This is a genomic window from Pseudomonas sp. MC6 (assembly GCF_054790575.1).
This window is the reverse complement of the sequence record NZ_CP186504.1, coordinates 4,018,775-4,134,117: the sequence shown is the minus strand read 5'-3', so window position 1 is coordinate 4,134,117 and position 115,343 is coordinate 4,018,775. Positions and strand designations below refer to the sequence as shown.

Here is a 115,343-nt window from a genome sequence, read left to right as displayed (position 1 = left end):
TCGAGATCGCTGAAGTTGATGGCGAGCACCAGTTCGAAGTTCTGGCCACCAACGGTGACACGTTCCTCGGTGGTGAAGACTTTGACATTCGTCTGATCGACTACCTCGTTGACGAATTCAAGAAAGAAAGCGGCATGAACCTCAAAGGTGACCCGCTGGCCATGCAGCGCCTGAAAGAAGCCGCTGAGAAAGCCAAGATCGAGCTGTCGTCCGCTCAGTCGACCGACGTCAACCTGCCGTACATCACTGCAGACGCGACCGGTCCTAAGCACCTGAACGTGAAGATCTCGCGTGCCAAGCTCGAAGCACTGGTTGAAGACCTGGTTCAGCGCACCATCGAACCTTGCCGCATCGCCATGAAAGACGCTGGTCTGGACGTTGGCGCGATCAACGACGTGATTCTGGTCGGTGGTCAGACCCGTATGCCGCTGGTGCAGAAGCTGGTTACTGATTTCTTCGGTAAAGAAGCGCGTAAAGACGTTAACCCGGACGAAGCTGTTGCCATGGGTGCAGCGATTCAGGGCGCCGTTCTGGCCGGTGACGTGAAAGACGTTCTGCTGCTCGACGTCAGCCCGCTCACCCTGGGTATCGAAACCATGGGTGGCGTGATGACCGCGCTGATCGAGAAAAACACCACGATTCCTACCAAGAAATCGCAAGTGTTCTCGACTGCCGACGACAACCAGGGCGCTGTGACCATTCACGTGCTGCAGGGCGAGCGTAAGCAAGCCACTCAGAACAAGTCCCTGGGCAAGTTCGACCTGGCCGACATTCCACCTGCTCCACGTGGCGTGCCGCAGATCGAAGTGACCTTCGACATCGACGCTAACGGCATCCTGCACGTTGGTGCGAAAGACAAGGCGACCGGCAAGACTCAGTCGATCGTGATCAAGGCCAACTCCGGTCTGTCCGACGAAGAAATCGAGCGCATGGTGCGTGACGCCGAAGCCAACGCTGAGGAAGACCGCAAGTTCGAAGAGCTGGCCGCTGCCCGTAACCAGGGTGATGCACTGGTTCACTCGACGCGCAAAATGATTGCTGACGCGGGCGACAAAGTCACCGCCGAAGAGAAGACTGCGATCGAAGCCGCTGTGGTTGCTCTGGAAGCCGCTGTCAAAGGCGACGACAAGGCTGCTATCGAAGCCAAGGTTGAAGAGCTGTCGAAAGTCTCCGCTCCGGTTGCTCAGAAGATGTACGCCGAACAGGCGCAGCCAGCTGATGGTGCAGCCCCGCAAGGCGAATCGGCTGAGAAGGCTGACGACGTTGTCGATGCAGAGTTCGAAGAAGTCAAAGACCACAAGTAAGTTGTTGGTCGGCCGGTTGACTGCCTTTAGGCAGTGACTGGTAGGATGTCGCCGCGCGGGAGCTAGCTCCCGCGTTGGCGTATCTGGAATACGCGAATTTTTACAGCATGCGACAAGGTTCGGATGTTGGTGGTATGGCCGGGAATGCTCCTGCTTTTCGTGCCGAAAGTACCGCAAGAAACAAAGACCAGGATCGTTGAATTGACGTGAGTTGGGTCCGGGCCTGTATTGGGGCTCAACGAGTTTGGCGATCCTCAGGAGGGGTTTGCCGAACGTCCTCAAGAGTGCAGAAGACTTATGGCAAAGCGTGACTATTACGAAGTGTTGGGTGTTGAGCGCGGCTCAAGCGATGCGGACCTGAAAAAGGCTTACCGTCGTCTGGCGATGAAGCACCACCCGGACCGTAATCCCGATGACAAAGCGTCGGAAGAAATGTTCAAAGAGGCCAACGAGGCCTACGAAGTGCTGTCCGACTCCAGCAAGCGTGCGGCGTACGACCAGTACGGTCATGCCGGTGTCGACCCGAGCATGGGTGGCGGCGGTGCCGGTTTCGGCGGTCAGAACTTCTCGGACATCTTTGGTGATGTCTTCAGTGATTTCTTCGGTGGCGGTCGCGGCGGTTCCCGTGGCGGCGCTCAGCGTGGCAGCGACTTGCGCTACACCCTGGAGCTGAATCTGGAAGAAGCGGTGCGCGGTACGTCGGTGAATATCCGCGTTCCGACACTGGTCAATTGCAAGCCGTGCGACGGTTCGGGTGCCAAGAAGGGCTCCTCGCCATCGACGTGCCCGACCTGTGGTGGCATCGGTCAGGTGCGCATGCAGCAGGGCTTCTTCTCGGTGCAGCAAACCTGCCCGCGTTGCCATGGCCAGGGCAAGATCATTTCCGATCCGTGCGACTCCTGCCACGGTGACGGTCGCGTTGAAGAGTACAAAACCCTGTCGGTCAAAGTGCCGGCCGGCGTCGACACCGGCGACCGCATTCGTCTGTCCGGCGAAGGCGAGGCGGGTTCGCAGGGCGGGCCGACTGGCGACCTGTATGTAGTCATCAACGTGCGCGAGCACGACATCTTCCAGCGTGATGGCAAACATCTGTTCTGCGAAGTGCCGATCAGCTTCGTCGATGCGGCGTTGGGCGGCGAGTTGGAAATTCCGACCCTCGACGGTCGCGTCAAACTGAAAATTCCCGAAGGCACTCAGACCGGCAAGCAGTTCCGCGTGCGCGGTAAAGGCGTGGCGCCGGTACGTGGCGGCGGTGCGGGCGACTTGATGTGCCGTGTGGCAGTCGAGACGCCGGTCAATCTGAATCGTCGTCAGCGCGAACTGCTGGAAGAGTTCCGCAGCTCGCTGGCGGACGACAACAGCCACTCGCCGAAAACCACTGGCTGGTTCGACGGTGTGAAGCGCTTCTTCGGCGATCTGTAAGGAGTCCGCATGCGACGTATAGCTGTGATGGGCGCTGCTGGGCGCATGGGCAAGATTCTGGTCGAAGCCGTGCAGCAGCGTGCGCCGCTGACCGGGTTGACCGCTGCCGTGGTTCGTCCGGGCAGTACGCTGATCGGCGTTGATGCCGGTGAGCTGGCCTCGCTGGGTCGTATCGGCGTGCCGCTGTCCGGGCATATCGAAGCTGTGGCTGAAGAGTTCGATGTATTGATCGACTTCACCCTGCCGGAAGTTATGCTGAAAAACCTCGCGTTCTGCCGCAAGGCAGGCAAAGCGATGGTTATCGGTACCACTGGCCTCGACGCTGGGCAGAAACAGTTGCTGGCCGAGGCGGGCAAGGATATTCCGATCGTGTTCGCGGCCAACTTCAGTGTCGGCGTCAATCTGTCGCTGAAATTGCTCGATATGGCGGCGCGCGTGCTGGGTGATGAAGCGGACATCGAAATTATCGAAGCTCATCACCGTCACAAGATCGATGCGCCGTCGGGTACGGCGTTGCGCATGGGTGAAGTGATTGCCAGTGCGCTGGATCGTGATCTGCAGAAGGTTGCTGTTTACGGTCGAGAAGGTCACACCGGCGCTCGTGAGCGTGAAACCATCGGCTTCGCCACTGTGCGTGGTGGTGATGTGGTCGGTGATCACACCGTGCTGTTCGCCTGTGAAGGTGAGCGTCTGGAGATCACGCACAAGGCTTCGAGTCGCATGACTTTTGCCAAGGGCGCGGTACGTGCTGCGTTGTGGCTGGATGGTCGTGAGCCGGGTCTGTATGACATGCAAGACGTGCTCGACCTGCGTTGATACACTGCTGAACCCGGCGCAAACGCCCTGTTTGCGCTGGTTTTTCTCCGCTTGGCGACGACCTGTCGCATTCTCCGGCCTTTTAGGCTCTTTAGCGGTGGACCAAAAAAGCCTTTTTCTGTAAGCTACAGCTTTAGTGTGTCCACTAAAAGCGCGCAGAATAATTCAGTGAAGAAGCGGGGTGACGTGTCCATACGTCACTCCGCTTTTTTACAACCTGCGATCGCCCTTTCATGCGTTATTTACGGGAGGTCTTCTTGACTAAGCCAGCCATACTTGCCCTTGCTGATGGCAGCATTTTTCGCGGCGAAGCCATTGGTGCCGACGGTCAAACCGTTGGTGAGGTGGTGTTCAACACCGCAATGACCGGCTATCAGGAAATCCTTACCGATCCTTCCTACGCCCAACAGATCGTTACCCTGACTTACCCGCACATCGGCAACACCGGCACCACTCCGGAAGATGCCGAGTCCGACCGCGTCTGGTCCGCTGGCCTGGTCATCCGTGACCTGCCGCTGGTAGCGAGCAACTGGCGTAACACGATGTCCCTGTCCGACTACCTGAAAGCCAACAACGTTGTGGCCATCGCCGGTATCGACACCCGTCGCCTGACCCGTATCCTGCGTGAAAAAGGCGCTCAGAACGGCTGCATCATGGCCGGCGACAACATCTCCGAAGAAGCGGCCATCGCCGCTGCGCAAGGCTTCCCGGGCCTGAAAGGCATGGACCTGGCGAAAGTCGTCAGCACCAAGACCCAATACGAATGGCGCTCGACTGTCTGGGATCTGAAGACCGACAGCCACGCGACCATCGACGCTTCCGAGCTGCCTTACCACGTGGTTGCTTACGACTACGGCGTCAAGGTCAACATCCTGCGCATGCTGGTCGAGCGCGGCTGCCGCGTCACCGTGGTGCCGGCTCAGACCCCGGCCGCTGATGTGCTGGCACTGAAGCCGGACGGCGTGTTCCTGTCCAACGGCCCGGGTGACCCGGAGCCATGCGACTACGCGATCAAGGCGATCAAGGAAGTGCTGGAAACCGAAATTCCGGTATTCGGCATCTGCCTCGGTCACCAACTGCTGGCTCTGGCCTCCGGCGCCAAGACCCTGAAAATGGGCCATGGCCACCACGGTGCCAACCACCCGGTGCAGGATCTGGACACTGGCGTGGTGATGATCACCAGCCAGAACCACGGCTTCGCGGTCGACGAAGAAACCCTGCCAGCCAATGTGCGTGCGATCCACAAATCGCTGTTCGACGGCACCCTGCAAGGCATCGAGCGCACCGACAAGAGCGCGTTCAGCTTCCAGGGCCACCCTGAAGCGAGCCCCGGCCCGAACGATGTCGCGCCACTGTTCGACCGCTTCATCAACGAGATGGCCAAGCGACGCTAAGCGTTCGCCTTGAGACTGTAGAGAGAAGCCCCTCGAGGGCGGCCCCGACACCGGTGGCCCCCTCGAGACTTCAGAAATCGATCAAGACGGCTTGCCGACTGACCTGCGGATTTGAGTGACAAACCCATGCCAAAACGTACAGACATTAAAAGCATCCTGATTCTCGGCGCTGGCCCGATCGTTATCGGCCAGGCCTGCGAATTCGACTACTCCGGCGCCCAGGCCTGCAAAGCCCTGCGCGAAGAGGGTTACCGCGTCATCCTGGTGAACTCCAACCCGGCCACCATCATGACCGACCCGGACATGGCCGACGCCACCTACATCGAACCGATCAAGTGGCAGACCGTTGCCAAGATCATCGAAAAAGAACGTCCGGACGCGGTGCTGCCAACCATGGGCGGCCAGACCGCTCTGAACTGCGCCCTGGACCTCGAACGCGAAGGCGTTCTGGAAAAGTTCGGCGTAGAAATGATCGGCGCCAACGCTGACACCATCGACAAGGCTGAAGACCGTTCGCGTTTCGACAAGGCGATGAAATCCATCGGCCTGGCGTGCCCGCGTTCCGGTATCGCCCACAGCATGGAAGAGGCCAACGCGGTTCTCGAAACCCTCGGCTTCCCGTGCATCATTCGTCCGTCCTTCACCATGGGCGGCACCGGTGGCGGTATCGCTTACAACCGTGAAGAGTTCGAAGAAATCTGCGCCCGTGGTCTGGACCTGTCGCCGACCAAAGAGCTGCTGATCGACGAATCGCTGATCGGCTGGAAAGAATATGAAATGGAAGTTGTCCGCGACAAAAAGGACAACTGCATCATCGTCTGCTCGATCGAAAACTTCGACCCGATGGGCGTGCACACCGGTGACTCGATCACCGTTGCTCCAGCGCAAACCCTGACCGACAAGGAATACCAGATCCTGCGTAACGCCTCCCTGGCGGTACTGCGCGAGATCGGCGTCGAGACTGGCGGCTCCAACGTTCAATTCGGTATCTGCCCGAACACTGGCCGCATGGTCGTGATCGAGATGAACCCGCGCGTATCGCGTTCCTCGGCCCTGGCTTCGAAAGCCACCGGTTTCCCGATTGCAAAAGTCGCGGCCAAACTGGCTGTGGGCTACACCCTCGACGAACTGTCGAACGACATCACCGGCGGCAAGACTCCGGCGTCCTTCGAGCCGTCGATCGACTACGTTGTGACCAAGCTGCCGCGCTTTGCCTTCGAGAAATTCGCCAAGGCTGACGCGCGACTGACCACTCAGATGAAGTCGGTTGGTGAAGTCATGGCCATCGGCCGTACCTTCCAGGAATCCCTGCAGAAAGCTCTGCGCGGTCTGGAAGTCGGCGTTTGCGGTCTGGACGAGAAGCTCGACCTGAGCAACCCGGAAAGCATGAGCGTGCTCAAGCGCGAACTGACCGTGCCGGGCGCCGAGCGTATCTGGTACGTGGCGGACGCTTTCCGCGCCGGCATGACCGTCGAAGAAATCTTCGGCATGAACATGATCGACCCTTGGTTCCTGGTACAGATCGAAGATCTGATCAAGGACGAAGAGAAGGTCAAGACCCTCGGTCTGTCCGCGATCGACCGCGACCTGATGTACAAGCTCAAGCGCAAAGGCTTCTCCGATCAGCGTCTGGCCAAGCTGCTGGGTGTGACCGAAAAGAACCTGCGCACGCACCGTCACAAGCTGGAAGTGTTCCCGGTTTACAAGCGCGTTGACACCTGCGCCGCCGAGTTCGCCACCGACACCGCATACCTCTACTCGACTTACGAGGAAGAGTGCGAAGCCGCGCCTTCGGGTCGCGACAAGATCATGATTCTGGGTGGCGGTCCGAACCGTATCGGCCAGGGCATCGAGTTCGACTACTGCTGCGTGCACGCCGCCCTCGCTCTGCGCGAAGACGGCTACGAAACCATCATGGTCAACTGCAACCCGGAAACCGTTTCCACTGACTACGACACTTCCGACCGTCTGTACTTCGAATCGGTAACCCTCGAAGACGTGCTGGAAATCTGCCGCGTCGAGAAGCCGAAAGGCGTGATCGTCCAGTACGGTGGTCAGACTCCGCTGAAACTGGCGCGTGCCCTGGAAGCGGCTGGCGTGCCAATCATCGGCACCAGCCCTGACGCTATCGACCGTGCCGAAGACCGTGAGCGCTTCCAGCAAATGGTTGAGCGCCTGAACCTGCGTCAGCCGCCAAATGCCACCGTGCGCAGCGAAGACGAAGCGATTCGTGCCGCCAGCAAGATCGGCTACCCGCTGGTAGTGCGCCCATCCTATGTCCTGGGTGGTCGCGCGATGGAAATCGTTTACGAAGAAGAAGAGCTCAAGCGCTACCTGCGTGACGCGGTGAAAGTGTCCAACGACAGCCCGGTGCTGCTCGACCACTTCCTCAACTGCGCCATCGAGATGGACGTGGATGCGGTCTGCGACGGCAAAGACGTGGTGATCGGCGCGATCATGCAGCACATCGAACAGGCTGGCGTTCACTCCGGTGACTCCGCTTGCTCGCTGCCGCCGTACTCGCTGCCGGCGCACATCCAGGACGAGATGCGCGAACAGGTCAAGAAAATGGCTCTGGAACTGGGCGTTGTCGGCCTGATGAACGTGCAGTTGGCTTTGCAGGGCGAAGACATCTACGTCATCGAAGTCAACCCGCGCGCTTCGCGTACCGTACCGTTCGTGTCGAAGTGCATCGGTGTCTCCCTGGCCATGATCGCTGCCCGCGTGATGGCTGGTAAGACCCTGAAAGAAATTGGCTTCACCAAGGAAATCATCCCGAACTTCTACAGCGTGAAAGAGGCGGTGTTCCCGTTCGCCAAATTCCCTGGCGTTGACCCGATCCTCGGCCCAGAGATGAAGTCGACCGGTGAAGTGATGGGCGTCGGCGACACCTTCGGTGAAGCATTCGCCAAAGCCCAGATGGGCGCCAGCGAAGTGCTGCCGACCGGCGGTACTGCGTTCATCAGCGTTCGCGACGATGACAAGCCTCTGGTTGCAGGCGTGGCCCGCGATCTGATCAACTTGGGTTTCGAAGTGGTTGCCACTGCCGGTACTGCCAAGCTAATCGAAGCCGCAGGCCTGAAAGTGCGCCGTGTGAACAAGGTGACCGAGGGTCGTCCGCACGTGGTCGACATGATCAAGAATGACGAAGTCACCCTGATCATCAACACCACCGAAGGTCGTCAGTCGATCGCTGATTCGTACTCCATTCGTCGTAATGCCTTGCAGCACAAGATTTACTGCACCACCACTATTGCTGCTGGCGAAGCTATCTGTGAAGCGCTGAAGTTCGGTCCGGAAAAGACCGTGCGTCGCTTGCAGGATCTACACGCAGGATTGAAGGCATGATCAAATACCCAATGACTGTCCAGGGCGCTAAAGCCCTGGAAGAAGAACACGCTCACCTGACCAAGGTCGTTCGTCCGAAGCTCAGCCAGGACATCGGTACGGCCCGCGAGTTGGGTGACTTGAAAGAAAACGCTGAATACCATGCCGCACGCGAACAGCAGGGCATGGTCGAAGCGCGGATTCGTGATATCGAAGGCCGGATTCAGAATCAGGTCATCATTGACGTCACGTCGATTCCGCACACCGGCAAAGTGATTTTCGGTACTACCGTCGAAATCGCCAACGTCGAGACCGATGAAAGCGTCACTTACCACATCGTGGGTGAGGATGAGGCTGACTTCAAACTCGGCAAGATTTCGGTTGGCTCGCCTTTGGCCCGTGCCTTGATTGGCAAGGAAGAGGGCGATGTGGTCGCCGTGAAAACGCCGAGCGGCGTGATCGAGTACGAGATTGTCGAAGTCCGTCACATCTGAAAAAGGGCGCCCGCTGCATGCGGGCGCCATGCTTTGGCAGCTGACCCAGATGCTTTGGGTCGGCGGTCTATGGCTGATACATCTCGGTTTGCAGCCGGCGCTGGGCCAGATTGGCCTGGCACCGTTGCTGATCGATGAAGTCGCCAGTGCATTTGAAGTGCTGGTGGTAGGTTTTGCCGCAGCATGCGTTATTTTTCAGGCTTTGGTGCTGGTACAGGCCGAGGGCCTTGCCAGTCTATGGCGAGATTTTCGTGGGCAGGTGCTGTTGATGGCTTTGTATGCGTGTGCGATGTTTGTCGCAGTGCGTGTCGGCTGGCCGGATGCGCAGCGCTGGCAGGTGTTCAGTTATCTGGTTCTGGGGTTTTCCGGGCTGGTGCTGGTAATGCAGCCGGTGCCAGGATGGAGTGGCAGGGTGCGCGAAGCACACCCTTGACCCTTGTCATCACTTGAAGCGATGAACGTTCGACAGTTGCTTGTTGACGCTGAAGTTCTTGCGGTAAATCAGTGCCATCTTGCCGATGACCTGCACCAGGTCCGCTTTGCCAACCTTGCACAGCTCTGCGATGTGCGCGAGGCGCGATTCGCGATCGAGGATATTGAGCTTGATTTTGATCAGCTCGTGATCCGCCAAAGCGCGTTCAAGTTCGGCTAAAACACCTTCAGTCAAACCGTTGTCAGCTACCGTCAAAACTGGTTTGAGGTGGTGGCCAATGGATTTGTACTGTTTCTTCTGCTCTGGAGTGAGCGGCATAATCTGACCCTTTCGTCTGGATTCTGTAAAATGGCGGCCATTTTACCCGAGGGCTCGTGGATCCGCCCAATTAATCACGACCCTTATCAACGAGGTGCCCAATGGCGCGTTCCAAGACAAGCCTTGGTTGGCTGAAAAGACATGTCAACGATCCTTATGTGAAACAAGCGCAGAAGGATGGCTACCGCTCGCGTGCGAGTTACAAACTTCTGGAAATCCAGGAGAAATACAAGCTGATCCGCCCTGGCATGAGCGTTGTCGATCTAGGTGCAGCGCCCGGGGGTTGGTCGCAGGTCACCAGCCGCCTGATCGGCGGTCAGGGCCGTTTGATCGCATCGGACATTCTGGAAATGGACAGTATTCCTGACGTGACCTTCATTCACGGAGACTTCACCGAGGACGAAGTGCTCGGGCGAATCCTTGAGGCTGTGGGTAATTCGCAGGTGGACCTTGTGATTTCCGATATGGCCCCCAATATGAGTGGTACGCCTGAAGTGGATATGCCGAAGGCCATGTTCCTGTGCGAGCTGGCACTTGATCTGGCGGAGCGGATCCTCAAGCCAGGTGGCAATTTTGTGATCAAGATTTTTCAGGGTGAAGGATTTGATGTTTACCTGAAGGACGCTCGCAAGAAGTTCGACAAGATCCAGATGATCAAGCCGGACTCCTCTCGTGGCACCTCTCGCGAGCAATACATGCTGGCTTGGGGTTATCGCGGGCGTAGTGAGTAAAACGAGGTTTTTGTGCGGGGTGATAGGTTTTTAGTATTTCGCCCGGCTAGCATTAACGAATATTGTGTAGAAAGTGTTTCACAAAGGGTTACAGACGGCGCCTGCCAGAGTCGTAGGTAATGTAGTAAGTTAGGCCGGTGAATATCATGCGAAGCGCGCGCCAGTAGCGGAGCTTGCTTCAGAGGGTAGTTAATTGAACGATATGGCAAAGAATCTGATCCTGTGGTTGATCATCGCGGCTGTCCTGGTGACGGTGATGAACAACTTCTCCAGCCCTAACGAGCCGCAGACCCTCAACTATTCCGACTTCATCCAGCAGGTCAAGGATGGCAAGGTCGAGCGCGTAGCGGTTGATGGCTATGTAATCACCGGCAAACGCAATGATGGCGACAGCTTCAAGACCATTCGTCCGGCAATCCAGGACAATGGCCTGATCGGCGATCTGGTCGACAACCACGTTGTGGTTGAAGGCAAGCAGCCTGAACAGCAAAGCATCTGGACCCAGCTGCTGGTGGCCAGCTTCCCGATCCTGGTGATCATCGCGGTGTTCATGTTCTTCATGCGCCAGATGCAGGGCGGTGCTGGCGGCAAGGGCGGACCGATGAGCTTCGGCAAGAGCAAGGCGCGCCTGCTCTCCGAAGACCAGGTAAAAACCACATTGGCTGACGTCGCCGGTTGCGACGAAGCCAAGGAAGAAGTCGGTGAGCTGGTTGAATTCCTCCGTGATCCGGGCAAGTTCCAGCGCCTGGGCGGCCGTATTCCTCGCGGTGTGCTGATGGTCGGTCCTCCGGGTACCGGTAAAACCTTGCTGGCCAAGGCGATTGCCGGCGAAGCCAAGGTTCCGTTCTTCACCATCTCCGGTTCCGATTTCGTCGAAATGTTCGTCGGTGTCGGTGCCAGTCGTGTACGTGACATGTTCGAGCAGGCGAAGAAGCACGCGCCTTGCATCATCTTTATCGATGAAATCGACGCCGTCGGTCGCCATCGTGGCGCCGGCATGGGTGGCGGTCACGACGAGCGCGAGCAGACTCTTAACCAGTTGCTGGTTGAGATGGACGGCTTCGAAATGAACGATGGCATCATTGTTATCGCTGCAACCAACCGTCCAGACGTACTCGACCCTGCGCTGCTGCGTCCGGGCCGTTTCGACCGTCAGGTCGTGGTTGGTTTGCCGGATATCCGTGGTCGCGAACAAATCCTCAAAGTACACATGCGCAAAGTGCCAATGGGTGACGACGTCGCTCCGGCCGTTATCGCGCGTGGTACTCCGGGCTTCTCGGGTGCTGACCTGGCTAACCTGGTCAACGAAGCGTCTTTGTTCGCTGCACGTAGTGGCAAGCGCATCGTCGAAATGAAAGAGTTCGAACTGGCCAAAGACAAGATCATGATGGGCGCCGAGCGCAAGTCGATGGTCATGTCCGAAAAAGAGAAGCAGAACACCGCTTATCACGAAGCTGGCCACGCCATCGTGGGTCGCGTCGTGCCTGAGCATGATCCGGTGTACAAGGTGTCGATCATTCCGCGCGGCCGTGCGCTGGGTGTGACCATGTTCCTGCCGGAAGAAGATCGCTACAGCCTGTCCAAGCGCGCATTGATCAGTCAGATCTGCTCGCTGTACGGCGGCCGTATTGCAGAAGAAATGACTCTGGGCTTCGACGGTGTAACTACAGGCGCCTCTAACGACATCATGCGTGCCAGCCAGATCGCACGGAACATGGTGACCAAGTGGGGTCTGTCGGAAAAGCTCGGTCCGTTGATGTACGCCGAAGAAGAGGGTGAAGTATTCCTCGGTCGCGGTGGTGGCGGTCAGGCTGCCAGCTTCTCCGGCGAGACAGCCAAGCTGATCGACTCCGAAGTGCGCAGCATCATTGACCAGTGCTATGGCACGGCCAAGCAGATCCTCACGGACAACCGTGACAAGCTCGATGCCATGGCTGATGCACTGATGAAGTACGAAACGATCGATGCTGAACAGATCGACGACATCATGGCTGGTCGTACACCTCGCGAGCCTCGTGACTGGTCAGGTGGCACCGGTACGCCGCCACCTGTGGTTCGAGACGAGCGTCCGGAAACACCGATTGGCGGCCCGGCTGCTGACGTTTAAGGTTTGAAATGACTTCTGTACAGTCCCTGACCCGGTTGCCTTGCGGCAACCGGGTTCTTGATTTGGCCCAGACGCATGTCATGGGTATCCTCAATGTCACCCCTGATTCTTTCTCCGACGGCGGCCAATACAGTCAGCTGGATGCGGCGTTGCGTCACGCCGAAGCCATGGTTGCAGCCGGTGCGACGCTGATTGATGTCGGTGGCGAATCCACGCGTCCTGGCGCGCGAGCAGTCTCTCCGCTTGAAGAGCTTGAGCGCGTCGCACCGGTCGTCGAGCTGATCAATCGCGAGCTTGATGTGATCATTTCGGTGGATACGTCTACACCTGCCGTCATGCGCGAAACTGCGCGGTTGGGTGCCGGATTGATCAACGACGTGCGCTCGCTACAGCGCGATGGTGCGCTGGATGCAGCGGCGGCTACCGGTTTGCCGGTGTGTCTCATGCATATGCTCGGTGAGCCCGGGGATATGCAGGACAATCCGCAGTATCGGGATGTCACGCGCGAAGTCGGCGAGTTTCTCGCTGAGCGTATGGCGCAATGTGCGGCGGCAGGTATTCCTGCCGAGCGGATCATTCTCGATCCGGGTTTCGGTTTCGCCAAAACCCTGCAGCACAATCTAAGCTTGTTCAAGCACATGGAAGCCCTGCATGCATTGGGCAGGCCCTTGCTTGTCGGAGTTTCTCGAAAGAGCATGATCGGACAGGCTTTGAATCGTCCTGTCGGCGAGCGGCTGCATGGTGGCCTGGCGCTGGCGGCACTGGCGTCGGTAAAAGGTGCGCGCATATTGCGTGTCCATGATGTTGCAGAAACGGTAGACGTGGTGCGGATGATCGCGGCCGTGGAATCAGCCGAATAAGAATGATGGAGCACTTATGAGCAAGAAATACTTTGGTACTGACGGCATTCGTGGTCGAGTCGGTGAATACCCGATTACTCCTGACTTCATGCTCAAGCTCGGCTGGGCGGCCGGCATGGCCTTTCGCAAGATGGGTGCCTGTAAGGTACTTGTCGGCAAGGACACGCGGATTTCCGGTTATATGTTCGAATCGGCACTTGAGGCTGGTCTGACATCGGCGGGAGCCGATGTCATGCTGCTGGGTCCTATGCCAACGCCGGCTATCGCTTATCTGTCACGCACGTTCCAGGCTGAGGCCGGTATCGTGATCAGTGCTTCGCACAACCCGCATGACGATAACGGCATCAAATTCTTCTCCGGTAAGGGCACAAAGCTGCCGGATGAGCTGGAGTTGATGATCGAGGAGTTGCTCGATACCCCCATGACGGTGGTTGAATCGAGCAAGATCGGCAAAGTGTCGCGAATCAATGATGCGTCAGGTCGCTACATTGAGTTCTGCAAGAGCAGTGTGCCAACCGGCACCAGTTTTTCCGGCCTTAAAATCGTCATCGACTGTGCGCATGGCGCGACCTATAAAGTTGCTCCGAGTGTCTTCCGGGAACTGGGTGCAGAAGTCGTCGTATTGTCGGCCCAGCCCAATGGTCTGAACATCAACGAGAATTGCGGCTCGACTCATATGGGGCAGTTGCAGGCGGCGGTGCTTGCAGAGCACGCCGATCTGGGTATCGCTTTTGATGGCGACGGCGATCGGGTGTTGATGGTCGATCACACTGGCGCCATCGTTGATGGCGATGAATTGTTGTTCATCATCGCCCGTGATCTGCACGAGCGTGGCAAATTGCAGGGCGGTGTCGTCGGCACCCTGATGAGTAATCTGGGGTTGGAACTCGCGCTGGCGGATCTTTCGATTCCGTTCATTCGCGCCAATGTCGGCGACCGCTACGTGATCGCCGAACTGCTTGAGCGCAATTGGCTGGTCGGTGGCGAGAATTCGGGACATATCGTTTGCTTCAATCACACAACCACCGGTGATGCGATCATCGCGGCTTTGCAAGTGCTGATGGCGCTTAAGACCCGTAATGAAGGACTTGCGCAAACACGCCAGGCTTTGCGCAAGTGTCCTCAGGTGCTGATCAATGTACGTTTCGGTGGTGGCGAGAGTCCGCTGGAGCACCCGGCTGTCAAGGAAGCAAGTGCACGTGTAACCCAGGCAATGGCCGGGCGTGGTCGCGTGCTTTTGCGCAAGTCCGGGACAGAGCCGTTGGTGCGCGTCATGGTCGAAGGTGAGGACGAAACTCAGGTTCGCAACTATGCCGAAGAGCTGGCAAAACTGGTAACTGAAGTTTCTGCCTGATACGGCTTGCAAGCCATGATTGTGTTGGGTAACATCTGCGCCCACTTTGACCGACGAGGTACAGCATGCGTCGCCCTATGGTAGCTGGTAACTGGAAGATGCACGGTACCCGCGCCAGCGTCGCTGAGCTGATCAACGGCCTTCGTCATCTGGCCTTGCCAAGCGGTGTTGATGTCGCGGTATTCCCGCCTTGCTTGTATATCAATCAAGTGATTGATGGCTTGAAAGGCAAGTCGATTTCGGTCGGCGCGCAGAATTCTGCGGTGGAATCCATGCAAGGTGCATTGACCGGTGAAATTGCTCCGAGTCAGTTGGTAGATGCAGGTTGTTCTCTTGTGCTTGTCGGGCACTCCGAGCGCCGCCAGATAATGGGTGAGCGGGACGGTATGCTGAATCGCAAGTTTGCAGCTGCGCAGGCATGTGGCTTGATTCCGGTGTTGTGTATAGGGGAAACCCTTGAGCAGCGCGAAGCCGGGAAAACTCTTGAAGTTGTCGGGCGTCAGCTGGGCAGCATCATCGAGGAGCTGGGTGTCGGTGCTTTTGCCAAGGCAGTTATTGCTTACGAGCCGGTCTGGGCTATTGGTACCGGACTGACTGCGACGCCACAGCAAGCTCAGGATGTGCATAAAGCCATTCGCGAGCAGCTGGCGGCAGAGAATTCTGAAGTCGCACGAGGTGTGCGGCTTCTATACGGCGGCAGCGTGAAGGCGGCCAATGCGGTCGAACTGTTCGGCATGCCGGATATCGATGGGGGGCTCATTGGTGGGGCTTCCCTGAATGCAGATGAGTTCGGTGCGATTTGTCGCGCCGCGGGAAACTGAAAAAATGCTGGAAACAGTCGTAGTCGTTTTTCATCTGCTGGGTGCATTGGGCGTAGTTGCTCTGGTTTTGCTGCAGCAGGGTAAGGGTGCGGACGCTGGCGCGTCTTTCGGAGCAGGTGCTTCAAATACTGTGTTCGGAAGCCAAGGTTCCTCTACCTTTCTTAGTAAGTTTACTGCTATACTTGCCGCCGGTTTCTTCATAACCAGCTTGGGGTTAGGTTACTTTGCTAAAGAGAAGGCTCATCAGCTAACTCAGGCGGGTCTCCCAAATCCAGCAGTGTTGGAAGTACCTAAGCAACAACAACCGGCTTCTGATGATGTCCCGGTGCTTCAAGAGCAAAAGTCGGCTACTCCAGCGACTGACGTACCTCCAGCTCAAGAGCAGAAGTAAGAAGAGTTTCAACGTAGTTTTGCCGAGGTGGTGGAATTGGTAGACACGCAACCTTGAGGTGGTTGTGCCCATAGGGTGTAGGGGTTCGAGTCCCCTTCTCGGTACCAATTAGTCAGGAGAGCCCGCTGTTGCGGGCTTTCTTGCAGGTGGAAGGTTACATTGACCCTATAAGGGATCGGTCGTATACTTCCGCCCCAGCTTTGTCGCGGGGTGGAGCAGTCTGGTAGCTCGTCGGGCTCATAACCCGAAGGTCGTCGGTTCAAATCCGGCCCCCGCAACCAGTTTAAGGAGCCCCTTTTAAGGGGCTTTTTGTTAGCTGGACACTTTCAACGCCGCTGTTCGACGGCGTTTCAAGGATGGGCGTTTCGCCCATTTTTTTATTTTGCAAAGCATGCACATATCATGCACTAGGGGGTTCAGGTGTCGAGCAAGCTAGAAGAGTTGCAGGCCTTGCTGGCCCCGGTGGTCGTGGCCCTGGGCTATGAATGCTGGGGTATCGAGTTTTCGGCTCAGGGTCGTCACTCGATGTTGCGCGTTTATATCGATAAAGAGGGTGGCGTGCTGGTGGACGATTGCGCCATTGTCAGCCGTCAGATCAGTGGTGTGCTGGATGTTGAAGATCCAATCGCCGTTGAATACACCCTTGAAGTTTCCTCGCCTGGCATGGAGCGCCCACTGTTCACTCTTGAGCAGTTTGCAAAATTTGCCGGTGAACAAGTGAAGATCAAGCTGCGCTCGCCTTTTGAAGGTCGACGCAACTTTCAGGGCCTTCTGCGCGGTGTAGAAGAACAGGATGTCGTGGTGCAGGTAGAAGACCATGAGTTCCTGTTGCCGATCGATATGATCGACAAGGCCAACATTATTCCCAGTTTTGACTGAGACGCGGATCCCGCGGATCCAATGGCTTGCGAAAGGCGAGGCGTACGATGAGCAAAGAAGTACTGCTGGTTGTTGAGTCGGTATCCAATGAAAAGGGCGTACCGGCAAGCGTAATTTTTGAAGCGCTGGAGCTGGCTTTGGCCACTGCTACCAAAAAGCGTTTTGAAGACGAAGTTGACCTGCGTGTGGAAATTAACCGCCACACCGGGGCATACGAAACTTTCCGTCGCTGGACGGTCGTCGAAGAGAATGATCTCGACGATCCGGCCATCGAAACCTGGCCGAGCAAGGTTGCCGAAACGCATCCGGGTGCCAACGTTGGCGACGTCGTTGAAGAAAAGATCGAATCCATCGAGTTCGGCCGCATTGCTGCACAGACTGCCAAGCAAGTCATCGTGCAGAAAGTGCGTGAAGCCGAGCGCGCTCAAGTGGTTGACGCTTATCGCGAGCGCCTTGGGGAAATTATCTCCGGCACCGTGAAAAAGGTCACTCGCGACAACGTGATCGTCGATCTGGGTAACAACGCTGAAGCGTTGCTGGCCCGTGAAGACATCATTTCTCGCGAAACTTTCCGTGTCGGCGTGCGTTTGCGTGCGCTGCTCAAGGAAATCCGCACCGAGAACCGCGGCCCGCAACTGATCCTGTCGCGTACCGCGCCGGAAATGCTCATCGAGCTGTTCCGTATCGAAGTGCCGGAAATCGCTGAAGGCCTGATCGAAGTAATGGCTGCGTCCCGTGATCCGGGTTCGCGTGCCAAGATCGCCGTCCGCTCGAAGGACAAACGCATCGACCCGCAGGGCGCTTGCATCGGTATGCGCGGTTCGCGCGTCCAGGCAGTGTCGGGTGAGTTGGGCGGTGAGCGTGTTGATATCGTCCTGTGGGACGACAACCCGGCTCAGTTCGTGATCAACGCCATGTCCCCGGCTGAGGTTGCGGCAATTATCGTTGACGAAGATGCCCATGCAATGGACATCGCCGTTGGCGCAGACAATCTGGCTCAGGCCATCGGTCGCGGTGGTCAGAACGTGCGTCTGGCCAGCCAGTTGACTGGCTGGACCCTGAACGTGATGACCGAATCGGACATCCAGGCTAAGCAGCAAGCAGAAACCGGCGACATCCTGCGCAACTTCATCGACGAGCTGGAAGTCGACGAAGATCTGGCACAGGTGCTGGTAGATGAAGGCTTCACCAGCCTGGAAGAGATTGCCTACGTACCGTTGGAAGAAATGCTCAACATCGACGGCTTTGACGAAGATACCGTCAACGAGCTTCGCGCTCGTGCCAAGGATCGTTTGTTGACCAAAGCCATCGCTACTGAGGAAAAGCTGGCAGACGCCCATCCGGCCGAAGACCTGCTCTCGCTTGAGGGTATGGACAAGGATTTGGCGATGGAACTGGCGGTGCGCGGCGTAATTACCCGCGAAGACCTGGCCGAGCAGTCTATTGACGACCTGCTCGACATCGACGGCATTGACGATGATCGTGCCGGCAAGTTGATCATGGCCGCCCGAGCCCACTGGTTCGAGTAATTAGGCGCGGCCTGAGGAGAGAAGTGCATGACGCAAGTCACGGTGAAACAACTGGCCGATGAGGTCAAAACACCGGTAGAGCGCCTGTTGCAGCAGATGCGTGAGGCAGGTCTGCCGCACACCGCCGCCGAAGAAAATGTGACTGACAGTGAGAAGCAGTCCCTGCTGACTCACTTGAAAAGCAGCCACAAGGCGAAAGTGGAAGAACCACGCAAGATCACGCTGCAGCGTAAAACCACCAGCACCCTGCGTGTGGCTGGTAGCAAGAGCATCAGCGTAGAAGTTCGCAAAAAGAAAGTTTTCGTACAGCGCAGCCCGGAAGAAATCGAAGCCGAGCGCAAGCGTGAACTGGATGAGCGTCGCGCAGTAGAAAATGCTGCCCGTCAGAAAGCTGAAGAAGAAGCCAAGCAACGCGCCGAAGTAGAAGCGCGTAACCAGCCTGCTGCTGCGCAGGATGCTAACAGCGCCGCTGCTGCTGCGCCGGTTGCCGCTGCCGAACCTGTTCGTGAAAGCGCGCCGGTGGTTGCCGCTGCTCCAGCTCCGTCTGCTGACGTTCGCAACAAGCAGAACGAACAGCGCCGTCCGGACAAGCCACGTGCCGACGACAACAATCGTCGTAGCGGTGGTGGTGATGGCGAGCGCAAAAACGCTCCGCATCGCGCATCGGTCAAAGAAAAAGCGCCGGCTCCACGTGTGGCGCCACGCACTACCGACGAAGAAAGCGATGGCTTCCGTCGCGGTGGTCGCGGCAAGGCCAAGCTGAAAAAGCGCAACGCCCACGGTTTCCAGAGCCCAACCGGCCCTGTCGTGCGTGATGTGCAGATCGGCGAGACCATCACTGTTGGCGATCTCGCCAATCAGATGTCGGTCAAGGCTGCTGAAATCATCAAGTTCATGTTCAAACTGGGTACTCCAGCGACCATCAACCAGGTGCTTGATCAGGAAACTGCTCAACTGGTAGCCGAAGAGCTGGGCCACAAAGTGACCCTGGTCAGCGACACCGCCCTGGAAGATTCCCTGGTCGAGTCCCTGAAGTTTGAAGGTGAGTCGTTCTCCCGTGCGCCAGTCGTGACCGTAATGGGCCACGTTGACCACGGTAAAACGTCGCTGCTCGACTACATCCGTCGTGCCAAGGTAGCTGCTGGCGAAGCCGGTGGTATCACCCAGCACATCGGTGCATACCACGTTGAAACCGAACGCGGCATGGTCACCTTCCTCGATACCCCGGGTCACGCCGCGTTTACCGCAATGCGTGCTCGTGGTGCCAAGGCGACCGACATCGTGATCCTGGTGGTTGCAGCCGACGACGGCGTAATGCCGCAGACCATTGAAGCTGTTCAGCACGCAGTAGCGGCTGGCGTTCCACTGGTTGTAGCAGTGAACAAAATCGACAAGCCGGGCGCTGATCTTGATCGCATCCGTAGCGAATTGTCGGTTCACGGCGTGACTTCCGAAGAGTGGGGCGGTGATACGCCGTTCGTTCCGGTTTCGGCGAAAGTCGGTACTGGCGTGGACGAGCTGCTTGAAGCCGTTCTGCTGCAAGCTGAAGTTCTCGAACTGAAAGCAACTCCGTCGGCTCCTGGCCGCGGCGTTGTGGTTGAATCGCGTCTCGACAAAGGTCGTGGCCCGGTGGCAACCGTTCTGGTTCAAGACGGTACCCTGCGCCAAGGCGACATGGTCCTGGTCGGTTCGAACTATGGCCGCGTGCGTGCCATGCTCGACGAGAACGGCAAGCCAATCAAAGAAGCCGGTCCATCCATCCCTGTCGAAATCCTCGGCCTGGACGGTACCCCGGACGCTGGCGACGAGATGAGCGTGGTTGCCGACGAGAAGAAAGCCCGTGAAGTGGCTCTGTTCCGTCAAGGCAAGTTCCGCGAAGTCAAACTGGCTCGTGCTCACGCCGGCAAGCTGGAAAACATCTTCGAAAACATGGGTCAGGCCGAGAAGAAGACGCTCAACATCGTCCTCAAATCCGACGTCCGTGGTTCGCTGGAAGCGTTGAACGGTGCCTTGAATGGCCTGGGCAACGACGAAGTACAAGTGCGCGTAGTTGGCGGCGGCGTTGGTGGTATCACCGAATCCGACGCTAACCTGGCACTGGCTTCGAACGCTGTACTGTTCGGCTTCAACGTGCGTGCCGATGCTGGCGCACGGAAGATCGTCGAGCAGGAAGGTCTGGACATGCGTTACTACAACGTGATCTACGACATCATCGAAGACGTCAAGAAAGCCCTGACCGGCATGCTCGGCAGCGATGTTCGCGAGAACATCCTGGGTGTGGCGGAAGTGCGTGACGTGTTCCGTTCGCCGAAGTTTGGCGCGATCGCTGGTTGCATGGTGATCGAAGGTGTTGTGCACCGTAACCGTCCGATCCGTGTACTGCGTGAAGACATCGTTATCTTCGAAGGCGAGCTGGAATCCCTGCGCCGCTTCAAGGATGACGCTTCCGAAGTACGTGCCGGCATGGAATGCGGTATCGGCGTGAAGAGCTACAACGACGTCAAAGTCGGCGACAAGATCGAAGTCTTCGAGAAGGTTCAGGTTGCTCGCAGCCTCTAACTCGCGCACTTCAGGAGCCGTGATGGTCGGCCGCACTCAACAGTGTGGCGCATCACCCGGACTCTAAACGCAACGCCCGGTCTGGCTTTTGTCAGGCCGGGCGTTTGCCGCTTTCAGACCTTGCGGGTTTCGCCGCGGGGCAGTAACAGGTAACAAAATCATGGCAAAAGAATACAGCCGTACCCAACGTATCGGCGATCAGATGCAGCGCGAGCTGGCTCAACTGATCCGTCGCGAAGTCAAAGACCCGCGCGTCGGCCTGGTCACCATTACCGCAGTAGAAGTCAGCCGTGACGTCGGTCACGCGAAGATCTTCATCACCGTGATGGGCCAGGACAACGCCGAAGATATCGCACAAAGCATCAAGGTGCTGAATGCCGCCGCAGGTTTCCTGCGTATGCAACTGGCCCGTGAAATGAAACTGCGCAGCGTGCCGCAATTGCACTTCCACTACGACGAATCCGTTGTCCGTGGTGCGCACCTGTCGGCCCTGATCGAGCGTGCCGTGGCTGAAGACAATCAGCATCCGGTCGCTGCTGAACCTGAAGACACCAAGGAGTAATTCGGTGGCTCAGGTCAAACGTATCCGTCGTAACGTCAGCGGCATCATCCTGCTCGACAAACCGTTGGGATTCACCTCCAACGCCGCGTTGCAGAAGGTTCGCTGGTTGCTCAACGCCGAAAAAGCCGGGCACACCGGTAGCCTCGATCCGCTGGCCACCGGCGTCTTGCCGTTGTGCTTCGGTGAGGCCACCAAGTTCTCGCAATACCTGCTCGATTCCGACAAGGCTTATGAAACCCTGGCGCAACTGGGCAAGACCACCACCACGGCAGATGCTGAAGGTGAGGTTTTGCAGGAGCGCCCGGTGACCGTTGGTCGCGCCGATGTCGAAGCGGCATTGCCGAAATTTCGTGGGCAAATCAGTCAGATACCGCCGATGTACTCGGCGCTCAAGCGTGATGGCCAGCCGCTGTACAAGTTGGCGCGTGCAGGCGAAGTAGTGGAGCGCGAACCGCGTTCTGTTACTATTGCGCGCTTGGAATTACTGGCCTTCGAAGGCGATACTGCGCGTCTTGCGGTGGATTGCAGCAAGGGCACCTATATTCGCACCCTGGTGGAGGATATCGGTGAGCAACTCGGTTGTGGTGCGTACGTCGCTGAATTGCGCCGTACTCAGGCCGGGCCTTTCACCCTGGCGCAGACCGTGACCCTCGAAGAGCTTGAAACGGTACATGCCGAAGGTGGCAACGAAGCGGTGGATCGCTTCCTGATGCCATCGGACAGCGGCCTGCAGGATTGGCCACTGCTGCATTTCTCGGAAGCGAGCGCGTTCTACTGGCTCAACGGCCAGCCGGTACGTGCCCCGGATGCTCCGAAGTTCGGCATGGTACGAGTACAGGATCACAATGGTCGCTTCATCGGTATCGGTGAAGTGAGCGAAGACGGGCGCATTGCACCACGTCGACTGATTCGGTCGGAATGACCGAAACCGGTCTGTGTCAAAGCAGGCTGGCGAGGGTGGCTGTTAACAGGCACGGTCACTACTCATTTATAGATACAGGGATTTGTCCCTGGCCTGTTGAAGCTGTTTCCCTGAAACAGTTTCCTGATAAAAGGATTGCCTCATGGCTCTCGACGTTCAAGAAAAAGCTCAAATCGTTGCTGACTACCAGCAAGCTGTTGGTGACACTGGTTCGCCAGAAGTGCAAGTTGCACTGCTGACCCACAACATCAACAAGCTGCAAGGTCACTTCAAGGCCAACGGTAAAGATCACCACTCCCGTCGTGGTCTGATCCGCATGGTAAACCAGCGTCGCAAGCTGCTGGACTACCTGAAAGGCAAGGATCTGGGTCGTTATCAGACTCTGATCGGTCGCCTGGGTCTGCGTCGCTAATCAGCGATTGCGCTATGAGGTTGGTTGTCTGTCGGACGTCTGCGGTTTACCGCCGGCGGCTTGCAGGCTCCCAGCCTCAAGTTTTATCTGGATACACGTTTTACCCTGGACAGACGTAGGGCCGACTCCCGACATTGCCCAAGAATTCGCAAGAAACCAGTTCCCCCAAGAGCCACAAAGAAGGTAGGACACCGTGAACCCGGTAATCAAAAAATTCCAGTTCGGTCAATCGACCGTTACCCTCGAGACTGGCCGTATCGCCCGTCAGGCCTCCGGCGCAGTATTGGTCACCGTTGACGACGACGTCAGCGTATTGGTGACTGTAGTCGGTGCAAAACAAGCCGATCCAGGCAAGGGCTTCTTCCCTCTGTCGGTTCACTACCAGGAAAAGACTTACGCTGCCGGTAAGATCCCTGGCGGTTTCTTCAAGCGTGAAGGCCGTCCTTCCGAGAAAGAAACCCTGACTTCCCGACTGATCGACCGTCCGATCCGTCCGCTGTTCCCAGAAGGCTTCATGAACGAAGTGCAGGTTGTCTGCACCGTCGTTTCCACTAGCAAGAAAACCGATCCGGACATCGCTGCGATGATCGGTACCTCGGCTGCCCTGGCGATCTCGGGCATTCCGTTCGACGGTCCGATCGGCGCCGCTCGCGTAGCTTTCCACGAAAGCACCGGCTACCTGCTGAACCCGACTTACGAGCAGCAAGCTGCTTCGAGCCTGGACATGGTCGTTGCCGGTACTTCGGACGCCGTACTGATGGTTGAATCGGAAGCCAAAGAGCTGACCGAAGACCAGATGCTGGGCGCGGTACTGTTTGCTCACGACGAATTCCAGGTGGTGATCAACGCGGTTAAAGAACTGGCTGCTGAAGCTGCCAAGCCAACCTGGACCTGGGCTCCGGCTCCAGAAGCCACCGAACTGCTGGGCGCTATCCGTGCCGAGTTCGGCGAAGCGATCTCCCAGGCTTACACCATCACCGTCAAGGCCGACCGTTACGCTCGCCTGGGTGAGCTGAAGGATCAGGTTGTTGCCAAGCTGTCCGGTGAAGAAGGCCAACCTTCGTCCAGCGAAGTCAAAGCGGCTTTCGGCGAAATCGAATACCGCACCGTTCGCGAAAACATCGTAAACGGCAAGCCACGTATCGACGGTCGCGACACCAAAACCGTACGTCCGCTGAACATCGAAGTCGGCGTTCTGCCGAAAACCCACGGTTCGGCCCTGTTCACCCGTGGTGAAACCCAGGCTCTGGTAGTCGCGACTCTGGGCACAGCCCGTGACGCACAGCTGCTGGACACCCTGGAAGGCGAGAAAAAAGACCCGTTCATGCTGCACTACAACTTCCCTCCGTTCTCGGTAGGCGAATGTGGTCGCATGGGTGGCGCTGGTCGTCGTGAAATCGGTCACGGCCGTCTGGCCCGTCGTTCGGTTTCGGCCATGCTGCCAGCCGCTGACGTGTTCCCGTACACCATCCGTGTGGTTTCGGAAATCACCGAATCCAACGGTTCGAGCTCGATGGCTTCCGTTTGCGGCGCTTCCCTGGCCCTGATGGACGCTGGTGTGCCGATGAAGGCGCCGGTTGCCGGTATCGCCATGGGTCTGGTTAAAGAAGGCGAGAAATTCGCAGTTCTGACCGACATCCTCGGTGACGAAGACCACCTGGGCGACATGGACTTCAAAGTAGCCGGTACCGCCAAAGGTGTTACCGCGCTGCAGATGGACATCAAGATCAAAGGCATCACCGAAGAGATCATGGAAATCGCTCTGGGCCAAGCCCTGGAAGCGCGCCTGAACATTCTCGGTCAGATGAACCAGATCATCGGCCAGTCGCGTACCGAACTGTCGGCCAACGCTCCGACCATGATCGCGATGAAAATCGACACCGACAAGATCCGTGACGTTATCGGTAAAGGTGGCGCGACCATCCGTGCGATCTGCGAAGAAACCAAGGCTTCGATCGACATCGAAGACGACGGTTCGATCAAGATCTTCGGCGAAACCAAGGAAGCTGCTGAAGCTGCACGTCAGCGCGTTCTGGGCATCACTGCTGAAGCCGAGATCGGCAAGATCTACGTGGGCAAGGTTGAGCGCATCGTCGACTTCGGCGCATTCGTCAACATCCTGCCAGGCAAGGACGGTCTGGTTCACATCTCGATGCTGAGCGACGCTCGCGTAGAGAAAGTGACCGACATTCTGAAAGAAGGCCAGGAAGTGGAAGTGCTGGTACTGGACGTGGACAACCGCGGCCGTATCAAGCTGTCCATCAAAGACGTGGCAGCTGCCAAGGCTTCGGGCGTTTAATCAGCCCAAAGCGTTAGCGCAATGAAAATGCCCCGCCGTGAAAACGGCGGGGCATTTTTTTGTCTGGCATAAAGATCAAAAGATCACAGCCTGCGGCAGCTCCTACAAAGCGGTGTGATAACCCGATCATGCAGGAGCTGCCGCAGGCTGTGATCTTTGCTTTTGTGAAAACCGGTGCTAGGTTTAGCCCACCGCCCGTGTAGCTCAGCCGGTAGAGCAGCGCACTCGTAACGCGAAGGTCGCAGGTTCGATTCCTGTCTCGGGCACCACCGTTTTCCTCACTCCCGCTCATTGCCATGCGGATTTATGTTCCGCAGGTCAGCTTTTTGTGGGAGAGATGTAAAGAGCCGTGTAATTCGTTATGCAAACGTCCTATATTCGTTGCCTGCATGAGCATCGCCCAGCAGTTTTCAGATGATCCCGAATGGTTCCGAAGGCCGGAAAAATCCGCGTCAGAGAGATCCTTGATGATCCAGATCCATCCTCCATTCTTACGATCAGCGAGAACGCCATGACCGAATTAACTCAAGAGCAACGTCATCAACAAGCGCTGGAAAAGTACATTCTGGACGTTCCGGACCTGAAAGAAGAGATCAAGGACCTGAGTCCTGATGATCAAAAGGATCAGATCCAGTGGGCCTTTGAAGACGAAGCCGAAGCCCAGGGTTTGCAGCCGTGGGAGCTGACACTCAAGTACACGAGCACGCCGGAGGAGTTCGAGGCGCAGCGCCTTGTGCTACACAAAGAGGCGGCTGAAGTGCTGGGTGTCGAGTGGGATGACTACTGCGAGATGAACAATCTCGTCGTATAACAGCAGCTACGAGCTTTAAGCGGCAAGCTGCAAGTCAACGCAAAAGCGCTGTGGCTTGCAGCTTGTAGCTTGGAACTTGCCGCTGCTGTTTAAAGGCTGAGGCGCATCGACAGATCCACCGCTTTGACATCCTTGGTCATCGCACCGATCGAGATGTAGTCCACCCCGGTTTCGGCGATCGGCAGCAGCGTGCTTTCGTTGATGCCGCCGCTGGCCTCCAGTTTCGCCTTGCCGCCATTCAGGCGCACGGCTTCGCGCATGTCGTCCAGACTCAGTTCGTCGAGCATGATGATGTCGGCGCCGGCGGCCAGTGCTTCCTTCAGTTCATCCAGACTTTCCACTTCGACTTCCACCGGTTTGCCCGGCGCAATCTTGTGCGCGGCGGCAATGGCTTGTGGAATGCCACCGCTGGCGGCGATGTGGTTTTCCTTGATCAGGAAGGCGTCGTACAGACCGATGCGATGGTTGTGGCAGCCACCGCAGGTCACCGCGTATTTCTGGGCCAGACGCAGGCCTGGCAAGGTCTTGCGGGTGTCGAGCAGTTTGACCTGAGTGGTACCCACGAAATCGGCCAGGTACTGCGCGCGGGTGGCTACGCCGGAGAGCAACTGCAGGAAGTTCAGCGCACTGCGTTCACCGGTCAGCAGCGAACGGGCCGGCCCTTCCAGATGAAACAACGGCTGATTGGGCTTGACCCGCTCGCCATCGACCACTTGCCAATGCACCGCGACCCGCGGATCAAGCTGACGAAACACCGCATCGACCCAAGCGGTGCCGCAGATGACAGCCGCGTCGCGAGTGATGATGGTGGCTTTGGCCAGGCGTTCGGCCGGGATCAGTTGCGCGGTGATGTCGCCGCTGCCGATGTCTTCGAGCAACGCACGGCGCACGTTGGCTTCGATTTCGGCGGTCAAATCGGCGAGACGTAGATTCGGCATAACGGGCTCCACAAACAAAGTGGTTTGATTATAGGGGCATGGCGCGAGCCAACCCAAGGCGAGACGCGCGTGCTTGCCTGCATCTTGTCGATTTTCTTTGAGCAAACCGTGCCGGGACATGGTCACTGAAAGGGCATAGGGGAAACCCTGACGGCTATGGCGTCGGGTACAAGTTATGAAAGATAATCCGCCTTGCATTTGACGTCATAGCTTTGACGTCCGGATTGAGCTTGTGCGAGCGAGCCTGCTCGGGAATGCATGCTCTCAGTGACATTGCTGCGGCTGATACACCGCCATCGCGAGCAGGCTCGCTCCCACAGGGATCCGGGTTGGCTTGACCGAACGAATCACCGTTTCAGGAGGCTTGGATGCACAACGACGGGAAAGTGGTGCCTTTGCACAAAGGCACTGCCGATCAGGCGAATCATTCGCCGCTCGCCCGCCTGCCTGTGATTCTGCTTCAGGTTCGCGACAAGGCTGCCCAGCAACTGCGCCACGGTTTGCAGGAGCTGTTCGATAACGCCGATGACACGCTGTTCGAAATGGCCGACCGGGCGCGCAACGACGTCGAACAGAACATCTTTTTCGAAGCCATGCGCGACCTGCGCCTCAAGCGCAAAAACATCGAGCGTGGTTTTCTTGAGCAATTCTTTGAAGCTTTCGTTGGCCTGACGCAATACGACCCCACGCACAACACGCTGCCCCATGCCCTGATATATGACGAGTTGGCGCCGCGCAGCGACGACATGGAACGCAGCGTGGCGGTCGAGACCATGGTCGGTCGCGTACTCAAGCGTGACGGCTTCGCCCTCGATCAACTGACCGCGCGGCTTAACGCGCTACTCGGCAACACCCTCGACGATCAACACAACCCGCTCGGCCCGGCGCTGCTCTGCGAGTTTTTCCTCCAGGTCGGGCGTAACCTGGGTGTGGAAATCAAGGTCAAGCTGATCCTGCTCAAACTCTTCGAGCGTTATGTCTTGGCCGATACCGAACAGCTCTACGCCGAAGCCAATCAATTGCTGCTTGCCACCGGTGTGTTGCCCGAGTTGAAGGCCGCCCCGGCACGGCGCGCCATTGATCGTGCGATCGCCAGTGTGAGCAACGATGAAAGCGACGACACGCCGCCCGTCGATGAAGGCGTGCAGGAGGTCTTCGCCGCGCTGCAGCAATTGCTCGCGCATGTGCGTGGCAGTGTTGCCCCGACGCTGGAACCCAGCGTTGCGGCGCAACCGATTTCCACCCGCGACCTGCTCCGTCTGCTCTCGCACTTGCAACAGTACGTGCCGGCGCTGGCGGCACAGGATGACTTCGATCTGCGCAATCAGCTCGAACAACTGCTGACTCGCGTCAGCGTCAGAAGTGGAAAATCGCGGATCGTCGGCGATGCGGACGAAGACGTGATCAACCTGATCGCCATGGTCTTCGACTGCATTCTTGAAGACCGCAATGTGCCGGATTCGCTCAAGGCTCTGATCGCGCGGTTGCAGATCCCGATGCTCAAGGTCGCGGTGCTCGACAAGAGTTTCTTCAGTCGCAGCACCCATCCGGCGCGGCGCCTGCTCAACGAAATCGCCGAGGCGGCGATGGGTTGGGGCGACTGCGACAGTGACGCGCGCGACAGCTTGTACCTGCGTATCGAACAAGTGGTGCAGCGCCTGCTGACTGACTTTGTTGATGACCCGGCGATTTTCTCTGAGTTGCTCGCCGATTTCCTTGCGTTCACCAGCGATGAGCGCCGCCGCAGTGAGCTACTTGAACAGCGTCTGCGTGACGCCGAAGAAGGGCGGGCAAAAACCGAACTGGCCCGGCGCCGGGTCGAGCGGGCGCTGAATCAAGCGCTGCTGGGTAAGACGCTGCCGCCGTCCGTGGTCACGTTCGTCCAGGACGCCTGGAGCAAAGTATTGCTGCTGACCTGCCTCAAGCATGGCGATCAGTCAGCCGAATGGCAGGCCGATGTGCAAACCATGGAGCAATTGATCTGGAGTGTGCAGCGTCATGAAGACACCGAATCCAGCCTGCGCTTGCTGGCACTGGTGCCGGGGTTGCTCAAATCGCTGCGTGATGGCCTGAGCAGTTCAGCGTTCGATCCGTTCGCCACCAGCGAGTTTTTCAGTGAGCTGGAAGCCCTGCATGTACGTGTGCTGGAGCGTTCCGTCGAATCGGATCAGGCCACCCCCATGATCGAAGTGTCGCAACAGATCGTGCTGCACACCGCCGATGAAAGCGCAATGGCGATGACATCGGTACGCTTGCCCCACGACGCCGCCGGTCTGCGTCAGGTCGAGCAACTGCGCCTGGGCAGTTGGGTCGCTTTTCGTGAGGACGATGAAAACAGCCTGCGCTGCAAGCTCGCAGCCATCATCGAAGCCACCGGCAAGTATGTATTTGTCGATCGAACCGGGATGAAGGTGCTGGAGCGCAGCCGCATCGCGCTGGCCGTGGAATTCCAGCGTGGCACGGTGCGTGCGCTGGACGATACCTTGCTGTTCGACCGCGCACTCGAATCGGTGCTGGGCAATCTGCGGCGACTCAATCGCGGCAAGTGATCGCGCGCCGGGGGCCGATCACGGCATACTGGGCGCCAACAGAGTCGGCGTTGAAGGAATCGGTATGCAGTTGGATCCCGCTAGCGGGTGGTGTCACGGGGTGCAGGTTTGCCCATCGCCCAACTTCAATGAACGCCCTGCGGGCGAAATTTCCCTGTTGGTCATCCACAACATCAGCCTGCCGCCAGCGCAGTTCGCCACGGGCAAGGTGCAGGAGTTTTTCCAGAATCGTCTGGATGTCACCGAACATCCCTACTTTGCAGGTATCGCCGACCTACGCGTCTCGGCGCATTTTCTGATCGAACGTGACGGCAAGGTCACCCAGTTTGTCTCCTGTCTTGAGCGGGCGTGGCATGCGGGTGTATCGATGTTCGAAGGGCGCGAAACCTGTAATGATTTTTCCGTGGGCATCGAGCTCGAAGGCACCGATGATCTACCGTTCACCGACGCGCAGTATCAGGCGTTGACGGCGTTGACCCGCCAGTTGCAGACAGCATTTCCGGCCATCACCGGCGCCCGCATTTGTGGGCACAGCGACATAGCACCCGGGCGTAAGACCGATCCTGGCCCGGCATTCGACTGGGCGCGTTACCGCGCAGCCCTGGCACAAGAGGAAGGACAATGAGTTTTCTGGTGTTACTGCTGGCGCTGTGGATCGAGAAGTTTTCGGCCCTGCGTCATCGGGTTCAACGCGATGGCGGATGGATCCGCGAACTGAACAAACTCGAAAGCAGCGAGCGGCTGGCCAAACAGCCTTGGCTGGTGCTGAGCATTCTGGTGCTGTTTCCGGTGGCCTTGCTGGCGCTGTTGCTGGTGGTGCTGGAGCCGGTGGCTTACGGCTTGCTGGCGTTGCCGGTGCATTTACTGGTGGTGATTTACAGCCTGGGGCGCGGCGACTTGCTCGGCGGCCTCGGGCCGTTCCGTGATGCCTGGCGCCGTGAGGATTTGCAAGCCGCAGCGCACGTGGCCAAGCGCGATCTGAACATCTGCGCCGACAGCGGCGAGCAGTTGCTCGAACGTGTGCAGGCGCATCTGCTGTGGCAGGCCTACCAGAGCTTTTTTGCGGTGATCTTCTGGTATTTCGTGCTCGGCCCGGTAGCGGCATTGGCGTATCGCCTGTTGGCGCTGGCGCAGGAGCACGGTCAGAACCCGGCGCTGGTCGAGCGCGCCGCGCAACTGCGGCATGCATTTGACTGGCTGCCGGTACGCTTGCTGGCTGCGAGCCTGGCACTGGTCGGCAACTTTGTTGCGGTCAGCCGGGTGATGCTGCATGAACTGCTCAACTGGAACATCAGCGCGGCGCAACTGATCAATCGGGTCGGTTTGGCGGCGGGCGAGATTCCACCTCCGGTGGTCGGGCCGGAAGGCATCAACACCCTCGATTGCCTGTGGGAACTGCTGCTGCGCGCGGCAGTGCTGTGGTATGCCGGGTTTGCTTTGTGGACAGTTCTGATCCACTGATTTCACTGATTTAAAGAAGGATCAAAAGATCGCAGCCTGCGGCAGCTCCTACACAGGGATTGTGTGTTTCCTGTGGGAGCTGCCGCAGGCTGCGATCTTTTTGTCGTTAACCTTAAGTTACAAAACCTCCCTTCGATTTGAGCTATACAGAGATGGCGCCCGATAGTGGCTATCTGCTGTCGCCCCGCGCCCGCCAATAAAAACAAGAAAAACCAAGGGAGACTTCCAGTGAAGAGCTTGCTCTATCCCGCTGTCTCGCTGATGAACCGTCTGAGCTTCGGCATGAAGTTCAGCCTGATCAGCGTGCTGTTCCTGGTGCCGATGCTGGTGACCAATTTCTATCTGGTGCGCGATTCCTATCGCGAATTCCAAGGCACCCGCGTCGAGCTGCAAAGCCTTGATCTGCTGGGCAGCAGCCTGGCTCTGCGCCGGGATCTGGAAACCCTCAACAATCTGGTGCAGATCAACGTCACCCTCGGCCAGTCCGGCAAGGCCGGGAATGTCGAGGCGCAGATCACCACGCTCGAACAAGCGGTTCTGGCACGCCTGCAAGGGCTGACGGCGATGACCGACGATCCCGAGCAGATCCAGGTATTCGACGGCAAACGCGATGAAATGATCGCCGCGTTCAAGGCCCAGCAAGTGGAGAACTCGCTGCAGAGCAAAAGCGCGTTAATCGGCAAACTACTGGCCAGTGCGCAGATTTTCAGCCAGATCATCACCAGTCAGGCCGGGCTGAGCCGTGATAACCAGAGCGATATCCGTCAGCTCAGCGAACTGGTCACCCTGATCACGCCGAGCGTCACGCAAACTCTCGGCGAAGGCCGGGCCATGGGTTCGTATTCATTGGGTCAGGGTTTTCTCAACAGTTCATCGAGTACGCGTTTTGATGAGTTGCTGGTGCAGATCGAAAAACTCCAGGCCGAGTATGGTCTGAAATTGCAGGACGCCCTCGGCTCCAGCAAAGCCGCGGGGGACAACCTCAGCGCGGCGGCCGACAGCAGCAAGGCTTCGCTGAAACAGGCCAGCGAACTGTTCGAAGAGCAGGTGGTGATGGCCGACACCCTCGATGCGCCGTGGCAGGCTTTTTACGATCAGGTCACTGGGCTGATCGGCAAGACCTATGAGCTCAACGAAGCCACGTTGAAATTCCTCGATACCCAATTGCAGCAGCGTCTGGCGCAGAACCGTACGCACATGGTCTTGCAAGCCGTGGCGCTGTCGGTGGTGTTCGTGCTGATTTTCTATCTCTACGGTGGCTTCTACGCCTCGACCCGCACCACGCTGAAACGCCTTGGAGCAATGATGGACAAGGTCGCGGCGGGGGACATGACGGTCAACTTCAAGGCCAGCAGTCGCGATGAGTTAGGTGAGTTGGGCGAGGTGTTCAACGGCACGGTGAGGAAGATTCACGACTTGATCGAGCGGGTGGGCCAGACCGTCGCCGAGGTCGAGCGTCAGGCCGGGCAGGTTGAAAACGTCTCAGCGCAGAGCAATCAGGCGGTCGCCGGGCAACGTACGCAGATCGAGCAAGTGGCAACGGCGATGAACCAGATGTCGGCGACCTCACTGGAGGTGGCGCGCAGTGCCGCCGCGGCAGTGAGCAGTGCCCAAAGCGTCAATGACGAGACTATCAGTGGTCGTGGCCTGGTCGAGTCACAGCAGGGCAGCATTGCCGCGCTGGCCAGCGAGATTGACCAGTCAGTGCTGGTGATCAACCAGTTGGCCAGCGACAGTCAGTCGATCAGCCGTGTACTGGAAGTGATCAAGAGCATCGCCGAACAGACCAACTTGCTGGCGCTGAATGCCGCGATCGAAGCGGCGCGTGCCGGCGAGCAGGGACGTGGTTTTGCTGTGGTCGCAGACGAAGTGCGCACCTTGGCCAAACGCACTCAACAATCGACCGAAGAAATCGAACAGATGATCGCCAAACTGCACGGCGGTGTCGGCGCGGCGGTGAAAGCCATGGGCGTCAGCCATCAGATGGCCAACGGCACAGTCGGGCAGTCGGAGAAAGTCCAGCAGGCGCTGGAAAACATCCTCGGCGCGGTCGGCATGATCGTCGATCAGAACCAGCAGATTGCCGCTGCAGTTGAGCAGCAAACGGCGGTGGCCCATGACATCGACCAGAACATCGTCGAGATCAACCGCGCCGGCGAGCGCACAGCGCAAGGTGCGCACCAGACCGAAGATGCCAGCCGCGCGTTGTCTGCCCAAGTTGTTGAGCTTAAACAACTGATCAGCGCCTTCCGCGTCTAAGCAATACACAAATCCCCTGTAGGAGCTGCGGCACGCTGCGATCTTTTGATCTTGATTTCAAAGATCAAAAGATCGCAGCCTCGTTTCACTCGACAACTCCTACAGGGGAGATGTGTTACCAGCCGAACACTTCGCAGCTGTTGGCGGTGCTGGCGCTGGCGAGTTGTTGCGGGGATATATTCATCAACTCCGCCAACGCCTCACAAATCGCCGGCAAGTGCGCCGGGCTGTTGCGCTGACCGGGAAACATCGCAGGCGCCATGTCCGGCGAATCGGTTTCCAGCACGATCGACTCCAGCGGCAGTTCCGCAATCACTCGATGCATGCGCAACGCCTGCGGCCAGGTCGGTGCGCCGCCGAGGCCCAGTTTGAAACCGAGTTTGATGTACTCCCGTGCTTCTTCACGGCTACCGGCAAAGGCGTGGATGATTCCCGCGCGTTTGAGCTTGAAGCGTTTGAGCGTCGCAATAACCGCCGCATGGCTGCGGCGTACATGGATCAGCGCTGGCAAATGAAAGTCAGCGGCCAATTGCAGCTGCGCCTCGAACAGCGCCTGTTGCCGCTCGCGGTCGAGGTTTTCGACGAAGTAATCCAGACCGATTTCGCCCACCGCACACAACTGCCGATGACCACGCAGCCGCGTCAGCCAATCACCCAGAGCCAACAAATCCTCAGGACGATGCTGATCGAGATACACCGGATGCAGACCGAATGCCGCATACAAATCCGCATCGCTCTGCACCAGATCCCACACCCGTTGCCAGTTACCCTCATAAACCCCCAATACCACCATCCGCCGCACCCCGAGGGCGCGGCTTTCGGCGAGCAACGCCGGGCGATCGGCATCGAAGTCGGGGAAGTCGAGGTGGGTGTGGCTGTCGATCAGCTCCACGGCTCAGTCCTGGTGAATACGCTGCTTGAAGGTCCGCGCGATGGCCTGTACGCCGGGCTTGTACTCCGACTGCTCGACCGCCGCCAGCGCCAGTTCCAGCGCCTTGTCGGCGATCAACTGGTGTTGCTGGGCCATGGCGTTGACCGGCAGCGGCAGGAAATCCAGCAATTGCGTATCGCCGAAGGTGCCGAGGCGCAGCGGTCGCGATTTCAGCGGGAAGTCATGCAGCGCGTCGAACACGCCTTGCAGCAGTACGTACGAAGTCGTCACCAACGCGTCGGGCAAATGCCCCAGACGTTGCAGGAGTTCTTCCATCAATTGCTTGCCGCACTCACGGCTGAAAGATTCAGCGTGCTCGACCAGCACTTCACCTTTGAAGTCGACCAAGGCTTGCTTGAAACCGGCGGCACGTTCCTGGCTGATGCTCAGTTCCGGGCGCGCACCGAGCAGAACGATCTGCTTCGGCTGCGGATCGAGCAGGCTCTGGGTCAGGTGCTGGCTGGCCTCGCGGTCGTCACTGATCACCGAACAGAAATGCTCCGGTTCCATGACCCGGTCGATGGCGATGATCGGCAGCCCTTTGGCCTGTAGCTGTCGGTAACTGTCATCACCGGCCGGCAGGCAACTGGCGACGATCAGCGCATCGCAGCGGCGCGCCTTGAATAGTTGCAGCAACTGCCGCTCGCTGTCTGGCGCATCGTCGGAGCTGGCGATCAGCAATTGATAGCCGCGCGCCCGCGCACCTTGCTCGAGCAGCTTGGCGATCCGCGCGTAACTGGGGTTTTCCAGATCCGGCAGAATAAAGCCCAGCGTGCGCGTGTGCCGACTGCGCAGCCCGGCCGCTTGAGGGTTTGGCGTGAAGCCGTGCAGATCGACCACCGCCCGCACCCGCTCGACGGTGGCGGTGCTGATGCGTTGCTGTTCGGCCTTGCCGTTGATGACGTAGCTGGCGGTGGTCACGGACACTCCGGCCAACCGCGCGATATCACTGAGTTTCAACCCGGTATTTCCTTGTTTATTCGAGCTTGCCGCCACATTTTCGCCAATCCTACCCGATTAGGGCAGGCGACTATTGTCGCAGCGCATCCGACAAGTTGGACTTCAAGGATGGGACATTATCGAGTAACGTGCCGATCAATCTAGATTAAACGTTTCAGCAAGCGTATTTTCTACGTTTTAGACGTCTTTGGCCGGTGCTGCCGTGAAACCGCCAAAACTGCCGCTGAAAAGCAAAGCGGTAAAGCGCCTAAGCTGCAAACCATCCAAAACAATACCTGGCACTCATATAGCGCCAAAAAGGAGATCGCATGCTCGAGCTCACTATAGAGCAGATATCCATGGGCCAATCGGCTGTGGATAAACCCGCTGCCCTGCAACTGCTCGCCAATCACCTGGTGGCCGATGGTCTGGTCGCCGACGGCTACCTCGCCGGATTGCAGGCCCGGGAAGCCCAGGGCTCGACCTTTCTCGGTCAAGGTATTGCCATTCCCCACGGAACCCCGGAAACCCGCGATCAGGTGTTCGCCACTGGCGTGCGCTTGATGCAGTTCCCGGAAGGCGTGGATTGGGGCGATGGCCAGACCGTTTATCTGGCGATTGGCATCGCCGCCAAATCCGACGAACACCTGCGCCTGCTGCAACTGCTGACCCGCGCCCTCGGCGAGACCGATCTGGGCCAGGCCCTGCGTCGTGCCAGCTCCCCCGAAGCGCTGCTGAAACTGCTGCAAGGCGCGCCGCAGGAACTGGCGCTGGATGCACAGATGATCGGCCTCGGCGTCTCCGCCGATGATTTCGAAGAACTCGTCTGGCGTGGCGCACGTCTGTTGCGTCAGGCCGATTGTGTGAGCAACGGTTTCTCGGCGGTGCTGCAACAGGTCGAAGCGCTGCCGTTGGGCGATGGTTTGTGGTGGTTGCACAGCGAGCAAACCGTGAAGCGTCCGGGCCTGGCGTTCGTCACGCCGGACAAACCGATGCGCTACCTCGGCCAACCGCTCAGTGGTCTGTTCTGCCTGGCCAGTCTTGGCGAAGCGCACCAAGCGCTGCTCGAACGTTTGTGTGCGTTGCTGATCGAAGGTCGCGGCCATGAATTGGGCCGCGCCACCAGCAGCCGCAAAGTTCTCGAAGTGCTTGGTGGTGAGTTGCCCGCCGATTGGCCAAGCGCACGCATTGCCCTGGCTAACGCCCATGGCTTGCACGCGCGCCCGGCGAAGATCCTCGCGCAACTGGCGAAGAGTTTTGATGGCGAAATTCGCGTGCGCATTGTCGATGGTCAGGACAGCGCCGTGTCGGTGAAGAGCTTGAGCAAACTGCTCAGCCTCGGCGCCCGTCGCGGTCAGGTGCTGGAGTTGATCGCTGAACCGACCATCGCCGCTGACGCCTTGCCGGCACTCTTGGCCGCTATCGAAGAAGGCCTTGGCGAAGAAGTGGAGCCGCTGCCAGCCGTAAGCCAGCAGCGCGAAGTCATCGCCGACATCGCCGAAGTGCTGATCGCTCCGGCGTCCGGCGCTCAGTTGCAGGCGATCCCGGCAGCACCGGGCATTGCTATTGGGCCTGCGCATATTCAGGTGCAGCAAACCATCGATTACCCGCTGCGCGGCGAGTCCGCCGCCGTTGAGCGCGAACGTCTCAAGCAAGCGCTCAGCGATGTGCGCAGCGACATTCAGGGCTTGATCGAACGCAGCAAAGCCAAAGCCATCCGCGAAATCTTCATCACTCATCAGGAGATGCTCGACGACCCGGAACTCACCGACGAAGTCGACACCCGCCTCAAGCAGGGCGAAAGCGCTGAAGCGGCGTGGATGGCGGTGATCGAAGCGGCGGCCAAACAACAGGAATCGCTACAGGATGCGTTGCTCGCCGAGCGTGCGGCGGACCTGCGTGACGTCGGCCGGCGCGTGCTGGCGCAACTGTGTGGTGTGCAAACCCCGAGCGAGCCTGAGCAACCGTACATTCTGGTGATGGACGAGGTCGGCCCGTCCGACGTCGCGCGTCTGGACCCGGCGCGTGTCGCGGGGATTCTCACCGCACGCGGCGGCGCCACCGCGCACAGTGCCATCGTTGCGCGAGCCCTCGGGATTCCGGCACTGGTTGGCGCTGGCGCCGCGGTGTTGTTGCTGGCGCCGGGCACGCCGTTGCTGCTCGACGGTCAACGCGGTCGCCTGCACGTCGACGCCGATGCTGCGACTCTGCAACGCGCCGCCGAAGAACGCGACACTCGCGAACAACGCCTGAAAATTGCCGCCGAACAACGCCATCAACCGGCACACACCACCGACGGTCATGCGGTCGAAGTGTTCGCCAACATCGGCGAAAGCGCGGGCGTGATCAGTGCAGTGGAGCAGGGCGCCGAAGGCATCGGTCTGCTGCGTACCGAACTGATTTTCATGGCCCATCCGCAAGCGCCGGACGAAGCCACGCAAGAAGCCGAATACCGCCGCGTCCTCGATGGCCTCGCCGGGCGGCCATTGGTGGTGCGCACGCTGGATGTCGGCGGCGACAAACCGCTGCCGTATTGGCCGATCGCCAAAGAGGAAAACCCGTTCCTCGGTGTGCGCGGCATTCGCCTGACCTTGCAGCGCCCACAGATCATGGAAGCGCAATTGCGCGCCTTGCTGCGTTCGGCGGACAACCGTCCGTTGCGAATCATGTTCCCGATGGTCGGCAGCGTTGAAGAATGGCGTCAGGCCCGCGACATGACCGAACGTCTGCGTCTGGAAATCCCGGTCGCCGATCTGCAGCTGGGGATCATGATCGAAGTGCCGTCCGCCGCTCTGCTTGCGCCGGTGCTGGCCAAGGAAGTCGACTTCTTCAGCGTCGGCACCAACGACCTCACCCAATACACTCTGGCCATCGACCGTGGTCACCCGACCCTGTCGGCGCAGGCCGACGGTTTGCACCCGGCGGTGCTGCAACTGATCGACATCACCGTGCGCGCGGCCCATGCCCATGGCAAATGGGTCGGCGTGTGCGGCGAACTCGCAGCTGATCCGTTGGCAGTTCCGGTACTGGTTGGCCTCGGTGTCGATGAACTCAGCGTCTCCGGGCGCAGCATTGCTGAAGTGAAAGCGCGCATCCGCGAACTCAGCCTGACCCAGGCGCAAACCCTTGCTCAACAGGCCTTGGCCGTGGGCAGCGCCAACGAAGTGCGCGCATTAGTGGAGGCCCTGTAATGGCCAAGATTCTTACCCTGACCCTCAACCCCGCGCTCGACCTCACCGTCGAGCTGCCACGGCTGGAGGCCGGTCAGGTCAATCGCAGCGACGAGATGCACACCCACGCTGCCGGCAAAGGGGTGAACGTCGCGCAAGTGCTGGCCGACCTTGGTCATCAACTGACGGTCAGCGGCTTTCTCGGCGAAGACAATCTGCAAGCGTTCGAAACCCTGTTCGCCAAGCGTGGTTTTGTCGACACATTCATCCGCGTGCCGGGCGAGACGCGCAGCAATATCAAAGTCGCGGAACAGGATGGCCGCATCACCGACATCAACGGCCCGGGGCCAGTGGTCGATGCGGCTGCACAGCAGGCGTTGCTCGATCGTCTGGAGCAGATTGCCCCGGGTCACGATGCCGTAGTGGTCGCCGGCAGTTTGCCGCGTGGCGTCACGGCGCAGTGGTTGCGTGAACTGATCGAACGGCTCAATCAGCTTGGCTTGAAAGTCGCTCTCGACTCCAGCGGCGCAGCATTGCGCGAAGCCTTGAAAGCCAGTCCATGGCTGATCAAACCGAACACCGAAGAACTCGCCGATGCACTCGGTTGTGACGTGGTTTCGCACGCGGCGGAAGCGCAAGCAGCGGCGCGTTTGCACGCGCAAGGCGTCGAGCACGTGGTGATTTCTCACGGTGCTGACGGCGTGAACTGGTTCAGCGTCGGCTCGGCACTGCACGCCACGCCACCGAAGGTCAGCGTCGCCAGCACGGTCGGTGCTGGTGATTCGTTGCTGGCCGGCATGCTTCACGGTTTGCTCAGCGCCGACACGCCTGAGCAAACCCTGCGCACCGCCACCGCGATTGCGGCGATGGCGGTGACCCAGGTCGGTTTCGGCATCAACGATGTGGCGCAAGTGGCGCAGCTCGAACAGGGCGTGCGCGTGCGTCCCCTGACAGAACAATAAGAGGGTTTGTCATGAAATTAGCCATTGTTACGGCTTGCCCGAACGGCATGGTCACCAGTGTGCTGTGCGCGCGTTTGCTCGATGCGGCGGCGCAGCGTCAGGGCTGGAGCACCAGCGTTGAAGTGGTCGATGCGGCGCACCCGGAACGCGAGTTGTCGGCGGCGACCATTGCAGCGGCCGAGTGGGTTTTGCTGGTCGCCACAGGCGCGATCGACATGACGCGTTTTGTCGGTAAACGTGTTTTCCAGATTGCCCCGGCGCAGGCGTTGCAGGATGTTGAAGCGGTGCTGCGTCGTGGCGCTGAAGAGGCTGAGGTTTACGTCGCCGGCGCGGCTGAACCGGTTGCTGATGCGCCGCGTGCGCCACGCATCGTCGCGATTACCGCGTGCCCAACCGGTGTCGCCCACACCTTCATGGCCGCCGAAGCCCTGCAGCAGACCGCCAAGCGTCTGGGCTATGACTTGCAAGTCGAAACCCAAGGCTCGGTGGGCGCGAAAACCCCGTTGAGCGCAGCGGCGATTGCTGAAGCTGACGTGGTGTTACTGGCGGCGGATATCGAAGTCGCCACCGAGCGTTTCGCCGGCAAGAAAATCTATCGTTGCGGCACTGGCATTGCGTTGAAACAATCCGAAGCCACACTGAAAAAAGCCTTGGCCGAAGGTGCTGTGGAAAGCGCCGCGAGTGACGGCAAGGCACCGGCCAAGCAAGAAAAAACCGGCATCTATAAACACCTGCTGACCGGTGTGTCTTTCATGCTGCCGATGGTCGTGGCAGGTGGTTTGATGATTGCGCTGTCGTTCGTGTTCGGCATCACCGCGTTCAAGGAGGAAGGCACGCTGGCCGCTGCGCTAATGCAGATCGGCGGCGAGACCGCGTTCAAATTGATGGTGCCGTTGCTGGCCGGCTACATCGCCTATTCGATTGCTGACCGTCCGGGCCTGGCGCCGGGGATGATTGGTGGATTGCTTGCCAGTACCTTGGGCGCCGGGTTTATCGGCGGCATCGTCGCCGGGTTTATCGCCGGTTACGCGGCGAAGGCGATCAGTCGTTATGTCGCCTTGCCGCAAAGTCTTGAGGCGCTGAAACCGATTCTGATCATCCCGTTGTTCGCCAGTCTGTTTACCGGGCTGGTGATGATTTACGTGGTCGGCAAACCGGTTGCTGGCATGCTCGGGGCGCTCACGCATTTTCTCGACAGCATGGGCACCACCAACGCGATTCTGCTCGGCGTGTTGCTCGGCAGCATGATGTGCGTCGACCTCGGCGGGCCGATCAACAAAGCCGCTTACGCGTTCTCGGTGGGGCTGCTGGCGTCGCAGAGTTATGCGCCGATGGCCGCGACCATGGCCGCCGGGATGGTGCCGCCGATTGGCCTGGGCATCGCCACGTTTATTGCGCGGCGCAAGTTTGCTCAGACCGAGCGCGAGGCCGGGAAAGCGGCGCTGGTGCTGGGGCTGTGCTTTATCTCCGAAGGCGCGATTCCGTTTGCCGCGAAAGACCCGTTGCGGGTGATTCCGGCGAGCATTGCCGGTGGTGCGTTGACCGGTGCGTTGTCGATGTATTTCGGCTGCAAACTGATGGCGCCGCACGGTGGCTTGTTTGTGCTGGCGATTCCGAATGCGATCAATCATGCGTTGCTGTATTTGCTGGCGATTGTGGCGGGGAGTTTGCTGACCGCTGTGGTCTATGCGACGGTCAAACGCCCCGAGGCCGTCGAGCTGGCGCTGGAACCGGCGAAGGCCTGACCGACAACACAAATCCCCTGTGGGAGCGAGCCTGCTCGCGAATGCAATCTGCCAGCGACATGTAGGTTGACTGGCACACCGCTTTCGCGAGCAGGCTCGCTCCCACAATGGTTAGTGGTGTCATGGCGAGTTCATATAGGCGTGCTTAAGTTTTCCTTTTTTCAGGGAGAACACCATGAGCGATTTCAACCCCGGTCGCCGGCGTGTCATGCAAGTCGTCGGCGCCGGTCTGCTGATGCCAAGCCTGGCGCCGGCGGTGATTGCCTCGGTCAAGGACCGCCCGCAGTTGACCGATGGCGTGCAATCCGGCGACCTGCAAGGCGACCGCGCGATGATCTGGAGCCGCAGCGATCGCCCGGCGCATATGGTGGTCGAGTGGGACACTCGCAGCCAGTTTCGCCATCCGCGCCGGGTGATCTCGGCGCTGGCCGATGCGCGCACAGATTTCACCGCTCGGGTCGAGCTCACTGGGCTGCCGGCCGGTCAGGCGATTTTTTATCGGGTGTATTTCAAGGACGCGCAATCCGGCGTCGCCAGTGAACCGTGGCTGGGTCATCTGCGCAGCGCTCCGACGGCGCGGCGCAATATTCGCTTCGTCTGGAGCGGTGACACCGTCGGGCAGGGTTTCGGCATCAACCCGGACATCGGCGGCATGCGCATCTACGAAGCCATGCGTCTGCGCCTGCCGGACTTCTTTATCCACAGCGGCGACACCATCTACGCCGACGGCCCGGTGCCTGCTCAACTGACCACCGAAAACGGTCGGGTGTGGCGCAACCTCACCACTGAAGCTAAGAGCAAAGTCGCGCAGACCCTCGACGACTATCGCGGCAACTACCGCTACAACCTGATGGACGAAAACATCCGTCGGTTCAATGCCGAGGTGCCGCAGATCTGGCAGTGGGACGACCATGAAGTGGTCAACAACTGGTCGCCGGGCAAGCAGCTCGACGAGCGTTATCAGGAGAAAGATATCCACACCCTGGTCGGGCGCGCACGCAAGGCGTGGCTGGAATATTCACCGATGCGCTTACAGACTGCCGACGGCGGCGGGCGGATTTATCGCAAGTTGAGCTATGGGCCGATGCTCGATGTGTTCGTGCTCGACATGCGCAGTTATCGCGGCGCCAATGACGACAACCTCGGCGCGGCGAAACCGTTTCTGGGGCGTGAGCAACTGGACTGGCTCAAGCGCGGTTTGAAGAAATCCAAAGCCCAGTGGAAGGTCATCGCCGCCGACATGCCGATTGGTCTTGGCGTGCCGGATGGCGAGGTCAGCCCGGGTGTCGCGCGTTGGGAGGCGGTGGCTAACGGTGACCCGGGACCGGCGCAGGGGCGCGAGGTGGAAATCGCCGAGTTGCTCGGATTCTTGCGTGCGCAGCATGTGCGCAATTTCGTCTTCCTCACGGCGGATGTGCATTACTGCGCGGCGCATCACTATCACCCCGATCGCGCGGCGTTTCAGGATTTTGAACCGTTCTGGGAGTTTGTCGCGGGGCCGCTGAATGCCGGGAGCTTTGGGCCTAATCCGCTGGATAAAACCTTTGGCCCGGAGGTGGTTTTCGAGAAAGCGCCGCCGGCGCAGAACACTTCGCCGTTTGCCGGGTTTCAGTTTTTTGGCGAGGTGAATATTGAAGGGGGGAGTGGGGAGATGAGTGTGGTGTTGCGGGATTTGAATGGGGTGGCGGTTTTTGAGAAAAAGTTGCAGCCGGTATGAAGATCAAAGGCTGACCCTCACCCCAGCCCTCTCCCGGAGGGAGAGGGGGCCGACCGAGGTGTCTGAAGAGGTACATCGACCTGAAAGACCGAGTTGATTATGAGATCAGGTACAAAACCCTCTCTCGATTCTGGATTCGGTGAAGCACGTTCAGGTCGGCGTATTGCGTGAATCTCCCCCAATCAGTCCCCTCTCCCTTTGGGAGAGGGCTAGGGTGAGGGGCTTTTAATAGACATCACGCCGATATCGACCCTGCTCAATCAACCGCTCCACTTCGGCTGCCCCGAGAATGTCGTTAAGCACCTGATCAACCCCCGAAGCCATCCCCTGCAAACTGCCACAAATGTAAATCACCGCCCCGTCCGCCAGCCATTTCTTCAACTCGTCAGCCGACTCACGCAAGCGATCCTGCACATAAACCTTCTCGGCCTGATCCCGCGAAAACGCCAGATCCAGCCGTTCCAGATCACCATTGATCAACCACTCTTCCAGCTCGGCGCGGCAGAGGAAATCGTGTTCACGATTGCGCTCGCCAAACAGCAACCACTGGCGCTGTTGACCATCGGCAATCCGCGCCTTGAGCAAACTGCGCAGCCCGGCCAGACCGGTACCGTTACCCAGCAGAATCATCGGCAGCGGTTCGTTCGGCAGGTGGAAGCCACTGTTGCGCCGCACCCGCAAACTGATGCTGCCGCCCACCGGCGCGTGTTCGGTCAGCCAGCCAGAACCGATGCCCAGCGTGCCATCGGCATGCTGTTCCTGACGCACGATCAACTCCAGCACGCCGTCGGCGGCAATCGAGGCGATCGAGTATTCGCGCATGGCCAGCGGCACCATCGCATCGACCAGCGATTGCGCATGCAAACCGACCAGATGGGCGCGATGCTCAGGCAATTGGCGCGAGGCCAGTGCCACTTCCAGCGGCTCGTCGAGGCCGTTGATTTTCACCGTGGTCTCGCCGCGAATGCCGAGACCGTCAAGGAAATGCTCGATGGCCCACGGGCAGTTGCGCGGCAGTATTTCGACCAGATCACCGGCCAGCCAACTGCTGGTGTTCGGTGCGCTTAAGCCCAACAGATAAACCGGTGCGCCGCTGCTGTCCGGGTTCATCAGTTCGCGGCGGACCAGCGTCCAGTTGTCGTAGCTCGGGGCTTGCCAGGTGTCGACCGGTGCTTGCCCGGTGAGCAGGCCGAGTTGGGTTTGCCAGTGACGCAGGGCATACGGATCACCGCTGTCGACTTCCACTGGGGCGAACAATGTCTTGCCGCCGTGCTCAGCCAACCATTGGTGCAGGCGTTTGGCGAAACCGCAGAAGTGCTGATATTGACGATCACCGAGGCCGAGCACCGAGTAATTCAGACTGTCGAAGGTTGCTGCTTTGCTCAACACCTTGCGCTCAAAACCGCGAGCGCTGTCGGGGGCTTCGCCGTCGCCGAAGGTGCTGACGACAAACAGCGCGTTGTTCGATTCACGCAGATCCTGTTCGCTGACATTCGCCAGCGGCTGCACTTTCACTGGCAATCCGGCGGCCTGCAATTGCCCGGCGGTCTGCCACGCCAGTTGCTCGGCAAACCCGCTCTGGCTGGCGAAGCCGATCAGCCACGCAGAAGCATCTGCGGCCGGTTGATCGAATCCTTTGCGCGCATCCTTGATCTGCTTTTTCTTGCGCCGACGATCGAGGTACAGCAGCCAGCCGGTGATAAAGAACAACGGCATGCACACCGCCGCAATGGTGATGATGATCCGCCCGACCAGGCCGAAATAGCTGCCGACGTGCAGCGCATAAATGCTGGTCAGCAATTGCGCCTTGAAGCTCTTGTCGGCGTAACGATCGACACGTTTGACGATGCCGGTGGCCGGGTCGAGGGTGATCTGGTTCAGTGCGCGATCATGCGGCGAGCTGTCGAGCAGGTAGAACACGGTCGCCGGTTGGCCTGTGACGGCCGGCATGCGGATGTTGTACGCGGCCAGTCCCGGGCCGGCCGCGCTGTAGATACTGCTCCACATTGCTGCGTAATCGGCGGTTGGTGCCGGACCTTCCGGCGCCGGGCCGCGACCACCGCGCACGCGCTCGTTTTGTGGCGCATCAGAAAGCAGCTTGGTCAGGCCTTTGTTGTACCACTCGTACGACCACGATAACCCGGTCAGCGCCAGCAGCAGATAGACCAACAGGCACCAGGTGCCCGCCACCGAATGCAGATCCCAATTGAAGGCGCGGCCCTTTTTCTTCCAGTCCAGCGTCAGCCACACGCGCCAGCTGTTCCACTGACGTGGCCAGCGCAGATACAAACCGGAGAGGCAGAAAAACAACAGGATCAATGTGCAGGCGCCGGTGATATTGCGCCCGGTGTCGCCCATGGCGAGGAAGCGGTGCAGTTGCAGCATCAGGCCGAAGAAATCCTGGCCGACCGCGTCGCCCATGAACTCAGCGGTGTACGGATCGAAGTAGCGCATCTCACCGCGACGTTCACCCTTGGGCGGGGTGAAGAACACTTTCGCGGCGTTGCCGCTGTCGGTTTCGACCCAAAGCATCGAGACCTTTTTGCCGGACGTGGCTTCGATGCGCTCGACCAGTTCGACGGGCGGCAGGACGCCGGCGACTTGTTTTTCCACCTGCAGAACGGAGGGATTCATGGCCCGCAGGATTTCGTCCTGGAACGAATAGGCCGCGCCGGTGATGCCCATCAACGCCAGCACCAAGCCTGCGGTGATGCCAAAAAACCAGTGCAACTGGAACAGGGTTTTCTTCAACACGTCACTCGCCGTCCGTTCGGAAATTGTCTTCACGGCGCGCATTATGCCGTGGGTTATCGAGAAGCGTTCTTTCTTACGCACAAAAGCCCCGTTCAATTGAATGAACGGGGCCCACTGTTTTTTGTAGGAGTTGCCGAAGGCTGCGATCTTTTGATTTTTTTTCAGAATCAAAAGCAAGATCAACAGATCGCAGCGTGCCGCAGCTCCTACAGGATCAGAAGTGGAAGTTGGTGCTCAACAGTGCCGTACGGCCCGCCGCCTGGTTGGCGAAGTGGGTCGAGAAGGCTTTGTCGTAGTAGGTTTCGTTGGTCAGGTTCTGCACGTTGAGTTGCAGGTCGACGTTCTTGGTCAGCTTGTACGCCGCCATCGCGTCGTAGCGAACATACGAATCGACCATGGTGGTGTTGGCGACGCTGCCGTACACATCGTCGACGTAGAACGCACCGCCACCGATGGTCAGCTTCGGCGTGACCTGGTAAGTGGTCCACAGGCTGGCGCTGTTCTTCGGCGTGTTAGGCAATTCGTTGCCATCGTTGGCCTTGCCCAGCGGGCCGCCGTCGACTTGTTCGCTGTCCATGAACGCGTAACCGGCGAACACTTGCCACTTGTCGGTGATCTTGCCGCTGGCCGACAGTTCGACACCTTGCACGCGGGTCTTGCCGGCGTTTTCGTACGACGAAGTATCGACTTGCACGCGAGCGTTTTCTTTCTCGGTGCGGAAGATGTCAGCGGTCAGCGACAGGCGATCGTTGAGCAGATCCCACTTGGTGCCGATTTCATAGTTCTTGGTGGTTTCCGGCTCCATGTCGCTGCTCAGCAGGTTGCCGCTGCGATCCGGGGTGCCGCCCAGCGGGTTGCCTTCCTGACCTTCGCCCAGGGTGTTGCCCGGTGGTGTGGCCGAGGTGGCATAGGACGCGTAGATGCTGCCGTTTTCCGCAGGCTTGTAGACGACGCCAAACTGACCGGTGACGAATTCGCTGGTGTCATCGCCCTTGGACGTGGTGCGGCCAGCGGCGTTGTAGGTTTTGTAGTCGGTATCGAAGTGGTCGTAACGCAGACCCATGTTCACCAGCCACTGCTCGGACAGCTCCAGGGTGTCGAACACATACAGCGCGTAGGTGTTGGCCTGGGTGTCGGTGCCGGCGTAGTTGCGCGAAATGGCGCCGTTCCACGGATCGTTCGGGTTCGGGTTCGACAGCGAGGTGCAGTTGTAGCCGCTGGCTGCGCCGATCAGACCCGGGTTGCAGTTAGTGGTCGCTGCGCTGGTGCGCGGCGTGGTGTCGGTATTGACGTTGTACGAAGACTTCTGGCTTTCCTCACGGGTGTATTCAACGCCAGTGGAGAAGCTGTTTTTGAAGCCCGCGACGTAGAAATTGCCGAACAGGTCAGTCTGGTTGGTGGTGGTTTCGGTGTTGCTCACCCGAGTATTCGCCCGACGCCAGACGCTGCCATTGTTGACGTTGCCCTTGCTGTCGTCCGGCTGGGTCAGGATGTAATCCTGCATGCTGGTGCCGTGACGCAGGGTGTTCTTGATCGTCAGCGAGTCGCTCAGGTCATGCTCGATGGCGAAGGTCGCGGTGTCGGTGCGGCCCTTGCGGAAATCGCGATCCAGACCGTAGAAATTGCTGTGGTCACCGCCGGCGTAGGGCTTGTCCGGATTGGACTTGGTGCGTGCAGCGGAGCCACCGGCCGGAATGGTGTACGGCACGCCCGAATCCGGGGTGTCGTTGCTTTCGAGATGGTAGTAATCGAGGTTGACGCGGGTGTCGGTGCCCAGGCCAAACGCCAAGGACGGTGCGATACCCCAGCGGTCGTAATCGACTTTGTCGCGACCGGCGACGTTGCTCTCGTGGCTCATCAGGTTCAGACGGCCGGCGGCGGTGTCGCTGAACTGGTAGTTGCCATCGAGGGTGTAGCGCTGAGTCTGGTCGGAGCCGTAGGTGAAGCCGCCGTCGAACGAGTTGCCCAGGTGCGCTTTCTTGCTCACCAGGTTGATGCTGCCGCCTGCCGCGCCGCGACCGCCAATGGCGGAGTTCGGGCCCTTGCTGACTTCAATGTTTTCCACGGCGAAGATCTCGCGGCTCTGCGAACCAGTGTCGCGCACGCCGTCGAGGTAGGTGTCGCCCTGGGCGTCGAAGCCACGGATGAACGGACGGTCGCCCTGTGGGTTACCGCCTTCACCGGCGCCGAAGGTGATGCCCGGCACGGTGCGCAGCGCGTCCTGCATGTTCAGCGCGCCGGTATCTTTCAGAACTTGTTGCGGAATAACGGTGACCGAGCGCGGCGTGTCGACCAGCGGCGCGGTGTACTTGGGCGAGGAGGCTTTTTCGACCTGGTAGGACGTCGAGTCCTGCGCTTCGCCGGTGATGGCGGTGGCGTCCAGGGCGATGGCATTGCCGGCGGCTTTGCTGTCGGTTTTTTCCGCAGCGAAGACCATCTGGCCAGCGGAGCCGGCGGTGATTGCCACACCGATTGCAGAGGCGAGCAGACGTGGTGAACTGACCGGTAATTGTGCGTATTGACGTGCCATTTTTATTCCCCTCCCCAAGGATTTGAGGCGGCGGAATATAGGGTAAACAGGTATTCGTATCAATTGCGAAACATTGTTATTCGCACTGAATTTACATTCTTTACAATTTAACCTTACGGTTTTTGCCAGTTCATTCGTCTATCGGGTTTTACACGGCCAATAAGAATCAATACCATTGCCGCCTCTTTGCCATCAGGTGACATCGCCATGCTGCTGCATATCCCCGCACTGTTCGCGAAAGACGAAGTGCAGCGCATTCGCCAGGCGTTGGAGCAGGCCGATTGGGCCGATGGCAAGATCACAGCGGGGTTTCAATCAGCCAAGGCCAAGCACAATCTGCAACTGCCCGAAGGCCATCCGCTGGCGAAGGAAATCGGTGCAGCGATGCTTGAACGGCTGTGGAAAAATCCGCTGTTCATGTCCGCCGCGCTGCCGCACAAAGTCTTCCCGCCGTTAGTGAACTGTTACACCGCCGGTGGCAGTTTCGATTTCCACATCGACAACGCCGTGCGCCAACCCAAGGGCAGCATCGAACGGGTGCGCACCGATCTTTCGGCGACGCTGTTCTTCAGCGAACCTGAGGATTACGACGGCGGCGAGCTGGAGATCCAGGACACCTTCGGCACGCAACAGGTGAAACTGCCGGCCGGTGATATGGTTTTGTACCCCGGCACCAGCCTGCACAAGGTTAACGCGGTCACTCGCGGTGCGCGTTATGCGTCGTTCTTCTGGACGCAAAGTCTGGTACGCGAAGACAGCCAGCGCGCGTTGCTGTTCGAGATGGATGGTGCGATTCAGCAGCTCACCAGCGACATGCCTGATCATCCTTCGCTGATTCGCCTCACCGGTACGTATCACAACCTGCTGCGGCGCTGGGTTGAGGTATGAGTTTCCGATTGCGTCGCGAGGAAGTCCTCAGCGGCGAACAACTCAGCGCTATGCTTGTAGAAAGCCCGGCACGCGCGGCGCAGGCAATTTTGCTTGCGGCGGGTGAGGGCGAGGCTGAAGCGCAGGCCTTGCTTGGGCAAATTCTTCTGGACGGCCAGGGCATCGCACAGGATCAACCGTTGGCGCTGCGCTGGTTCGGTATCGCCGCCGGGCGCGGGCATTTGATGGCGCGCAACATGCTCGGGCGCTGCCACGAGCACGGCTGGGGTTGTTCGGCAGATGCGGCGATTGCCGCGCAGCACTACCGGATTGCAGCGGAGGCCGGGTTGGATTGGGCGATGTACAACCTCGCCAATCTGCTGGCGACCGGGCGGGGTGTTGCAGTGGATCATCTGCAGGCGCTGGCGTTGTATCGGCGTGCGGCTGAATTGGGCCATGCGAAATCGATGAATCTGCTGGGGCGGTATCTGGAGGAAGGGCAGGTGTGCCCGGCGGATCTATCAGCAGCGCGCGACTGGTATCGGCGTTCGGCTGAGGGCGGGGATTTTCGCGGGCAGTTCAGTTTCGCTGCAGTTTTAGCGGATGAGGGGCGGATTGATCAGGCGGTGGATTGGCTTGAGAAAGCTTTGGCCGGCGGCAATCTGAATTTTCTGCGGGTGGCGAGTCAGACGCTGTCAGGTGCGACAGATCCCAGGATTCAGGGGATGGCTGCTCGGTTCGCGCTTCGGTGCCAATAGCCCTCACCCTAACCCTCTCCCAGAGGGAGAGGGGACTGACCGAGTAGGATGTTCCAGGTACACCGACCTGAGATATCCAGTCGACCTCAGGTTTTGAAAAGCCCCCGATCTGCTCCCTTTCCCCCTCGCCCCCTTGGGGGAGAGGGCTGGGGTGAGGGGGATAGATCGAAAGCACACCACAAATCTCAAAGCACAGACACAAAAAAAGCCCATGACACGTCATGGGCTTTTCACTTGCAGCTAGCAGCTTGAAACTTGCAGCTGCTCTTACACGTAAAACGACTTCAACGGCGGGAAGCCATTGAACTCAACCGCGCTGTAACTGGTGGTGTACGCACCGGTCGACAACCAGTAAAGACGATCACCAATCGCCAGGTTCAGCGGCAGACCGTACTTGTAGTTCTCGTACATGATGTCGGCGCTGTCGCAGGTAGGGCCGGCGATCACGACTTCCTCCATCTCGCCTTTCTTCTCGGTCCAGATCGGGAACTTGATCGCTTCGTCCATGGTTTCGATCAGGCCGGAAAACTTGCCCACATCGGTGTAAACCCAACGTTCAACGGCAGTGCGCGACTTGCGTGCAACCAATACCACTTCGCTGACCAGAATGCCGGCGTTGGCGATCAACGAACGGCCCGGCTCGAGAATGATTTCCGGCAAGTCATCTCCGAAGTCTTCTTTCAGGAAGCGGATGATTTCTTCGGCGTAGGTTTCCAGGCTGTTGGTGCGGGTGATGTAGTTGGCCGGGAAGCCACCGCCCATGTTGATCAGCTTCAGGTGGATGCCGTCTTCTTCTTTCAGACGCTCGAAGATTACTTTGACCTTGGCGATCGCTGCGTCCCAGACGCTGATGTCGCGTTGCTGCGAGCCAACGTGGAACGAGATGCCGTAAGGCACCAGACCGAGGTCGCGGGCGAGGATCAGCAGGTCCATGGCCATGTCGGTCTGGCAGCCGAATTTGCGCGACAGCGGCCAGTCAGCCGTGGTCGAGCCTTCGGTGAGGATGCGCACATAGACTTTCGAACCCGGTGCAGCCTTGGCGATGTTGCGCAGGTCGGCTTCGGAGTCGGTGGAGAACAGACGCACGCCCTTCTCGTAGAAGTAGCGGATGTCCTTGGATTTCTTGATGGTGTTGCCGTAGCTGATACGGTCGGCGCTGACGCCGCGATCCATCACTTTGTCCAGCTCATAGATGGAGGCGATGTCGAAGCTCGAACCTTTCTCTTTGAGCAGGTCGATGATCTCGACGGCCGGGTTGGCCTTGACCGCGTAGTAGACCTTGGCGAATTCGAAACCGGCGCGCAGGTCATCGTAGGCCTGGCTGATCATCGCGGTGTCGATCACCACGAACGGGGTTTCCTGTTTGTCGGCAAACGCCTTCATTTTGTCGAATGTAGCGCGCGCGAAATAGTCTTCGACCTGGATCGACATACTGGGAGCTCCTATGGGCAAACTCGAAAAATCAATGGGTGCAAATGAACGCCCTCCGTATCCCCACTTTGGTTCGCCTACTTCCCAAGGCATGTCGCCGAAAGCAAAAAGGCCATGGGATGTGCAGCTTTCCCTTGGCCTTGCTGTCTCGTCGTCAGTACTTGAGCCGGATGGATCGTTTCCAGCATGGACGTTCGGCGCGAACTTTAGGGCGTGAGGGGCCTGAGATCAACTAAAAATGTCGCGTTTTTGCACGCTTCTGACGTACGTCGCATTCATCTCTCTTTGTAGCCGACCGAGATGACGGGCAGATGTTCCCGTCGATTTTTTCAGTGTTAAAAATGCCTGCACGTTCGCTGCCGTTCTCCGCTAAATGCCAGTTAACTTCAATAGGCTCGACATCCCCGACGTTCCCCGCAAAGACAGTCTCAATGGCGTAATTTGAGTTGTCTTAAGGGGGGCATCAGCCAGCCGGTGCCCAGCGCTGGTGTTCATTTTTCTTTCCAGACGTGAAGCGATGAAAATTTACGGTGCAAGCTTGCGAACGTTAAGTCCCGCATGGGGTATCGCAGACCATCGCTGCAAACTTGCCGCACCTATCACGACAAACCGGTGACCAGCCCATTTGATTCAGGATTTCTCGATCGACTTGCACAGCACCACTCGATCCTTAAGGTGTAACTCCTCAGGTAATGAAACTTTGTTCATCGCCAGAATGAAATCCATCCACTGGTTTTGCTGTTTCAAGAGACGCTCGAGTTGTTTCTCACTGGAATCGTTTGGGGGGTTGTCAAAAACATAGGGATGGCAACCGGAAAAGCCGTTGGGTACCGTAGAGAGAAGCGAATAATCACGCTCGTAATCCATGTTGCTCTTGACCATCGAGTAGGTCCGCCAACTGGTGTACGACAGCGCGCCGAGGACAAGAATGCCTAGCACGGGGAATGCGATCCGCCAGCGCAGTGGAGTGGGATACGCCTTGGCCAAGGCTCTGCGAGTCATGAAATCGGTGATTTTCCTTCCATTCACCAGAACCTGCACAACCTCGAAATCCCGTGGGTTGTAAATCGAGATATCGACTTCTTCATTGGGCGGAACCTGTTTGAGCACCAGTTCCTTGTCCGCCGCATTGTGTTCCCATTTCACGGCTGCTTCGTGTCGAGAGTACGTGATAAGCGGGACGAATTCGAAGTTTCCCCGGTACAGCAATTTGACGTCAGCCAGGGTTGAATCCGACTCGTTATAAAGTGCGATTTGCGTGCAGGTGTAACGAGTTTCTCCAGTCACCATCTCTGCTGGAGCGTGATACAGATAAGGCCCCATCGTTGTCCAGCCAATGGCATCTGGCAGATCTTTACGTAGCGAGTTCAGGGCTGCAATTTGATCGATCATGCAAGGGTCCTTGATCGGTTCGCGCGGACGTCATTATCCGCAAACCACGATGCTATCGGCTTGTATGTGTTCCGATCAATTCAACTCATTGCAGATGATCAGGGGCTGCTGTGGCAGCCCCATTTCAAGTGGTTACGCCACTGCCTCCGCCGGCGAGACGATGCTGGTCTTCATCCCGCGCGAACGACCCGAACTCAGATACGCCGCAATCGACTCCTGCGTGACCTCACCGAGGAACACCCGCTCGGCGTCCATCACCGGCAGCCACGAACGGTTGAACTCGTACATGCGCGACAGCAGGATGCGCAAATGCTCGTCGTACGCCGCTGTGGCATTGAACTCGCGCAGGAATTGCGCGCAGGTGCCGGTCTGGCGATGCAGATCACGACGACGCACATAACCCAGCGCCTTGTTCTCGGCACAGGTGACCACCACGTAGCGACGGTCATGCTCATCCATCAATTCCAGCGCATCAGCCACCGGCGTCTCCGGGCTCACCGATGGTGCGTTGTCCGCCGCATCTTCTGCCTTCACCAACAACAGACGCTTGAGCGTGCTGTCCTGGCCGACGAAGTTGCTGACAAAGTCGTCTGCCGGATGCGCGAGCAATGTATCCGGATGATCGATCTGCAGCAGTTTGCCAGCGCGGAAGATCGCAATCTTGTCGCCGAGTTTGATCGCTTCGTCGATGTCGTGGCTGACCATGATCACGGTCTTGTTCAGCGCGCGCTGCATTTCGAAGAATTCGTTCTGGATCATCTCGCGGTTGATCGGGTCGACCGCGCCGAATGGTTCGTCCATCAGCAGCAGCGGCGCATCGGCCGCCAGTGCGCGGATCACGCCGATGCGCTGTTGCTGACCACCGGATAGTTCACGCGGATAGCGATGCAGATACTGCTTGGGTTCGAGCTTGATCATGCTCATCAACTCGCGGGCGCGGTCGTGGCATTTCTGTTTGTCCCAGCCGAGCAGTTTCGGCACGACGACGATGTTCTCTTCGATGGTCATGTTCGGGAACAGGCCGATCTGCTGGATCACGTAGCCGATGTTGCGGCGCAGGGTCACTTCGTCGAGGTCGGTGGTGTCTTCGCCGTTGATGAGGATCTTGCCCGAGGTCGGTTTGATCAGGCGGTTGATCATCTTCAGCGTGGTGCTTTTGCCGCAACCCGATGGCCCGAGGAACACACAGATTTCGCCTTCATTGACGGTCAGGCTTACCGAGTCCACGGCTTTGACGTCTTTGCCGTTGCTTTGGAAAGTTTTGCTGAGGTTTTGAAGTTCGATCATTTGAGCAGTCCTTTTGGAGTCAACGAGCGTTGCAGCCATTGGAGAAACAGGTCAGCGAAAATGGCCAGAAGACTGACCAGCAGCGCGCCGACGATCAGCATCGACATGTCACTGCGGCTGATGGAGGCGAGGATCAACACACCGAGGCCGCCGGCGCCGATGGTCGCGGCGATGGTCATCACGCCGATGTTCATCACCACGGCGGTGCGTACGCCGGCGAGGATCACCGGCACGGCGATCGGCAACTCGACCATGCGCAGACGCTGGCCGAAAGTCATGCCGATGCCGCGTGCGGCTTCACGGATACCCGGTTCGACGCCCGTCAATGCGAGGTAGGTGTTGCGCATGATCGGCAGCAGCGAATAAAGGAACACGGCGGTGATTGCCGGCATCGGGCCGAGGCCCTGGCCGAACTTCGAATAGAACGGCAGCAGCAGGCCGAACAGGGCAATCGATGGCACGGTCAGCAGCACTGTGGCGCTGGCCTGCAAGGGACCGGCGAGCGTCGGAAAGCGTGTCATCAGAATGCCCAGCGGCACGCCAACGACAATCGCCAGGGTCACGGCGATGCCGACCAGGGTGATGTGCTGCCAGGTCAGGTGCATCACCTGCTGCCAGTCGAGGTGGGAAAAGGCGTTCAGAAATTCCATGACTTTTCCTCCTTAGTTGAGTGGGTGCTGGCGCAGGAAATCGGCAGCGACTTTCGAAGGGCTTTCGTGATCGACATCGACCCGCGCATTGAGCTGGCGCATGGTTTCGTCATCGAACAGTTCGGCCAGCGGCTTGAGTTGCTCGGCCAGTTGCGGGTGCGCGTCGAGGTAGGCCTGACGCACCACCGGTGCGGCGGTGTAGTCGGGGAAGTAGTGCTTGTCGTCTTCCAGCAGTTTCAGGCCGAAGGCATTGAGGCGACCGTCGGTGGTGTAAACCAGGCCGGCAAACACCTGACCGTTGCGCAGCGCGGTGTAGACCAGGCCCGCGTCCATCTGCCGGATGTTCTTGCGGCTCAGGTTCATGCCGTAGAGATCGACCATGCCGATCAGGCCGTCGGAGCGATTGGCGAACTCGGTATCCAGCGCCACCAGATGATTGGTCTTGGCTTCAGCGCGCAGCACCTCGTTCAACTGACTGATGTTGGTGATCTGCGGATATTCCTCAGCCACTTTTTTCGGCAGCGCGAGGGCGTAGGTGTTGCTGAATTTCGACGGCGTCAGCCAGACCAGGCCTTTTTTCGCGTCGAGTTCTTTTACCTTGGCGTAGGACTGGGCGCTGTCGAGTTTTTCGGTGACATGGTTGTAGGCCACCAGCGACACGCCGGTGTATTCCCAGAGCATGTCCAGCTGCCCGCTTTCGTGGGCGCTGCGGGCGAGGTTGCTGCCCAGGCCACCGGTGATCTGCGCGTCGTAGCCTTTGCTGCGCAGGTATTGCGCGGTGATTTCCGCGAGCAGGGTCTGCTCGGTAAACACTCGGGCGCCGAGGCGGATAACCGGTTTTTCAACGGCTTGGGCGACGCCTGCGAACAGCAGGATGCAGCCCAGAATCAAACTAAATCGTTTCATAGGTATTCCTTCGCAAAAGCCTTAAGACGGGCGCAAACCGCGTTCCAGCCAGATACGGCTGGCGAGGGTGACGACGCCATCAAGCAGCAAGGCCAGCAGTGCGGTGCACGCGGCGCCGAGCAGCAGTTGCGGCTGATTGTTCAGGGCGATGCCAGGGAAGATCAGGCTGCCGAGGCTGTTGGCACCGATCAGGAACGCCAGCGGCGCGGTGCCGACGTTGATCGCCAAAGCCACGCGCACGCCACCGACGATGATCGGCACGGCGTTGGGCAATTCGACTTTCCACAGTACCTGGCGCGGGGTCATGCCGATGCCGACGGCCGCTTCTTTCAGCGAGCCCTGGACGTTTTTCAGGCCTTCGTAGGTGTTGCGCACAATCGGCAACAGGGAGGCGAGGAACAAAGCGAAGATCGCTGGGCCACTGCCAATGCCGAGGACGCCCAAGGCAATCGCGAGCACGGCCAGCGGAGGCACGGTGTTACCGATATTGAAGATCTGCATGAAGCGTTCAGCGCGGCCGACCATGGTCGGGCGACTGAGAAAGATACCGGCGGGGATGCCCACGACCAGGGCGGCCAGCATTGAAGCGAGGACGAGAATCAGATGAGCTTGCAGGTAAAACAACAAATCGTCGCGGTAGTGTTCGATCGTGTTGATGCCGATCCAGTGGACCAGCAGGGCCAGGAGCGCGATCACCACCGCACCTCCAATCAGCCCTTTGCCATAGCGGATAGCCACAGGCGGACTCCTTTTTTTGTAGTCGGCGAGCGCAGTCCCGTGTGGCAAGCCGTACATGGCTGCCGGGAGAGTCGTTCGCGAAAAGTAGCCGTTTTTCAGCGCCGCAAAAGGGGGCTGAAAGCGAGCCATGAGCGCAGCCTCGTCAGGCTAACTTGCTGATTTTTCAGCCCCTGACGAAAATTCGTAACAGGGGATGGACGTCTCCGTGCTTTAAAAGGTTCCCATCTGCGGCAGCATTTGGCCACCCTTAATGTGCTCAACGGTTCGGTTATTGCATCGAGTTGGGCTATAATCGCGGCCCTTTTTTGAATCACCGCCAGGCGATTTCCCATGACCAACCAGGCCGCCGAAGTCGCGAAACGCCGCACTTTCGCCATTATTTCCCACCCCGATGCCGGTAAAACCACGATCACCGAAAAGCTCCTGTTGATGGGCAAGGCGATTGCAGTGGCCGGTACGGTGAAATCCCGTAAATCCGATCGCCATGCGACATCCGACTGGATGGAGATGGAGAAGCAGCGGGGTATTTCCATTACCACGTCGGTCATGCAGTTCCCGTATCGCGAACACATGATCAACCTGCTCGATACCCCGGGCCACGAAGACTTCTCCGAAGATACCTACCGTACCCTGACGGCGGTGGACTCGGCATTGATGGTCCTCGACGGCGGTAAAGGTGTCGAGCCACGGACCATTGCGCTGATGGACGTCTGCCGTCTGCGTGACACGCCGATCGTCAGCTTCATCAACAAACTCGACCGTGATATCCGCGACCCGATCGAACTGCTCGATGAAATCGAAGCCGTTCTTAAGATCAAGGCCGCACCGATCACCTGGCCGATCGGTTGCTACCGCGACTTCAAGGGCGTGTACCACCTGGCCGACGACTACATCATTGTCTACACCGCCGGTCACGGTCACGAACGCACCGAAACCAAGATCATCGAGAAGCTCGACTCCGACGAAGCCCGCGCGCATTTGGGCGACGAGTACGAGCGTTTCATCGAGCAACTGGAACTGGTTCAGGGCGCCTGCCACGAATTCAACCAGCAGGAATTCCTCGACGGTCAGCTGACTCCGGTGTTCTTCGGTACTGCACTGGGCAACTTCGGTGTTGACCACGTTCTCGATGCTGTTGTTGATTGGGCGCCGCGTCCGCTGGCCCGTGTGGCCAACGAGCGTACCGTTGAGCCAGTGGAAGAGAAGTTCTCGGGCTTCATCTTCAAGATCCAGGCGAACATGGACCCGAAACACCGCGACCGCATTGCCTTCATGCGCATTTGCTCCGGCAAGTACGAAAAAGGCATGAAGATGCGCCACGTGCGCACCGGCAAGGACGTGCGCATCGGCGACGCCTTGACGTTCTTCTCCTCCGAGCGCGAGCAGCTTGAAGAAGCCTTTGCCGGCGACATCATTGGTCTGCACAACCACGGTACGATCCAGATCGGCGACACCTTCAGTGAAGGTGAAACCCTCGGGTTTACCGGTATCCCGCACTTTGCGCCGGAGCTGTTCCGTCGTGTGCGTCTGCGTGATCCGCTGAAGTCCAAGCAGTTGCGTCAGGGTCTGCAGCAGTTGGCTGAAGAGGGCGCGACGCAGGTGTTTTTCCCGGAGCGCAGCAACGACATCATTCTGGGCGCCGTCGGTGTGCTGCAGTTCGATGTGGTCGCGAGTCGTTTGAAGGAGGAGTACAAGGTTGAGTGCTCGTATGAGCCGATCACTGTGTATTCCGCGCGCTGGATTGAGTGCAGCGACAAGAAGAAGCTTGAGGAGTTTTCCAACAAGGCTGTGGAGAACCTTGCCGTTGATGGCGGTGGTCACCTGACTTACCTGGCGCCTACGCGGGTTAATCTGGCGTTGATGGAAGAGCGTTGGCCGGATGTGAAATTCCGGGCGACGCGTGAGCATCATTAAGTTCTGAATTGGTTTGTCCGAAGCCCTCTAGGTGTATGCCTAGGGGGCTTTTTTTTGCTTTGGTTTTGGGGGTATATCCGTTTTTGGGTGATGGCGGCTTAGGGTTCCGCCCTTACGGCGGGTCACTTTTTACAAACGCCTAAAAAGTAACCAAAAACGCTTGCTCCTACGTACGGCCCGCTCGCTGGGGCTCGGGGTTCCTTCGCTGCGGGATCGATCCGGGCGCAGCGTCTACGGTTTGCTTCGCTGCACCTCCTTTCGCTGTGTTTGGCTTCGCCAAACGGTCGCTGCGCTCCCATGCCCGGATCAATCCCTCCACTCAGCCTTCCGACGTCGCCCTACAGATCAAGAGCTGCAGCCGAGCTAACGCTCATCCTGTCGAGTGGTGAAGAGCACGGCGTGGTCGGCTTTGGATTTGTGGTGGATTTTCCCCTCACCCCAGCCCTCTCCCAAGGGAGAGGGAGCCGATTTGTGGGCTTTTCAAGATCTGAGTTCGACTCGGTATTTCACGTCGGCGTAGCTCTTGTAATCACTGCGGTCAGTCCCCTCTCCCTCTGGGAGAGGGCTAGGGTGAGGGGCTTTTGATCTTCGGCACGGTTTTAACGCGCGCAATGGCTGTAGGACGACTCGGTTTTTCGTGATCTCGATGCACTTGAACGCGACAACCTGCCAACTGACCGTTAGTGTTCCAGCTCCACGCAAGTCGCTTTGAGAGGTCAATGGAATGACGAGTCGCCTGACTCACTTGCTACGGCTGAACGGCTATTTCGGCGCAATGGCCTGGGTGCTCGCGGCGCTGTTGTTCATCAATCGCTTGAGCAGCATGGTCAAGCTGTTCATGGCGCTCTACCTGCGTCACGAGCTGGGGCTGGCGATCGAGACGGTTGGCTGGCTGTTGTCGGCGTACGGCGCGGGGTTGCTGGTCGGTTCGATGCTCGGTGGCTGGCTCAGTGATCATGTGCGCACGGCGCGGCTGACGGCGGCGCTGTTCTTTATTTCGGTGTGGGTGCTGATGCTGTTGGGGCTGGTCACGCAAGTGCCGTTGCTGGCGGCTTTGCTGTTGCTCAGCGGTACCATCGATGGGGCTATTCGCACGCTGCATCAGCGGCTGATCATGGAATATTGCGAGGTGGCGCAGCGCTCGCGCGCGCAGGCTTTGAGCCGGGTTGCGCGCAACCTTGGGATGGCCGCCGCCGGTGTCGCGGGCGGGGTGTTGGCGCAGACCGATTTTCGCTGGGTGTTTTTCGGCAGCGCGGCGATGACGTTGTTGGCGCTGCTCTGGTTTGTTCGCACCACGTGGCAACGACCGGTGCTGATCAATGACGAAAAGTCCACGGATGACTCAGGTTCCGGGGTGCCGTATCGCGACAAACCGTTCCTCTGGTTGCTGGCGGCGACAGCCGTGCTTGGCATCGCGTTTGATACGGTCTACAGCACACTGGGTAACTATCTGCGTGATTACTATCAGTTGAGCACCGAGGCGATCGGTTGGCAGTTCGGCCTCAATGCGTTGTTGGTGATTGCCCTGCAGATTCCGCTGTCGCATTGGGGCGAGCGCTGGGGTATGCGCCGGCAAATGCTGCTCGGCAGTGTGTTACTGGCTTGCGGGTTGGGCATGCTGCCGTTCGGTTCCGGGCTGTTTTACGTCTGCCTGTCGACGCTGATCTGGACCTTGGGTGAGGCGTTGTTCATGCCGCCGCTGAATGTGCTGGCGATGCAGTTTGCGCAGAGTGGCAAAAGCGGTCAGTACTTTGGCCTGTTCTTTATGAGCTGGAGTGCTAGCGCATTATTGTCGCCGGTGCTCAGCGGTCAGTTGTATGGCAATTTCGGTGGTCACAGTGTCTGGCTGGCCAGCACGGTGTTGGTGCTGATGTCGATTCCCTTGACGTGGCAAGCGACCCGACCGCTTAGCTGATCCCGCGATAGGTATTATTCGAAAGCCGTCTGTCCGCGAAGGGCATTTCTTCGCGCTCGTTAGCGTCCTATCTGGTGAACCCCATGGATCGGAACTAGATTTCACACAGCGCCAGTCAGGCACGAATGTCTCACCTGAAAATGGATGGAGTCGGCTATGAAAAGCAGGTTGCTACGGGTTTTATTGCTGTTGAAAGTGATGCTCATGCTGTCCCTCGGCACCGCGACGGCTTGGGCCGAGTGCGAGGATCACGATTCTCAGGCGCTCAACGGACAGGTCGGGCATAGCGGCATGATGCTGGCCAAGTCTGAGTCCGAGCCGGGCGATCAGGGGCAGGGTGGTGCTGCTGATGACGACGACTCGACCACCGATGAGCCGGACTCTGATGATCCGGACGACGAAGGCGATAGCCAGACATAAATCGCAGGCAAAAGAAAACCCCTACTGCCTCGACTGATGCGCAATCGAGGCGGAAGGGGTTTGGTTAACTCAGGGATAACTCACATCCCCTGTGGGAGCGAGCCTGCTCGCGAAGGCGTCATCTCAGTCAACATTAATGGTGACTGATTCACCGCTTTCGCGAGCAGGCTCGCTCCCACATTGTTTCAGGGCGGTTTTTAGGCCGCGCCGTCGAGGAACTGCTCGGCGTAGTGGCAAGCCACCTGCCGGCTGTCGAGCTGGCGCAACGCCGGCTCTTCCGTGCTGCAACGCTCGGTCGCATACGGGCAGCGCTTGTGGAAAGCGCAGCCCGGTGGCGGGTTCAGCGGGTTGGGCAGTTCACCGACGATCTTGATTTTCGGCTTGTTCGGGTCCGGGTGAATGGTCGGGGTCGCCGACAGCAGCGCCTGGGTGTACGGGTGCAATGGACGCTCGTAGATGTCGTTCTTCGGGCCCATTTCCACCGGGCGCCCGAGGTACATCACCATCACGTCATCGGCCACGTGCTGCACCACTGCGAGGTTGTGCGAGATGAACACGTAGGCGGTGTTGAACTCCTGCTGCAGATCCATGAACAGGTTGAGCACCTGCGCCTGAATCGACACGTCGAGCGCCGAGGTCGGTTCGTCCGCCACCAGCACTTTCGGTTGCAACATCATCGCCCGGGCGAGTGCGATACGCTGGCGCTGACCGCCGGAGAACATGTGCGGATAGCGCTGGTAATGTTCGGGGCGCAAGCCGACCTGCTTCATCATTGCCTGGACTTTCTCGCGACGCTCGGCGGCGGAGAGGTTGGTGTTTATCAGCAGCGGTTCGCCGAGTTGGTCACCGACTTTCTGCCGTGGGTTCAACGACGCGTACGGACTCTGAAACACCATCTGCACGTCTTTGCGCAGTTGCTTGCGCTGGGCCTTGTCGGCGCCGGCGACTTCCTGGCCGGCGATTTTCAAGGAGCCGGACGACGGATCTTCAATCAGCGTCAACGCGCGGGCGAGGGTGGATTTGCCGCAGCCCGACTCGCCTACGACCGCGAGGGTCTTGCCGGCTTCCAGTTCGAACGACACGCCATTGAGTGCGCGCACGGTCGCGTGGCCCTTGAACAGGCCACGGGAGACTTCATAGTGACGGGTCAGGTCGCGGGCGGTAAGTACGACGGCCATTACGCCACCTCCTGGTTCAGCGGGTAGAAGCAGCGGGCGAGGCTGTGGGCTTTCGGATCAAGGCCTGGACGCTGCGCGCGGCAGCTGTCCTGCACGTACGGGCAGCGCGGCGACAGCAGGCAACCCTGCGGACGGTCGTAACGACCCGGGACGATGCCCGGCAGGGTGGCCAGACGTGTAGCGCCGAGGCTGTGCTCGGGGATCGCCTTGAGCAGTGCTTCGCTGTACGGGTGCGCCGGGATGTCGAACAGTTGCGGCACCTGACCGACTTCAACGGCTTGCCCTGCGTACATCACACAGACGCGCTGGGCAGTTTCAGCCACGACCGCGAGGTCGTGAGTGATGAGCACCAGGCCCATGTTCTGTTCTTTCTGCAACGCCAGCAGCAAATCCATGATCTGTGCCTGAATCGTCACGTCGAGGGCAGTGGTCGGTTCGTCGGCGATCAGCAGTTTCGGCTCGCCGGCAATCGCCATGGCGATCGCAACACGCTGGCTCATACCGCCGGACAGTTGGTGCGGGTAGGCGTCCATACGGCTGGCGGCGCCCGGGATTTCAACTTTTTCCAGCAGCTCGATCGCACGTTTGCGCGCTTGCTTGCCGGACATTTTCAGGTGCAGACGCAGTACTTCTTCGATCTGGAAACCGACGGTGTAGCTCGGGTTCAGTGCGGTCATCGGGTCCTGAAAGACCATCGACAGGTCTTTGCCGACGATCTGCCGACGTTGACGGTTGCTCAGCTTGAGCATGTCTTTGCCGTCGAAGCTGAGCGAGTCAGCGGTGACGATGCCGGGATGCTCGATCAGGCCCATCAGCGCCATCATGGTCACGGATTTACCCGAACCCGACTCGCCAACGATGGCCAGCACTTCGCCCTTGTCGACTTTGAGGTCGAGGCCGTCGACCACCGGCGTCGCGGTCTTGTCGCCGAAGCGAACGTTGAGATTCTTGATTTCTAGCAGTGACATGGGAATCTCCTCAGGCGGCGTTCTTGAGTTTCGGGTCGAGCGCATCGCGCAGGCCGTCGCCCATCAAGTTGATTGCCAGCACGCTGAGCAAAATGGTCAAACCAGGCAGACTGACTACCCACCAGGCGCGTTCGATGTAGTCGCGGGCCGAGGCCAGCATGGTGCCCCACTCAGGGGTTGGCGGTTGTACGCCTAGGCCGAGGAAGCCCAGTGCGGCGGCGTCGAGAATTGCCGACGAGAAGCTCAGAGTCGCCTGCACGATCAGCGGCGCCATGCAGTTCGGCAGCACGGTGATGAACATCAAGCGTGGCAGACCGGCACCGGCCAGGCGCGCGGCGGTCACGTAGTCGCGGTTCAGTTCGCCCATCACGGCGGCTCGGGTCAGACGCACGTAGGACGGCAAAGACACCACAGCAATGGCGATCACGGTGTTGATCAGGCCAGGGCCGAGGATGGCGACAATCGCCACAGCCAGCAGCAGCGATGGCAGGGCCAGCATGATGTCCATCAGACGCATGATGGTCGGGCCGATCATCTTCGGGAAGAAACCGGCGAACAGACCGAGCAGGATCCCCGGAATCAGCGACATGACGACCGACGACAAGCCAATCAGCAGCGACAGACGCGAGCCCTGGATCAGACGCGACAGCAGGTCACGACCCAGTTCATCGGTGCCGAGCAGGAATTGCATCTGCCCGCCTTCCAGCCACGCCGGCGGCGTCAGCAGGAAGTCGCGGTATTGCTCGCTCGGGTTGTGCGGGGCGACCCACGGCGCGAAGAGTGCGCAGAAAATCACCAGCGACATGAACAGCAGCCCGGCAACCGCGCCTTTGTTCTTGGAGAAGGCTTGCCAGAATTCTTTGTACGGCGACGGGTACAGCAGGCTTTGATCCGCGTTTGCGGCGGACGTGGCTACTGAGGATGTTGGAGTGCTCATGGTATGGACCTCAGCGCTGATGACGGATGCGTGGGTTGGCAAAGCCGTAGAGGATGTCCACTACGAAGTTGACCAGAATCACCAGGCAGGCGATTAACAGGATGCCGTTTTGCACAACCGGGTAGTCCCGGGCGCCGATGGCTTCGATCAGCCATTTACCGATACCGGGCCAGGAGAAAATGGTTTCGGTCAGGACTGCACCGGCCAGCAGCGTGCCGACTTGCAGGCCGACCACGGTGAGTACCGGAATCAGCGCGTTACGCAGACCGTGGACGAATACCACGCGCGACGGCGACAGGCCTTTGGCCTTGGCGGTGCGGATGTAGTCTTCGCGCAGCACTTCGAGCATCGACGAACGGGTCATCCGCGCGATCACCGCCAGCGGAATGGTGCCGAGTACGATGGCTGGCAGGATCAGGTGATGCAGAGCATCGAGGAACGCGCCCATGTCGTCGGCCAGCAGCGTGTCGATCAGCATGAAACCGGTGCGCGGCTCGATGTCGTAGAGCAGGTCGATCCGCCCGGAGACCGGCGTCCAGCCCAGGCTCACCGAGAAGAACATGATCAGGATCAGGCCCCACCAGAAGATCGGCATCGAATACCCCGCGAGGGAGATGCCCATCACCCCGTGGTCGAACAATGATCCTCGCTTGAGTGCCGCGATCACCCCGGCCAAGAGGCCCAGAATGCCGGCGAACAGCAGGGCGGCCATGGACAGTTCCAGGGTCGCCGGGAAGAGGGAGGTGAACTCGGTCCATACGCTCTCACGGGTACGCAGGGATTCGCCGAGATCGCCTTGAGCCAGTTTGCCGATGTAGTCCAGATACTGGGCATACAGCGGCTTGTTCAGACCTAGGCGTTCCATTGCCTGAGCGTGCATTTCGGGGTCGACCCGACGTTCGCCCATCATCACTTCCACGGGGTCGCCCGGAATCATGCGAATCAACGCGAAAGTCAGCAAGGTGATGCCGAAAAACGTGGGGATCAACAACCCCAGTCGGCGGGCAATAAAACTAAACATCGTGTGTGGTACCTCATCAGCCGGTTAGGCGTGCCCGGCGTCCCTGGGGTCAGGGACGCCGGGAGTTTCTTATCTACTTCACCTGGGTGGTGGCGAAGTTATTAGTGGTGAGAGGGCTGATGTGATAGCCCTCTACGTTGTTACGCATTGCGGTAAACATCCGGGTGTGGGCCATGCTGATCCACGGTTGATCCTGATTAAACAGGACCTGAGCCTGCTCATAGAGTTTCGCGCGTTCGGCCGGATCTACTTTAGCCCGTGCTTCGTCGAGCAGTGCCTGGAATTTCTCGTTGCACCAGCGTGCGTAGTTTTCGCCGTTCTTGGCAGCTTCGCAACTGAGCATAGGCGTCAGGAAGTTATCCGGGTCGCCGTTGTCGCCCGCCCATCCGGCCGAGACCATGTCGTGCTCGCCGGCCTTGGCGCGTTTGAGCATTTCGCCCCATTCCATCACGCGGATGTCGATCTTGATCCCGACTTTCGCCAGGTCAGCCTGCATCATTTGCGCGCCGAGCATCGGGTTGGGGTTGGTCGGGCCGCCGCCGTTGCGGGTAAACAGGGTAAACACGGTGCCGTCCGGAACCCCGGCTTCCTTGAGCAGGGCGCGAGCCTTGTCGAGGTCACGTGGAGGGTTCTTCAGGTCGTGGTTGTAGCCCAGCAGCGTGTCCGGGTACGGGTTGACCGCAACGGTCGCATTGCCCGGGCCAAACAGCGCGTTGACGTAAGCCGCTTTGTCGAAGGCGATATCGATCGCCTTACGCACGCGCACGTCGCTCATGTATTTGTGCTGAGTGTTCATGGCGATGTACGAGACGGTCATCGCGTTCAGCTCTTCGACCTTGAGCTTGTCGTCTTTCTTGATGCTCGGGATGTCGTCCGGTTTCGGATACAGCGCGATCTGGCACTCGTTGGCCTTGAGCTTCTGCAGGCGCACGTTGTTGTCGGTGGCGATCGCCAGAATCAACGCGTCGGCTGGTGGCTTGCCACGGAAATATTCCGGGTTGGCCTTGAAGCGTACCTGGGCGTCTTTGGCATAGCGCTGGAAGATGAACGGGCCGGTGCCGACTGGCTTGTTGTTCAGGTCGCCGGTCTTGTTGGCCTTGAGCAACTGATCAGCGTATTCGGCGGAGTAGATGGCGGTGAACGGCATCGCGACGTCGGCCAGGAATGGCGCTTCGCGGCGGGTCAGGGTGAACTTGACCGTGTGGTCGTCGATTTTTTCGACGCTTTTGAGCAGTTCTTTGAAGCCCATGCTTTCAAAGTACGGGAAGCCCACGCTCGACAGCTTGTGCCACGGGTGATTCGGGTCCAGCTGACGCTGGAAGCTCCAGACCACGTCGTCGGCGTTCATGTCGCGGGTCGGCTTGAAGTATTCGGTGGTGTGAAACTTGACACCTTGGCGCAGGTGGAACGTGTAGGTCAGGCCGTCTTCACTGATTTCCCAGGTGTCTGCCAGGGCCGGAACGATTTCCGTGGTGCCGGGCTTGAAGTCCACCAGGCGGTTGAAGATGGTTTCGGCCACAGCGTCCGCCGTGACTGCAGTTGTGTACTGGACCATATCGAAGCCTTCCGGACTGGCTTCGGTGCAGACCACCAAGGGTTTGGCCGAGACGCCGATGGCGGCGCTCAACAACGCAGCCGCGATGGCCGCACGTAGGGGAAGCATTTTCATCGATAACCCTCTGCAATCGGTTGAAGACAAAAACCGAACGGCCGACTCATCATGAGTCAGCCGTCGGCTGGCGTTTTTTACAGGATGTTGAATGGAATCGTGGTCACGAGACGGAACTCGTTGATGCTGCCGTCAGCCTGGTTTTCGCTGGCGCGGTGAGCGGTGTAGGTGCCGCGAATCGTGGTGGCTTTGAGTGGCCCGCTCTGTACGGCATAGGTTGCACCGATGCCGTATTCATAGTGGTGCTCGCCGTCCATCGATTGCACACCGTCGTAGCCGCCACCCTTGTAGTGAGTGCCGTCGATGCCCCAGCCGCGCGCCTGGTAGATGTTGAACTTCAGGCCCGGTACACCGTATTCGGCCATGTTGATGCCGTAGGAAACCTGGAAGGACTTCTCGTTCGGGCCGTTGAAGTCCGAGAGCAGGGAGTTGGCCAGGTAGATACCGTTGGTTTCGTGCAGGTAGTCGAAGTACTCGTTACCGTTCACTTCCTGATACGAGAAGGTCAGGGTGTGCGCCAGATGAGTCAGGCCGAACGACAGCGAGTAGGTGTCGTTGTCGATGTCGCCCAGCAGCTTTTTGCCTTCGTCGACAGTCTTGTAGTAGTTCAGGCCGGTGGTCAGGCTCAGTACGGAGCTGTCACCCAGTACGTGGGTAGCGCCGAAGTAGTACTGGTTCCACAGGTCTTCAGCCTGAGTGCCCCACAGGCTGGTGGTCAGACTGGCGAACGGCTGGTACGAGATACCGGCGGTGTTCACGTGGTCGGCTTCAGCGTCGATGCTGCCGTATTCGGAGCGGAACTTGCTGAGGCTTTCTTCGGTACGTGGCGAAACGCGGTCGAAGGTGGCCAGGTCGAAGGACAGGTTGTTCAGTTCTTCGCTGTGGATCGCGATACCTTCGAAGCTCGATGGCAGCGGACGGTTGCCGATCACGTCGACCTGCGGGCTGCTGAAGTTCATGCGGCCGGCGGTCAGGGTGGTATTGGAGATACGTGCCTTGATGTTCGCCAGGCCCAGTTTGCTCCACTGACCGACGGCATCGCCGCCTTCACGGGTCAGCGTACGGTTGTTGCCCGCGCCTGGACGGGTGCCCGGTGCACCGCCGTTGTTGGAGGCGAGGTTTTCGCGGTCACGCTCAAGAGCGATGGCGTTGTAGGCCGCCACTTCGGTGCTGAAACCGACAGTACCTTCGGTGAAACCCGAGTTGTACTTGATGATCGTACCTTGCACCCAGTTGATGCGGCGGTCGGTTTCGGTCGATTGGCCGTTCTTGCGATAGGCGAACTTGCCGCCGCGCTTGAGTTGCTCGTTGGCGTACCAGTTGCGGGTCGAACCGCTGATCGATTGACCTTCGAGGAAACCGGTGGCTTCGGCCTGGGCGCTCTTCTCGTTGACGGTCACTGGAGTGAACGCCTGACTTTGGGTTTCTGCGTACGCCGTGGCGGTGACGCTGCTGATGGCCAAGGCCAGTATCGCGGTGCTGCTCAGTTTCATGGGTGAAGCTCCTTTACTTTCTTTTTATGCCGGCTTTTTTTGGTATGCCGGTTATTGGTTTAGAACTCATTCACACATCGCAAACGTTTGCAAAAGGCCGGATTGGCGAATTTCGGCAAAGCGCTTGCGTGAGGGGCTAGACAGCGCCCCCCAGCGTTGCGGCTAATCGTCTGGTTTAATCGATACCGACACCCGAGAACACGTTGCGACCGAACGGGCTGACTTTGAACCCTTCGATCCTGGCGCTTAATGGCTGGTTGACCGTCGAGTGGGCGACAGGCGTGATCGGCACTTGCTGTTTAAGCAATTGCTGAGCCTGTTTGTAGAGCATGGTGCGCTGGTCGCGGTCAGTGACGACCTTGGCCTGTTTGATCAGCTTGTCGTAAGCCGGGTCGCACCACATGGAATAGTTGTTGCCGCCGATGGCATCGCAGCTGTACAGCGTGCCGAGCCAGTTGTCCGGATCGCCGTTGTCACCGGTCCAGCCGATCAGACTGATGTCGTGCTCGCCGTTCTTGGTGCGCTTGATGTACTCGCCCCATTCGTAGCTGACGATTTTTACTTTCAGACCGATCTTGGCCCAGTCAGCCTGGAGCATTTCGGCCATCAGTTTGGCGTTGGGGTTGTACGGACGCTGCACCGGCATCGCCCACAGGGTGATTTCGGTGCCTTCTTTGACACCGGCAGCCTTGAGCAGCTCTTTGGCTTTTTCCGGGTTGTAGGCGGCGTCTTTGATGCTGTCGTCGTAGGACCATTGGGTCGGTGGCATGGCGTTGACGGCCAGTTGACCGGCGCCTTGATAAACAGCGTTGAGAATCCCTTGTTTATTTACCGCCATGTCCAGCGCCTGACGCACTTCGAGCTGGTCGAAGGGTTTGTGGCGCACGTTATAGGCGATGTAGCCGAGGTTGAAACCCGGCTTGGAGATCAGTTGCAGTTTCGGGTCGGCCTTCAGCGCTTCAACATCGGCAGGGCGCGGATGCAGGGTGATCTGGCATTCGCCGGCCTTGAGCTTCTGCACGCGCACCGAGGCGTCGGTATTGATCGCGAAGATCAGGTTGTCGAGTTTGACCCGGCTCGGATCCCAGTAATGTTTATTACCGGTGTAACGAATGTTCGAGTCTTTCTGATAACTCTTGAACACGAACGGCCCGGTGCCGATCGGTTTCTGGTTGATGTCGCTCGGCTTGCCTTCGGCCAGCAGTTTGTCGGCGTATTCGGCGGACAGGATGGCGGCGAAGCTCATGGCGATGTTCTGAATGAACGCGGCGTCGACGCTGTTGAGCGTGAACTCCACGGTCAGCGGCCCGGTCTTTTCGACCTTGGCGATGTTCTTGTTCAGGCTCATCCCGTTGAAGTACGGGAACTCGGTTGGATAAGCCTTACGGAAGGGCTGCTGTACATCCAGCATGCGATTAAACGTGAACAACACGTCATCGGCGTTGAAGTCGCGGGTCGGTTTGAAGTACGGCGTTGTATGAAACTTCACACCTTCACGTAAGTGAAAGGTGTATTTCAGGCCATCCTCGGAAATATCCCACGTGGTTGCCAGGCCCGGGACGACATTGGTCGCGCCTTTTTCGAACTCGACCAGACGGTTGTAGATCGGTTCGGCGGCGTCGTTATCGGTCGCTGTCGTGTACTGCGCGGTATCGAAACCCGCCGGGCTGCCTTCAGAGCAGAACACCAGACTTTTGCTGGCGGCGAAACTGGTGGACGCGGCGGCCATCAGGCCGGCGCCCAGCAATGCGGAAAAAATCAAGGTATGGCGCATGACGCTCCCTCTTTTTTAGTGTTGTTCAATGCGCCGCCGTCCCATCCTGAGACGTTTGGCTGCATCGAGCTCAAACCAGTACGTACGGCAAACCGGTGGCCCACGCAGAAACTGGTCAGTACCCGACGGTAGGGGCCGCGGTCCTGGCAGTAAATGCGTAAATGCCTTAAAGCTCGTAGGAAAAGGCGACGCGTCCTATACCACTGTGGTAATCCGCAGCGGAATTGGCTGTAGGCAATTTCCTAACTTCCCGGCAGGTAAAACAACGGCGACGTCAAAAACGTCGCCGTTGCAGTGCCTTATTTGCTGACGCTGACGCCGTAGAAGGAGTTCAAGCCGAATGGGCTGATCTTGAAGTCCTGCACGTTGGCGCGCATGGGTTGGTACACCGTCGAGTGAGCGATAGGTGTCATTGGAACTGCATCTTTGAGGACGTGTTGCGCCTGTTTGTACAGTTCGGTGCGCTTGCCCTGATCGGTCGTGCGCTTGGCTTCTTTGACGAGGCCGTCGAACTTCTTGTCGCACCACTTGGAGAAGTTGTTGCCGCTGAGCGAGTCGCAACCGAACAGCACGTTCAGCCAGTTGTCCGGATCACCATTGTCACCGCTCCAGCCAATGATCATGGCCTGGTTCTCGCCACCTTTGGAGCGCTTGATGTACTCGCCCCATTCGTAGCTGGTGATCTTCACTTTCAAGCCGATCTTGGCCCAGTCGGACTGGAGCATTTCAGCCATCAGTTTGGCGTTCGGGTTGTACGGACGCTGTACCGGCATCGCCCACAGCACGATCTCGGTCCCTTCCTTGACGCCGGCTTCCTTGAGCAGCTGTTTGGCTTTCTCAGGATCGTACTTGGCATCTTTGATGGTGGTGTCGTAAGACCATTGGGTCGGCGGCATGGCGTTGACCGCCAGTTGGCCTGCGCCCTGGTAAACCGAATCGATGATCTGCGGCTTGTTCACTGCCATGTCCAGCGCCTGACGTACGCGCAGGTCTGCCAGCGGGTTGGCCTCGTTGCTGCCCTTGACCTTGTCCATCACGTTGTAGGCGATGTAACCCAGGTTGAAACCAGCCTGGTCAGGCATCTTCAGGGTCTTGTCTTCTTTCAGCGCTTTCAGGTCGGCCGGACGCGGGAACAGGGTGACCTGGCACTCGTTCTTTTTCAGCTTCTGAATACGCACCGACGGGTCGGTGGTGATCGCGAAGATCAGGTTGTCGATCTTCACGTCTTCAGGCTTCCAGTAGTCCTTGTTGCCGGTGTAACGGATGTTGGAATCTTTCTGGTAGCTCTTGAACACGAACGGACCAGTGCCGATCGGCTTCTGGTTGATGTCGGCAGCCTTGCCTTCCTTGAGCAGCTGGGCAGCGTACTCGGCGGACTGTACCGAGGCGAAGCTCATCGCCATGTTCTGGATGAACGCGGCATCAACTTCTTTCAGAGTGAACTTGACGGTGTGGTCGTCGACTTTATCGATCTTGGTGATGTTGGTGTCCATCCCCATGTCGGTGAAGTACGGGAATTCGGTCGGGTACGCCTTACGGAACGGGTCATCCTTGTTAATCATGCGATTGAAGGTGAACAGCACGTCGTCGGCGTTGAACTCACGAGTCGGCTTGAAATACGGGGTGGTGTGGAATTTGACGCCTTCGCGCAGGTGGAAGGTGTACGTCAGGCCGTCATCGGAAATGTCCCACTTGGTCGCCAGACCAGGAATCACAGCGGTGCCGCCGCGCTCGAACTGGGTCAGACGGTTGAACATGGTTTCGGCTGAGGCGTCGAAGTCGGTTCCGGTGGTGTACTGGCCTGGGTCGAAACCGGCCGGGCTGCCTTCGGAGCAGAACACCAGGTTAGTCGCAGCGGATGCGAAAGGTGCGGAGGCTAACAAGCCTGCGCCGACTAAAAACGGAATGACCGCGTGTTTAAGCATGTTGGCCTCATGATTTGTTGTCATTTTTTAGTTGTGAGGTACGACCTCGTGAGTCGTGCCTGCGGATACTTATGCAGGGGCCATACCCATTGCAAGATCCAGAGTGACTGCCGGCCTCAAAGCGTGGCACGAACGTACCTTAATGTCGCATCTGTATAACTTCTGACGCATTTGACCGTTTGCGGGCGGTTTTTACGGTGCAAATGAAGCCCCAAAACGGTGCGTTGGTCACGTTGTGCGCGCCGCCTTGGGGCTTGGTGTTACTTATTTATACCCACGCCATAGAAGGGGGTTAGACCGAACGGGCTGATCCGGAAATCAGTGACTTCCTTGCGCAGCGGTTGGAACACCGTGGAGTTGGCAATCGGCGTGATCGGCACCTGCTGTTTGAGGATCAGTTGCGCCTGTTGATAGAGTTTTACCCGTTGATCTTTGTCGGTGGCCAACTTGGCCTGTTGCACCAGGTTGTCGTAGGCCGGATCGCACCATTTGGCGTAGTTGCTGCCTTTTACCGCCGCGCAGCTGTAGAGCACGCCCAGCCAGTTGTCCGGGTCACCGTTGTCACCTGTCCAACCATAAATCATGGCGTCGTGTTCGCCATTTTTCGCGCGTTTGATGTACTCGCCCCATTCATAGCTGACGATGTTGGCCTTGATGCCGATTTTCTCCCAATCCTGCTGGATCATCTGTGCCGACATCCGCGCATTCGGGTTTGAGGCGCGTTGCACTGTCATTGCCCAGAGGTTGATGGTTGTACCCGGCGCAACCCCTGCTTCTTTCAGTAGCACCCGCGCTTTTATCGGGTCGTAGGGGGCGTCCTTGATGTTCGAGTCATACGACCATTGCGCTGGCGGCAAAGCGTTTTGGGCCAACTGGCCGGCGCTTTGGTAAACGGCTTTGATGATTGCCGGTTTGTCGATGGCCATGTCCAGCGCCTGTCGAACCTTGAGCTGGTCGAGAGGGGCGTGGGTGGTGTTGTAGGCGAGGAAACCGAGGTTGAAACCGGCCTGCTTGAGCACACGCAGGTTCGGGTCTTTTTCCATCACTTCGATGTCGGCCGGACGTGGGTAGCCGCTGACCTGGCATTCGCCGGCCTTGAGCTTCTGCAGGCGCACGGCGGCGTCGGGAGTGATCGAGAAAATCAGGTTATCGATCTTCACGTCTTCGGGTTTCCAGTAGGCCGTGTTGGCGGCGTAGCGGATTTGCGAATCCTTTTGGTAGCGCTTGAACACGAACGGGCCGGTGCCGATCGGCTTCTGGTTGAGGTCGGCGGCTTTGCCTTCCTTCAACAGTTGCGCGGCGTATTCAGCTGATTGCACCGAGGCGAAGCTCATGGCGAGGTTTTGCACGAACGCGGCGTCGACGTTGTTGAGGTTGAAGCGCACGGTCTGGTCGTCGAGTTTTTCTACCGATTTGATTGTGGTGTTCAGGCCCATGTCGGTGAAGTAGGGGGACTCGGCGGGGTAGGCCTTGCGGAAGGCGTTGTCCGGGTCGAGGAGGCGCTGGAAGGTGAACAGCACGTCGTCGGCGTTGAAGTCGCGGGTCGGTTTGAAGTAGTCGGTGGTGTGGAATTTTACGTTTTGGCGCAGGTGGAAGGTGTATTGCAGGCCATCCGGGGAGATGTCCCATTTTGTTGCCAGGCCGGGTTCGATGTCGGTGCCGCCGCGTTTGAATTGGGTGAGGCGGTTGAAGACGGTTTCGGCGGAGGCGTCGAAGTCGGTGCCGCTGGTGTATTGGCTGGGGTCGAAGCCGGCGGGGCTGGCTTCGGAGCAGTAGACCAGGGTTGTGGCGTTTGCTAGCGGGGCGGTTGTGGCCAGGGCCAGGGAGATCAGGAGCGGTTTTAGGGTGAATCTTGGCATGGAATCCCCGGGAAGATTGGAGGTGGTTGTTGGTTGAGGTTAGCGGGGAATAGCGGGGTATCGGAAATATCGTTTTTCTCGGGGGAGTGTCTATCTCGGTATATCTGGGCGTTTTTTTATTGGGTACATATCCGTTGCTTCGGTTATGGCGGCTTAGGGTTCCGCCCTTACGGCGGGTCACTTTTTCCAGACGCCGAAAAAGTAACCAAAAAGGCTTGCTCCTGCGTGCGGCCCGCTCGCTGGGGCTCGGGGTTCCTTCGCTGCGGGATCGATCCGGGCGCAGCGTCTCCGGTTTGCTTCGCTGCACCTACTCCCGCTGTGTTTGGCTGCGCCAAACGGTCGCTGCACCTACTCCCGCTGTGTTTGGCTGCGCCAAACGGTCGCTGCGCTCCCACGCCCGGATCAATCCCTCCACTCAGCCTTCCGACGTCGCCCGTGGATCAAGATCAAGAGCAGGCGAGCTGACACTCGGCCTATTGAGTGGTGAAGAGCGGGTGGTCGGCTTTGGTTTTTTGGTGGATTCGCCCCTCACCCCAGCCCTCTCCCTAAGGAGAGGGAGCCGATTTGTGGGCTTTTCAAAATCTGAGTTCAACGCGGTATTGCACGTCGGCGTAACTCTTCCAAACACCACGGTCAGTCCCCTCTCCCTCTGGGAGAGGGCTAGGGTGAGGGGCTTTTGATCTGTTTCAGAATCTGGATTCGACTCGGTATTTCAAGTCGGCGTATCTGTCCCAAACACCACGGTCAGTCCCCTCTCCCTCTGGGAGAGGGCTAGGGTGAGGGTTGGCTTTTGGCTGTTTAAATCTGTGTCAGATAACCAGAACCTTCCCACAAGGTTTTCAGGTTGTCCGTCGGACGTCGGCTCTCTAGGCTCTGGGTGTCGCTGAATGTTCAGTGATCGGGTGTGAGAACCCGCCGAGCTTGAAACTAGCACCAGTAAGACCATAATTGCGGCCGGCTTATTTGCTGTCGCAATGCCTTATGGCGGCTGTGTGCGGGCAGACTTCGGTCTGGCCGGTTTTCTGCTCACCGGTTTCTCACTCCGCACATAGCTGCCACCCTTTGCCACGTGAGAAATGGCTGAGGGTGGCTCGAATGACGAGCAGATTTTCATGAAAGATAAAATTGTCCCCGATCCACCACTCGAATCCACATCCCCACTCGAAGACGCCATCCGCGCCGACGACCAGATCAAAACCCGCGAAGCCATCAAACGCGCCCTGGATTTCTACCTCAGCCCCGAACCTATCAAGCCTCGCCAACCCAGCACGATGTTCCTGATCCAGCCAAACATCGACACCGAAAGCCTGCTGGCGCATGCCTGTGAATCACTGGCGTCGGCGAACACCCTTATCGGTAACTTTGCCGATCAGTTGGGCCGGCCCGAGCGTAATACGGCGTTGGCGATTCAGCAGATCATTATGCTGGCCGAGTTGGCGGTGAATCGGGCGCTGGATCGGGTTGATCCGCAGACCTGAGACCGCGTTATCGTTCATCGCGAGCAGGCTCACTCCTACAGGGGAATGCATTCCAAATTGTAGGAGTGAGCCTGCTCGCGATGGCGACGGAACATTCAACACAAAATTTGTGGGCACAAAAAAACCGCCAATCATTCACCGATCGGCGGCTTTTTATTCAGCCCACATCAAATCACTGCATCAACACTTCAATCGAACCATCAGCGGTCATGCTGACTTGGCTCGTACCCGCTTCAACTTCCGGCGTAACCGGCGCGGAATCCATGGCCGCCGCTTTCATCATCATCGGTGCGCGCAGGTACGGCTGCGGATAACCGTTGCTGTTGAGGTTCAGGTTGACGATTTTGTAGCCCTTGCCGCCCAGTGCGTCGGTGGCCAGTTGGGCGCGGGCCTTGAAGGCGGTCACTGCTTCTTTGAGCAACTGGTCTTCACTGGATTTGCGGGTCGGGTCGGCGATGGCGAAGTCCATGCCGCCCATTTTCAGGTCGCCCAACAGTTCGCCGGTGAGTTTGGACAGGGCGGCGAAGTCGGCGCTTTCCAGGCGCAGTTCGGCGCGTTCACGCCAGCCGGTGATCTTCTGGCCTTTGGTGTCGTAGATCGGGTAGCTGTTGCGGCTGCCTTGGCGCAGAGTGATGTCTTTGACTTGCTTGGCCTGGGCCAAGGCCTTGTTCATGGTGGTGCTGACGTCTGCGGCGAGTTTCGCCGGGTCGGTGTTTTGCTCTTCGGTGTAGAGGGTGACGATCATCAGGTCGCGGGCGACTTCCGTGCTGACTTCGGCGCGCAGGGAAATCTGGTTGTAGTGCAGCTCATCGGCGGCCAGGGCCGGAAGGCTGGCGACGCTGCCGACGGTCAGGGCGAGAAGGGCGGCGCTGCGGCGAAATGTGTGCATGAAAGCTCCTTGATGAGGGCGCAGGTGATGGTTCGGGGGCCTGCGTGAAACCATCAGACTCTAGCTTTTATGATCCGGTTCGCCCAGTTACAACTTCTATACAGATGGCCGGGGCTGCTGCGCAGCCAATCGCGAGCAGGCTCCCTCCCACAGGGGAATGCATTTCAAAGGTGGGAGCGAGCCTGCTCGCGAAGAGGCCCTTATAGCCGCCGAAGATGTTTTCGCCATGTGGTCGTTTGCCGCACTTTCGCCTCTCAAGGCCGCGCGTTGGTTATACTCCGTGCGATCCGCCTGGAGCGCTCATCAGGAGAGCTCATGCTCGCCCCCGTACAACTGACTTCCGCCACTCGCCAGAACCTCTGGCGGCTGACTTTCATCCGCACCCTGGTGCTCGCCGCGCAGGCTGGCTCCGTAGGCCTGGCCTACTGGCTGCAATTGTTGCCGTTGCCGTGGGTGCAACTGGCGATGACCCTCGGCTGCTCGACGCTGCTTTGCGTGTTCACCGCCGTGCGTCTGCGTACTTCGTGGCCGGTCACCGAGCTTGAATATGCGCTGCAACTGGCCTGTGATCTGGTGATCCACAGTGCGCTGCTGTACTTCTCCGGTGGTTCGACCAACCCCTTTGTTTCCTATTATCTGGTGCCGCTGACCATCGCTGCGGTGACGCTGCCATGGCGCTATTCGGTGATTCTCTCCGGCATCGCGCTGGCGCTGTACACCGTGATGCTGACGCGTTTCTATCCGCTGGAAACCCTGCCAGTGGCCCGCGAGAACTTGCAGATCTACGGCATGTGGCTGAGCTTTGCACTGGCAGCGGCGGTGATCACCTTCTTCGCCGCGCGCATGGCTGAAGAGCTGCGCCGTCAGGAAGAATTGCGTGCGATCCGCCGTGAAGAAGGCCTGCGCGATCAGCAATTGCTCGCCGTCGCCACCCAGGCCGCTGGTGCCGCCCATGAACTTGGCACACCGCTGGCGACCATGAGCGTGTTGCTCAAGGAGATGCAGCAGGATCATCCCGACCCCATGCTGCAGGATGATCTGAAGGTGCTGCAGGATCAGGTCAAACTCTGCAAGGAAACCTTGCAACAACTGGTGCGTGCCGCCGAAGCCAATCGTCGCTTGGCCGTCGAGATGCAGGACGTCACCGACTGGCTCGACGAAGCGCTGAACCGCTGGCACCTGATGCGTCCGGAGGCCAGTTATCGCTTCCACCGCCTCGGCCAGGGCACCGTGCCGCGCATGGCGCCGCCGCCGGATCTGACTCAGGCGCTGTTGAATCTGCTCAACAACGCCGCCGATGCCTGCCCGGAAAATCTCAAAGTGACTCTGGACTGGGACGTCGAGAACCTGACCATCAGCATTCGTGACCACGGCGCCGGTGTGCCGCTGGCCATCGCCGAACAGATCGGCAAACCGTTTTTTACCACCAAGGGCAAAGGTTTCGGCCTGGGCCTGTTTTTGAGCAAGGCCAGCGTGACACGCGCCGGCGGCTCAGTGAAACTCTATAGTCATGAGGAAGGCGGCACGCTCACCGAGCTGCGCCTGCCCCACGGCGCCCGAGGAGACCAACATGAGTGACGAAATCCAAGTCGAAGGCGAAGAACTGCCGCATTTGCTGCTGGTCGACGACGACGCAACGTTTACCCGAGTGATGGCCCGCGCGATGGCTCGTCGTGGCTTTCGCGTCAGTACTGCCGGCTCGGCCGAAGAAGGCCTGACCATTGCCCAGGCCGATCTGCCTGATTACGCTGCGCTCGACCTGAAAATGGACGGCGACTCCGGTCTGGTGCTGCTGCCCAAGCTGCTGGAGCTGGACCCGGAAATGCGCGTGGTGATCCTTACCGGTTATTCGAGCATTGCCACCGCGGTCGAAGCGATCAAGCGCGGCGCCTGCAATTACCTGTGCAAACCGGCCGATGCCGACGACGTGCTGGCCGCGTTGTTGTCCGAGCACGCCGACCTCGACAGTCTGGTGCCGGAAAACCCGATGTCGGTTGACCGCTTGCAGTGGGAGCACATCCAGCGCGTGCTCACCGAGCACGAAGGCAACATCTCCGCCACTGCCCGCGCTCTGGGCATGCACCGCCGTACCCTGCAGCGCAAACTGCAGAAGCGCCCGGTTCGTCGCTGAACCTGCGCTGAACGACTATCGCCAGCGCTCGCGATAAAACGCACCGATCATCTATGATCGGTGCGTGTCTGTTCTTTTCTATATCGAGCTTTATCCATGAATCAGAACGCTGAATATTCCGCGGTCAACGATGCTGTGCGCGGGCAGTTTTTTCGCAAGGTTTGGGCGATCATCACGCCGTACTGGCGCAGTGAAGAGAAGGGCAAAGCCTGGACGTTGCTGATTGCGGTGATCGCGCTCTCGCTGCTGAGCGTGGGCATCTCGGTGTGGTTCAACACCTGGTACAAGGATTTTTACAACGCCCTGCAAAAGAAGGATGAAGTGGCGTTCTGGCGTTTGATTCTGTATTTCTGCGGGATTGCGGCGGTGGCAATTGTCGGTGCGGTGTACAGGCTCTATCTGACGCAGATGCTGACGATTCGCTGGCGGGCCTGGCTCACTGAAAAGCATTTCTCGCGTTGGCTTGCCGACAAGAATTACTACCAGTTGGAGCAGGGCGGTTACACCGATAACCCGGACCAGCGTATTTCCGAGGACCTCAACAACTTCACCTCCAACACCCTCGAACTGGGTATCGGCCTGCTGCGCAATATCGTCAGTCTGGTGTCGTTCTCGATCATTTTGTGGGGCGTGTCGGGTAGCATCGAAATCTATGGCGTCACCATTCCCGGCTACATGTTCTGGTGTGTGCTGGTGTATGCGGTGGTGGGCAGCTGGCTGACGCATTTGATTGGTCGTCGCTTGATCGGACTGAACAACCAACAACAACGTTTCGAAGCTGACCTGCGTTTTTCCATGGTGCGGATTCGCGAGAATGCCGAAAGCATCGCGTTGTACAACGGAGAGCCGAACGAAAATCGTCGTCTGAGCGCCCGCTTCGGCAATGTCTGGCACAACTTCTGGGACATCATGAAAGTGTCCAAGCGCCTGACCTTTTTCACCGCCGGTTACAGTCAGGCGGCCATTATCTTTCCGTTCATCGTGGCTTCGCCGCGTTACCTTGCCGGCAAGATCGAGCTGGGTGAGCTGATGCAGATCAGCTCGGCATTCGGCAACGTCCAGGAGAGTTTCAGCTGGTTCATCAGTGCGTACCAGAGCCTCGCTTCCTGGCGTGCCACCTGTGATCGTCTGCTGAGTTTCCGTCAGGCCATGACCGACAACGAAGAACGCACGCCAGCAATCGACGTGCAGAATCAGGGCAACGAATTGCAGGTGCACAAACTCGGTCTGGATCTGGCCGACGGTCGTCATCTGCTGACCAGCGCCGACATGACCGTCGAAGCGGGTGAGCGCGTGATGCTCAGCGGCCGTTCCGGCAGCGGCAAGTCGACGCTGTTGCGGGCGATGGGCCATTTGTGGCCGGCGGGCCACGGCAACATCCGTTTGCCGGCGGCGCGTTATCTGTTCTTGCCGCAAAAACCCTATCTGCCGATCGGTACTCTGCGCGAGGCGTTGAGTTATCCACAACCGGGAGACACTTACGCGCCGGAGCGTTATGCACAAGTGCTGGAAACCTGCCGCTTGCCGCATCTGGTCGCGCGGCTGGACGAGGCCAATCACTGGCAACGCATGCTATCGCCGGGCGAACAGCAACGACTGGCCTTCGCTCGCGCAATGCTTTACGCACCGCAATGGCTGTACATGGACGAAGCCACTTCGGCGATGGACGAGGAAGACGAAGCGACGCTATATCAGGCACTGATTGATCAGTTGCCGGGGCTGAGCATTGTCAGCGTCGGCCATCGCAGCAGTTTGAAACGCTTCCATCCACGGCACGTGCGGATCGACAGCGGCCATCTGGTTGAACAAACCGTGACTGCCTGATCACCGCAAATCCCTTGTAGGAGCTGCCGAAGGCTGCGATCTTTTGATTTTAAAGATCAAAATAAAAAGATCGCAGCCTTCGGCAGCTCCTACAGGAACGTCGTGTTGACAGTGATCGTACAACCCGCTTGAGCTATCATGCCCACAAGCCGAATTTTCGAGACTAGATGCACACCATGGAAAACCTGATTGACACCCCGCGTCTCCCACGCAAGCGCCGCAGCCTGGCCCAGGAACTGGTGACGGTGCTGAGCGAGCAGATCCGCGATGGCCTGCTCAAACGCGGTGACAAACTGCCTACCGAGTCGGCAATCATGGAAGCCCATGGCGTCAGCCGCACCGTGGTGCGCGAGGCGATTTCCCGTTTGCAGGCTGCTGGCCAGGTGGAAACCCGCCACGGCATCGGCACCTTCGTACTCGACACGCCGAGCCCGAGTGGTTTTCGTATCGACCCGGCCACTGTCGTCACCCTGCGTGATGTGCTGGCCATTCTCGAGTTACGTATCAGCCTCGAAGTGGAATCTGCCGGCCTTGCCGCGCAACGTCGCAGCGCCGAGCAACTGGCGACCATGCGCGCCGCGCTCGATGCGCTCAACGAAAGTGCAGCCCACGCCAGCGATGCTGTGGCGTCGGACTTTGCTTTTCACCTGGAAATCGCGCTGTCCACCGGCAACCGCTATTTCACCGACATCATGACCCACCTGGGCACCAGCATCATTCCGCGTACGCGGCTGAACTCGGCGCGGCTGGCCCATGATGATCAACAGCACTACATGGGGCGCCTGAGCCGTGAACACGAAGAAATCTACGACGCGATTGCCCGTCAGGATTCCGATGCGGCGCGTGCGGCGATGCGGCTGCACCTGACCAACAGCCGCGAAAGACTGCGCCAAGCCCATGAAGAGGCGCAGGCGCAGGGTTGAAGTGGTTACTGTATTACTCGCAAGTCGAGTGGGTCTGTATAAGGATTGCCATTTATGGAATACCAAAGGCGCGCAATTGAGGCGGTAAGCTTCGATTTCGGGATTTCAAATAAAAGCGCCTTCCCTAGATTATCTTCTGTTATTTCTCTCGGATATCTCTCGGTGCCGGTAAGCAATATCAGCTCAAACTCGACTCGATCGCCCACCCTAGGGTTAGGGTAGCTACCAAGGATTACATAAACTGGATCATCCACATCTTTCAGGCGAAGAATCCAACTTCCATTCTCTAAAACGGCGCCAACGATCTTCAACTTCGGATAATCTTGTTCTGATGAGCCCATCTCTAAACTCCTTTCTCTAAATGATTAAGCCGTGATTCGATCCACAGCATCGCGCAGGTTTGTTTCGTCACGGACTTGGTCAGTAGGAACGAGGAAAAAATGGCTGGCACCTGTAAGAAATACCAGTTCAGACGAACGGTGGATCTGTTGATAGCTTGCGCCAGACCGTTAAAAGTACAGGCGCAATACGAGCATCAGCCCGCGATCTGCAACGTCAACACCTCCGAAAACGGCTCCATACTCGATTCATCGACAAACTTGTAACGCAGTTCAATCTGCCTGTTCAGGTACGGACGTAGCACCTCTTTAGGCAACTGCAACTCGATCCCCGTCAGTTTTTCCATCTCGTCCTCGGCATCGTCCCAGGTGCCAGTGTCCACTTCCTCGCCTGCCCATTCCGGCTCTTCCGGGTCTTCACCGAGAATCGGGTAGACGCTCCAGTTCGCCGGAAAATCGCTGGAGTCCGGGACTTGTACGATCAATACATCGGGTAGCGCGGATAGCTGAAGGGTGAGGGGGGCAGAGGCAGAAGAGGCGATTTGCGCGAGGGTCGGTGCAGCATAATTCACAAACATTTCGGTTTCCTTCGAAGGTCCGCCACGATCCTTCGTGGCAGTCGTCGCACCTTACCCGGCGTTTCTCCAACGCTCAGTAAACGAATCTTGACCAGACATTTCCGCGCTAGAACCCTTTAAACACGGGCTTTTGCGACGATTTCTGCCAAGCCTTAAACAGCTTTGTCCGACAAAAAAACACCCACAACGATGAAATGCAGTTGACGGTTATTATTTAAGTTGTACGATGACCTACAACTTCAGCGAAGGCTGAACGGACCAATCACAAAAAACGTTGCTACCAGGGTGTTCGAATAATGAATCCACAAGAACTGAAGTCCATCCTCTCTGCCGGCCTGCTGTCTTTCCCGGTGACCGATTTCAACGCGCAGGGCGATTTCAACCGCGCCGGCTACATCAAACGTCTGGAGTGGCTGGCTCCGTATGGCGCTTCAGCCTTGTTCGCCGCCGGCGGCACCGGTGAGTTCTTCTCCCTGGCTGCCAGCGAGTACTCGGAAATCATCAAGACTGCCGTCGACACCTGTGAAACCAGCGTGCCGATCCTCGCCGGTGTCGGTGGTTCGACCCGTCAGGCCATCGAATACGCTCAGGAAGCCGAGCGTCTGGGCGCCAAAGGTCTGTTGCTGCTGCCGCACTACCTGACCGAAGCGAGCCAGGACGGTGTTGCCGCTCACGTTGAAGCCGTGTGCAAATCGGTCAACATCGGCGTAGTCGTTTACAACCGCAACGTTTGCCGCCTGACCGCGCCGCTGCTGGAACGTCTGGCCGAGCGCTGCCCGAATCTGATCGGGTACAAGGACGGTCTGGGCGATATCGAGTTGATGGTGTCGATCCGTCGCCGCCTCGGTGATCGCTTCAGCTATCTGGGTGGCCTGCCGACCGCCGAAGTCTATGCCGCCGCCTACAAGGCGCTGGGCGTACCGGTTTACTCTTCGGCGGTGTTCAACTTCATTCCGAAAACCGCGATGGACTTCTACCACGCGATCGCCCGTGAAGATCACGCCACCGTCGGCAAGATCATCGACGACTTCTTCCTGCCGTACCTGGATATCCGTAACCGCAAGGCCGGTTATGCCGTGAGCATCGTCAAGGCAGGCGCGAAAATCGCCGGCTATGACGCAGGCCCGGTGCGGGCGCCGCTGACCGATCTGACCGGTGAAGAGTACGAAATGCTCGCCGCGCTGATCGACAAGCAAGGTGCGCAGTAACACCCGATAAAAGCGAGGCCGCTGAGCAATCAGCGGCTTTTTGCGTGAAGGCTTTGAGATGTGAGGGCTGCCCCTGTGACAACTGCAAAACGCTACGACAACTACATCAACGGCGAATGGGTTGCCGGTGCCGACTACTCGGCCAACATCAACCCGTCCGAACTGAGCGACACCATCGGCGATTACGCCAAGGCTGATCTGACTCAGGTTCACGCCGCCATCGACGCTGCCCGCGCGGCATTCCCGGCGTATTCGACTTCGGGTATTCAGGCCCGTCACGATTCGCTGGATAAAGTCGGCACGGAAATCCTCGCCCGTCGTGAAGAGCTCGGCACCCTGCTGGCCCGGGAAGAGGGCAAGACCCTGCCTGAAGCCATCGGTGAAGTGACCCGCGCCGGTAACATCTTCAAATTCTTCGCCGGTGAATGTCTGCGCCTGTCAGGCGACTACGTGCCGTCGGTGCGTCCGGGCGTCAACGTTGAAGTGACCCGCGAAGCGCTAGGCGTGGTGGGTCTGATCACTCCGTGGAACTTCCCGATCGCGATTCCTGCGTGGAAAATCGCCCCGGCGCTGGCCTACGGCAACTGCGTGGTGTTGAAACCGGCCGATCTGGTGCCGGGCTGCGCTTGGGCACTGGCGGAAATCATTTCCCGCGCAGGCTTCCCGGCTGGCGTGTTCAACCTGGTGATGGGCAGCGGTCGCGTGGTTGGCGATGCGTTGGTGCAGAGCCCGAAAGTCGACGGCATCAGCTTCACCGGTTCGGTGGGCGTGGGTCGTCAGATCGCGGTCAACTGCGTGTCGCGCCAGGCCAAGGTTCAGCTGGAAATGGGCGGCAAGAACCCGCAGATCATTCTCGATGACGCCGACCTCAAACAAGCGGTCGAGCTGTCGGTGCAGAGCGCGTTCTACTCCACCGGCCAGCGTTGCACCGCGTCGAGCCGTTTGATCGTCACCGCCGGGATTCACGACAAGTTCGTTGAAGCCATGGCCGAGCGCATGAAGTCGATCAAGGTCGGCCACGCACTGAAATCCGGCACCGATATTGGTCCAGTTGTTTCGCAAGCGCAGCTGGAACAGGACATGAAGTACATCGATATAGGCCAGTCCGAAGGTGCGCGTCTGGTCAGCGGCGGCGGTCTGGTAACTTGCGACACCGAGGGTTACTTCCTCGCGCCAACGCTGTTTGCCGACAGTGAAGCGTCGATGCGCATCAGCCGCGAAGAGATCTTCGGCCCGGTGGCCAATATCGTTCGCGTAGCTGACTACGACGCGGCGCTGGCGATGGCCAACGACACCGAATTTGGTCTCTCGGCGGGTATTGCAACCACCTCGCTGAAGTACGCCAACCACTTCAAGCGCCATTCGCAGGCCGGGATGGTCATGGTCAATCTGCCGACCGCTGGCGTCGATTACCACGTTCCGTTCGGTGGCCGTAAAGGTTCATCCTATGGATCACGTGAGCAAGGCCGCTATGCGCAAGAGTTTTACACGGTCGTGAAGACCAGTTACATCGGCTCCTGATACACGCAATACCCCTGTAGGAGCTGCCGAAGGCTGCTCCTACAGGGAATAGATGCAAGACCAAAGAAGATTCACCCGCGCATAAAAATAATCAGTGGGAGTACATCTACATGCAATCGTCCAAGCCGACTCACGTCCGCTATTTGATCCTGCTCATGCTGTTTCTGGTGACCACGATCAACTACGCCGACCGTGCGACTATCGCCATCGCCGGTTCCAGCCTGCAAAAAGACCTCGGTATCGACGCGGTCACCCTCGGTTACATCTTCTCCGCATTCGGTTGGGCCTATGTGGCCGGGCAAATTCCCGGTGGCTGGCTGCTCGATCGCTTCGGCTCGAAAAAAGTCTATGCCCTGAGCATTTTCACTTGGTCGCTGTTCACCGTGCTGCAAGGCTTTGTCGGTGAGTTCGGCATGTCCACCGCCATCGTTGCGCTGTTCATGCTGCGCTTCCTGGTCGGTCTGGCTGAAGCGCCATCCTTCCCCGGCAACGCGCGCATCGTCGCCGCTTGGTTCCCGACCGCTGAACGCGGCACCGCTTCGGCGATCTTCAACTCGGCGCAATACTTTGCCACCGTGTTGTTCGCACCGCTGATGGGCTGGATCGTTTACTCCTTTGGCTGGGAGCACGTGTTTATCGTTATGGGCATCCTCGGGATCATCTTCTCGCTGGTCTGGCTGAAAGTGATCTACAGCCCGCGTGAGCACCCGCGTATCAACGAAGCCGAGTTCAAACACATCGCTGAAAACGGCGGCATGGTCGACATGGACCAGAAGGGCAAAAAGTCCGACGGTCCGAAGTGGGATTACATCCGTCAGCTGCTGACCAATCGCATGATGCTCGGCGTGTATCTGGGCCAGTACTGCATCAACGGCATCACTTACTTCTTCCTGACCTGGTTCCCGGTGTATCTGGTGCAAGAGCGTGGCATGACCATTCTCAAGGCGGGTTTCATCGCCTCGTTGCCGGCAATCTGCGGCTTTATCGGCGGCGTACTCGGCGGGGTGATTTCCGACTACCTGCTGCGCAAGGGCCACTCGCTGACCTTCGCCCGCAAAGCGCCGATCATTGCCGGCCTGCTGGTTTCCAGCAGCATCGTTGCCTGCAACTATGTTGAAGTGGAATGGATGGTCGTTGGCTTCATGGCCCTGGCCTTCTTTGGCAAAGGCGTTGGCGCACTGGGCTGGGCGGTGGTTTCCGACACCTCGCCAAAACAGATCGCCGGTCTGAGCGGTGGCCTGTTCAACACTTTCGGCAACATCGCTTCGATTACCACGCCGATCGTGATTGGCTACATCATCAGCTCCACCGGTTCGTTCAAATGGGCGCTGGTGTTCGTCGGTGCCAACGCACTGGTCGCGGTGTTCAGCTATCTGGTCATCGTTGGCCCGATCAAACGTGTGGTACTCAAAGAGCCGCCAACCAATGGCGGTACTGAAGCCACCGGCAAATTGTCCCAAGCGCATTCCTGAGGAGCGGCGTCATGCAGTTGATTGAACATTCCGACTCGCCGCGCCACATCCGCCTGCACGAGCGGGACAATGTGGTGGTAGTGGTCAACGACCAGGGCGCCCCGGCCGGCACTGAATTTGCCGATGGCCTGGTGACGCTGGAATTTGTGCCGCAGAGCCACAAGGTCACCCTCGAAGACATTCCCGAGGGCGGCCAGGTGATTCGCTACGGTCAGGTGATTGGCTACGCGTTGCAGCCGATTCGCCGAGGCAGTTGGGTCAAGGAAGATCAACTGCGCATGCCGACCGCGCCGCCGCTGGACAGCTTGCCGCTGTCCACCGAGGTGCCGGACGCGCAGGCACCGCTGGAGGGCTTCACGTTCGAGGGCTATCGCAACGCTGACGGCACCGTCGGCACGCGCAATATTCTCGGCATCACTACGACCGTACAGTGCGTCACCGGCGTGCTTGATCACGCGGTAAAACGCATCAAGGAAGAGCTGCTGCCGAAGTATCCGCACGTCGATGACGTGGTGGCGCTGACTCATAGTTACGGTTGCGGCGTGGCAATTACCGCCACCGACGCCTACATCCCGATTCGCACCGTGCGCAATCTGGCGCGCAACCCGAACCTCGGTGGCGAGGCGTTGGTGATCAGTCTGGGCTGCGAGAAATTGCAGGCCGCTCAGGTCATGCACGAAGACGATGCGTCGGTGGATCTCAGCGATCCTTGGCTGTATCGCTTGCAGGATTCCAGTCACGGTTTCACCGAGATGATCGAGCAGATCATGGAACTGGCTGAAGTCCGTTTGAAGAAGCTCGACCAGCGCCGCCGCGAAACCGTGCCGGCGTCCGAGTTGATCCTCGGCATGCAGTGCGGTGGCAGTGATGCGTTTTCCGGCATCACCGCCAACCCGGCGCTGGGTTATGCCTCGGACTTGCTGCTGCGAGCGGGGGCGACGGTGATGTTTTCCGAAGTCACCGAAGTGCGCGATGCGATTTACCTGCTGACTTCACGCGCCGAAAGCAAAACCGTTGCCGAGGAACTGGTGCGCGAGATGGACTGGTACGACCGTTACCTGGCCAAGGGCGAGGCGGATCGCAGCGCCAACACCACGCCGGGCAACAAGAAGGGCGGGCTGTCGAACATTGTCGAGAAGTCGCTGGGCTCGATCGTCAAATCCGGCAGCAGCGCGATCAATGGCGTGCTTGGCCCTGGCGAGCGCTTCAAGCAGAAGGGTTTGATTTTCTGTGCGACCCCGGCGAGTGATTTTGTCTGCGGCACGTTGCAGTTGGCGGCGGGAATGAACCTGCATGTGTTCACTACCGGGCGTGGCACGCCGTATGGTTTGGCGATGGCGCCGGTGGTGAAAGTCTCGACGCGGACAGAGTTGGCGCAACGTTGGCCGGATCTGATCGACATTGATGCCGGGCGGATCGCGACCGGGCGCGCGACGATCGAGGAATTGGGTTGGGAGTTGTTTCACTATTACCTGGATGTTGCGAGCGGCAAACAGCAGACGTGGGCGGAGAAGCACAAGCTGCATAACGACATTACGTTGTTCAATCCGGCGCCGATTACCTGATGTGTGATCGGCTTGCCCTCACCCCAGCCCTCTCCCGGAGGGAGAGGGGGCCGACCGAGTTGTCTTGCGCTGTACATCGACCTGAAAAATCGGGTCGATTATGGATTCAGCGATGTCATTTCAGGTCGGTGGATTTTTAGAATATCCCCCGATCGGTCCCCTCTCCCTCGGGGAGAGGGCTAGGGTGAGGGGCTTTTGCTTTATCATTGGCATCCAACGACGCTCACCCAAGGCTCCCCGGCATGCTGGCAATTTTCCTCGAAACCCTGAACATCACCGCGCCGGTGTTTGCCATGCTGTTTCTCGGTGTGCTGCTCAAGCGCATCGACTGGATCAACGACAATTTCATCCACACCGCCTCCTCGCTGGTGTTCAACGTGACCATGCCGGCGTTGCTGTTTCTCGGCATCCTGCACGCCGATCTGCATGCTGCGCTGCAACCGTCCCTGCTGATCTACTTCTCCCTCGCCACGCTGGTGAGTTTTGCCCTGGCCTGGGGCTGGGCGATTTTCAAATGCCCGCGTGAAGATCGCGGCATCTACACCCAGGGCGCGTTTCGCGGCAACAACGGCGTGATTGGTCTGGCACTGGCGGCGAGCATGTACGGCGATTACGGGATTTCTCTCGGGGCGATTCTCGCGGCGCTGGTGATCCTGTTCTACAACACGCTGTCGACCATCGTGCTCGCGGTATACAGCCCGGTGATCAAATCCGATCCGTGGAGCATCTGCAAAAGCGTGTTCAGCAATCCGTTGATCATCAGCGTGATTGCGGCGGCGCCGTTTGCCTATTTCAAGATCGGTTTGCCGGGCTGGCTGGAGACCTCAGGTCAATATCTGGCGCAGACCACCTTGCCGCTGGCGTTGATCTGCATTGGCGGCACACTGTCGCTGGCGGCGTTGCGCAAGAGCGGTAGCATGGCGCTCAGTTCCAGCCTGGTGAAGATGATCGGTTTGCCGGTGCTGGCGACGCTCGGCGCGTGGTTGTGGGGATTTCGCGGGGCGGAACTGGGAATTCTGTTTTTGTATTTCGGCAGCCCGACGGCGGCGGCGAGTTTTGTCATGGCCCGGGCGGCGCAGGGCAATCATGAACTGGCGGCAGCGATTATCGTGATGACCACGTTGATGGCGGCGATCACTACCAATATCGGGATCTTTGTTTTGCAGTGGGGTGGGTGGATATAAAGGCAAGATCAAAAGATCGCAGCCTGTGTCAGCTCCTTGTATGTTGCCCTCACACCAGTCAATTGAGATCTAAGCTCGCTGGTGCGGACATACGAAGATGTGTTTCTGGGGGAGACCGATCGCTCCTAAAGGCAGGACTTGCTCCTGACCTTGTCTGTAGAGAGGTCCCCCCGCCTCATTGCCCACCACGAAGAGTATCGAGAAGCCGACAAGTCGGACTTCGCATTACAAGGTTGCAGTGGCATGAAGTTCGAGGTCAGGGGAACCAGGATGCATTTCTAACCCAGTTCACTCGGAGTTGAAAGCATGAGCATGCATGTCGGTTTGGATGTGGGGTCTCGCACGACCGCCATGGGCTGGCGCAACGACGGCCGTTTTGCAGGGGCCTGCAACATCGACCAAACACCCGCCGGGCGCAAAGCAGCGGTCAACAGGTTGCTTGAGCTCAAGCCTTTATCCGTAGTGATGGAGGCCACCGGCATCTATTACCTGGATTTGGCCATGGAGCTCACCGCGGCGGGTTTGCCCGTTTCGGTTATCAACCCGAAGAGCTTTCATAACTTTGCCAAGCTGATGCTGAAAAACAGCAAAACCGATGCGATCGATGCCCAGTTGCTAGCCGAATACGGCGAACGCATGAGCCCAAAATTGTGGACGCCGCCCACGACCATACAGTTGGAACTGCGGGCTATCGGAAGGCATATCAATCGTTTGACGTGTCATCGCACCCGAGCCAAGAACGAGCTGCATGCGCTGAAAGCTACTCAAACAACCGTGAAAATGCTGATTGAAGACGAAGAAGAAGCCATTGAAGCTTTTGACAAGCGAATCGAGCGTTTCAGGCTCGCAGGTCGGGCGCTGATCGACAACTGCCCGACGCTAAGCGCCCAGTTTGGGCACATGATCGCAGCGCCGGGCATGGGCGAAATTTCAGTATTTGCGGCACTGGCTGAATTGACGACCTTGCCAGTGACACTTAAGTCCGCGCAGGTCAGCCGACATGCAGGACTCGATGTGCGGCTTACGCAATCAGGTACCAGCATCGATAAACCTGGGCGGATAAGTAAGGGCGGAAACGCCTACCTACGTTCAGCGATGTACATGCCAGCGCTGACTGCCATACGTTGCGACAGCAACGTGAAAGCCTTTTACGAAGCGTTGATCGGGCGAGGGAAGAGAAAGATGCAGGCTATCGTCGCCGTCATGCGCAAATACCTGACCGGCTTGTGGGCCTGCATGCGAGCCGGCGAAGATTTCAATACGGCCAAGCTTTTTTGCGCAAAAGATCTCGCAAAAGCTTGACCGTGAACAGAGTATCTACAGGAGACCGCATTTCCATGTAGGAGCTGCCGAAGGCTGCGATTTTTTAGCTTTTCTCGTAACTGTCGATCACTTCCTGCGCAGCCCGAAACGCATCAATCGCCGCCGGTACGCCGGCATACACCGCGCAATGCAGCAGCGCCTCACGGATCTCGTCCACCGTGCAGCCGTTGTTCAGCGCGCCGCGCACATGGCCTTTCAACTCTTGCGGGCACTTCAATGCGGTCAGCGCTGCAAGCGTTATCAGACTGCGAGTCTTCAGCGGCAAACCTTCACGATTCCACACACTGCCCCAGGCATGCTCATTGACGAAATCCTGCAGCGGCTGGGTGAACTCGGTGGCGTTGCCCAAGGCGCGATCAACAAACGCATCGCCCATTACCTGGCGGCGGACTTCAACCCCGGACTTCTTCGATTCGGTCATGGTTTTTCACTCTTGTGGTGTTGGCGGCGCCAGGCGCGGATCGACGTGAACAGCAAAAACGTCAGCAGCGTCGGCAGGACATAAAACAGCATCAGCCGCTCCAGCTTGCCGGCCAGTGGCATGCCGGTGGTGAACGACACCACGTGCAGCCCGTAAACCAGATACAAACCGAGCAGCAACAAACCTTCGGCGCGGGTCACGCGGTAGCCGGAATAGAACACCGGCAGGCACAGCGCGGCGACGCCGAGCATCACCGGCAGGTCGAAATCCAGCGCGTTCGGCGACACCGACAGCGGCGTCGGCGCGATCAATGCGGTCAGGCCGAGTACCCCGAGCAGATTGAACAGGTTGGCACCGATCACGTTGCCCACGGCGATGTCGCGTTGCCCGCGCAATGCCGCGATCAGCGAGGTTGCCAGTTCCGGCAGCGAAGTGCCGACGGCGACCACGGTCAGGCCGATCACTCGCTCGGAGAATCCCAGATCCGTGGCCACCACGACGGCAGCGCCCAGCAGCAGATGCCCGGCGAATACCAGCATTGCCAGACCGATAACGATCATCAGCAAGCTGCTGATCCACGAGGCTTGCACTGCTTCGGCATGTTCCGAATGCGGCCGGGTCGAGTGCCGCGATTGACGCAGCAGCAAGCCGAGGTACAACGCCAGTGCGCCCAGCAGCAGGAGGCCGTCGAAGCGACCGATCTCTTCATTCCAGGCCAGGACGAACACCAGCAGGGTGGCACCGATCATCAGCGGAATATCGAGCCGCACCAGTTGCCGCGAGACGCGCAGCGGAATGATCAGCGCCGACAGGCCGAGGGTGACGAGGATATTGAAGATACTGCTGCCGACCACGCTGCCGACGGCGATGTCCGGGTTGTGCGCTAACGCTGCCTGCAGGCTGACGGCCATTTGCGGCGCGCTGCTGCCAAGGGCGACGATGGTCAGGCCGATGATCAGCGGCCGCACATGCAGGCGCGCCGCCAGACGCACCGCTGCGCGCACCATCAGTTCGGCGCCGAAGATCAGCAGGCACAGGCCGGCGAGCAGTTCGATCACGCTGATGAGAGGTAAGTCGGCTAGTCCGAAAATGGTCGGCGCTCCATCAGTCGTCGAGGGCTTGCACGCGAACCCGTGCGGTGCCGCTGCGCAGCATGCCGAGCTGTTCGGCGGCCTCGCGGGATACGTCGATCAGGCGCCCACGGGTGTGCGGGCCGCGGTCGTTGATGCGGACCACGACGGATTCATCGTTTTTCAGGTTGGTGACCTTCACCCGTGTGCCAAAGGGCAGCTGGCGGTGGGCGGCGGTCAGGGAATTCTGGTTGAACGGCTCGCCACTGGCGGTGCGTTTACCGTGGTGCTTGGCACCGTAATAGGAAGCGACGCCGGTCTGGTCGTAACCGTGCGGGTCGATGGTGCCGGTGCTGGCGCAACCGGCCAGCAAAGAGAGCAGGGCAAAAAGGCTGAGCAGACGCTTCATTCAAGGTTTCCCGAAAACAAATGTAGGAGTGAGCCTGCTCGCGATCGCGCAATGTCAGACACCGGAAAAGTGACTGTCAAATCGCTATCGCGAGCAGGCTCACTCCTACAGGGGATGGAGCCAGGCTGTTTGTCTGGCTCCATTTTCATCAGCCTTCGAGCTTGCTTTTCAGCAGTTCGTTCACTTGCTGCGGGTTGGCTTTGCCTTTCGACGCTTTCATCGCCTGGCCGACGAAGAAGCCGAACATCTTGCCGCGTTTGGCTTCATCCGCTGCACGATACTGTTCAACCTGCTCGGCGTTGGCCGCGAGCATTTCGTCGAGCACGGCCGAGATTGCGCCGCTGTCGGTCACTTGCTTCAGGCCGCGTTTTTCGATGATCTCGTCTGCGCTGCCTTCACCGTTGGCCATCGCTTCGAACACAACCTTGGCAATCTTGCCGGAGATGGTGTTGTCCTTGATGCGCTGCAGCATGCCGCCCAACAGTTCAGCCGAAACCGGCGACTCGTCGATGTCCAGGCCTTGCTTGTTGAGCAGGCTGCCCAACTCGACCATCACCCAGTTCGCCGCCAGTTTGGCGTCACCGCCGATGCTCGCGACTTTCTCGAAGTAGTCGGCTTGCTCGCGGCTGGTGGCCAGCACGCTGGCGTCATAGACCGACAGACCGAATTGCTCCTGGAAGCGCTCGCGCTTTTGCGGAGGCAGTTCCGGCAGGGTGGCACGCACCTCGCCGAGGAACGATTCCTCGATAACCACCGGCAGCAGGTCCGGATCGGGGAAGTAACGGTAGTCGTTGGCTTCCTCTTTCGAACGCATCGGACGGGTTTCGTCCTTGTTCGGATCGTACAAACGGGTCTGCTGGATCACTTTACCGCCGTCTTCGATCAGCTCGATCTGACGCTGGATCTCGGAGTTGATCGCCTTCTCGATGAAACGGAACGAGTTGACGTTCTTGATCTCGCAACGCGTGCCGAACTCAACCTGGCCTTTCGGACGGATCGACACGTTGCAGTCGCAACGCAGCGAGCCTTCGGCCATGTTGCCGTCGCAGATGCCCAGATAACGCACCAGTGCGTGAATCGCCTTGACGTAAGCCACGGCTTCCTTGGCGCTGCGCATGTCCGGCTCGGAAACGATTTCCAGCAACGGCGTGCCGGCACGGTTCAGGTCGATGCCGGTGGCACCGTTGAATTCTTCGTGCAGGCTCTTGCCGGCGTCTTCTTCCAGGTGCGCGCGGGTGATGCCGACACGTTTGACCGTGCCGTCTTCCAGCGCGATATCCAGATGGCCTTTGCCAACAATCGGCAATTCCATCTGGCTGATCTGGTAGCCCTTCGGCAGGTCTGGGTAGAAGTAGTTTTTACGGGCGAACACGTTGTGCTGACCGATCTCGGCGTCAATCGCCAGACCGAACATCACCGCCATACGCACCGCTTCCTGGTTCAGCACCGGCAACACCCCGGGCATGCCCAGGTCAATCAGGCTGGCCTGGGTGTTCGGCTCGGAACCGAACGTGGTGGAACTACCGGAAAAGATTTTCGACCGGGTAGTGAGCTGAGTGTGAATCTCCAGCCCGATCACGACTTCCCATTGCATGTGTGTCTCCTCAGAAGCCGGTTGGGGTGCGGGTGTGCCAGTCAGTGTTGAGCTGATACTGGTGGGCAACGTTCAACAGGCGACCTTCCTGGAAATACGGCGCGAGCAACTGCACGCCCACCGGCAGACCGTCGACAAAACCGGCTGGCATCGACAGGCCCGGCAGGCCCGCGAGGTTGGCGGTAATGGTGTAGACGTCTTCCAGATAGGCAGCGACCGGGTCGCTGTTCTTGGCGCCAAGCTTCCAGGCCGGGTTTGGCGTGGTTGGGCCGAGGATGATGTCGACTTCATTAAAAGCAGCCATGAAATCGTTTTTCACCAGACGACGGATCTTCTGCGCTTTCAGGTAGTAGGCGTCGTAGTAACCGGCGGACAGCGCGTAGGCACCGACCATGATCCGGCGCTGTACTTCCGGGCCGAAGCCTTCGCCACGGGAGCGCTTGTACAGGTCGATCAGGTCTTTCGGTTGCTCGCAGCGATGGCCGAAACGCACACCGTCGAAACGCGACAGGTTCGAGGAGGCTTCTGCCGGCGCGATCACGTAGTACGCAGGAATCGCGTGCTGCATGTTCGGCAGGCTGATTTCCTTGATCACGGCACCGAGCTTCTGCAGCTCTTTGATGCTGTTCTGGATCAGCTCGGCGATACGCGGGTCGAGACCGGCGCTGAAGTATTCCTTCGGCACGCCGATGCGCAGGCCTTGCAGCGAATCGCCCAGGCTTGCGGAGTAATCCGGCACCGGCTCATCGATGCTGGTGGAATCGTTCTGATCGAAGCCAGCCATACCTTGCAACAAAATTGCGCAGTCTTCGGCCGTGCGCGCCAACGGACCGCCCTGATCGAGGCTGGAGGCGTAAGCGATCATGCCCCAGCGTGAAACGCGACCATAGGTCGGTTTCAAGCCGGTGAGGTTGGTGAATGCCGCCGGCTGACGAATCGAACCGCCAGTGTCGGTGGCCGTTGCCGCGGGCAACAGACGCGCGGCAACGGCCGCCGCCGAACCACCGGACGAGCCACCCGGAACGTGTTCCAGGTTCCACGGGTTTTTCACCGCGCCATACCAGCTCGACTCGTTGGCCGAACCCATGGCGAATTCGTCCATGTTGGTCTTGCCCAGGGTCACGGCACCGGCCGCGGCCAGTTTCGCGACCACGGTGGCGTCGTACGGGGCTTTGAAGTTGTCGAGCATCTTCGAGCCGCAGCTGGTACGAATGCCCTGGGTGCAGAACAGGTCTTTGTGAGCGATCGGCGCGCCGAGCAGGGCGCCGCTCTCACCGTTGGCGCGGCGGGCATCGGCGGCTTTCGCCTGCTCGATGGCCAGCTCTTCGGTGAGGCTGATGAAACTGTTGAGCTGCGGATCGAGCTGGGTGATGCGCGCCAGCAGGACTTTGGTCAGCTCTTCGGAGGAAAACTTTTTATCGGCGAGACCGCGGGCGATCTCGGCCAGAGTCATTTGATGCATTGCAGGCTCTTTCCCTTTAGTCGATGACTTTCGGAACCAGATACAGGCCGTTTTCGACCGCTGGTGCGATGGACTGGTAGGCCTCGCGGTGATTGCTCTCGGTCACGACGTCGGCGCGCAGGCGCTGACTGGCTTCCAGCGGGTGGGCCAGAGGCTCGATTCCGTCGGTATTAACAGCCTGCATTTCGTCGACCAGACCGAGAATGCTGTTGAGAGCGGAAGTAATGTGTGGAAGATCGGCATCATTGAGGCCAAGGCAGGCCAGATGAGCGATTTTTTCCACGTCGGAGCGTTCTAGCGCCATCGGGATTCTCCTGTGGAAAACAGAACGGACGGCGTCCGTGTGTTAGATTGTCGGAACACTACCGCACTTCTACGGTCATAAGGCCGCGATTGTGGGGCTTGGTGCACAGAAAAGCGGCCAATTTAACATATTGGCGCCTTGCCCAAAATCCCTGTCGTTGTTAGAGTTTGCCGCACTTTTTTACCCACGCGTTGCCTAGGGTCCCTTTCCCATGTTCAAGAAACTGCGTGGCATGTTTTCCAGCGATCTTTCCATTGACCTGGGCACTGCCAACACCCTTATTTACGTGCGCGAGCGCGGTATCGTCCTGAATGAGCCATCGGTTGTGGCCATTCGGACACACGGTAATCAGAAAAGTGTCGTTGCTGTCGGCACCGAGGCCAAGCGCATGCTCGGCCGTACGCCGGGCAACATTGCTGCCATTCGTCCGATGAAGGACGGCGTGATCGCCGACTTCAGCGTCTGCGAAAAGATGCTGCAATACTTTATTAACAAGGTTCACGAAAACAGCTTTCTGCAGCCTAGCCCTCGTGTGCTGATCTGCGTTCCATGCAAATCCACTCAGGTTGAGCGTCGTGCCATCCGTGAATCGGCCCTCGGTGCCGGTGCCCGTGAAGTGTTCCTGATCGAAGAGCCAATGGCTGCTGCGATCGGTGCCGGCCTGCCGGTAGAAGAAGCACGCGGTTCGATGGTCGTGGATATCGGTGGTGGTACCACTGAAATCGCGCTGATCTCCCTGAACGGTGTGGTCTATGCCGAATCCGTCCGCGTTGGCGGCGACCGCTTCGACGAAGCGATCATCACCTACGTGCGTCGTAACTACGGCAGCCTGATCGGTGAATCCACCGCTGAGCGCATCAAGCAGGAAATCGGCACGGCCTACCCGGGCGGCGAAGTTCGCGAAGTCGACGTTCGCGGTCGCAACCTGGCCGAAGGCGTTCCACGGGCATTCACCCTGAACTCCAACGAAGTGCTGGAAGCTCTGCAAGAGTCTCTGGCGACCATCGTTCAGGCCGTGAAAAGCGCCCTTGAGCAATCGCCACCGGAACTGGCTTCCGACATCGCCGAGCGTGGCCTGGTGCTGACCGGTGGTGGCGCGCTGCTGCGTGATCTCGACAAGTTGCTGGCCCAGGAAACCGGTCTGCCAGTCATCGTTGCCGAAGATCCGCTGACCTGTGTTGCTCGCGGCGGTGGCCGTGCATTGGAAATGATGGATAAGCACACCATGGATCTGCTCTCGAGCGAATAAGTCGCCGGGTGCAATACGTGGGTGAGCGCGCAGGCAGCACTTTGCAGTGCTGCCTGTTGGCGTTTATCTTCTGTCAGTCTTCATCCAGGCCGGTTTGATGCCGTATGAATAAACAGAACATTTGCCTGGGAGGAGCGGCTTATTAAACCGCTTTTCGCCAAAGGCCCTTCGTTGGGTGTGCGCCTGTTGGTGCTGGCCGTGCTGTCGGTCGCGCTGATGGTGGTCGATGCCCGCTTCGACCTGCTCAAGCCTGCGCGCAAACAAGCGTCGCTGGTGTTGATGGACGCCTACTGGATCACTGACCTGCCCGGACGGCTGTGGGAAGGGATTGCCAGCCAGTTCGGCAGTCGCACCGAACTGGTCGCCGAAAACGAAAAACTCAAGACCGAAAATCTGCTGTATCAGGGCCGCATGCAAAAGCTTGCTGCACTGACCGAGCAGAACGTCCGGCTGCGCGAGTTGCTCAATTCCTCTGCGCTGGTCAATGAAAAGGTCGAAGTGGCCGAGTTGATCGGCATGGACCCCAACCCCTTCACCCATCGCATCATCATCAATAAAGGTGAGCGCGATGGCGTCGTACTGGGGCAGCCGGTGCTCGATGCGCGCGGCTTGATGGGGCAGGTGGTCGAGTTGATGCCGTACACCTCGCGTGTACTGCTGCTGACCGACACCACTCACAGCATTCCTGTGCAGGTGAACCGCAACGGCTTGCGTGCGATTGCCAGCGGCACCGGTAACCCGGAACGTCTGGAATTGCGTCACGTCGCTGACACCGCCGATATCAAAGAGGGCGATCTGCTGGTCAGCTCCGGTCTCGGCCAGCGCTTCCCGGCCGGTTACCCGGTGGCCACGGTGAAGGAAGTCATTCACGATTCCGGTCAGCCGTTCGCGATCGTCCGCGCCGTGCCGACTGCCGCACTCAATCGCAGCCGTTACCTGCTGTTGGTATTCAGCGACAACCGCACCGCCGAAGAACGCGCCAACGATGTCGCGCAAGCCCAGGAAAATCTTGATGCCTTTGGCGGCGGCCCGATTGTTCCGGCCACTGTGCCGAAAGCCGTGACACCGCCTGCAGCTGCTGCGACGACGCCAGCGACGCCTGCCGCACCGGCAGCTGCCACCAGCACCACACCGGTCAAACCCGCAGCAAGCAAACCGCCAGCGGCTGCCAAACCACCGGCAGCGACGCCGGCGGCCAGCAAACCTCCAGCTGCCCAGCCCGCTGCACGACCTCCGGCAAAACCGCCCGTCAGTGCGCCGGCGACAACCGGGAGACAAGAATAATGGTCGGGGCTACTGCATCGCGAAACGGCTGGATCGTCTGGCTGACGTTTCTCATTGGCATGTTGCTCAGTGTCTCGCCGTTGCCGCAATTCATGGAAATCCTGCGCCCGCTATGGCTGGCGCTGCTCCTGACTTTTTGGGCGCTGTACATGCCGCAAACGGTCGGCATGGTCACGGCGTTCTGTCTGGGCCTGGCTGAAGATGTGCTCTACGGCACGCTGCTGGGGCAGAACGCGTTGATCCTGACGCTGATCACCTTCCTCGTGCTGTCATTGCAACAACGCCTGCGGATGTTTCCGATGTGGCAGCAATGCCTGGTGATCCTGGTGATCTTCGGTCTCGCGCAACTGGTGCAGTTGTGGCTCAGTGCCTTGACCGGTAACCGTCAACCAACCCTGGCGCTGGTGCTACCGGCGCTGGTCAGTGCCTTGCTCTGGCCTTGGGTCAGCTTTGCCCTACGCGGATTGCGCCGACGCTACAAAATCAATTGAGCCGGTGAAGCTGGGCACTGAACAGGGAGATGTTTTGATGAAGCCGCTTTACCTCGCCTCCGGATCGCCGCGTCGCCGTGAATTGCTCACGCAGATCGGCGTTCCATTCTCCGCCATCAGTGCGGATATCGACGAAACTCCATTACCCGAAGAATCGCCGTCGGCCTATGTCGAGCGTCTGGCGTGCGGCAAGGCCGAGGCCGGGCGTCGCACAGTCGTGTCCGCTCATCCATTCTGCGTGCTGGGTGCCGACACCGCCGTGGTGCTGAACGGCAAAATTCTTGGCAAACCGGTGGACGAAGCCGATGCATGCGCCATGCTGATGATGTTGTCCGGCAAGGAGCATGAAGTGCTGACCGCCATCGCTGTGCTGGAAGACGAGCGCTGCGAGTCGCGGGTGGTGCGCAGTCTGGTGCGGTTTCGCCCGATCAGCAGTGAAGAAGCCGCCGCCTATTGGGCCAGTGGCGAGCCCCGGGACAAGGCCGGCGGTTATGGCATTCAGGGGCTCGGCGCGGTGTTTGTCGCGGGGCTCAACGGCAGTTACTCGGCAGTGGTCGGGTTGCCGGTTTGCGAAACCGCAGAACTGTTAGGCCATTTCGGCATACCCTGTTGGCAAAACCTGAACGCGCAATAAGCGTCGTACGAATCCAGATGCGGCCATTATCGTGAACACGCCTGAACGAGATCCTGCCATGAGTGAAGAGATTCTGATCAACATCACGCCGATGGAGTCGCGCGTGGCGGTGGTCGAAAACGGTGTGCTGCAAGAAGTCCACGTTGAGCGCACGCAAAAACGCGGGATCGTCGGCAACATCTATAAAGGCAAGATTGTTCGGGTACTGCCGGGTATGCAGGCAGCATTCGTCGACATCGGCCTGGATCGCGCGGCATTCATTCATGCTGCGGAAATTTCTCTGCGTGAAGGCCCAGCGGTGGAAAGCATCAGCGCGCTGGTGCACGAAGGCCAGAGTCTGGTGGTGCAAGTCACCAAGGACCCGATTGGCTCGAAAGGCGCGCGGTTGACTACGCAGCTGTCGATCCCGTCGCGCTACCTGGTGTACATGCCGCGCACCGCCCACGTCGGCATCTCTTTGAAAATCGAAGACGAAGCCGAGCGCGAACGCCTCAAACAGGTGGTCAGCGATTGCGTGGCCAAAGAAGGGATCAAGGAGGCCGGCGGTTTTATTCTGCGCACCGCCGCCGAAGGCGCTGGCGCCGATGAAATCCTCATGGACATCCGTTACCTGCGGCGCCTGTGGGATCAGATCAACGAGCAGATCAAAACCATCGGCGCGCCGAGTGTGATTTACGAAGACCTCGGTCTGGCGTTGCGTACGTTGCGTGACCTGGTCAATCCGAAAATCGAGAAGATTCGCATCGATTCCCGGGAAACCTTCCAGAAAACCACGCAGTTCGTCGCCGAACTGATGCCGGAAATCGCTGATCGTCTGGAGCATTACCCGGGTGAACGGCCGATTTTTGACCTGTACGGCGTCGAAGACGAAATCCAGAAAGCCCTCGAACGCAAGGTGCCGCTGAAATCCGGCGGTTATCTGGTGGTCGATCCGGCGGAAGCCATGACCACGATCGATGTGAATACTGGCGCGTTCGTTGGCCATCGCAACCTCGAAGAAACCATCTTCAAGACCAATCTCGAAGCGGCCACCGCGATTGCGCGGCAGATGCGCCTGCGCAATCTGGGCGGGATCATCATCATCGACTTCATCGACATGGAAGATGAAGAGCACCAGCGCCAGGTGCTGCGCACTTTGGAAAAACAACTGGAACGCGATCACGCCAAGACCAACATCATCGGCATCACCGAGTTGGGCCTGGTGCAGATGACCCGCAAGCGCACCCGTGAAAGTCTCGAGCAAGTGCTGTGCGAACCGTGCAGCAGTTGCCAGGGCCGCGGCAAACTGAAAACCGCGGAAACCATCTGTTACGAGATCTTCCGCGAGATCCTCCGTGAGGCGCGGGCTTATCAGGCCGAGGGTTATCGGGTGCTGGCGAACCAGAAAGTCGTCGACCGTTTGCTCGACGAAGAATCCGGTAACGTTGCCGAGCTTGAAGGGTTTATCGGGCGCACCATACGCTTCCAGGTGGAAACCATGTATTCCCAGGAACAATATGACGTGGTGTTGCTCTGATCCCCTGCGCCACTTTTATTTCACCGCGGCTGGCCTCAGCTTTTCGCAGTATTTTTGCCATGGGAGCCATCTGACATGGAACGTCTGACACGCATTCTGGCCGCACTCACCCGTTGGGGGCTGGGCCTGTGCGCGTTGGTTCTGGTGTTGATGGCGTTGTACGTCAGTCTCGGCCGTGAGCTGACCCCGTTGGTGGCCGAGTATCGCGCCGACATCGAAGACAAGGCCAGCGCCGCCCTGGGTATGCCGTTGCAGATCGGCGAGCTGGAAGGTAACTGGAGCGGTTTTGCGCCGATCCTGTTGGCCCATGATGTGATGGTCGGCTCAGGTGCCAATGCGCTGCGTCTGGACCGCGTGCGAGCGGTACCGGATCTGTGGGCCAGCCTGTTGGCGCGCGAAGTGCGCATTGCCCACCTTGAACTCAACGGTCTGAAAATCAGCCTCAAGGAAGCCGAAGACGGCAGTTGGGCGCTGGAAGGTCTGCCGGTGCAGAACGATCAGCCGCTTGACCCGCAACAATTGTTCAATCGCTCGCAAATGATCCAGCAACTGTCGGTGCTCGACAGTCAGGTGACCTTGCAACCGCTGGATCACGCGCCACTGACCCTCACCTATGTCGGCCTCAATCTGAAAACCGGCGCCAACCGTCAACGGCTCGATGCGCGTTTGACCTTGCCGGATGGCCAGCCTGTTGCATTGAGCCTTCGCACGCGAATTCGCCCCGAGCAATTGAAGGACAGTGTGGTGGACGGTTACGCCAGCCTGCCGCAAAGCGACTGGTCGAAGTGGCTGCCGGAGCGTCTTACCCAACAATGGAATTTTTCCGAGATCAAAGCCGGCGGCGAGCTCTGGGTCAATTGGGCCAAGGGCACGCTGCAAAGTGCGGCGCTCCGTTTGAACGCGCCGCAACTGACCGGCGCTTACGCCGATCGCAAGCCGATCCAGATCAATAATCTGGCGCTTAACGCCTACTACGAGAACAGTGCCGAGGGCGCGACCGTTACCCTCGATTCGCTGGCGATGAGTTTCGGTGAAAACCGTTGGGAGTCGCATGTACAGCTGAAGCAGACGCGCGCGACCGACAAGGTGGACGAGCTCTGGCACTTGCAAGCGGATCGTCTCGATCTGACTCCGATCACCCCGTTGCTCAATGCGTTGGGGCCGTTGCCGCAAGGTTTTGCCAAAGCCGTTGATCATTTGAAAGTCACCGGTGGTCTGCGTAACGTGCTGCTGGATTTTCGCCCCAACGCCACCGATGGCAACAAATTCAGTTTCGCCACCAATCTGGACAATGTCGGTTTCGACGCCTATCACGGCGCTCCGGCAGCACGAAACGTCAGTGGCAGCCTCAGCGGTAACCTAGACGGTGGCGAGTTGCGCATGGACAGCAAGGATTTTGTCCTCCACCTCGACCCGATTTTTGCCAAGCCATGGCAGTACCTTCAGGCCAACGCACGCCTGACCTGGAAGCTCGATAAAGACGGCTTCACCCTGATCGCCCCGTACCTGAAGGTGCTCGGCGAAGAGGGCAAGATTGCCGGCGATTTCCTGATTCGCCTGCATTTCGATCATAGCCAGGAAGACTACATGGACCTGCGGGTCGGTCTGGTAGATGGTGATGGTCGCTATACGGCCAAATACCTGCCCGAAGTGCTCAGTCCGGCGCTCGACGAGTGGCTGCGTACGGCAATCCTCAAAGGCGCGGTCGATCAGGGTTTCTTCCAGTATCAGGGCTCGCTTAGCAAGAATGCCGGGGAGGCCGATCGCAGCATCAGTCTGTTCTTTAAGGTGCGCGACGCTGAACTGGCCTTCCAGCCAGGCTGGCCGCACGTGAGCAAGGTCAGTGGCGACGTGTTCATCGAGGACAGTGGCGTGCGGATCTGGGCCGACAAGGGCCAATTGCTCGACACTCAGGTCAGCGATGTCTTCGTCAATATTCCCCACGTACCGTCCGGGCAACACACGCACATGTATCTTGATGGCGGCTTTGCCGGCGGTCTCGGTGATGGTCTGAAAATTCTCCAGGACGCCCCGATCGGCACGGGTGAAACCTTTGCCGGTTGGGAAGGCGCGGGCGATCTGCAAGGCAAGCTCAAGCTCGATATCCCGTTGGACAAGGGCGGCGACCAGCCGAAAATCCTCGTCGATTTCAAAACCGCCAACGCGCGGCTGAAACTGGCTGAGCCGAAGCTGGAGCTGACTCAACTCAAAGGCGATTTGCGCTTTGACAGCGCCAAGGGGCTTAGCGGGCAGAACATCGCCGCGCGGGCGTTCGACAAACCGGTAACTGCGCAGATCTTCGCCGATGGCAGCCCCGGCAAGCTCAAGACCCGGGTCGCCGCATCCGGTCAGGTCGAAGTGAAGAAGCTCACCGACTGGCTGGGTGTGACACAACCATTGCCGGTTTCCGGAACCATTCCTTATCAGTTGCAATTGAATCTGGACGGCGCCGACAGCCAGTTGATGGTCAGCTCCAGCATGAAAGGTGTGGTGGTGGATTTGCCGGTACCGTTCGGCATGGCGGCTGATGTAGGGCGCGATACTGTGTTCCGCATGACCTTGCAGGGGCAGGAGCGGCGTTATTGGGTTAATTACGACCAACTGGCCAATTTCACCTTCGCGGCACCGCCGAGCAATTTTGCCGAGGGCCGTGGCGAATTGTTTCTTGGTGCCGGCGAAGCGGTGCTGCCGGGCGCCAAAGGCTTGCGGATTCGCGGGGTGCTTTCGGAGCTGGACGTAGCGCCGTGGCAGGACCTTGTCAGCAAATACGCTGGGCAGGATCCGGGCGGCAGCGCCAAGCAATTGCTCAACAGTGCTGATTTCAAGGTCGGCAAGCTCACCGCATTCGGAACTACGCTGGATCAGGCGTCGGTTCAGGTCAATCGCAAGCCGGGCGCGTGGAATCTGGCCCTCGACAGCCAGCAGGCCAAAGGCTCGGCAAGCCTGCCAGACGCCAAGGGCGTGCCGATTGCGGTCAATCTGCAATACGTGAAACTGCCGGCGCCGGACCCGACGGTGCAGGCTGACGAGAATTCGCCGGATCCATTGGTATCGGTCGATCCGACGAAGATTCCGGCGTTGGATATCACCATCAATCAACTGTTCCTCGGCCCGGATCTGGTTGGCGGCTGGTCGCTGAAGGTGCGCCCGACCGCCAAAGGCATCGCTCTGAACAACCTCGACATGGGCCTCAAAGGCATCCTGTTGCAGGGTAATGGCGGCTGGGAAGGCACACCGGGAGCGACCAACAGCTGGTTCAAAGGCCGGATTGGCGGCAAGAATCTCGCCGACGTCCTCAAGGGCTGGGGCTTTGCCCCGAGCGTGACCAGCGAAGAGTTCCACATGGACGTCGATGGCCGCTGGCCGGGCTCGCCGGCTTGGCTGGCGACCAAACGCTTCTCCGGCACCCTTGATGCGTCGCTGAACAAAGGTCAGTTTGTTGAAGTGGAGGGCGGTGCACAGGCGTTACGGGTGTTCGGTCTGCTCAACTTCAACTCTATCGGTCGCCGTTTGCGTCTGGACTTCTCTGATCTGTTCGGCAAAGGCTTGAGCTACGACCGGGTCAAAGGTCTGCTGGTGGCGAACAATGGTGTGTATGTCACCCGCGAGCCGATTCGCCTGACCGGCCCTTCGAGCAACCTTGAGCTGGACGGTACGCTGGATCTGGTCGGCGACAAGGTTGACGCCAAGTTGCTGGTGACCTTGCCGGTGACCAACAACCTGCCGATCGCTGCGCTGCTCGTCGGCGCACCGGCGGTTGGCGGTGCGTTGTTCCTTATCGACAAGTTGATCGGTGACCGTGTGGCGCGCTTTGCCAGTGTGAAATACACCGTCAAAGGCCCATGGAAAGAGCCGAAAATCACCTTCGACAAGCCTTTTTAACTAGCAGACACTACCCCTGGTAGGAGCTGCCGGAGGCTGCGATCTTTTGATTTTGTTTTTAAGCGCCAGATCAAAAGATCGCAGCCTGCGGCAGCTCCTACACAGTTATGCGCAGATTCCGAGGAGTAGCCATGTCTTTAGCGGTGATTCAAATGGTCAGCCAGAGCGACGTGCTGGCCAATCTGGCTCAGGCCCGGCGCCTGCTCGACCAGGCTGCGGCCGGTGGCGCCAAGCTGGCGGTGCTGCCGGAAAACTTCGCCGCCATGGGCCGTCGCGACATCGCTGATATCGGCCGCGCCGAAGCATTGGGCGAAGGACCGATCCTGCCATGGTTGAAACAGACCGCCCGCGACCTCAAGTTATGGATAGTGGCCGGCACCTTGCCGTTGCCGCCGGTGGATCAGCCGACGGCCAAGGCCAATGCCTGCTCGTTGCTGGTCGATGAGCATGGCGAAATCGTTGCACGCTATGACAAGTTGCATCTGTTCGATGTCGATGTGGCGGACAATCGCGGCCGTTATCGCGAATCCGATGACTATGCTTATGGCAGTGGCGTGGTGGTTGCCGATACGCCGGTAGGCAAGCTCGGTCTGACCGTGTGTTATGACCTGCGCTTTCCCGAGCTGTATAGCGAATTGCGTGCCGCCGGTGCCGAGTTGATCACTGCACCGTCAGCCTTTACTGCGGTGACCGGCGCAGCGCATTGGGATGTGCTGATTCGCGCGCGGGCCATCGAGACCCAGTGTTATGTGCTCGCCGCAGCGCAGGGCGGGACCCACCCGGGACCGCGGGAAACTTTCGGCCATGCGGCGATTATCGACCCGTGGGGCCGTGTGCTGGCGAGTCAGGATCAAGGCGAAGCGGTGTTGTTGGCCGAACGCGACAGTATTGAACAAGCGTCCATCAGGGCGCGAATGCCGGTGGTGAGTCATCGGCGGTTTTTCTCGCAGGGCGCGCAGCGGCCTGCTTCAGAACACGAATTTAAGGCGTAAACCTATGAGCGAGTTGTTGTCCTCAGTCAGTGATCACCTGTTGGCGCCGGGCGGCGTGACGATCGAGAGTCTGCAAGGCGTGCTCGGCGATCTGGCCGGCCCCGGCATCGACGCTGCCGATCTGTATTTCCAGGGCCAGATCTCCGAGTCCTGGGCACTGGAAGACGGCATCGTCAAGGAAGGCAGCTTCAACCTCGACCAGGGCGTGGGGGTGCGCGCTCAGTCCGGTGAGAAAACCGGTTTTGCCTACAGCAACGCGATCACCCTCGAAGCCCTCGGCGCAGCCGCCCGCGCGGCGCGTTCGATCTCTCGTGCCGGGCAGAACGGCACGGTGCAGGCATTCACCACGCAGGATGTCGCGCAACTGTACGCGCCGGACAACCCGCTGGAAGTGCTGAGCCGCGCCGAGAAGGTTGAACTGCTCAAGCGCATCGATGTGGCTACCCGCGCGCTCGACCCGCGTATTCAGCAGGTCAGTGTCAGCATGGCTGGCGTCTGGGAGCGGATTCTGGTGGCGTCCACCGACGGCGGCCTGGCGGCGGATGTGCGCCCGCTGGTGCGTTTCAACGTCAGTGTGATCGTTGAACAGAATGGCCGTCGCGAGCGCGGCGGGCATGGCGGTGGCGGGCGTACCGACTACCGTTATTTCCTCGCCGAAGACCGTGCCATGGGCTATGCCCGTGAAGCGTTGCGTCAGGCGCTGGTGAATCTGGAAGCGATTCCTGCGCCGGCCGGAACTTTTCCGGTGGTGTTGGGTTCTGGCTGGTCTGGCGTGCTGTTGCACGAAGCGGTCGGCCACGGTCTGGAAGGCGATTTCAACCGCAAGGGCAGTTCCGCCTACAGCGGACGCATGGGCGAAATGGTTGCCTCGAAGCTCTGCACCATTGTCGATGACGGCACCTTGAGCGGCCGTCGCGGATCGCTGAGTGTCGACGACGAAGGCACGCCGACCGAGTGCACCACGCTGATCGAAAACGGCGTGCTAAAGGGTTACATGCAGGACAAGCTCAATGCGCGTCTGATGGGCGTGGCCCGCACCGGTAACGGTCGTCGTGAGTCCTATGCGCATCTGCCGATGCCGCGAATGACCAACACATACATGCTCGGTGGCGAAAGCGATCCGGCGGAAATCATTGCTTCGGTGAAGAAAGGTATCTACTGCGCCAACCTCGGCGGCGGTCAGGTCGATATCACCAGCGGCAAGTTCGTGTTCTCCACCAGCGAGGCGTACCTGATCGAAGACGGCAAGATCACTGCGCCGGTCAAGGGCGCGACGTTGATTGGCAACGGCCCTGAGGCGATGAGCCGGGTGTCGATGGTCGGTAATGATCTGGCGCTGGACAGCGGTGTGGGCACTTGCGGCAAGGATGGGCAGTCGGTGCCGGTAGGCGTCGGTCAGCCGACGTTGAAGATCGATGCGATCACCGTGGGTGGCACGGGCGCATAAATAAACGTGTGTAGGAGCTGCCGAAGGCTCGGGCCGCGATCGGACGATCTTTTGATCTTGCTTAACATCAAAGTCAAAAGATCGCAGCCTGCGGCAGCTCCTACAAGTGGCGAGATATCAACGCAGGCCGCGTTGAGTCTCGTCCAGCTCACGGATGTACTTGAAGATCTTGCGGCTGGAAGCAGGAGGTTTGTTTTGCGCAACCTCATGCTGAGCCTGACGGATCAGGGAGCGCAGTTGCTGGCGATCGGCGTCCGGGTACTCGACGACGAATTTTTCCAGCACGGCATCGTCGCCCGCGATCAGGCGATCACGCCAGCGTTCGAGATTGTGGAAACGCTCGTTGTATTGGCGAGTGGAGGCATCAAGTTGATCGAGCAAGGTCAGAATCGCGTCAGTGTCCTGATCGCGCATCAGTTTGCCGATGAACTGCAGGTGCCGTTTACGCGCGATGTTCGCGGTGTGCTTGGGCGCATCGGCCAAAGCCCGGCGCATGGCGTCGGTCAGCGGCAGTTTTGCGATCAAGTCAGGCTTGAGTGTGGTCAGGCGCTCGCCGAGGTCAACCAGAGCATGCAGCTCGCGTTTGACCTGAGATTTGCTTTTTTCTCCCGTATCGAGGGAGTCGTCGTAAGAATCAACCATGGTGGCAGTCCGCAAAGAAACGCCGCCATGATAACCAGTCGGGGGCCGCTTGTCCGGCCCGGTCGCTCGATTGACCCTAGCCGAAAGCAGAATTTGAGTGGAGATGAGCATGAGTGCAGTTGAAAGCGTCGGCCCGCAGGCATTGCCGGCACTGCAGGAACAAGTCGAGCAGATCATCGCCGAAGCCAAGCGTCAGGGCGCCAGCGCCTGCGAAGTAGCCGTGTCGCTGGAGCAGGGGCTGTCGACCTCGGTGCGTCAGCGCGAAGTCGAAACGGTCGAATTCAACCGTGATCAGGGCTTTGGCATCACGCTGTACGTTGGCCAGCGCAAAGGCTCGGCCAGCACATCTGCCACTGGTCCGGATGCGATTCGTGAGACCGTCGCGGCTGCACTGGCCATCGCCAAACATACTTCCGAAGACGAGGCCTCGGGCCTGGCCGACGCGGCGTTGATGGCCAAGGAACAGCACGATTTCGACCTGTTCCACGAGTGGGACATCACGCCGGAGCAAGCCATTGAGAAGGCCTTGCTCTGTGAAGCAGCGGCATTCGACGCAGATGCGCGGATCAAGAACGCTGACGGCACCACTCTGAGCACTCATCAGGGTTGCCGCGTGTACGGTAACAGCCACGGGTTCATTGGTGGCTACGCCTCCACCCGACATAGCCTGAGTTGCGTAATGATCGCCGAAGCAGATGGCCAGATGCAGCGCGATTACTGGTACGACGTGAGCCGTCAGGGCAGTTTGCTGGCCGATCCGGTGAGCATCGGTCAGCGTGCTGCGCAACGGGCGGCGAGCCGTCTGGGCGCGCGTCCGGTACCGACCTGCGAGGTGCCGGTGCTGTTTTCCGCAGAGCTGGCGGGCGGTTTGTTCGGCAGTTTCCTCTCGGCGGTGTCTGGCGGCAGTCTGTATCGCAAGTCGTCGTTCCTTGAGGGCACCCTGGGGCAGAAACTGTTCCCGGAGTGGCTGACCATCGATGAGCGCCCGCACCTGATGCGCGCCATGGGTAGCGCTTCGTACGACGGTGATGGTCTGGCCACTTACGCCAAACCGTTCGTCGAAAAAGGCGAGTTGGTGTCGTACATCCTCGGCACTTACTCCGGGCGCAAACTCGGCATGCCGAGCACTGCCAACGCTGGCGGCGTACACAACCTGTTCGTCACCCATGGAGACGAAGACCAGGCGGCGTTGTTGAAGCGCATGGGCCGTGGCTTGTTGGTCACAGAACTGATGGGCCATGGCTTGAACATGGTCACTGGCGACTATTCGCGCGGGGCGGCGGGTTTCTGGGTCGAGAATGGAGAAATCCAGTTCGCCGTGCAGGAAGTGACTATCGCCGGCAACATGCGCGACATGTTCAAGCAGATTGTTGCCGTGGGTAATGATCTGGAGTTGCGCAGCAACATTCGCACCGGTTCGGTGCTGATCGAGCGGATGACCGTCGCGGGCAGCTAAACCCCATTCGTCAAAACTAAAAAAGGCGCGCCACCTCATCGGGTGGCGCGCCTTTTTTATTGGACCACACAAAACCAATGTGGGAGCGAGCCTGCTCGCGAAAGCGATTTAACAGCCGACCGCAGCGGTGACCGGCACGACGCCTTCGCGAGCAGGCTCGCTCCCACCCTGAAATCTGCATAGCTCGGCGCTCTTGTTTTGGTTCTCATTATCATCTAATAATAAATCTCATTATCGAATGAGCCTCGGATCATGAGTTCTGCCTTGCACGAGCAGCCGTACCTCGAAAGCTGGCGCTGGATGAGTCGCCAGATCCGTTGCGCGATGGATCCCGACGAACCGCGCCTGATCGAACACTATCTGGCCGAGGGTCGGTATCTGGCCTGTTGTACGGCGACTTCTCCCTGGACCATCGCTGAAACTTCCTTCCGTCTGCTGCTCGACACGGCCATCGATATCGCCTTGCCGTGGCACTGGCGCAGCTTCTGTCTCGATCAAGCTTGGCGTCCGCTGCGTGAAATGGAGCGCCTGTCCCTGTGCAAATGCCGGCTCCAACGTTGGCAACGCTACACCTGGCAGCTCGCCACCTGCGAACTGCTGCCCTCGATTCCTCTTATTGAACTGGTGCAAGGATTTTCAGATGACCAAGACACGTATTGAGCGCGACAGCATGGGCGAACTGCAGGTGCCGGTGGACGCTCTCTACGGCGCGCAAACCCAGCGCGCGGTGGATAACTTCCCGATTAGCGGCAAACCGATGCCGACGCAATTCATCCGCGCGCTGATCCTCGCCAAAGCCGCCGCCGCCCGCGCCAACGTTGAACTCAACCAGATCAGCGCCGCCCAGGGCAAAGCCATCAGCGACGCCGCGCAAGGTCTGCTCGAAGGCGACTTCATGCAGCATTTCCCGGTGGACATCTTCCAGACCGGTTCCGGCACCAGTTCCAACATGAACGCCAATGAAGTGATCGCCACCCTGGCTAGCCGTTTGCTCGGCGAGCCGGTCAACGCCAATGATCACGTCAACTGCGGCCAGAGCAGTAACGACATCATCCCGACCACCATCCACGTCAGCGCCGCGCTGGCCCTGCACGAACAATTGCTGCCGGCGCTGCTGCACCTGGTGCAAGTGATCGAGCACAAAGCCGCGCAAGTACATCACCATGTCAAAACCGGCCGCACGCATTTGATGGACGCGATGCCGGTGCGCATGAGCCAGGTGCTCAATGGCTGGGCGCAGCAGCTCAAGGCCAACATCGGCCACCTGCAGGATTTGCTGCCGAGCCTGCAATCGCTGGCGCAGGGCGGCACGGCGGTCGGCACCGGGATCAACGCGCATCCTGAGTTCGCCGCACGTTTCAGCCGCCAGTTGAGTCAATTGACCGACGTGGAATTCACCCCGGGCAAGGATCTGTTCGCGCTGATCGGCTCGCAGGACACCGCCGTCGCCGTCTCCGGTCAGCTAAAAGCCATCGCTGTGTCGTTGATGAAAATCGCCAACGACCTGCGCTGGATGAATTCCGGCCCGCTCGCAGGCCTCGGCGAAATCGAACTCGAAGCCCTGCAACCGGGCTCGTCGATCATGCCGGGCAAGGTCAATCCGGTGATCGCGGAAGCCACCGCCATGGTCGCCGCGCAAGTGATCGGCAACGATTCGGTGATCACCATTGCCGGCCAGTCGGGCAACTTCGAACTCAACGTGATGTTGCCGATCATCGCGCAAAACTTGTTGAGCAGCATCGAACTGCTGGCCAACTCCAGCCGCCTGCTCGGCGACAAAGCCATCGCCAGCTTCAAGGTCAACGAGTCGCGCTTGAAAGAAGCGTTGTCGCGCAACCCGATTCTGGTCACCGCGCTCAACCCGATCATCGGCTACCAGAAAGCCGCCGAAATCGCCAAGCAGGCTTACAAGGAAGGTCGTGCGGTGATCGACGTCGCTCTGGAACACACCGATCTGTCGCGCAGCCAACTGGAAGAGTTGCTCAATCCCGAGAAACTCACCGCCGGCGGCGTGTAAACCCCGCAAACGCTTTGGAGGCTCACCATGGAGCACTGGAAACGCACGATCGAACGGGCCAATCGCTGCTTCATGCTCGGCGAATTGATCGACGCCCGTGAGGCTTACCTGCAAGCCCTGGCCCTGGCGCAAGTGTTGTTCGAACGCTGGGCGGATGCCGACGAAGCGGTGGCGGCCTGCGTCATCTCCCATCACAACCTGGCCGATCTGCACTTGCGCCTGAACCAGCCGGAGGAGAGCGCCGAATACCTCTGCGCGATCCATCAACGACTGTTGCAGACCATGCAGGACGAGCGCCTGCGCCCGGCATTGCGTGAAGCGGCGCTGCGCCAGAGCAGCAAGACCTACGTCGAGCTGCTGAATTTCATCAGTGAACACGGCGAATACCCGCGCACCCAGCGCCTGCTGCACCCGGATACCGGCAATGCGCGCCGCGCGCCTGCCCCTCATCACCATGGAGTCCATTGAAATGGCTTTTACCTTGCCTGCCTTGCCTTACGCCTACGACGCGCTCGAACCGCACATTGACGCGCAGACCATGGAGATTCATTACACCAAGCATCACCAGACCTACATCAACAACCTCAACGCCGCCGTGGAAGGCACTGAATACGCCGAATGGCCGGTAGAAAAACTCGTCGCCAGCGTCAAGGTGCTGCCGGAAAAGCTCCGCGCGGCGGTGATCAATCAGGGTGGCGGTCACGCCAACCATTCGTTGTTCTGGGAGGTCATGGTGCCAAGCGGCGGTGGCAAACCGGATGGCGCGCTGGCCAAGGCGATTGATGAGCAACTGGGGGGGCTCGACAGTTTCAAGGAAGCCTTCACCAAAGCCGCACTGACCCGTTTCGGCAGTGGCTGGGCCTGGCTCAGCGTGACGCCGGAGAAAAAACTGATTGTGGAGAGCAGCGGCAACCAGGACAGCCCGTTGATGAACGGCAACACGCCGATTCTCGGTCTCGATGTCTGGGAGCACGCCTACTACCTGCGCTACCAGAACCGTCGCCCGGAATACATCAACGCGTTCTACAACGTAATTAACTGGCCTGAAGTGGCTGCGCGCTATCAGGCCGCACTGGTTTAAGTCTTCTATAAAAACAATCCAAGGCTGACTATGGGCACTGAAACACTGGCGATCGGAAGTGGGCGTATGTTTCGTTACGCAGTGGGATCGCTGTTGCTGTTGGCGGGCATGACCTTGCTGGTTGCCCACGGGCTGGAATGGCTGAATCTGCAACCGAGGCTGTCGCGGGCGTTGCAGGGTGGCGCGATCTGCGCCCTCGGCACGGCGCTTGGCGCGGTGCCGGTGCTGGTGATTCGGCGCATGCCACAGGCACTCAGCGATACCTTGCTGGGTTTTGGCGCGGGTGTGATGCTGGCCGCTACGGCGTTTTCGCTGATTGTGCCGGGCATTGCCGCTGCCGGAAACCTTGGTCTGACACCGTGGGGCGCCAGTGGACTGATCTGTTTCGGCATCATGCTGGGTGCGTTCGGGTTGTATCTAGTCGATCGTCAGCTGTCCGGAGCCTCACCGGAAATGCTGGTGGGGACGCCGGAGCATCCGGTGATTCCTCCACGGATCTGGTTGTTCGTGTTCGCCATCATTGCCCATAACATTCCGGAAGGCATGGCTGTCGGCGTGTCTGCTGGCGGCGGCATGCCGGATGCGGACAGCCTGGCCATGGGCATTGCCCTGCAGGATGTGCCGGAAGGTCTGGTGATTGCGCTGGTATTGGCCGGGGCAGGAATGTCGCGGGTCAAGGCGTTCCTGATCGGCGCGGCGTCAGGTCTGGTCGAGCCGGTGTTTGCGTTGCTGTGTGCGTGGCTGGTAGGTCTGGCGCAGGTGCTGCTGCCATTAGGTCTGGCACTGGCGGCGGGGGCGATGTTGTTGGTGGTGACCCACGAGGTCATCCCGGAGTCACGGCGCCATGGTCATGACAAACTGGCCAGCCTTGGCCTGTTGATCGGGTTTTGTCTGATGATGGTGATGGATACCGCATTAGGTTGACGATCAAAAGATCGCAGCCTGCGGCAGCTCCTACATTGGAATGCGTTCAGTGTAGGAGCTGCCGCAGGCTGCGATCTTTTGATTTTGGCTGTCAGCCGCCTTCATCGAAGTAGTTGTTGATCAACGCCACCAGCGCATCCAGCGCTTCCTGTTCCTGATGCCCTTCAGTACTCAAATAAATCTTTGTGCCCTTGCCAGCCGCCAGCATCATCATCGCCATGATGCTTTTGCCATCGACCGTAGTCTCTGGCGTGCGGCCCACCCTGATCGTGCAATCCGGATACTGCCCAGCCACCCCGACGAACTTGGCCGATGCGCGGGCATGCAGGCCCAGCTTGTTGATGATTTCGATTTCCAGAGCAGGCATCGCGGTGTGAATCCTTTAAGTGAGGTCGCGGTGGCGAACCTGGACGTTCTTCAGGGTTTTCTGCAGGGCCTGACCCAGTCGTTCAGTCAGGTAGACGGAGCGGTGATGTCCGCCGGTGCAGCCAATGGCAATGGTGACGTAGGCGCGGTTGCTCGCAGCGAAGCGCGGCAGCCACTTGTGCAGGTAGGCGAAAATGTCCTGGAACATTTCTTCGACCTCCGGCTGCGCCGCCAGATATTCCGCCACCGGCGCATCGAGACCCGATTGCGCACGCAGCTCCGGCTTCCAGTACGGATTGGGCAGGCAGCGCACATCGAATACCAGATCCGCGTCTACCGGCATGCCGCGTTTGAAGCCGAATGACTCCACCAGAAACGCCGTGCCCGGCTCCGGCTGGTTCAGCAGGCGCAGCTTGATCGAGTCGCGCAGCTGATACAGGTTCAGATTGGTGGTGTTGATCTTCAGGTCCGCGAGGTCGGCAATCGGGCCGAGCAGGGCGGTTTCATCCTGGATCGCCTCGGCCAGCGAGCGATTGGCGTTGCTCAGCGGGTGGCGACGGCGGGTTTCGGAGAAACGCTTGAGCAGGGTTTCTTCGTCGGCGTCCAGATACAGGACATCGCACTGGATGTGCTTGGCGCGGACATCTTCGAGCAGCTCGGGAAAGCGCGTCAGATGACTCGGCAGGTTACGCGCATCGATCGACACGGCCACCAGCGGTTGCGCCAGCTCAGTATGAATCAGCGCACGTTCGGCCAGTTCCGGCAGCAAGCCTGCGGGCAGGTTGTCGATGCAGTAATAGCCGTTGTCCTCAAGGACATCCAGAGCCGTACTTTTACCCGAGCCGGAGCGGCCGCTGACGATGATCAAACGCATGATTAATGCCCGTTCTGCTCGCTCAGGACGACCTGATACAAGGCTTCGCTACTCGGTGCGCTACGCAGCTTTTCGCGCACTTCCTTACGATCCAGCATGCTGGCGATCTGACGTAGCAACTCCAGATGCGCATCGGTGGCGGCTTCCGGGACCAGCAATACGAACAGCAGGTCAACCGGCGCACCGTCGATGGCGTCGAAATCAATAGGTGCTTCAAGGTGCATCAGCGCACTGATAGGCGCTTCGCAACCCTTGAGACGGCAGTGAGGAATGGCGATGCCGTTGCCAAAACCGGTGGAACCGAGTTTTTCACGGGCAATCAACGCCTCGAAGACATCTTGCATCTCCAGAGCCGGCACTTCGCGGGCGATCAGGTTGGCAATTTGTTCGAGGGCTTTCTTTTTACTGCCACCCGGCACGTTCACGAGGGAACGGCCGGGGGTCAGGATACTTTCAAGTCGGATCATGGAATGGGGGGTTATCGACCGGTCGCGCCCTGGAGCAGGCTCTGGGTCTTTTCCTTATGCTTTTTGAGTTGTTTATCCAGCTTGTCGGTCAAGGCGTCGATCGCGGCATACATATCGGTATGTTCTGCGTTGGCGACCACTTCACTGCCGGGGATATGCAAGGTGGCTTCGATTTTCTGCTTAAGCTTTTCGACGCACATCGTGACTTGCACGTTGGTGATCTTGTCGAAATGGCGCTCTAATCGTTGAAGTTTCTCATTGATGTAGTCGCGCAGAGGTTCGGTCACTTCCAGTTGGTGTCCACTGATGTTGACTTGCATACAGCTTCTCCTTCGTTGCCAGTGCATAAAGCGGCAGGCTGGATAGCCTGCCACTGGAACGCTGTAACGTGGCTTACATCAACCGCTTGCGTTCGCTCGAAGGCGCGATCCCGAGGGATTCGCGGTACTTGGCGACGGTGCGGCGAGCCACCTGAATGCCTTGTGCCTCCAGTAAACCAGCGATCTTGCTGTCACTCAACGGCTTTTTCTGATTTTCCGCGGCAACCAGTTTTTTGATGATCGCGCGGATCGCCGTGGACGAGCATTCGCCGCCTTCGGAGGTGCTGACGTGGCTGGAGAAAAAGTATTTCAGTTCATAAATACCGCGTGGGGTATGCATGAATTTTTGCGTGGTCACCCGGGAAATTGTCGATTCGTGCATGCCGACCGCCTCAGCGATATCGTGCAGGACCAACGGCTTCATGGCTTCGTCGCCGTACTCCAGAAAACCGCGCTGATGCTCGACGATCTGGGTGGCTACTTTCATCAGGGTTTCGTTGCGGCTCTGCAGGCTCTTGATGAACCAGCGAGCTTCCTGCAACTGATTGCGCATGAAGGTGTTGTCGGCGCTGGTGTCGGCACGACGGACGAAACCGGCGTACTGGGCGTTGACGCGCAGGCGTGGCACCGACTCCTGATTGAGCTCGACCAGCCAGCGTTCGTTATCCTTGCGTACGATAACGTCAGGGACGACGTACTCGGCTTCGGTGGATTCGATTTGCGAACCCGGGCGTGGATTAAGGCTCTGCACCAACTCGATGACCTGGCGCAGCTCGTCTTCCTTGAGCTTCATGCGGCGCATCAACTGGCTGTAGTCGCGGCCGCCGAGCAGGTCAATGTAGTCGGTGACCAGACGTTTCGCTTCCGCCAGCCACGGGGTCTTGGCAGGCAACTGGCGCAATTGCAGCAGCAGGCATTCGCCGAGGTTGCGGGCGCCGATACCGGCTGGTTCAAATTGTTGAATGCGGTGCAGGACGGCTTCGATTTCGTCCAGTTCGATGTCCAGTTCCGGGTCGAACGCCTCGAGGATCTCTTCGAGAGTTTCGTCGAGGTAGCCCTGATTGTTGATGCAGTCGATCAGGGTGACCGCGATCAGGCGATCGGTGTCGGACATCGGTGCAAGGTTCAGTTGCCACAGCAGGTGGCTTTGCAAGCTCTCGCCGGCGGAAGTGCGGGTGGTGAAGTCCCACTCGTCATCATCGCTG

Annotated in this window: 95 protein-coding genes, 3 tRNA genes and 1 pseudogene (2 of these 99 running past the window's edge); 63 read left to right on the top strand and 36 right to left on the bottom strand. The window is 59.0% G+C overall.

The window, feature by feature from the left end; translation table 11 throughout:
* From dnaK to ACOYXE_RS18560, 7 genes are all read left to right on the top strand, one after another.
* Positions 1-1,304, top strand: the 3' portion of a protein-coding gene (dnaK, locus tag ACOYXE_RS18590; protein ID WP_007915221.1) for a molecular chaperone DnaK. Its footprint begins 613 nt before the window's first position; 1,304 of the gene's 1,917 nt are visible here — the last part of the coding sequence; its start codon lies off the left edge, out of view; it ends in the stop codon at positions 1,302-1,304.
* Positions 1,305-1,601: 297 nt separating this feature from the next.
* Positions 1,602-2,726, top strand: coding sequence for a molecular chaperone DnaJ (dnaJ, locus tag ACOYXE_RS18585; RefSeq protein ID WP_160055779.1), 1,125 nt, complete (start codon positions 1,602-1,604; stop codon positions 2,724-2,726).
* A gap of 9 nt (positions 2,727-2,735) precedes the next feature.
* A complete protein-coding gene (gene dapB, locus ACOYXE_RS18580; RefSeq protein ID WP_160055781.1) occupies positions 2,736-3,542 on the top strand; it encodes a 4-hydroxy-tetrahydrodipicolinate reductase in 807 nt (268 codons plus the stop codon).
* Positions 3,543-3,799: 257 nt separating this feature from the next.
* The gene (carA, locus tag ACOYXE_RS18575) at positions 3,800-4,936 is read left to right on the top strand and encodes a glutamine-hydrolyzing carbamoyl-phosphate synthase small subunit (protein ID WP_007915228.1); all 1,137 of its coding nucleotides are present in this window, start codon (positions 3,800-3,802) and stop codon (positions 4,934-4,936) included.
* Between the two features lie 126 nt (positions 4,937-5,062).
* The gene (gene carB / locus ACOYXE_RS18570; RefSeq protein ID WP_160055783.1) at positions 5,063-8,284 is read left to right on the top strand and encodes a carbamoyl-phosphate synthase large subunit; all 3,222 of its coding nucleotides are present in this window, start codon (positions 5,063-5,065) and stop codon (positions 8,282-8,284) included.
* Positions 8,281-8,757 carry a transcription elongation factor GreA gene (gene greA, locus ACOYXE_RS18565; protein WP_064119469.1) on the top strand — a complete coding sequence of 159 codons (477 nt, stop codon included), beginning with the start codon at positions 8,281-8,283 and terminating at the stop codon, positions 8,755-8,757. The genes carB and greA overlap by 4 nt, the downstream gene beginning before the upstream one ends.
* Positions 8,758-8,785: 28 nt before the next feature.
* On the top strand, positions 8,786-9,190 hold the full coding sequence (locus ACOYXE_RS18560; protein WP_105705402.1) for an MFS transporter: 405 nt from the start codon (positions 8,786-8,788) through the stop codon (positions 9,188-9,190).
* A 9-nt stretch (positions 9,191-9,199) separates the two neighbouring features.
* On the opposite strand, the gene ACOYXE_RS18555 is transcribed toward ACOYXE_RS18560, so the two are convergent.
* Positions 9,200-9,508, bottom strand: coding sequence for a YhbY family RNA-binding protein (locus ACOYXE_RS18555; RefSeq protein WP_007915235.1), 309 nt, complete (start codon positions 9,506-9,508; stop codon positions 9,200-9,202).
* 101 nt (positions 9,509-9,609) lie between these two features.
* Between ACOYXE_RS18555 and rlmE the strand changes: the two genes are divergently transcribed.
* From rlmE to ACOYXE_RS18470, 17 genes are all read left to right on the top strand, one after another.
* On the top strand, positions 9,610-10,239 hold the full coding sequence (gene rlmE, locus ACOYXE_RS18550) for a 23S rRNA (uridine(2552)-2'-O)-methyltransferase RlmE (protein ID WP_105705404.1): 630 nt from the start codon (positions 9,610-9,612) through the stop codon (positions 10,237-10,239).
* A gap of 202 nt (positions 10,240-10,441) precedes the next feature.
* Positions 10,442-12,346, top strand: a complete 1,905-nt coding sequence (gene ftsH / locus ACOYXE_RS18545) for an ATP-dependent zinc metalloprotease FtsH (RefSeq protein ID WP_160060049.1) — start codon at positions 10,442-10,444, stop codon at positions 12,344-12,346.
* 8 nt (positions 12,347-12,354) lie between these two features.
* Positions 12,355-13,206 (top strand): dihydropteroate synthase, encoded by an 852-nt coding sequence (gene folP, locus ACOYXE_RS18540; protein ID WP_160055785.1) that lies wholly within the window; start codon positions 12,355-12,357, stop codon positions 13,204-13,206.
* 16 nt (positions 13,207-13,222) lie between these two features.
* Positions 13,223-14,560: a phosphoglucosamine mutase gene (gene glmM / locus ACOYXE_RS18535; protein ID WP_064119464.1), complete on the top strand. Its 1,338-nt coding sequence runs from the start codon at positions 13,223-13,225 to the stop codon at positions 14,558-14,560.
* 65 nt (positions 14,561-14,625) lie between these two features.
* Complete coding sequence (tpiA, locus tag ACOYXE_RS18530) at positions 14,626-15,381, top strand: triose-phosphate isomerase (RefSeq protein WP_016986498.1); 756 nt, start codon at positions 14,626-14,628, stop codon at positions 15,379-15,381.
* Positions 15,382-15,385: 4 nt separating this feature from the next.
* On the top strand, positions 15,386-15,772 hold the full coding sequence (gene secG / locus ACOYXE_RS18525; protein WP_016986497.1) for a preprotein translocase subunit SecG: 387 nt from the start codon (positions 15,386-15,388) through the stop codon (positions 15,770-15,772).
* Positions 15,773-15,793: 21 nt separating this feature from the next.
* A tRNA-Leu gene (locus ACOYXE_RS18520) sits at positions 15,794-15,879 on the top strand.
* A gap of 97 nt (positions 15,880-15,976) precedes the next feature.
* Positions 15,977-16,053 (top strand) — tRNA-Met (locus ACOYXE_RS18515).
* A 139-nt stretch (positions 16,054-16,192) separates the two neighbouring features.
* Complete coding sequence (gene rimP / locus ACOYXE_RS18510; protein WP_007993601.1) at positions 16,193-16,651, top strand: ribosome maturation factor RimP; 459 nt, start codon at positions 16,193-16,195, stop codon at positions 16,649-16,651.
* 47 nt (positions 16,652-16,698) lie between these two features.
* Positions 16,699-18,180 carry a transcription termination factor NusA gene (gene nusA / locus ACOYXE_RS18505; protein ID WP_008088341.1) on the top strand — a complete coding sequence of 494 codons (1,482 nt, stop codon included), beginning with the start codon at positions 16,699-16,701 and terminating at the stop codon, positions 18,178-18,180.
* 27 nt (positions 18,181-18,207) lie between these two features.
* The gene (gene infB, locus ACOYXE_RS18500; protein ID WP_460926390.1) at positions 18,208-20,739 is read left to right on the top strand and encodes a translation initiation factor IF-2; all 2,532 of its coding nucleotides are present in this window, start codon (positions 18,208-18,210) and stop codon (positions 20,737-20,739) included.
* A gap of 160 nt (positions 20,740-20,899) precedes the next feature.
* Positions 20,900-21,301 (top strand): 30S ribosome-binding factor RbfA, encoded by a 402-nt coding sequence (gene rbfA, locus ACOYXE_RS18495; protein ID WP_007915259.1) that lies wholly within the window; start codon positions 20,900-20,902, stop codon positions 21,299-21,301.
* A gap of 4 nt (positions 21,302-21,305) precedes the next feature.
* On the top strand, positions 21,306-22,223 hold the full coding sequence (truB, locus tag ACOYXE_RS18490; protein WP_160055789.1) for a tRNA pseudouridine(55) synthase TruB: 918 nt from the start codon (positions 21,306-21,308) through the stop codon (positions 22,221-22,223).
* Positions 22,224-22,365: 142 nt separating this feature from the next.
* Complete coding sequence (rpsO, locus tag ACOYXE_RS18485) at positions 22,366-22,635, top strand: 30S ribosomal protein S15 (protein ID WP_003177875.1); 270 nt, start codon at positions 22,366-22,368, stop codon at positions 22,633-22,635.
* A 193-nt stretch (positions 22,636-22,828) separates the two neighbouring features.
* Positions 22,829-24,934, top strand: coding sequence for a polyribonucleotide nucleotidyltransferase (gene pnp, locus ACOYXE_RS18480; protein ID WP_007915263.1), 2,106 nt, complete (start codon positions 22,829-22,831; stop codon positions 24,932-24,934).
* A gap of 193 nt (positions 24,935-25,127) precedes the next feature.
* Positions 25,128-25,203, top strand: a tRNA-Thr gene (locus tag ACOYXE_RS18475).
* A gap of 242 nt (positions 25,204-25,445) precedes the next feature.
* Positions 25,446-25,745, top strand: a complete 300-nt coding sequence (locus ACOYXE_RS18470) for a DUF6388 family protein (protein ID WP_160060050.1) — start codon at positions 25,446-25,448, stop codon at positions 25,743-25,745.
* An 89-nt stretch (positions 25,746-25,834) separates the two neighbouring features.
* Here ACOYXE_RS18470 and nadC read toward each other — a convergent pair whose 3' ends face one another.
* Positions 25,835-26,683, bottom strand: a complete 849-nt coding sequence (gene nadC, locus ACOYXE_RS18465; protein ID WP_016986492.1) for a carboxylating nicotinate-nucleotide diphosphorylase — start codon at positions 26,681-26,683, stop codon at positions 25,835-25,837.
* Between the two features lie 368 nt (positions 26,684-27,051).
* Between nadC and ACOYXE_RS18460 the strand changes: the two genes are divergently transcribed.
* From ACOYXE_RS18460 to ACOYXE_RS18440, 5 genes and pseudogenes are all read left to right on the top strand, one after another.
* Positions 27,052-29,232, top strand: a complete 2,181-nt coding sequence (locus tag ACOYXE_RS18460) for a DUF1631 domain-containing protein (protein WP_460926389.1) — start codon at positions 27,052-27,054, stop codon at positions 29,230-29,232.
* 64 nt (positions 29,233-29,296) lie between these two features.
* The gene (gene ampD, locus ACOYXE_RS18455) at positions 29,297-29,857 is read left to right on the top strand and encodes a 1,6-anhydro-N-acetylmuramyl-L-alanine amidase AmpD (RefSeq protein ID WP_077571048.1); all 561 of its coding nucleotides are present in this window, start codon (positions 29,297-29,299) and stop codon (positions 29,855-29,857) included.
* A complete protein-coding gene (gene ampE, locus ACOYXE_RS18450; protein ID WP_160055795.1) occupies positions 29,854-30,693 on the top strand; it encodes a regulatory signaling modulator protein AmpE in 840 nt (279 codons plus the stop codon). The genes ampD and ampE overlap by 4 nt, the downstream gene beginning before the upstream one ends.
* 261 nt (positions 30,694-30,954) lie before the next feature.
* Positions 30,955-32,046: pseudogene (locus ACOYXE_RS18445) on the top strand (methyl-accepting chemotaxis protein); the annotation flags it as partial.
* Complete coding sequence (locus tag ACOYXE_RS18440; protein ID WP_405124236.1) at positions 32,023-32,952, top strand: methyl-accepting chemotaxis protein; 930 nt, start codon at positions 32,023-32,025, stop codon at positions 32,950-32,952. The pseudogene ACOYXE_RS18445 and the gene ACOYXE_RS18440, both read left to right, overlap by 24 nt.
* Positions 32,953-33,067: 115 nt before the next feature.
* Here the strand turns inward: ACOYXE_RS18440 and ACOYXE_RS18435 are convergent, their stop codons facing one another.
* Together ACOYXE_RS18435 and cra are read right to left on the bottom strand one after the other, a co-directional pair.
* Entirely contained in the window at positions 33,068-33,844 is a 777-nt protein-coding gene (locus tag ACOYXE_RS18435) for a TatD family hydrolase (protein WP_160055799.1), read from the bottom strand.
* A 3-nt stretch (positions 33,845-33,847) separates the two neighbouring features.
* Positions 33,848-34,843, bottom strand: coding sequence for a catabolite repressor/activator (cra, locus tag ACOYXE_RS18430; RefSeq protein ID WP_460926388.1), 996 nt, complete (start codon positions 34,841-34,843; stop codon positions 33,848-33,850).
* Between the two features lie 308 nt (positions 34,844-35,151).
* Between cra and ptsP the strand changes: the two genes are divergently transcribed.
* The 4 genes from ptsP to ACOYXE_RS18410 all read left to right on the top strand — a co-directional run bounded on the left by ptsP (position 35,152) and on the right by ACOYXE_RS18410 (position 42,416).
* Entirely contained in the window at positions 35,152-38,013 is a 2,862-nt protein-coding gene (gene ptsP, locus ACOYXE_RS18425; protein ID WP_160055803.1) for a phosphoenolpyruvate--protein phosphotransferase, read from the top strand.
* Entirely contained in the window at positions 38,013-38,954 is a 942-nt protein-coding gene (gene pfkB / locus ACOYXE_RS18420) for a 1-phosphofructokinase (RefSeq protein ID WP_460926387.1), read from the top strand. Before ptsP ends, pfkB begins: the two co-directional genes overlap by 1 nt.
* 11 nt (positions 38,955-38,965) lie before the next feature.
* The gene (locus ACOYXE_RS18415) at positions 38,966-40,699 is read left to right on the top strand and encodes a PTS fructose-like transporter subunit IIB (RefSeq protein ID WP_460926386.1); all 1,734 of its coding nucleotides are present in this window, start codon (positions 38,966-38,968) and stop codon (positions 40,697-40,699) included.
* Between the two features lie 175 nt (positions 40,700-40,874).
* The gene (locus ACOYXE_RS18410) at positions 40,875-42,416 is read left to right on the top strand and encodes an alkaline phosphatase D family protein (RefSeq protein ID WP_405122313.1); all 1,542 of its coding nucleotides are present in this window, start codon (positions 40,875-40,877) and stop codon (positions 42,414-42,416) included.
* 225 nt (positions 42,417-42,641) lie between these two features.
* Here ACOYXE_RS18410 and ACOYXE_RS18405 read toward each other — a convergent pair whose 3' ends face one another.
* Positions 42,642-45,170, bottom strand: a complete 2,529-nt coding sequence (locus ACOYXE_RS18405; RefSeq protein ID WP_405124235.1) for a PepSY domain-containing protein — start codon at positions 45,168-45,170, stop codon at positions 42,642-42,644.
* A 214-nt stretch (positions 45,171-45,384) separates the two neighbouring features.
* A complete protein-coding gene (locus ACOYXE_RS18400) occupies positions 45,385-47,700 on the bottom strand; it encodes a TonB-dependent receptor (RefSeq protein WP_460926385.1) in 2,316 nt (771 codons plus the stop codon).
* Positions 47,701-47,907: 207 nt separating this feature from the next.
* Between ACOYXE_RS18400 and ACOYXE_RS18395 the strand changes: the two genes are divergently transcribed.
* A complete protein-coding gene (locus tag ACOYXE_RS18395) occupies positions 47,908-48,588 on the top strand; it encodes a Fe2+-dependent dioxygenase (protein ID WP_160055813.1) in 681 nt (226 codons plus the stop codon).
* On the top strand, positions 48,585-49,325 hold the full coding sequence (locus tag ACOYXE_RS18390; protein ID WP_160055815.1) for a tetratricopeptide repeat protein: 741 nt from the start codon (positions 48,585-48,587) through the stop codon (positions 49,323-49,325). The genes ACOYXE_RS18395 and ACOYXE_RS18390 overlap by 4 nt, the downstream gene beginning before the upstream one ends.
* 267 nt (positions 49,326-49,592) lie before the next feature.
* Here ACOYXE_RS18390 and ACOYXE_RS18385 read toward each other — a convergent pair whose 3' ends face one another.
* The 6 genes from ACOYXE_RS18385 to ACOYXE_RS18360 all read right to left on the bottom strand — a co-directional run bounded on the left by ACOYXE_RS18385 (position 49,593) and on the right by ACOYXE_RS18360 (position 55,729).
* A complete protein-coding gene (locus tag ACOYXE_RS18385; protein WP_016986476.1) occupies positions 49,593-50,756 on the bottom strand; it encodes a type III PLP-dependent enzyme in 1,164 nt (387 codons plus the stop codon).
* A 630-nt stretch (positions 50,757-51,386) separates the two neighbouring features.
* Positions 51,387-52,148: a hypothetical protein gene (locus tag ACOYXE_RS18380; RefSeq protein ID WP_160055817.1), complete on the bottom strand. Its 762-nt coding sequence runs from the start codon at positions 52,146-52,148 to the stop codon at positions 51,387-51,389.
* A 132-nt stretch (positions 52,149-52,280) separates the two neighbouring features.
* Positions 52,281-53,435 (bottom strand): osmoprotectant ABC transporter ATP-binding protein OsmV, encoded by a 1,155-nt coding sequence (locus ACOYXE_RS18375; protein ID WP_038357499.1) that lies wholly within the window; start codon positions 53,433-53,435, stop codon positions 52,281-52,283.
* Positions 53,432-54,085 carry an ABC transporter permease gene (locus ACOYXE_RS18370; RefSeq protein ID WP_007915307.1) on the bottom strand — a complete coding sequence of 218 codons (654 nt, stop codon included), beginning with the start codon at positions 54,083-54,085 and terminating at the stop codon, positions 53,432-53,434. The genes ACOYXE_RS18375 and ACOYXE_RS18370 overlap by 4 nt, the downstream gene beginning before the upstream one ends.
* 12 nt (positions 54,086-54,097) lie before the next feature.
* Positions 54,098-54,991, bottom strand: coding sequence for a glycine betaine ABC transporter substrate-binding protein (locus tag ACOYXE_RS18365; RefSeq protein WP_160055821.1), 894 nt, complete (start codon positions 54,989-54,991; stop codon positions 54,098-54,100).
* Positions 54,992-55,012: 21 nt separating this feature from the next.
* Positions 55,013-55,729, bottom strand: a complete 717-nt coding sequence (locus ACOYXE_RS18360; protein WP_160055823.1) for an ABC transporter permease — start codon at positions 55,727-55,729, stop codon at positions 55,013-55,015.
* Between the two features lie 330 nt (positions 55,730-56,059).
* Between ACOYXE_RS18360 and ACOYXE_RS18355 the strand changes: the two genes are divergently transcribed.
* The 3 genes from ACOYXE_RS18355 (at position 56,060) to ACOYXE_RS18345 (ending at position 59,978) form a co-directional block, all read left to right on the top strand.
* Entirely contained in the window at positions 56,060-57,643 is a 1,584-nt protein-coding gene (locus ACOYXE_RS18355) for a peptide chain release factor 3 (protein ID WP_007915312.1), read from the top strand.
* Positions 57,644-58,367: 724 nt separating this feature from the next.
* Entirely contained in the window at positions 58,368-59,558 is a 1,191-nt protein-coding gene (locus tag ACOYXE_RS18350) for an MFS transporter (protein WP_460926384.1), read from the top strand.
* Positions 59,559-59,714: 156 nt separating this feature from the next.
* Positions 59,715-59,978: a hypothetical protein gene (locus ACOYXE_RS18345; protein ID WP_460926383.1), complete on the top strand. Its 264-nt coding sequence runs from the start codon at positions 59,715-59,717 to the stop codon at positions 59,976-59,978.
* 197 nt (positions 59,979-60,175) lie between these two features.
* Here the strand turns inward: ACOYXE_RS18345 and ACOYXE_RS18340 are convergent, their stop codons facing one another.
* The 9 genes from ACOYXE_RS18340 to ACOYXE_RS18300 all read right to left on the bottom strand — a co-directional run bounded on the left by ACOYXE_RS18340 (position 60,176) and on the right by ACOYXE_RS18300 (position 72,802).
* Positions 60,176-61,156: a peptide ABC transporter ATP-binding protein gene (locus ACOYXE_RS18340; protein WP_160055827.1), complete on the bottom strand. Its 981-nt coding sequence runs from the start codon at positions 61,154-61,156 to the stop codon at positions 60,176-60,178.
* Positions 61,156-62,124, bottom strand: a complete 969-nt coding sequence (locus ACOYXE_RS18335; protein WP_160055829.1) for an ABC transporter ATP-binding protein — start codon at positions 62,122-62,124, stop codon at positions 61,156-61,158. The genes ACOYXE_RS18340 and ACOYXE_RS18335 overlap by 1 nt, the downstream gene beginning before the upstream one ends.
* Before the next feature lie 10 nt (positions 62,125-62,134).
* Positions 62,135-63,061, bottom strand: a complete 927-nt coding sequence (locus tag ACOYXE_RS18330) for an ABC transporter permease subunit (RefSeq protein ID WP_160055831.1) — start codon at positions 63,059-63,061, stop codon at positions 62,135-62,137.
* A 10-nt stretch (positions 63,062-63,071) separates the two neighbouring features.
* Positions 63,072-64,082, bottom strand: coding sequence for an ABC transporter permease subunit (locus ACOYXE_RS18325; RefSeq protein WP_042557626.1), 1,011 nt, complete (start codon positions 64,080-64,082; stop codon positions 63,072-63,074).
* A 73-nt stretch (positions 64,083-64,155) separates the two neighbouring features.
* Entirely contained in the window at positions 64,156-65,751 is a 1,596-nt protein-coding gene (locus tag ACOYXE_RS18320; protein ID WP_160055833.1) for an ABC transporter substrate-binding protein, read from the bottom strand.
* A gap of 77 nt (positions 65,752-65,828) precedes the next feature.
* Entirely contained in the window at positions 65,829-67,244 is a 1,416-nt protein-coding gene (locus ACOYXE_RS18315; protein ID WP_460926382.1) for an OprD family porin, read from the bottom strand.
* Positions 67,245-67,419: 175 nt separating this feature from the next.
* Positions 67,420-69,018 carry an ABC transporter substrate-binding protein gene (locus ACOYXE_RS18310; RefSeq protein ID WP_460926381.1) on the bottom strand — a complete coding sequence of 533 codons (1,599 nt, stop codon included), beginning with the start codon at positions 69,016-69,018 and terminating at the stop codon, positions 67,420-67,422.
* A gap of 299 nt (positions 69,019-69,317) precedes the next feature.
* The gene (locus tag ACOYXE_RS18305; RefSeq protein ID WP_007917611.1) at positions 69,318-70,943 is read right to left on the bottom strand and encodes an ABC transporter substrate-binding protein; all 1,626 of its coding nucleotides are present in this window, start codon (positions 70,941-70,943) and stop codon (positions 69,318-69,320) included.
* 260 nt (positions 70,944-71,203) lie between these two features.
* Positions 71,204-72,802: an ABC transporter substrate-binding protein gene (locus ACOYXE_RS18300; RefSeq protein ID WP_460926380.1), complete on the bottom strand. Its 1,599-nt coding sequence runs from the start codon at positions 72,800-72,802 to the stop codon at positions 71,204-71,206.
* A 1,112-nt stretch (positions 72,803-73,914) separates the two neighbouring features.
* Here ACOYXE_RS18300 and ACOYXE_RS18295 point away from each other — a divergent pair.
* Complete coding sequence (locus ACOYXE_RS18295; RefSeq protein WP_238785221.1) at positions 73,915-74,280, top strand: DUF6124 family protein; 366 nt, start codon at positions 73,915-73,917, stop codon at positions 74,278-74,280.
* Between the two features lie 172 nt (positions 74,281-74,452).
* Here ACOYXE_RS18295 and ACOYXE_RS18290 read toward each other — a convergent pair whose 3' ends face one another.
* Positions 74,453-75,169: an SIMPL domain-containing protein gene (locus ACOYXE_RS18290; RefSeq protein WP_095119498.1), complete on the bottom strand. Its 717-nt coding sequence runs from the start codon at positions 75,167-75,169 to the stop codon at positions 74,453-74,455.
* Positions 75,170-75,484: 315 nt separating this feature from the next.
* On the opposite strand from ACOYXE_RS18290, the gene ACOYXE_RS18285 reads away from it, so the two are divergent.
* The 4 genes from ACOYXE_RS18285 to ACOYXE_RS18270 all read left to right on the top strand — a co-directional run bounded on the left by ACOYXE_RS18285 (position 75,485) and on the right by ACOYXE_RS18270 (position 80,047).
* On the top strand, positions 75,485-76,747 hold the full coding sequence (locus tag ACOYXE_RS18285) for an ATP-binding protein (RefSeq protein ID WP_007915316.1): 1,263 nt from the start codon (positions 75,485-75,487) through the stop codon (positions 76,745-76,747).
* A complete protein-coding gene (locus ACOYXE_RS18280; protein WP_003221630.1) occupies positions 76,740-77,300 on the top strand; it encodes a response regulator transcription factor in 561 nt (186 codons plus the stop codon). The genes ACOYXE_RS18285 and ACOYXE_RS18280 overlap by 8 nt, the downstream gene beginning before the upstream one ends.
* Positions 77,301-77,396: 96 nt before the next feature.
* The gene (locus tag ACOYXE_RS18275) at positions 77,397-79,124 is read left to right on the top strand and encodes an ABC transporter ATP-binding protein/permease (RefSeq protein ID WP_460926379.1); all 1,728 of its coding nucleotides are present in this window, start codon (positions 77,397-77,399) and stop codon (positions 79,122-79,124) included.
* 176 nt (positions 79,125-79,300) lie between these two features.
* On the top strand, positions 79,301-80,047 hold the full coding sequence (locus ACOYXE_RS18270; RefSeq protein WP_456024199.1) for a FadR/GntR family transcriptional regulator: 747 nt from the start codon (positions 79,301-79,303) through the stop codon (positions 80,045-80,047).
* 5 nt (positions 80,048-80,052) lie between these two features.
* Here the strand turns inward: ACOYXE_RS18270 and ACOYXE_RS18265 are convergent, their stop codons facing one another.
* Both ACOYXE_RS18265 and ACOYXE_RS18260 read right to left on the bottom strand, forming a co-directional pair.
* The gene (locus ACOYXE_RS18265; RefSeq protein WP_460926378.1) at positions 80,053-80,388 is read right to left on the bottom strand and encodes a hypothetical protein; all 336 of its coding nucleotides are present in this window, start codon (positions 80,386-80,388) and stop codon (positions 80,053-80,055) included.
* 194 nt (positions 80,389-80,582) lie between these two features.
* Complete coding sequence (locus ACOYXE_RS18260; RefSeq protein ID WP_460926377.1) at positions 80,583-80,963, bottom strand: hypothetical protein; 381 nt, start codon at positions 80,961-80,963, stop codon at positions 80,583-80,585.
* Positions 80,964-81,259: 296 nt separating this feature from the next.
* Between ACOYXE_RS18260 and kdgD the strand changes: the two genes are divergently transcribed.
* The 6 genes from kdgD (at position 81,260) to ACOYXE_RS18230 (ending at position 89,215) form a co-directional block, all read left to right on the top strand.
* Positions 81,260-82,171, top strand: a complete 912-nt coding sequence (gene kdgD, locus ACOYXE_RS18255) for a 5-dehydro-4-deoxyglucarate dehydratase (RefSeq protein ID WP_016984321.1) — start codon at positions 81,260-81,262, stop codon at positions 82,169-82,171.
* A 75-nt stretch (positions 82,172-82,246) separates the two neighbouring features.
* Complete coding sequence (locus ACOYXE_RS18250; RefSeq protein WP_123375760.1) at positions 82,247-83,692, top strand: aldehyde dehydrogenase family protein; 1,446 nt, start codon at positions 82,247-82,249, stop codon at positions 83,690-83,692.
* Positions 83,693-83,802: 110 nt separating this feature from the next.
* Positions 83,803-85,164, top strand: a complete 1,362-nt coding sequence (locus tag ACOYXE_RS18245) for an MFS transporter (RefSeq protein WP_095049741.1) — start codon at positions 83,803-83,805, stop codon at positions 85,162-85,164.
* Between the two features lie 11 nt (positions 85,165-85,175).
* Entirely contained in the window at positions 85,176-86,729 is a 1,554-nt protein-coding gene (gene garD, locus ACOYXE_RS18240) for a galactarate dehydratase (RefSeq protein WP_160055851.1), read from the top strand.
* A 242-nt stretch (positions 86,730-86,971) separates the two neighbouring features.
* Positions 86,972-87,913: an AEC family transporter gene (locus ACOYXE_RS18235; protein ID WP_034154462.1), complete on the top strand. Its 942-nt coding sequence runs from the start codon at positions 86,972-86,974 to the stop codon at positions 87,911-87,913.
* A gap of 306 nt (positions 87,914-88,219) precedes the next feature.
* Positions 88,220-89,215, top strand: a complete 996-nt coding sequence (locus ACOYXE_RS18230) for an IS110 family RNA-guided transposase (protein ID WP_460926376.1) — start codon at positions 88,220-88,222, stop codon at positions 89,213-89,215.
* A 64-nt stretch (positions 89,216-89,279) separates the two neighbouring features.
* Here the strand turns inward: ACOYXE_RS18230 and ACOYXE_RS18225 are convergent, their stop codons facing one another.
* The 6 genes from ACOYXE_RS18225 to gatC form a co-directional block, all read right to left on the bottom strand.
* Complete coding sequence (locus ACOYXE_RS18225; RefSeq protein ID WP_160055853.1) at positions 89,280-89,657, bottom strand: carboxymuconolactone decarboxylase family protein; 378 nt, start codon at positions 89,655-89,657, stop codon at positions 89,280-89,282.
* On the bottom strand, positions 89,654-90,715 hold the full coding sequence (locus ACOYXE_RS18220; protein WP_160055855.1) for a calcium/sodium antiporter: 1,062 nt from the start codon (positions 90,713-90,715) through the stop codon (positions 89,654-89,656). The genes ACOYXE_RS18225 and ACOYXE_RS18220 overlap by 4 nt, the downstream gene beginning before the upstream one ends.
* 46 nt (positions 90,716-90,761) lie before the next feature.
* A complete protein-coding gene (locus ACOYXE_RS18215) occupies positions 90,762-91,136 on the bottom strand; it encodes a septal ring lytic transglycosylase RlpA family protein (RefSeq protein WP_160055857.1) in 375 nt (124 codons plus the stop codon).
* Between the two features lie 148 nt (positions 91,137-91,284).
* Positions 91,285-92,730 (bottom strand): Asp-tRNA(Asn)/Glu-tRNA(Gln) amidotransferase subunit GatB, encoded by a 1,446-nt coding sequence (gene gatB, locus ACOYXE_RS18210; RefSeq protein ID WP_034154465.1) that lies wholly within the window; start codon positions 92,728-92,730, stop codon positions 91,285-91,287.
* A gap of 10 nt (positions 92,731-92,740) precedes the next feature.
* Entirely contained in the window at positions 92,741-94,192 is a 1,452-nt protein-coding gene (gene gatA, locus ACOYXE_RS18205) for an Asp-tRNA(Asn)/Glu-tRNA(Gln) amidotransferase subunit GatA (RefSeq protein WP_095119488.1), read from the bottom strand.
* A gap of 16 nt (positions 94,193-94,208) precedes the next feature.
* On the bottom strand, positions 94,209-94,496 hold the full coding sequence (gene gatC, locus ACOYXE_RS18200) for an Asp-tRNA(Asn)/Glu-tRNA(Gln) amidotransferase subunit GatC (RefSeq protein WP_007915356.1): 288 nt from the start codon (positions 94,494-94,496) through the stop codon (positions 94,209-94,211).
* Positions 94,497-94,707: 211 nt separating this feature from the next.
* Here gatC and mreB point away from each other — a divergent pair, with 211 nt between their 5' ends.
* The 8 genes from mreB to tldD all read left to right on the top strand — a co-directional run bounded on the left by mreB (position 94,708) and on the right by tldD (position 105,991).
* Positions 94,708-95,745: a rod shape-determining protein MreB gene (gene mreB / locus ACOYXE_RS18195; RefSeq protein WP_002555108.1), complete on the top strand. Its 1,038-nt coding sequence runs from the start codon at positions 94,708-94,710 to the stop codon at positions 95,743-95,745.
* Positions 95,746-95,916: 171 nt separating this feature from the next.
* The gene (gene mreC, locus ACOYXE_RS18190; protein ID WP_460926375.1) at positions 95,917-97,029 is read left to right on the top strand and encodes a rod shape-determining protein MreC; all 1,113 of its coding nucleotides are present in this window, start codon (positions 95,917-95,919) and stop codon (positions 97,027-97,029) included.
* Positions 97,029-97,520: a rod shape-determining protein MreD gene (mreD, locus tag ACOYXE_RS18185; RefSeq protein ID WP_077571118.1), complete on the top strand. Its 492-nt coding sequence runs from the start codon at positions 97,029-97,031 to the stop codon at positions 97,518-97,520. Before mreC ends, mreD begins: the two co-directional genes overlap by 1 nt.
* Positions 97,521-97,557: 37 nt before the next feature.
* Positions 97,558-98,154 carry a Maf family protein gene (locus tag ACOYXE_RS18180; RefSeq protein ID WP_460926374.1) on the top strand — a complete coding sequence of 199 codons (597 nt, stop codon included), beginning with the start codon at positions 97,558-97,560 and terminating at the stop codon, positions 98,152-98,154.
* A gap of 58 nt (positions 98,155-98,212) precedes the next feature.
* Entirely contained in the window at positions 98,213-99,670 is a 1,458-nt protein-coding gene (gene rng / locus ACOYXE_RS18175; RefSeq protein WP_077571121.1) for a ribonuclease G, read from the top strand.
* Between the two features lie 75 nt (positions 99,671-99,745).
* On the top strand, positions 99,746-103,552 hold the full coding sequence (locus tag ACOYXE_RS18170) for a YhdP family protein (RefSeq protein ID WP_460926373.1): 3,807 nt from the start codon (positions 99,746-99,748) through the stop codon (positions 103,550-103,552).
* Positions 103,553-103,683: 131 nt separating this feature from the next.
* A complete protein-coding gene (locus ACOYXE_RS18165) occupies positions 103,684-104,544 on the top strand; it encodes a carbon-nitrogen hydrolase family protein (protein ID WP_460926372.1) in 861 nt (286 codons plus the stop codon).
* Positions 104,545-104,548: 4 nt separating this feature from the next.
* Positions 104,549-105,991 (top strand): metalloprotease TldD, encoded by a 1,443-nt coding sequence (gene tldD / locus ACOYXE_RS18160; protein ID WP_160055865.1) that lies wholly within the window; start codon positions 104,549-104,551, stop codon positions 105,989-105,991.
* A 117-nt stretch (positions 105,992-106,108) separates the two neighbouring features.
* On the opposite strand, the gene yjgA is transcribed toward tldD, so the two are convergent.
* On the bottom strand, positions 106,109-106,633 hold the full coding sequence (yjgA, locus tag ACOYXE_RS18155) for a ribosome biogenesis factor YjgA (RefSeq protein WP_007915377.1): 525 nt from the start codon (positions 106,631-106,633) through the stop codon (positions 106,109-106,111).
* Positions 106,634-106,742: 109 nt separating this feature from the next.
* Between yjgA and pmbA the strand changes: the two genes are divergently transcribed.
* The 6 genes from pmbA (at position 106,743) to ACOYXE_RS18125 (ending at position 112,111) form a co-directional block, all read left to right on the top strand.
* A complete protein-coding gene (gene pmbA, locus ACOYXE_RS18150; protein ID WP_160055867.1) occupies positions 106,743-108,089 on the top strand; it encodes a metalloprotease PmbA in 1,347 nt (448 codons plus the stop codon).
* Positions 108,090-108,341: 252 nt separating this feature from the next.
* Entirely contained in the window at positions 108,342-108,749 is a 408-nt protein-coding gene (locus tag ACOYXE_RS18145) for a FagA protein (RefSeq protein WP_160055869.1), read from the top strand.
* Positions 108,730-110,106, top strand: coding sequence for a class II fumarate hydratase (locus tag ACOYXE_RS18140; protein WP_160055871.1), 1,377 nt, complete (start codon positions 108,730-108,732; stop codon positions 110,104-110,106). The genes ACOYXE_RS18145 and ACOYXE_RS18140 overlap by 20 nt, the downstream gene beginning before the upstream one ends.
* 27 nt (positions 110,107-110,133) lie before the next feature.
* On the top strand, positions 110,134-110,574 hold the full coding sequence (locus ACOYXE_RS18135) for a hypothetical protein (protein WP_007953590.1): 441 nt from the start codon (positions 110,134-110,136) through the stop codon (positions 110,572-110,574).
* A gap of 1 nt (position 110,575) precedes the next feature.
* On the top strand, positions 110,576-111,187 hold the full coding sequence (locus ACOYXE_RS18130) for a superoxide dismutase (protein WP_454565836.1): 612 nt from the start codon (positions 110,576-110,578) through the stop codon (positions 111,185-111,187).
* 30 nt (positions 111,188-111,217) lie between these two features.
* Positions 111,218-112,111 (top strand): ZIP family metal transporter, encoded by an 894-nt coding sequence (locus tag ACOYXE_RS18125; protein ID WP_460926371.1) that lies wholly within the window; start codon positions 111,218-111,220, stop codon positions 112,109-112,111.
* Between the two features lie 91 nt (positions 112,112-112,202).
* Here the strand turns inward: ACOYXE_RS18125 and ACOYXE_RS18120 are convergent, their stop codons facing one another.
* From ACOYXE_RS18120 to ACOYXE_RS18100, 5 genes are all read right to left on the bottom strand, one after another.
* Complete coding sequence (locus ACOYXE_RS18120) at positions 112,203-112,478, bottom strand: HPr family phosphocarrier protein (RefSeq protein ID WP_008085079.1); 276 nt, start codon at positions 112,476-112,478, stop codon at positions 112,203-112,205.
* A 15-nt stretch (positions 112,479-112,493) separates the two neighbouring features.
* Complete coding sequence (gene rapZ, locus ACOYXE_RS18115; RefSeq protein ID WP_122597937.1) at positions 112,494-113,351, bottom strand: RNase adapter RapZ; 858 nt, start codon at positions 113,349-113,351, stop codon at positions 112,494-112,496.
* Positions 113,352-113,353: 2 nt separating this feature from the next.
* The gene (ptsN, locus tag ACOYXE_RS18110) at positions 113,354-113,818 is read right to left on the bottom strand and encodes a PTS IIA-like nitrogen regulatory protein PtsN (protein WP_460926370.1); all 465 of its coding nucleotides are present in this window, start codon (positions 113,816-113,818) and stop codon (positions 113,354-113,356) included.
* A gap of 11 nt (positions 113,819-113,829) precedes the next feature.
* Positions 113,830-114,138 carry a ribosome hibernation-promoting factor, HPF/YfiA family gene (gene hpf, locus ACOYXE_RS18105; protein WP_047299778.1) on the bottom strand — a complete coding sequence of 103 codons (309 nt, stop codon included), beginning with the start codon at positions 114,136-114,138 and terminating at the stop codon, positions 113,830-113,832.
* A gap of 73 nt (positions 114,139-114,211) precedes the next feature.
* Positions 114,212-115,343: the 3' portion of an RNA polymerase factor sigma-54 gene (locus tag ACOYXE_RS18100; RefSeq protein WP_405122299.1), read on the bottom strand. 362 nt of this gene lie beyond the right edge of the window; 1,132 of the gene's 1,494 nt are visible here — the last part of the coding sequence; the start codon falls outside the window, past its right edge — the gene reads right to left on this strand; its stop codon occupies positions 114,212-114,214.

What these genes read in the sequence shown, in the direction of transcription:
- ACOYXE_RS18400 (WP_460926385.1), bottom strand. Translation starts at nt 47,700, where the DNA reads ATGGCACGTCAATACGCACAATTACCGGTCAGTTCACCACGTCTGCTC.
- ACOYXE_RS18330 (WP_160055831.1), bottom strand. Translation starts at nt 63,061, where the DNA reads ATGAGCACTCCAACATCCTCAGTAGCCACGTCCGCCGCAAACGCGGAT.
- ACOYXE_RS18290 (WP_095119498.1), bottom strand. Translation starts at nt 75,169, where the DNA reads ATGCACACATTTCGCCGCAGCGCCGCCCTTCTCGCCCTGACCGTCGGC.
- nadC (WP_016986492.1), bottom strand. Translation starts at nt 26,683, where the DNA reads ATGCCGAATCTACGTCTCGCCGATTTGACCGCCGAAATCGAAGCCAAC.
- ftsH (WP_160060049.1), top strand. Translation starts at nt 10,442, where the DNA reads ATGGCAAAGAATCTGATCCTGTGGTTGATCATCGCGGCTGTCCTGGTG.
- ACOYXE_RS18385 (WP_016986476.1), bottom strand. Translation starts at nt 50,756, where the DNA reads ATGTCGATCCAGGTCGAAGACTATTTCGCGCGCGCTACATTCGACAAA.
- ACOYXE_RS18390 (WP_160055815.1), top strand. Translation starts at nt 48,585, where the DNA reads ATGAGTTTCCGATTGCGTCGCGAGGAAGTCCTCAGCGGCGAACAACTC.
- dapB (WP_160055781.1), top strand. Translation starts at nt 2,736, where the DNA reads ATGCGACGTATAGCTGTGATGGGCGCTGCTGGGCGCATGGGCAAGATT.
- ACOYXE_RS18265 (WP_460926378.1), bottom strand. Translation starts at nt 80,388, where the DNA reads ATGGGCTCATCAGAACAAGATTATCCGAAGTTGAAGATCGTTGGCGCC.
- rapZ (WP_122597937.1), bottom strand. Translation starts at nt 113,351, where the DNA reads ATGCGTTTGATCATCGTCAGCGGCCGCTCCGGCTCGGGTAAAAGTACG.
- garD (WP_160055851.1), top strand. Translation starts at nt 85,176, where the DNA reads ATGCAGTTGATTGAACATTCCGACTCGCCGCGCCACATCCGCCTGCAC.
- ACOYXE_RS18395 (WP_160055813.1), top strand. Translation starts at nt 47,908, where the DNA reads ATGCTGCTGCATATCCCCGCACTGTTCGCGAAAGACGAAGTGCAGCGC.
- ACOYXE_RS18215 (WP_160055857.1), bottom strand. Translation starts at nt 91,136, where the DNA reads ATGAAGCGTCTGCTCAGCCTTTTTGCCCTGCTCTCTTTGCTGGCCGGT.
- ACOYXE_RS18460 (WP_460926389.1), top strand. Translation starts at nt 27,052, where the DNA reads ATGCACAACGACGGGAAAGTGGTGCCTTTGCACAAAGGCACTGCCGAT.
- ACOYXE_RS18235 (WP_034154462.1), top strand. Translation starts at nt 86,972, where the DNA reads ATGCTGGCAATTTTCCTCGAAACCCTGAACATCACCGCGCCGGTGTTT.
- ACOYXE_RS18315 (WP_460926382.1), bottom strand. Translation starts at nt 67,244, where the DNA reads ATGAAACTGAGCAGCACCGCGATACTGGCCTTGGCCATCAGCAGCGTC.
- ACOYXE_RS18440 (WP_405124236.1), top strand. Translation starts at nt 32,023, where the DNA reads ATGACGGTCAACTTCAAGGCCAGCAGTCGCGATGAGTTAGGTGAGTTG.
- tldD (WP_160055865.1), top strand. Translation starts at nt 104,549, where the DNA reads ATGAGCGAGTTGTTGTCCTCAGTCAGTGATCACCTGTTGGCGCCGGGC.
- ACOYXE_RS18350 (WP_460926384.1), top strand. Translation starts at nt 58,368, where the DNA reads ATGACGAGTCGCCTGACTCACTTGCTACGGCTGAACGGCTATTTCGGC.
- ACOYXE_RS18365 (WP_160055821.1), bottom strand. Translation starts at nt 54,991, where the DNA reads ATGAAACGATTTAGTTTGATTCTGGGCTGCATCCTGCTGTTCGCAGGC.
- ACOYXE_RS18305 (WP_007917611.1), bottom strand. Translation starts at nt 70,943, where the DNA reads ATGCTTAAACACGCGGTCATTCCGTTTTTAGTCGGCGCAGGCTTGTTA.
- mreD (WP_077571118.1), top strand. Translation starts at nt 97,029, where the DNA reads ATGGTCGGGGCTACTGCATCGCGAAACGGCTGGATCGTCTGGCTGACG.
- ACOYXE_RS18345 (WP_460926383.1), top strand. Translation starts at nt 59,715, where the DNA reads ATGAAAAGCAGGTTGCTACGGGTTTTATTGCTGTTGAAAGTGATGCTC.
- dnaJ (WP_160055779.1), top strand. Translation starts at nt 1,602, where the DNA reads ATGGCAAAGCGTGACTATTACGAAGTGTTGGGTGTTGAGCGCGGCTCA.
- hpf (WP_047299778.1), bottom strand. Translation starts at nt 114,138, where the DNA reads ATGCAAGTCAACATCAGTGGACACCAACTGGAAGTGACCGAACCTCTG.
- yjgA (WP_007915377.1), bottom strand. Translation starts at nt 106,633, where the DNA reads ATGGTTGATTCTTACGACGACTCCCTCGATACGGGAGAAAAAAGCAAA.
- pfkB (WP_460926387.1), top strand. Translation starts at nt 38,013, where the DNA reads ATGGCCAAGATTCTTACCCTGACCCTCAACCCCGCGCTCGACCTCACC.
- ACOYXE_RS18375 (WP_038357499.1), bottom strand. Translation starts at nt 53,435, where the DNA reads ATGATCGAACTTCAAAACCTCAGCAAAACTTTCCAAAGCAACGGCAAA.
- rpsO (WP_003177875.1), top strand. Translation starts at nt 22,366, where the DNA reads ATGGCTCTCGACGTTCAAGAAAAAGCTCAAATCGTTGCTGACTACCAG.
- ACOYXE_RS18355 (WP_007915312.1), top strand. Translation starts at nt 56,060, where the DNA reads ATGACCAACCAGGCCGCCGAAGTCGCGAAACGCCGCACTTTCGCCATT.
- kdgD (WP_016984321.1), top strand. Translation starts at nt 81,260, where the DNA reads ATGAATCCACAAGAACTGAAGTCCATCCTCTCTGCCGGCCTGCTGTCT.
- gatA (WP_095119488.1), bottom strand. Translation starts at nt 94,192, where the DNA reads ATGCATCAAATGACTCTGGCCGAGATCGCCCGCGGTCTCGCCGATAAA.
- ampD (WP_077571048.1), top strand. Translation starts at nt 29,297, where the DNA reads ATGCAGTTGGATCCCGCTAGCGGGTGGTGTCACGGGGTGCAGGTTTGC.
- ACOYXE_RS18230 (WP_460926376.1), top strand. Translation starts at nt 88,220, where the DNA reads ATGAGCATGCATGTCGGTTTGGATGTGGGGTCTCGCACGACCGCCATG.
- ACOYXE_RS18270 (WP_456024199.1), top strand. Translation starts at nt 79,301, where the DNA reads ATGGAAAACCTGATTGACACCCCGCGTCTCCCACGCAAGCGCCGCAGC.
- ACOYXE_RS18325 (WP_042557626.1), bottom strand. Translation starts at nt 64,082, where the DNA reads ATGTTTAGTTTTATTGCCCGCCGACTGGGGTTGTTGATCCCCACGTTT.
- mreB (WP_002555108.1), top strand. Translation starts at nt 94,708, where the DNA reads ATGTTCAAGAAACTGCGTGGCATGTTTTCCAGCGATCTTTCCATTGAC.
- pmbA (WP_160055867.1), top strand. Translation starts at nt 106,743, where the DNA reads ATGAGTGCAGTTGAAAGCGTCGGCCCGCAGGCATTGCCGGCACTGCAG.
- ACOYXE_RS18135 (WP_007953590.1), top strand. Translation starts at nt 110,134, where the DNA reads ATGGAGCACTGGAAACGCACGATCGAACGGGCCAATCGCTGCTTCATG.
- ACOYXE_RS18340 (WP_160055827.1), bottom strand. Translation starts at nt 61,156, where the DNA reads ATGGCCGTCGTACTTACCGCCCGCGACCTGACCCGTCACTATGAAGTC.
- ACOYXE_RS18165 (WP_460926372.1), top strand. Translation starts at nt 103,684, where the DNA reads ATGTCTTTAGCGGTGATTCAAATGGTCAGCCAGAGCGACGTGCTGGCC.
- ACOYXE_RS18125 (WP_460926371.1), top strand. Translation starts at nt 111,218, where the DNA reads ATGGGCACTGAAACACTGGCGATCGGAAGTGGGCGTATGTTTCGTTAC.
- rbfA (WP_007915259.1), top strand. Translation starts at nt 20,900, where the DNA reads ATGGCAAAAGAATACAGCCGTACCCAACGTATCGGCGATCAGATGCAG.
- ACOYXE_RS18285 (WP_007915316.1), top strand. Translation starts at nt 75,485, where the DNA reads ATGCTCGCCCCCGTACAACTGACTTCCGCCACTCGCCAGAACCTCTGG.
- ACOYXE_RS18415 (WP_460926386.1), top strand. Translation starts at nt 38,966, where the DNA reads ATGAAATTAGCCATTGTTACGGCTTGCCCGAACGGCATGGTCACCAGT.
- ACOYXE_RS18245 (WP_095049741.1), top strand. Translation starts at nt 83,803, where the DNA reads ATGCAATCGTCCAAGCCGACTCACGTCCGCTATTTGATCCTGCTCATG.
- ACOYXE_RS18370 (WP_007915307.1), bottom strand. Translation starts at nt 54,085, where the DNA reads ATGGAATTTCTGAACGCCTTTTCCCACCTCGACTGGCAGCAGGTGATG.
- carB (WP_160055783.1), top strand. Translation starts at nt 5,063, where the DNA reads ATGCCAAAACGTACAGACATTAAAAGCATCCTGATTCTCGGCGCTGGC.
- ACOYXE_RS18320 (WP_160055833.1), bottom strand. Translation starts at nt 65,751, where the DNA reads ATGAAAATGCTTCCCCTACGTGCGGCCATCGCGGCTGCGTTGTTGAGC.
- ptsP (WP_160055803.1), top strand. Translation starts at nt 35,152, where the DNA reads ATGCTCGAGCTCACTATAGAGCAGATATCCATGGGCCAATCGGCTGTG.
- ACOYXE_RS18555 (WP_007915235.1), bottom strand. Translation starts at nt 9,508, where the DNA reads ATGCCGCTCACTCCAGAGCAGAAGAAACAGTACAAATCCATTGGCCAC.
- ACOYXE_RS18560 (WP_105705402.1), top strand. Translation starts at nt 8,786, where the DNA reads ATGCTTTGGCAGCTGACCCAGATGCTTTGGGTCGGCGGTCTATGGCTG.
- ACOYXE_RS18410 (WP_405122313.1), top strand. Translation starts at nt 40,875, where the DNA reads ATGAGCGATTTCAACCCCGGTCGCCGGCGTGTCATGCAAGTCGTCGGC.
- infB (WP_460926390.1), top strand. Translation starts at nt 18,208, where the DNA reads ATGACGCAAGTCACGGTGAAACAACTGGCCGATGAGGTCAAAACACCG.
- ACOYXE_RS18120 (WP_008085079.1), bottom strand. Translation starts at nt 112,478, where the DNA reads ATGCCTGCTCTGGAAATCGAAATCATCAACAAGCTGGGCCTGCATGCC.
- ACOYXE_RS18170 (WP_460926373.1), top strand. Translation starts at nt 99,746, where the DNA reads ATGGAACGTCTGACACGCATTCTGGCCGCACTCACCCGTTGGGGGCTG.
- tpiA (WP_016986498.1), top strand. Translation starts at nt 14,626, where the DNA reads ATGCGTCGCCCTATGGTAGCTGGTAACTGGAAGATGCACGGTACCCGC.
- ACOYXE_RS18295 (WP_238785221.1), top strand. Translation starts at nt 73,915, where the DNA reads ATGAAAGATAAAATTGTCCCCGATCCACCACTCGAATCCACATCCCCA.
- ACOYXE_RS18260 (WP_460926377.1), bottom strand. Translation starts at nt 80,963, where the DNA reads ATGTTTGTGAATTATGCTGCACCGACCCTCGCGCAAATCGCCTCTTCT.
- gatB (WP_034154465.1), bottom strand. Translation starts at nt 92,730, where the DNA reads ATGCAATGGGAAGTCGTGATCGGGCTGGAGATTCACACTCAGCTCACT.
- ACOYXE_RS18470 (WP_160060050.1), top strand. Translation starts at nt 25,446, where the DNA reads ATGACCGAATTAACTCAAGAGCAACGTCATCAACAAGCGCTGGAAAAG.
- ACOYXE_RS18300 (WP_460926380.1), bottom strand. Translation starts at nt 72,802, where the DNA reads ATGCCAAGATTCACCCTAAAACCGCTCCTGATCTCCCTGGCCCTGGCC.
- glmM (WP_064119464.1), top strand. Translation starts at nt 13,223, where the DNA reads ATGAGCAAGAAATACTTTGGTACTGACGGCATTCGTGGTCGAGTCGGT.
- ACOYXE_RS18280 (WP_003221630.1), top strand. Translation starts at nt 76,740, where the DNA reads ATGAGTGACGAAATCCAAGTCGAAGGCGAAGAACTGCCGCATTTGCTG.
- ACOYXE_RS18180 (WP_460926374.1), top strand. Translation starts at nt 97,558, where the DNA reads ATGAAGCCGCTTTACCTCGCCTCCGGATCGCCGCGTCGCCGTGAATTG.
- ACOYXE_RS18140 (WP_160055871.1), top strand. Translation starts at nt 108,730, where the DNA reads ATGACCAAGACACGTATTGAGCGCGACAGCATGGGCGAACTGCAGGTG.
- greA (WP_064119469.1), top strand. Translation starts at nt 8,281, where the DNA reads ATGATCAAATACCCAATGACTGTCCAGGGCGCTAAAGCCCTGGAAGAA.
- ACOYXE_RS18145 (WP_160055869.1), top strand. Translation starts at nt 108,342, where the DNA reads ATGAGTTCTGCCTTGCACGAGCAGCCGTACCTCGAAAGCTGGCGCTGG.
- secG (WP_016986497.1), top strand. Translation starts at nt 15,386, where the DNA reads ATGCTGGAAACAGTCGTAGTCGTTTTTCATCTGCTGGGTGCATTGGGC.
- ampE (WP_160055795.1), top strand. Translation starts at nt 29,854, where the DNA reads ATGAGTTTTCTGGTGTTACTGCTGGCGCTGTGGATCGAGAAGTTTTCG.
- ACOYXE_RS18335 (WP_160055829.1), bottom strand. Translation starts at nt 62,124, where the DNA reads ATGTCACTGCTAGAAATCAAGAATCTCAACGTTCGCTTCGGCGACAAG.
- ACOYXE_RS18275 (WP_460926379.1), top strand. Translation starts at nt 77,397, where the DNA reads ATGAATCAGAACGCTGAATATTCCGCGGTCAACGATGCTGTGCGCGGG.
- gatC (WP_007915356.1), bottom strand. Translation starts at nt 94,496, where the DNA reads ATGGCGCTAGAACGCTCCGACGTGGAAAAAATCGCTCATCTGGCCTGC.
- ACOYXE_RS18380 (WP_160055817.1), bottom strand. Translation starts at nt 52,148, where the DNA reads ATGATCGATCAAATTGCAGCCCTGAACTCGCTACGTAAAGATCTGCCA.
- rng (WP_077571121.1), top strand. Translation starts at nt 98,213, where the DNA reads ATGAGTGAAGAGATTCTGATCAACATCACGCCGATGGAGTCGCGCGTG.
- ACOYXE_RS18225 (WP_160055853.1), bottom strand. Translation starts at nt 89,657, where the DNA reads ATGACCGAATCGAAGAAGTCCGGGGTTGAAGTCCGCCGCCAGGTAATG.
- rlmE (WP_105705404.1), top strand. Translation starts at nt 9,610, where the DNA reads ATGGCGCGTTCCAAGACAAGCCTTGGTTGGCTGAAAAGACATGTCAAC.
- nusA (WP_008088341.1), top strand. Translation starts at nt 16,699, where the DNA reads ATGAGCAAAGAAGTACTGCTGGTTGTTGAGTCGGTATCCAATGAAAAG.
- ptsN (WP_460926370.1), bottom strand. Translation starts at nt 113,818, where the DNA reads ATGATCCGACTTGAAAGTATCCTGACCCCCGGCCGTTCCCTCGTGAAC.
- ACOYXE_RS18310 (WP_460926381.1), bottom strand. Translation starts at nt 69,018, where the DNA reads ATGCGCCATACCTTGATTTTTTCCGCATTGCTGGGCGCCGGCCTGATG.
- folP (WP_160055785.1), top strand. Translation starts at nt 12,355, where the DNA reads ATGACTTCTGTACAGTCCCTGACCCGGTTGCCTTGCGGCAACCGGGTT.
- ACOYXE_RS18130 (WP_454565836.1), top strand. Translation starts at nt 110,576, where the DNA reads ATGGCTTTTACCTTGCCTGCCTTGCCTTACGCCTACGACGCGCTCGAA.